75 protein-coding genes and 1 pseudogene are annotated in these 88,309 nt (G+C 38.1%); 35 read left to right on the forward strand and 41 right to left on the reverse strand.

Features of this window, described 5'->3' with window-relative positions; translation table 11 throughout:
* Window positions 1–49 precede the first annotated feature (49 nt).
* The 4 genes from ribE to ABJD71_RS08415 all read left to right on the forward strand — a co-directional run bounded on the left by ribE (window position 50) and on the right by ABJD71_RS08415 (window position 2,498).
* Entirely contained in the window at window positions 50–526 is a 477-nt protein-coding gene (gene ribE / locus ABJD71_RS08400) for a 6,7-dimethyl-8-ribityllumazine synthase (protein WP_348167356.1), read from the forward strand.
* Window positions 527–949 carry a transcription antitermination factor NusB gene (gene nusB / locus ABJD71_RS08405; protein WP_348167359.1) on the forward strand — a complete coding sequence of 141 codons (423 nt, stop codon included), beginning with the start codon at window positions 527–529 and terminating at the stop codon, window positions 947–949.
* A 64-nt stretch (window positions 950–1,013) separates the two neighbouring features.
* The gene (gene thiL / locus ABJD71_RS08410) at window positions 1,014–1,976 is read left to right on the forward strand and encodes a thiamine-phosphate kinase (protein ID WP_348167362.1); all 963 of its coding nucleotides are present in this window, start codon (window positions 1,014–1,016) and stop codon (window positions 1,974–1,976) included.
* Between the two features lie 30 nt (window positions 1,977–2,006).
* Window positions 2,007–2,498: a phosphatidylglycerophosphatase A gene (locus ABJD71_RS08415; protein ID WP_348167365.1), complete on the forward strand. Its 492-nt coding sequence runs from the start codon at window positions 2,007–2,009 to the stop codon at window positions 2,496–2,498.
* Between the two features lie 43 nt (window positions 2,499–2,541).
* Here ABJD71_RS08415 and ABJD71_RS08420 read toward each other — a convergent pair whose 3' ends face one another.
* The 3 genes from ABJD71_RS08420 to ABJD71_RS08430 are packed head-to-tail and all read right to left on the reverse strand — an operon-like array spanning window position 2,542 to window position 4,709.
* The gene (locus tag ABJD71_RS08420) at window positions 2,542–3,444 is read right to left on the reverse strand and encodes a 2-dehydropantoate 2-reductase (RefSeq protein WP_348167368.1); all 903 of its coding nucleotides are present in this window, start codon (window positions 3,442–3,444) and stop codon (window positions 2,542–2,544) included.
* Complete coding sequence (locus ABJD71_RS08425) at window positions 3,441–4,148, reverse strand: TIGR01621 family pseudouridine synthase (protein WP_348167371.1); 708 nt, start codon at window positions 4,146–4,148, stop codon at window positions 3,441–3,443. The genes ABJD71_RS08420 and ABJD71_RS08425 overlap by 4 nt, the downstream gene beginning before the upstream one ends.
* Window positions 4,149–4,163: 15 nt before the next feature.
* Complete coding sequence (locus ABJD71_RS08430) at window positions 4,164–4,709, reverse strand: Hpt domain-containing protein (RefSeq protein WP_348167374.1); 546 nt, start codon at window positions 4,707–4,709, stop codon at window positions 4,164–4,166.
* A gap of 377 nt (window positions 4,710–5,086) precedes the next feature.
* On the opposite strand from ABJD71_RS08430, the gene gshA reads away from it, so the two are divergent.
* From gshA to ABJD71_RS08450, 4 genes are all read left to right on the forward strand, one after another.
* The gene (gene gshA / locus ABJD71_RS08435; protein WP_348167577.1) at window positions 5,087–6,664 is read left to right on the forward strand and encodes a glutamate--cysteine ligase; all 1,578 of its coding nucleotides are present in this window, start codon (window positions 5,087–5,089) and stop codon (window positions 6,662–6,664) included.
* 93 nt (window positions 6,665–6,757) lie between these two features.
* On the forward strand, window positions 6,758–7,402 hold the full coding sequence (locus ABJD71_RS08440; protein ID WP_348167377.1) for a hypothetical protein: 645 nt from the start codon (window positions 6,758–6,760) through the stop codon (window positions 7,400–7,402).
* Window positions 7,403–7,600: 198 nt separating this feature from the next.
* Entirely contained in the window at window positions 7,601–8,143 is a 543-nt protein-coding gene (locus ABJD71_RS08445) for a heme NO-binding domain-containing protein (RefSeq protein WP_348167380.1), read from the forward strand.
* The gene (locus ABJD71_RS08450; RefSeq protein ID WP_348167383.1) at window positions 8,140–9,657 is read left to right on the forward strand and encodes an ATP-binding protein; all 1,518 of its coding nucleotides are present in this window, start codon (window positions 8,140–8,142) and stop codon (window positions 9,655–9,657) included. The genes ABJD71_RS08445 and ABJD71_RS08450 overlap by 4 nt, the downstream gene beginning before the upstream one ends.
* Here ABJD71_RS08450 and ABJD71_RS08455 read toward each other — a convergent pair.
* From ABJD71_RS08455 to ABJD71_RS08470, 4 genes are read right to left on the reverse strand one after another with little or no spacing between them, the layout of a single operon-like run.
* Complete coding sequence (locus ABJD71_RS08455; protein ID WP_348167386.1) at window positions 9,644–10,945, reverse strand: response regulator; 1,302 nt, start codon at window positions 10,943–10,945, stop codon at window positions 9,644–9,646. The genes ABJD71_RS08450 and ABJD71_RS08455 overlap by 14 nt on opposite strands.
* The gene (locus ABJD71_RS08460) at window positions 10,942–12,600 is read right to left on the reverse strand and encodes an ATP-binding protein (protein WP_348167389.1); all 1,659 of its coding nucleotides are present in this window, start codon (window positions 12,598–12,600) and stop codon (window positions 10,942–10,944) included. The genes ABJD71_RS08455 and ABJD71_RS08460 overlap by 4 nt, the downstream gene beginning before the upstream one ends.
* 3 nt (window positions 12,601–12,603) lie before the next feature.
* Window positions 12,604–13,422, reverse strand: coding sequence for a PhnD/SsuA/transferrin family substrate-binding protein (locus ABJD71_RS08465; protein WP_348167392.1), 819 nt, complete (start codon window positions 13,420–13,422; stop codon window positions 12,604–12,606).
* 24 nt (window positions 13,423–13,446) lie between these two features.
* On the reverse strand, window positions 13,447–14,010 hold the full coding sequence (locus ABJD71_RS08470; RefSeq protein WP_348167395.1) for a response regulator: 564 nt from the start codon (window positions 14,008–14,010) through the stop codon (window positions 13,447–13,449).
* A gap of 153 nt (window positions 14,011–14,163) precedes the next feature.
* Between ABJD71_RS08470 and ABJD71_RS08475 the strand changes: the two genes are divergently transcribed.
* Window positions 14,164–15,195: a hypothetical protein gene (locus ABJD71_RS08475; protein ID WP_348167398.1), complete on the forward strand. Its 1,032-nt coding sequence runs from the start codon at window positions 14,164–14,166 to the stop codon at window positions 15,193–15,195.
* A gap of 24 nt (window positions 15,196–15,219) precedes the next feature.
* Entirely contained in the window at window positions 15,220–16,974 is a 1,755-nt protein-coding gene (locus ABJD71_RS08480) for an EAL domain-containing protein (protein WP_348167401.1), read from the forward strand.
* A 6-nt stretch (window positions 16,975–16,980) separates the two neighbouring features.
* Here the strand turns inward: ABJD71_RS08480 and ABJD71_RS08485 are convergent, their stop codons facing one another.
* Both ABJD71_RS08485 and ABJD71_RS08490 read right to left on the reverse strand, forming a co-directional pair.
* The gene (locus ABJD71_RS08485; protein ID WP_348167404.1) at window positions 16,981–17,142 is read right to left on the reverse strand and encodes a DUF2986 domain-containing protein; all 162 of its coding nucleotides are present in this window, start codon (window positions 17,140–17,142) and stop codon (window positions 16,981–16,983) included.
* A 33-nt stretch (window positions 17,143–17,175) separates the two neighbouring features.
* The gene (locus ABJD71_RS08490) at window positions 17,176–17,682 is read right to left on the reverse strand and encodes a DUF3087 domain-containing protein (RefSeq protein WP_348167407.1); all 507 of its coding nucleotides are present in this window, start codon (window positions 17,680–17,682) and stop codon (window positions 17,176–17,178) included.
* 370 nt (window positions 17,683–18,052) lie between these two features.
* Here ABJD71_RS08490 and pnp point away from each other — a divergent pair, with 370 nt between their 5' ends.
* From pnp to ABJD71_RS08510, 4 genes are all read left to right on the forward strand, one after another.
* Complete coding sequence (pnp, locus tag ABJD71_RS08495; RefSeq protein ID WP_348167410.1) at window positions 18,053–20,167, forward strand: polyribonucleotide nucleotidyltransferase; 2,115 nt, start codon at window positions 18,053–18,055, stop codon at window positions 20,165–20,167.
* Between the two features lie 343 nt (window positions 20,168–20,510).
* Entirely contained in the window at window positions 20,511–21,266 is a 756-nt protein-coding gene (locus ABJD71_RS08500; protein WP_348167580.1) for a hypothetical protein, read from the forward strand.
* Window positions 21,267–21,400: 134 nt separating this feature from the next.
* Window positions 21,401–21,667, forward strand: coding sequence for an enoyl-CoA hydratase-related protein (locus ABJD71_RS08505; protein ID WP_348167412.1), 267 nt, complete (start codon window positions 21,401–21,403; stop codon window positions 21,665–21,667).
* 523 nt (window positions 21,668–22,190) lie between these two features.
* A complete protein-coding gene (locus tag ABJD71_RS08510) occupies window positions 22,191–22,439 on the forward strand; it encodes a hypothetical protein (RefSeq protein WP_348167415.1) in 249 nt (82 codons plus the stop codon).
* Window positions 22,440–22,568: 129 nt separating this feature from the next.
* Here the strand turns inward: ABJD71_RS08510 and ABJD71_RS08515 are convergent, their stop codons facing one another.
* Window positions 22,569–23,408, reverse strand: coding sequence for a D-hexose-6-phosphate mutarotase (locus ABJD71_RS08515; protein WP_348167418.1), 840 nt, complete (start codon window positions 23,406–23,408; stop codon window positions 22,569–22,571).
* 94 nt (window positions 23,409–23,502) lie between these two features.
* The gene (gene gap / locus ABJD71_RS08520; RefSeq protein ID WP_348167421.1) at window positions 23,503–24,498 is read right to left on the reverse strand and encodes a type I glyceraldehyde-3-phosphate dehydrogenase; all 996 of its coding nucleotides are present in this window, start codon (window positions 24,496–24,498) and stop codon (window positions 23,503–23,505) included.
* A gap of 243 nt (window positions 24,499–24,741) precedes the next feature.
* Here gap and malQ point away from each other — a divergent pair, with 243 nt between their 5' ends.
* The 12 genes and pseudogenes from malQ to rluF form a co-directional block, all read left to right on the forward strand.
* Window positions 24,742–26,943, forward strand: a complete 2,202-nt coding sequence (gene malQ, locus ABJD71_RS08525; RefSeq protein WP_348167424.1) for a 4-alpha-glucanotransferase — start codon at window positions 24,742–24,744, stop codon at window positions 26,941–26,943.
* Between the two features lie 51 nt (window positions 26,944–26,994).
* Window positions 26,995–29,187, forward strand: coding sequence for a 1,4-alpha-glucan branching protein GlgB (gene glgB / locus ABJD71_RS08530; protein WP_348167583.1), 2,193 nt, complete (start codon window positions 26,995–26,997; stop codon window positions 29,185–29,187).
* Between the two features lie 3 nt (window positions 29,188–29,190).
* Entirely contained in the window at window positions 29,191–31,257 is a 2,067-nt protein-coding gene (gene glgX, locus ABJD71_RS08535) for a glycogen debranching protein GlgX (RefSeq protein WP_348167427.1), read from the forward strand.
* A gap of 35 nt (window positions 31,258–31,292) precedes the next feature.
* Window positions 31,293–31,679, forward strand: coding sequence for a peptide-methionine (R)-S-oxide reductase MsrB (gene msrB / locus ABJD71_RS08540; protein ID WP_348167430.1), 387 nt, complete (start codon window positions 31,293–31,295; stop codon window positions 31,677–31,679).
* 154 nt (window positions 31,680–31,833) lie between these two features.
* Entirely contained in the window at window positions 31,834–32,736 is a 903-nt protein-coding gene (locus tag ABJD71_RS08545; RefSeq protein ID WP_348167433.1) for a pepsin/retropepsin-like aspartic protease family protein, read from the forward strand.
* A gap of 290 nt (window positions 32,737–33,026) precedes the next feature.
* Window positions 33,027–34,487: a glyceraldehyde-3-phosphate dehydrogenase gene (locus ABJD71_RS08550; RefSeq protein WP_348167436.1), complete on the forward strand. Its 1,461-nt coding sequence runs from the start codon at window positions 33,027–33,029 to the stop codon at window positions 34,485–34,487.
* A gap of 89 nt (window positions 34,488–34,576) precedes the next feature.
* Window positions 34,577–35,704, forward strand: coding sequence for a M14-type cytosolic carboxypeptidase (locus ABJD71_RS08555; protein ID WP_348167439.1), 1,128 nt, complete (start codon window positions 34,577–34,579; stop codon window positions 35,702–35,704).
* 46 nt (window positions 35,705–35,750) lie between these two features.
* Window positions 35,751–37,421, forward strand: coding sequence for an amino acid carrier protein (locus ABJD71_RS08560; RefSeq protein WP_348167441.1), 1,671 nt, complete (start codon window positions 35,751–35,753; stop codon window positions 37,419–37,421).
* Window positions 37,422–37,488: 67 nt separating this feature from the next.
* Window positions 37,489–37,815 carry a hypothetical protein gene (locus ABJD71_RS08565; RefSeq protein WP_348167444.1) on the forward strand — a complete coding sequence of 109 codons (327 nt, stop codon included), beginning with the start codon at window positions 37,489–37,491 and terminating at the stop codon, window positions 37,813–37,815.
* 1 nt (window position 37,816) lies between these two features.
* Entirely contained in the window at window positions 37,817–38,110 is a 294-nt protein-coding gene (locus tag ABJD71_RS08570; protein ID WP_348167447.1) for a DUF1315 family protein, read from the forward strand.
* Window positions 38,100–40,907, forward strand: coding sequence for a DUF349 domain-containing protein (locus ABJD71_RS08575; protein WP_348167450.1), 2,808 nt, complete (start codon window positions 38,100–38,102; stop codon window positions 40,905–40,907). Before ABJD71_RS08570 ends, ABJD71_RS08575 begins: the two co-directional genes overlap by 11 nt.
* Window positions 40,907–41,638 (forward strand): annotated as a pseudogene (gene rluF, locus ABJD71_RS08580) (23S rRNA pseudouridine(2604) synthase RluF); the annotation flags it as partial. The gene ABJD71_RS08575 and the pseudogene rluF, both read left to right, overlap by 1 nt.
* A 14-nt stretch (window positions 41,639–41,652) precedes the next feature.
* On the opposite strand, the gene ABJD71_RS08585 reads toward rluF, so the two are convergent.
* The 8 genes from ABJD71_RS08585 to putP form a co-directional block, all read right to left on the reverse strand.
* Complete coding sequence (locus ABJD71_RS08585; protein WP_348167452.1) at window positions 41,653–42,075, reverse strand: BLUF domain-containing protein; 423 nt, start codon at window positions 42,073–42,075, stop codon at window positions 41,653–41,655.
* 88 nt (window positions 42,076–42,163) lie between these two features.
* On the reverse strand, window positions 42,164–43,894 hold the full coding sequence (locus tag ABJD71_RS08590) for an SLC13 family permease (protein WP_348167455.1): 1,731 nt from the start codon (window positions 43,892–43,894) through the stop codon (window positions 42,164–42,166).
* Window positions 43,895–43,913: 19 nt separating this feature from the next.
* A complete protein-coding gene (gene cysN, locus ABJD71_RS08595; protein ID WP_348167458.1) occupies window positions 43,914–45,320 on the reverse strand; it encodes a sulfate adenylyltransferase subunit CysN in 1,407 nt (468 codons plus the stop codon).
* Window positions 45,321–45,322: 2 nt separating this feature from the next.
* Window positions 45,323–46,111, reverse strand: a complete 789-nt coding sequence (gene cysQ, locus ABJD71_RS08600; RefSeq protein ID WP_348167461.1) for a 3'(2'),5'-bisphosphate nucleotidase CysQ — start codon at window positions 46,109–46,111, stop codon at window positions 45,323–45,325.
* Complete coding sequence (gene cysC, locus ABJD71_RS08605) at window positions 46,111–46,707, reverse strand: adenylyl-sulfate kinase (protein ID WP_348167464.1); 597 nt, start codon at window positions 46,705–46,707, stop codon at window positions 46,111–46,113. The genes cysQ and cysC overlap by 1 nt, the downstream gene beginning before the upstream one ends.
* Window positions 46,707–47,621 carry a sulfate adenylyltransferase subunit CysD gene (gene cysD / locus ABJD71_RS08610; RefSeq protein WP_348167467.1) on the reverse strand — a complete coding sequence of 305 codons (915 nt, stop codon included), beginning with the start codon at window positions 47,619–47,621 and terminating at the stop codon, window positions 46,707–46,709. The genes cysC and cysD overlap by 1 nt, the downstream gene beginning before the upstream one ends.
* Before the next feature lie 130 nt (window positions 47,622–47,751).
* Entirely contained in the window at window positions 47,752–48,975 is a 1,224-nt protein-coding gene (locus ABJD71_RS08615; RefSeq protein ID WP_348167470.1) for an EAL domain-containing protein, read from the reverse strand.
* 57 nt (window positions 48,976–49,032) lie between these two features.
* Window positions 49,033–50,544, reverse strand: coding sequence for a sodium/proline symporter PutP (putP, locus tag ABJD71_RS08620; protein WP_348167473.1), 1,512 nt, complete (start codon window positions 50,542–50,544; stop codon window positions 49,033–49,035).
* 105 nt (window positions 50,545–50,649) lie between these two features.
* Here putP and ABJD71_RS08625 point away from each other — a divergent pair, with 105 nt between their 5' ends.
* Window positions 50,650–51,084 (forward strand): GNAT family N-acetyltransferase, encoded by a 435-nt coding sequence (locus ABJD71_RS08625; RefSeq protein ID WP_348167476.1) that lies wholly within the window; start codon window positions 50,650–50,652, stop codon window positions 51,082–51,084.
* Between the two features lie 82 nt (window positions 51,085–51,166).
* Here the strand turns inward: ABJD71_RS08625 and ABJD71_RS08630 are convergent, their stop codons facing one another.
* The 8 genes from ABJD71_RS08630 to ABJD71_RS08665 all read right to left on the reverse strand — a co-directional run bounded on the left by ABJD71_RS08630 (window position 51,167) and on the right by ABJD71_RS08665 (window position 59,544).
* Window positions 51,167–51,874 carry a DUF3379 family protein gene (locus ABJD71_RS08630; protein WP_348167479.1) on the reverse strand — a complete coding sequence of 236 codons (708 nt, stop codon included), beginning with the start codon at window positions 51,872–51,874 and terminating at the stop codon, window positions 51,167–51,169.
* A complete protein-coding gene (locus ABJD71_RS08635) occupies window positions 51,867–52,424 on the reverse strand; it encodes a sigma-70 family RNA polymerase sigma factor (RefSeq protein WP_348167482.1) in 558 nt (185 codons plus the stop codon). The genes ABJD71_RS08630 and ABJD71_RS08635 overlap by 8 nt, the downstream gene beginning before the upstream one ends.
* Window positions 52,425–52,497: 73 nt before the next feature.
* Window positions 52,498–54,219, reverse strand: coding sequence for a BatD family protein (locus ABJD71_RS08640; protein WP_348167485.1), 1,722 nt, complete (start codon window positions 54,217–54,219; stop codon window positions 52,498–52,500).
* Between the two features lie 2 nt (window positions 54,220–54,221).
* Window positions 54,222–56,126 carry a VWA domain-containing protein gene (locus ABJD71_RS08645; protein WP_348167488.1) on the reverse strand — a complete coding sequence of 635 codons (1,905 nt, stop codon included), beginning with the start codon at window positions 56,124–56,126 and terminating at the stop codon, window positions 54,222–54,224.
* On the reverse strand, window positions 56,123–57,121 hold the full coding sequence (locus tag ABJD71_RS08650; RefSeq protein WP_348167491.1) for a VWA domain-containing protein: 999 nt from the start codon (window positions 57,119–57,121) through the stop codon (window positions 56,123–56,125). The genes ABJD71_RS08645 and ABJD71_RS08650 overlap by 4 nt, the downstream gene beginning before the upstream one ends.
* Window positions 57,114–57,611 carry a DUF4381 domain-containing protein gene (locus tag ABJD71_RS08655; protein WP_348167494.1) on the reverse strand — a complete coding sequence of 166 codons (498 nt, stop codon included), beginning with the start codon at window positions 57,609–57,611 and terminating at the stop codon, window positions 57,114–57,116. Before ABJD71_RS08655 ends, ABJD71_RS08650 begins: the two co-directional genes overlap by 8 nt.
* Window positions 57,608–58,561 (reverse strand): DUF58 domain-containing protein, encoded by a 954-nt coding sequence (locus ABJD71_RS08660; RefSeq protein WP_348167497.1) that lies wholly within the window; start codon window positions 58,559–58,561, stop codon window positions 57,608–57,610. Before ABJD71_RS08660 ends, ABJD71_RS08655 begins: the two co-directional genes overlap by 4 nt.
* A gap of 26 nt (window positions 58,562–58,587) precedes the next feature.
* Window positions 58,588–59,544 (reverse strand): MoxR family ATPase, encoded by a 957-nt coding sequence (locus ABJD71_RS08665; protein ID WP_348167500.1) that lies wholly within the window; start codon window positions 59,542–59,544, stop codon window positions 58,588–58,590.
* Window positions 59,545–59,887: 343 nt separating this feature from the next.
* Between ABJD71_RS08665 and fadI the strand changes: the two genes are divergently transcribed.
* Both fadI and fadJ read left to right on the forward strand, forming a co-directional pair.
* Entirely contained in the window at window positions 59,888–61,198 is a 1,311-nt protein-coding gene (gene fadI / locus ABJD71_RS08670; protein ID WP_348167503.1) for an acetyl-CoA C-acyltransferase FadI, read from the forward strand.
* A 10-nt stretch (window positions 61,199–61,208) separates the two neighbouring features.
* Window positions 61,209–63,353, forward strand: coding sequence for a fatty acid oxidation complex subunit alpha FadJ (gene fadJ, locus ABJD71_RS08675; RefSeq protein WP_348167506.1), 2,145 nt, complete (start codon window positions 61,209–61,211; stop codon window positions 63,351–63,353).
* 487 nt (window positions 63,354–63,840) lie between these two features.
* Here fadJ and ABJD71_RS08680 read toward each other — a convergent pair whose 3' ends face one another.
* From ABJD71_RS08680 to ABJD71_RS08690, 3 genes are all read right to left on the reverse strand, one after another.
* Window positions 63,841–63,996, reverse strand: coding sequence for a hypothetical protein (locus ABJD71_RS08680; protein ID WP_348167509.1), 156 nt, complete (start codon window positions 63,994–63,996; stop codon window positions 63,841–63,843).
* Window positions 63,997–64,199: 203 nt separating this feature from the next.
* Window positions 64,200–68,714, reverse strand: a complete 4,515-nt coding sequence (locus ABJD71_RS08685) for an EAL domain-containing protein (RefSeq protein WP_348167512.1) — start codon at window positions 68,712–68,714, stop codon at window positions 64,200–64,202.
* Between the two features lie 180 nt (window positions 68,715–68,894).
* On the reverse strand, window positions 68,895–71,651 hold the full coding sequence (locus tag ABJD71_RS08690; RefSeq protein ID WP_348167516.1) for an insulinase family protein: 2,757 nt from the start codon (window positions 71,649–71,651) through the stop codon (window positions 68,895–68,897).
* 126 nt (window positions 71,652–71,777) lie between these two features.
* On the opposite strand from ABJD71_RS08690, the gene sixA reads away from it, so the two are divergent.
* Entirely contained in the window at window positions 71,778–72,251 is a 474-nt protein-coding gene (gene sixA, locus ABJD71_RS08695; RefSeq protein WP_348167519.1) for a phosphohistidine phosphatase SixA, read from the forward strand.
* 265 nt (window positions 72,252–72,516) lie between these two features.
* On the opposite strand, the gene ABJD71_RS08700 is transcribed toward sixA, so the two are convergent.
* Window positions 72,517–73,809, reverse strand: a complete 1,293-nt coding sequence (locus ABJD71_RS08700; RefSeq protein ID WP_348167522.1) for an HlyC/CorC family transporter — start codon at window positions 73,807–73,809, stop codon at window positions 72,517–72,519.
* A 58-nt stretch (window positions 73,810–73,867) separates the two neighbouring features.
* Window positions 73,868–74,659: a cytochrome c biogenesis protein CcsA gene (ccsA, locus tag ABJD71_RS08705; RefSeq protein ID WP_348167525.1), complete on the reverse strand. Its 792-nt coding sequence runs from the start codon at window positions 74,657–74,659 to the stop codon at window positions 73,868–73,870.
* A gap of 244 nt (window positions 74,660–74,903) precedes the next feature.
* Here ccsA and ffh point away from each other — a divergent pair, with 244 nt between their 5' ends.
* The 3 genes from ffh to moeB are packed head-to-tail and all read left to right on the forward strand — an operon-like array spanning window position 74,904 to window position 79,399.
* Window positions 74,904–76,280, forward strand: a complete 1,377-nt coding sequence (ffh, locus tag ABJD71_RS08710; protein ID WP_348167529.1) for a signal recognition particle protein — start codon at window positions 74,904–74,906, stop codon at window positions 76,278–76,280.
* Window positions 76,281–76,282: 2 nt separating this feature from the next.
* Window positions 76,283–78,643 (forward strand): bifunctional diguanylate cyclase/phosphodiesterase, encoded by a 2,361-nt coding sequence (locus ABJD71_RS08715; protein ID WP_348167532.1) that lies wholly within the window; start codon window positions 76,283–76,285, stop codon window positions 78,641–78,643.
* Window positions 78,644–78,646: 3 nt separating this feature from the next.
* A complete protein-coding gene (gene moeB, locus ABJD71_RS08720) occupies window positions 78,647–79,399 on the forward strand; it encodes a molybdopterin-synthase adenylyltransferase MoeB (protein ID WP_348167586.1) in 753 nt (250 codons plus the stop codon).
* A 68-nt stretch (window positions 79,400–79,467) separates the two neighbouring features.
* On the opposite strand, the gene ABJD71_RS08725 is transcribed toward moeB, so the two are convergent.
* The gene (locus tag ABJD71_RS08725) at window positions 79,468–80,760 is read right to left on the reverse strand and encodes an NAD(P)/FAD-dependent oxidoreductase (protein ID WP_348167535.1); all 1,293 of its coding nucleotides are present in this window, start codon (window positions 80,758–80,760) and stop codon (window positions 79,468–79,470) included.
* Window positions 80,761–81,063: 303 nt separating this feature from the next.
* Here ABJD71_RS08725 and ABJD71_RS08730 point away from each other — a divergent pair, with 303 nt between their 5' ends.
* Both ABJD71_RS08730 and ABJD71_RS08735 read left to right on the forward strand, forming a co-directional pair.
* Entirely contained in the window at window positions 81,064–82,389 is a 1,326-nt protein-coding gene (locus ABJD71_RS08730; RefSeq protein WP_348167538.1) for an aminotransferase class V-fold PLP-dependent enzyme, read from the forward strand.
* Between the two features lie 39 nt (window positions 82,390–82,428).
* Complete coding sequence (locus ABJD71_RS08735; protein WP_348167541.1) at window positions 82,429–82,956, forward strand: RidA family protein; 528 nt, start codon at window positions 82,429–82,431, stop codon at window positions 82,954–82,956.
* Window positions 82,957–83,017: 61 nt separating this feature from the next.
* Here the strand turns inward: ABJD71_RS08735 and ABJD71_RS08740 are convergent, their stop codons facing one another.
* The 8 genes from ABJD71_RS08740 to ABJD71_RS08775 all read right to left on the reverse strand — a co-directional run.
* Window positions 83,018–83,722, reverse strand: coding sequence for an SOS response-associated peptidase family protein (locus ABJD71_RS08740; protein ID WP_348167544.1), 705 nt, complete (start codon window positions 83,720–83,722; stop codon window positions 83,018–83,020).
* 320 nt (window positions 83,723–84,042) lie between these two features.
* Window positions 84,043–84,294: a superinfection immunity protein gene (locus ABJD71_RS08745; protein ID WP_348167547.1), complete on the reverse strand. Its 252-nt coding sequence runs from the start codon at window positions 84,292–84,294 to the stop codon at window positions 84,043–84,045.
* A 219-nt stretch (window positions 84,295–84,513) separates the two neighbouring features.
* Window positions 84,514–85,083 carry a hypothetical protein gene (locus ABJD71_RS08750; protein ID WP_348167550.1) on the reverse strand — a complete coding sequence of 190 codons (570 nt, stop codon included), beginning with the start codon at window positions 85,081–85,083 and terminating at the stop codon, window positions 84,514–84,516.
* Between the two features lie 283 nt (window positions 85,084–85,366).
* Window positions 85,367–85,789: a hypothetical protein gene (locus tag ABJD71_RS08755; protein ID WP_348167553.1), complete on the reverse strand. Its 423-nt coding sequence runs from the start codon at window positions 85,787–85,789 to the stop codon at window positions 85,367–85,369.
* Window positions 85,770–86,636, reverse strand: coding sequence for a hypothetical protein (locus ABJD71_RS08760; RefSeq protein ID WP_348167556.1), 867 nt, complete (start codon window positions 86,634–86,636; stop codon window positions 85,770–85,772). The genes ABJD71_RS08755 and ABJD71_RS08760 overlap by 20 nt, the downstream gene beginning before the upstream one ends.
* A gap of 129 nt (window positions 86,637–86,765) precedes the next feature.
* Window positions 86,766–87,233, reverse strand: coding sequence for a hypothetical protein (locus ABJD71_RS08765; protein ID WP_348167559.1), 468 nt, complete (start codon window positions 87,231–87,233; stop codon window positions 86,766–86,768).
* Window positions 87,234–87,346: 113 nt separating this feature from the next.
* Window positions 87,347–87,967, reverse strand: coding sequence for a hypothetical protein (locus tag ABJD71_RS08770; RefSeq protein ID WP_348167562.1), 621 nt, complete (start codon window positions 87,965–87,967; stop codon window positions 87,347–87,349).
* A 137-nt stretch (window positions 87,968–88,104) separates the two neighbouring features.
* Window positions 88,105–88,309, reverse strand: a 205-nt coding sequence (locus ABJD71_RS08775) for a hypothetical protein (RefSeq protein ID WP_348167565.1), incomplete at its 5' end; no start/stop codon positions are given.

The raw sequence follows: 88,309 nt of genomic DNA on the forward strand, positions 1-88,309 counted from the left end.
TGTTAGGTGTGCTAAACTGCGCGCCGATTTTTCTAGTAAGGTTTTTTAGATGAACATTATTGAAGGTAACATGCGTGCGACTGGCAAAAAGTTTGCTTTAGTTGTGTCACGTTTTAACAGCTTTGTCGTTGAAAGTTTAGTTGATGGCGCACTCGATGCACTTGAAAGGCAAGGTGAAGTTAACGACCAAGACATTACGTTAGTTCGTGTTCCTGGTGCGTATGAGCTGCCAATTGCAGCTAAAAAACTTGCAGAACAAAATAAATATGATGCAATAATCGCCCTTGGTGCGGTGATCCGTGGTGGCACGCCGCACTTTGAGTTTGTGGCTGGCGAATGTAACAAAGGTCTTGCTCAAGTATCTCTAGAGTATGGTGTTCCTGTATCTTTTGGCGTGATCACAACCGATAGCATAGAACAAGCTATTGAGCGTTCAGGCACAAAAGCTGGTAACAAAGGTGCCGAAGCTGCTGTTGGTGCACTTGAGATGGTAAATGTTTTAGCCAATATTGAAGAGGCCAAATAGGTGAAACCTAAAGCTCGTCGTCTCTCCCGTGAATTAGCATTACAAGCTATTTATTCTTGGCAAATGACCAAGAACCCAGTTGAACAAATTGAACTAAGCATAGTAACCAGCAACAACATGCAAAAAGTTGATACCGAATACTTTTTAGAGTTATTGCGTAATGTGGTTAAAGATTGTGCTGATTTAGATACAAAAATGAAGCCGTATTTAGGTCGTTTGCCTGAAGAGCTTGACCCCGTGGAGTTTGCGATCCTTCGAATTGCTACCTATGAACTGGTTGCGCGAATTGATGTTCCTTACAAGGTAGTGATCAATGAAGCCATAGAGCTTGCAAAATCTTTTGGTGCAGAAGATAGCCACAAATTTATTAATGGTGTGCTTGATAAAGCCATCAAGACTCTGCGTAAAGACGAACGCGCTTAAATAGTTGTTTAACAACAATACATAACTCGTCAGCAAACGCAGCTCAACCAGAAGTAGTGTGATTGTGAAAGAATTTAAAGTTATTGAAGATTTTTTTAAGCAGCAAAGTTATCAACGTAAAGATGTCATTATCGGTATTGGTGATGATGGTGCCATAACCCATATACCAGAAGGACAAGCGCTAGTAACCACCACAGACACTTTATTAAGTGGTGTGCATTTTTTGCCTTCTACCAACGCCCACGCAATCGCTCAAAAAGCCATAGCGGTTAACTTAAGTGACTTAGCTGCTATGGGCGCAGAGCCTGCTTGGATAAGTTTGTCTCTTAGCTTGCCTGAGATTGACCAAGCTTGGCTTGAGGATTTCTCTAGAGGAATAAAAGAACACGCCGAATATTATTCTATTCAATTAATCGGCGGTGATACTGTTCATGGGCCTTTGGCCATCACTATTACTGCGCAAGGCTTTGTTCCTTTTGACCAAGCCTTGACTAGAAGCCAAGCTAAGCCAGGTGACTTTATTTATGCCACAGGTTCATTGGGTGACGCAGGTGTTGGGCTGCAACTGGCACAGCTCAAGCGCAAAATTGATAACCCAGTACATCACAACTTTCTCGTAAATCGACTTGATTATCCCACTCCGAGGTTATTGGTTGGTGCCAGTTTACGACGTATTGCTAACAGTTGTATCGATTTATCTGATGGGCTGATATCTGATATTCAACATATTCTGAAAGCCTCTCATTGTGGTGCTGTTATTCATGTTGATAAGCTACCATTGTCAGACGCTATGGTAGCCTCAGTAGAGCCAGAGGAAGCCATTAAATTTGCATTAAGTGCGGGTGATGACTACGAATTATTATTCACTGTAAGTGAGGAGCAAAAAGGTGTTCTTGAAACAATCCTTGCAAGCACAAATATTAAAGCCACATGTATTGGACAACTTACCGGTATGGCTGAAAAATTAGAATTGCGTCAAAATGATCAACCTTATGAATTTTCTAATTTAGGTTACCAACACTTTTAAACCTAGCCGCCTGTTAAGGAGCGTGTCCGTTTGGATAAACAAATTCGTCAGCGAGTAAGCATGCTAAATCCGGTACACTTTTTGGCTTTTGGGTTTGGTAGTGGCCTAGCTCCTAAGGCGCCTGGTACCTTTGGCACAATAGCAGCATTGCCTATTGTGGCTGTATTGGCGCTTTACACATCGCTCACTGTGTATATTGCCATCACTGTTATTGCTAGTGTGGTGGGTATTTGGATTTGTGGTATCGCAGCCAATGACATGGAGGTACATGATGACTCTTCGATAGTATGGGATGAGTTTGCTGGCATGCTTATTACCATGATAGCTGTTCCACTCTCATGGCAAACCCTATTGCTAGGTTTTATATTGTTTAGAATATTCGATATTTTAAAACCTTGGCCTATTAGTTACTTAGATAAAAACGCCCATGGCGGCTTTGGCATTATGATAGATGATGTATTGGCTGGCTTGTTTGCTTTGGGGGGAATGCAGCTTGCTCTCTATATGGGGTGGCTTAATTGAAAACACCATCTATTTCATTCTAGGGTTAAATGAAAGTAACGACTTATATTTTTTCTAACTCTTTAATTTTATTAAAAAGTAGCTGGTTCTCTGGTACAGGTATATTTAGTTCTCTCCCCTTTTTTATTACATATCCATTTATAAACTCTATCTCACTTTGACGTTTGAAGGTGATATCTTGATGCATAGACGAATAATTATTCGCTGTGGCTTCGATAACTCTTAATACGCTCTGCTGTAGCGTGTCACTGTTGGTCGGGTAACCTACTGAGGTCATAACTTGAGAGACTTCCGAGCAAATAGTATGAATGAGTTTGTGAAATTTTATATTAACTAATTCGCCATTTGTAATATTGTTTATGGCAGTGAGTGGGTTTATCACTGAGTTGATGGCGAGTTTTTTCCATAAGGCGAGTTGGATATCCTGGTGCCAAGTGCTCGGGGGGAGCAGTTTAGATATGGTTGACTCTATTAAAATGGCGTTGTTTCGGCACTTGGATACCCAACCTAAATGAGTTTTACCTAAGCCCGTTTCTTTAACATTAGTGTCAGTTGGTTTAAATGCTCCATAACTGGTGGTAGCTGCAACAATTGGGTTGTTTGGGTAGAGAGCTTTAACTTGTTCTATTGTTCCCATACCGTTGTGTAGTAAGACTAACGTATGCTTCGGACGAACGCTCTGACTTAGTTGTTGTAATGCTCCAAGTACCTGGTAAGCCTTTATTGGAAATACTACAATGTCAAAGTCGGCCGCGTCGTTTATATCAGACGAACTCGGATATACTCGAATTTTCTCGCCGTCAATCTTTTCAACATCTAAGGTTATAGTATTGTTGTTCTTTAACAGGAGTTGAAAATCAAGTTTTTGCTGCTGGCATGAATAAGCTATCAGGCTACCTATTGCACCTTTGCCTACCACTGCAACTTTTACTTTGGGGTTAATCATGATTGTCTTAAAGGGGAAATGGCGGGTTTTGGCCAGTTTAACAACCAAGGCTGTTGATGTGACTCAAGCAACGTTTCGGTTTTCTGGTGTGTAAAGTACTCACCTTCAAGGGGAGGGCATGTTATTGATATAGGTGAGCCCTGATACATAAATCTAATAACAAAAGCGTGTAGATAGGTTCTATCTGAACTCTGTCCTCCATAGAGTTCATCACCTAAAATAGGTGCGCTCAGACTCTTTAATGCGACTCTTATTTGGTGGGTTTTTCCAGTGAGAGGTTTAACTAAATATAAACGTAAACTAGGAGCAACAGAGAAACTGAAAAACTGAGTGGCTGCAAATTGAGTTGTACTGATATCAAGAATCCACTTTCCGTCTCTTACTTTTTTCATGCCACCTTTTATTGTGCCTTGTTTCTTTTTAGGCTTTCTGTCGGATAAAGCTAGATAGTATTTCTCAATTTGCTTCTGTTCAAAAAGGTCACCAAATAATGCGGCGGATTTAGCTGTTTTTGCAAGAATAAGAATACCTGAAGTGACTTTATCTAACCGATGAACAAGCCATAGTTTTTCAACGTTTAGTTGCTTGCAAATAATAGGCAAAATACCTTCTTGAGATTCCTCGTTTTGAACCGCTAGATGGGGCGGTTTGTTTACGACGATAAAGTCGGAGTGATCAAATAAAACCTGAATTTTGGCTGGCACTGTGCACACTCTTTTCTATTGAAGCAACTGTAAGGCGCGAGCGTAGTCAAAATCATTGACAGAATTTTTTATAGCGTTTTTTATATTTGGCGCTAAATCTAAATCTTCCATAAATTTTTGCATCTTTATTTCAGAAATAAACTCATTGCGTTTTAACGCAGTGATCAATATTTCTTTACTGTTAGGTTCGGTTGTGGGCTTTACTTCTGAGTTGTTACTATTATTTGAGATGAAACTTGTAATTGTGGTTAACGTAGTACTTATTAGTTTTAGGTACTCTATTACTAATTGCGCTTCTAAATTGGCCGATAATTTAGGTTCAAACTCTTTTGTTGCCTGATGTAATGCTTCCATACCTAAATTGCCACTAATTCCTTTTAAAGTATGGATATCTCTTTTTAAGGTCTCCATGTCACCCTGCTGCAAGAGTTCATTGAACGTTTCGTTAAAGCTCGTGTATTCGAGCTTAAATTTATTTAGAATTTTAATGAGTAATGGGCAACTACCGTTAAATTGACGTAGTGCAAATTCACTATTGAAAATATCTGTATTGGCGTCCATTTGATACTCTTTAATTTGGATGGCCAACAATCTTAGCAGTTTGGTGGGGGAGTTTAATAGGCATTTGATAATGATTTTTATCTAAAATATAACTTTCTTTCAATTACTCTTAGTATGATTGTTTATTATTTTTGTGAATATTTTTGCATTAGTCTCTGGTTACTTTATCTCTCATCAGAGGGTAGACTAACACTCTATTTTTAATTGAAATCAAAACTAAATAAACACGTTCTTTTGTAATTAAGGATAAGGTGTTAATTATCGTAGCCTACGAACTTAAATTTCGGGTGGGCTTTGGGTCGTGCTAAAAACTTTATAACAGGTTGTCAAACAGGTTATAAAGATCATACATTTTTATATTGGATATTATTTTGCAAATAGACAAAACATCTTTTTCTGAGCGTTTAACTACTTTACGCAACCCGTCGATTATGAAAACACTGACTGGGATAAAACATGGAGTAGAGCGAGAAACCTTGCGTATCAACCCTAATGGCGGCCTTGCACAGACACCACATCAAGAATCTTTAGGGGCTGCATTAACTCATGAGTATATAACAACGGATTTTTCTGAGTCCTTGTTAGAGTTTATCACCCCTCCAGAGAGCTCTATTGATAAAACAATTGGCCAGTTGAAAGATGTACATAAGTTTGTAATGACTAATATTGGCGACGAGCGGTTGTGGCCAATGAGCATGCCATGTTTTATAGAAAACCAAGATGCTATTCCCATTGCTAATTATGGAACGTCTAACGTTGGCAAAATGAAAAGTTTGTATCGTGTTGGATTAAAGAATCGTTACGGTAGTATGATGCAAGCAATATCTGGAGTGCATTTTAATTTTTCATTACCCAATGATTTTTGGGAAAAATGGCTGGATGCCGATACATATTTGGAAGTAGATAAAGATTCTATTTCTTCAGCTTACTTTGGGTTAATAAGAAATTATCGCCGTTTTTGTTGGGTTATTCCTTACTTATATGGCGCATCACCTGCCTTGTGTAGTTCGTTTATCAAAGGTAAAGAAACGGGTCTGCCATTCAAAAAGTTAGGGAAAGGTACTTACTATTTACCGTATGCTACGTCTCTTAGAATGAGTGATTTGGGTTATACAAATAGTGCTCAGTCAGGTTTAAATATATGCTACAACAAGGTTGATAGCTATATTGCTTCATTGAGAGCAGCAATCAATCAACCTTCTGAAGGTTATGAAAAGTTTGCTAGTAAAAAAGATGGTGAATACCAACAACTTAATAGCAATGTATTACAAATTGAAAATGAACTTTATTCTCCCATAAGGCCAAAGCAACCTACTCGGTCGTTGGAAAAGCCAACCGATGCTTTGGATGAAAGGGGCGTGAGTTATATAGAAGTTAGAGCGCTAGATGTTAATCCGTTTTCAGCGATAGGAATAGAACGTAATCAATTCTACTTCTTAGATGTGTTCTTATTGTACTGTTTAATTAAGCCAAGCAGTTTTATGAACACCGATGAATATCATGAAACGGAAGTGAACTTAAATGCGGTAGTTGAGCGAGGTCGTGACCCCAAACTAATACTGACTAATGCAACAGAGTCTGTTGAAATGATGAGTTGGGCATTACAGTTATTTTCTGAAATGAAAGAAGTCGCCATTATTTTGGACCAAGCAAACGGTACCCAAGACTATTCCCAAGCATTAGACTTTGAGAAACAAAAAATACTGGACCCAAGTTTAACGCCTTCGGCTCGCATTCTGAAACATCTCGTCAATGAAAATATCGACAATGGAAACTTAGGATTAAGTTTGGCAGAGTCTTTTAAAAATGAGTTGATTGGCACAGATTATAAGTTTATGAATGCCGAAGATTTAGCTGCTCATGCCTTATTGTCATTAGAAAAACAGCGAGTGATAGAACAACAGGAAGATATATCTTTTGATGATTTTCTTGCTAGTTATTTTTCAGAAAAATAAATTTTGAGTAAAAAAAAGCCTGACACTTGTCAGGCTTAAGGTCACTACTAGGGAAACTCTCTGTAATAAATACACATTAATGAAGAGTAGACGATGAGACGAAAGTTCACCAAAAAAATTTTATTGTTAAAAACTGGATTGAGTTTTTTACTGATTGTTTTATTTTTGAGTGGATGTGCAAGTACTCCCCCTAAAAATATTACTAATATTTGTGATATCTTTTTTGAAAAGCGTGATTGGTTTGATATAGCTTCTGGTATGAAGGAGAAATGGGGAGTTCCAATCCATATTCCTATGTCAATAATGTATCAGGAGAGTTCCTTTAAAGCCAAAGCTCGACCACCAAAAGATTACATTTTTTTTGGCTTAATACCATGGGGGCGAGTTAGTTCAGCTTACGGTTACTCTCAAGCTAAAACTCCTACTTGGGCTGACTATAAACGAGAAACAAAAAACGCTTGGGCTGACAGAACTGATTTTGATGATGCAATGGATTTTATGGGCTGGTTTATTGCAAAAACTCATAAAATGAATGGAGTATCAAAATGGGATGCTGAATTACAATATTTGAACTATCACGAAGGATGGGGTGGTTATAAAAGGAAGAGCTACAACAACAAACCTTGGTTAAAGAAAGTCGCTAAAATAGTTGATGCGCGTTCATTACGATATGCTCAACAACTTAAAACGTGCGAAGAAGAATTATCAAAAGGATGGTTTTGGGGCCTATTTAATTAACTTAATCAAATTTTCACTAATTTTTCACTACAATAATATTACCAAACACGTAAAACCGGAAAATATACCTATGTATTGGCTTGTATAACTTTGTGAAATATAAGTTAAGATAAAGTAGGGTGCATTTGGGGTGGATGGCCTCAAACTTCTAACTAATTGTTAAGTGAATGTATTATTCATGACGATTTGGAGGCGAATATGAAAGGTATAGTTTTTGTAAAGTTTAATGAATTTATTGAGGAATTGTGGGGTGAAGATTTTTGGGATGAATTGTTAAGTGATGCAGATCTTCCAAGCGAGGGAGTCTACACAACAGTTGCTACTTACGATGATGAAGAGCTTTTTACATTAGTTGGTCTAATTGTTGATAAAAAAAGCATAAGTGCAAAGGATGCACAATATGCGTTTGGTAAATGGGTCTTTAAAGAGTTATATAACCTTGCTCCTCCTGGAGCTCATGACTTTAAAGATGTCTTTGAGTTCTTACATGCAGTGCAAGATTTCATTCATGTTGAAGTAAAAAAATTGAATCCTGATGCATTGCTACCTGAGTTTGAATTTTTAACTGAAACACCAAACGTACTGACATTTAAATACATATCACCTCGCAAACTTTGTTATTTCTGTGAAGGCATTATTCATGGTCTGGCAGAACATACGGGCCAGAGTATAAAGGTATCGCAACCCGAGTGTGAGCATGAAGCTGGAAAGCGGTGTGTTATAAAGGTTGAAAAAGTTTGAGTTCTAATGATAAACCTGCGCTAGTAGGTGAGGAATTAGAAAAAAGAATTGCTGTACTAGAGCGCAAGGTAAGCCGAGAGAAGAAAGCGAGAAACATTGCAGAGAATAAATTAGAGCAATACTCGTTAGAAATTTATAAAACTAATGAATCTCTAAAGGAAGCGTTAGCTTCATCTACAAAAAAACAAAAAGAGCTAGAATATTTAGGGTGCGCCTCGAGTAATGTCGCTTCTGAATTGAAACTGAATGAAATGATTAGTAATGTTATCGACCTTACAGGACGCTTTTGTATGGCTGATTTCGGTTTTTATTTGGTCGTTAAAAAGGGAAGTATTATACAAGGGGATCTCAATACAAGTTGGTGTCCAAGTGGAGGTGAGCAAAATAATGATACTTTAATGGAGTTCATACGTGGGCTATTACCTTTAGATAACGTCGATCTACTAAACTCATGGGTAGCATTGGACATTGATCCTAACATTTGCAAACCTGAACATACGTTTGAACAAGTGTGTTTTACTAACTTTTCGCTTGCTGCAGATAAAGTAGGCTGGTTAGTCTTACTTAATAATCACAATGTTGTAGATTTTGATATCTTATCTGTACTAAATACAGCCCGAGGACATTTGTTAAGTGGTGTACGCCGGCGTTTGACTGATGTCAGAATTTTAAAACGAAATGTACAGCTTCAAGAATCTTTAGAAAAACTTGAGAAAACACGGCGGCAATTAATTCAGTCTGAGAAAATGGCTTCTCTAGGACAATTAGCCGCTGGTGTAGCTCATGAAATAAATAATCCCATTGCTTTTATTCGCTCAAACATGGAAGTGCTTCAAGAGTATTTAGGAGATTATAAGCAATTACATGAAGATTTAAAAAAGATTACTTATGGCAATAAAGCCGTATCTAGTAATGAATATCAAGTGATTTTTGACAAGGTCGATTTAGACTACATAGAAGAAGACTCGGTTGATTTGCTCCAGTCAAACATTGAAGGTTTGATTAGGGTTAGAGACATTGTTGATAACCTTAAGAGTTTTTCTCACTCGGGCAATGAGGAGTTAGTGCCGGTATCTATTAATGCTTGTGTTGAAGCATCGTTGAAAGTAACGGGTAACGTATTTAAATATGAGCATCAAATTGATAATCAAATTGGTGAACTGAGTCTTACTATCCTTGGAAATTTAGGTCAGTTGCAACAGGTTTTTGTTAACTTATTTGTCAATGCTGCCTATGCCATGGAAGGGGGAGGGAAGTTGACAATTTCTCATTCTAGCGTTGATGAAAGGATTGTCATTCATGTATCAGATACAGGGCAAGGAATGGATAAAGAAACAATAAATAAACTGTTTACTCCATTTTTTACCACTAAGCCTGTTGGCGTAGGCACTGGGTTAGGCTTATCTGTATCTTATGCTATTCTCGAAGCTCACGACGCCCAAGTCACCGTGGATTCTGATGTCGGAGTGGGGACGACATTTAACTTGTCATTTCCTGCACTCACTCAGCAATAGAATCTTGGCTCTCTTCCACTATTAATGACAGGGGCGCGGTTTGACTTTTTTCAAATTGTACCAATTTGGTTATGGTTTTTTCTGTAAAGACATGACCTTCAGGTAATACCAATATATGAGCATCATTAAATATATTACTTTTTAATGTCATACCTACTTTTAGTGCATGTGAAGGTATAGGCTTTTCAATAAATTCATCTGAGGCTATGTCAGGAGTGCTAAGTAATACCTCTAAAACTTTAGGGTCATAACGAGTACCTAGGAACTTCTTCATGGTCAGTCTGACTTCTGTTTCTTCCATTTTTTCTGGGGAAATACGACCTAATGAGTAACGCCAATAGTCTCTTGCAACAGATAGTATTTTTGCGCCTATTGGTATTTGCGTGTCAACGAGTTGATTCGGGCCACTGCCATTAAAGTACTCAAATTGACAAGTGATGATATCTGACACTTCTTGAAGGTGAGTGGCTGGACTTAGAATTAACTGAGCACTCTTGGTTTGGTCAATATACTCTTTCTTCTGATTGAAATTTAGCTCATCAAAAGGCCCGCTGTAAATGGCTGTATCTAAACCAAGTAAGCCTATTTCACATAACAAGGCTGCAAAGGCTGTATTTTCTATCTCTTCTTTTGATAATGCCAAGTGCTCTGCTAAATTTTTTGCCAGTAAACTAACACTATTAGCAAAACTTCCACTCAGGTTGGGGTTGATACTAATTAAATTGTATAACACCTTTTGAGTGGCTTTATTGTTGTGTTCAATACGCTTTAACGCTAGCTGAATCTGCTTTGTTCTCAATTGAACTTTGCTTTCTAAGTTTTGATTATGTTCTTTGAGTTTAGAGTTTTGTAATTTTATTAGTTTCTCTAGTTTAGTATTTTCGTTTTTAAGTCTGACGTTAGACAACCCTTCATCAATCGTTTGAATTATCTCTTGGTTTTCCCAAGGCTTTTGAAGGTATCGATGTATTTTTCCTTTATTGACGGCTTCTATAGTTGACTCCATATCTGAGTAGCCTGTTAATAGTACTCTGTAGGTCTCAGGGTATAAAGTGGCTACCTTTTCTAATAGTACAGCGCCTGACATTTCTGGCATTTTCATGTCAGATATAATTAGATGTACTTTATGTTTCTCCATCAACTCTAAGGCCGTCGCTCCATTCTCAGCTAATAATAGTTGGAAGTCTTGCTTGTAAAGTAAGCGTTTCATTGATTTGAGAATATTCAACTCATCATCCACACACAGCACAGTCATAGGTGATGTTTCTATGGCATTATCATTGCTCATTGGATGTATTCCTCACTTGGTTTTTTATTTTCGTCTGTAGGCAGTATGATACAAAAACAACTGCCTTTGTTAATTTCACTACTGACTGTTAGCTCTCCATTATGGTCGTTAATTATTCCATAGGATATGGAGAGGCCTAAACCCGTTCCCACGCCTTCTTCTTTAGTCGTGAAGAAAGGATCAAATAATTTATCTATGTATCTAGGTTCGATACCTGAACCATTGTCTTCAATCGACACTATTACGCAATTATTATGATACCGAGTTGATACAGTTATTTTTCCATTTTCATGAATTGCTTGCCCTGCATTAATGAACAAATTTGTTAGCACCTGAATAATTTTGCCCACATTGATGAGAACTTTAGGGACAGGGTTAAGATTTTTTTCAATTGTACAATGATACTTTAGCTGGTTGTTAACCATGTTTAGTGTAGTTGTTACGCAGTTGTTAATATCAAACCGTTGCTTATCGTCTGAATCTGCGCGAGAAAACTGTTTTAAGTCTTTTACAATATTTTTAACTCTCGTAAGGCCTTCTATTGATTCATTTAATAAATCTTTTGTATCGTCATTCAGAAAACAAAAGTCGTTAATCTTATGTGTTTTTTGAAGGTTTTGTATATGAATTGAATTTATATTAACGTGTTCATCTGATAGTAATGTTACAACTTGCTCACTTAATTGACGATAGCTATCTATGTAACTCCTTAAAGAGTTTAAGTTGCTGGTTACGAACGATATGGGGTTATTAATTTCATGTGCAACACCAGCGGCTAATTGACCAACAGAAGCCATTTTTTCTGCTTGAACGAGCTGTTGCTGGGCTTCATGCAGGTCTTGATTTGATTGTTCCAATTGAGTATTTCGCTCAAATAATAAAGAAGTACGTTCCTGAACCTTTCGCTCTAAAGTTTGATTGAGAACTTCTAACTCATTTTGATATGTTTCTTTACGTTGATGCTCTTGCTCTAAAATTATGACAAGTTTATTGAAAGCTTCAGCGACTTCAGTAAGCTCATCTTTCCCCCTAATTTGTATTTTTGAGTGGGTATACTCCCCACTCGTTACATTTTTTGAAATCTCTTTAGCTGCTTGGCGTAAACCCTGTAAGTGTCTTGTTAAATATGTACCTAATACAAAAGAAAACAACGCAACTAAAAACATTTCAATTAAAGCTATACTACTAGTCCAGTTTTGAATTTTTTTGATTGAAGATTCTATGCTGCTAATATCAATACCTAGTTGTACTTGGCCATATGTATGCTCAGCTTCACTAATTAAAGCATAGCTATCAAATACGCCATCAGAGACTAAGTTAAGTCTTTCATCTGGAACAAATTGTGATGCCAGCAGTTTTCGACGGCCTGCTTGAGCTAATATCTGGTTGTCACTATTTATAACTCTAACGTAGGCTATATCGGGGTTTTTCATTAACTCATTGCTATAGGCTTCTAATGATGCAAGGTCATATGACAGTACTGCGCTTTTGGCCGTTGTGGCAAATAGAGCTGTAATGGTTGATGCTCGTTTTACTAACCCTTCGTTCATTGTGCTACGCATAAAATCGACAGCAGTAAATACTAATAGAAGCAATAAACTGGCTTCTATTACAGCAATACCTAATATCGTTTTATTACGTAGTGACAATTGCATTATTTATTGTGAGCCTATAACCGTTTTAAGGTTCAAGGCTCTTACATCGTCCCATTCATGATTTTCTGCTGCAGAAATTCCCTCAAAATTTATTGAATTCAATAGGTTATAGCCTTGCTCGTCATCGTTCAGTTCAATTAATGCATTCAATATTTTTTGTTTCGAATAAGTGTTAACTCTTGGATGCACGGCGATTGCGTGCGGTGTATATCCTTGTGTTTCCCATATGGTGACTAATTGTGATTTTACGTTTTCTGGCATGTTGTTTAGTGTTCGTTTTATCCCTCCTCCAGCAGGGAAGAAACCTTTAGAAACATTTAAGTACACGGAATCATGCGATGATACATACATTGTTGAAAATGAGATACCATGTCTTTTTAGCTCTGCTATTGGCAATATACTGGCTGCAAAAGCTCCTGGGGCGGGGAACGCTAAACGCGCTCCTTCTAAGTCGTCAATAGTCTTAATATTGCCCTCAACGTTAGCGACGATTACTCCTTTAATAGTTTTCCCTTGTTGCTTCGCAATAGCGTCGTACCCTGGGGCCTTATTAAACTCTATATAGTGATAAGGATTCATGTAAGCAATATCGTACTCGCCATTGGCCAAACGCTGTTCAAAGGTTGGGATATCACGAGCTGTACTAAATTCAATATTAATGCCACTCGTTTCGCTAACTCGTTTTAAAATTGGTGTCCATAAAGTAGCTAGTCGTTTTGCTGATTGTTGTGGAACAATACCAAATGTTAATGTGTTTTCTTGAGCCATGGTTGCAAAAGAGTAATTAATTAATAAGCTAAAAAGTAGAAGTGTTTTCAACATATTGGTACCTCGTTCATATAAATATTATTCGGTAAGCTGGTTTACAATGCTTAGCAAGTGTTCTTTTTCAAAAGGTTTTGATATTGCAGCGTTGGCTCCGAGGGTTATGGCTTTGTCTAGGCTGTCTTGATTAAGTGCTGAGATCACCAAGATTTTTAAGTGGTTAAATTCATCTTGGCTTTTTAAGTGCTTCAGTAGTTCAAACCCATTTAGACCAGGCATACTTAAATCTAAAGTCATTAATGCTGGTTGCCTTTGCATCAATTTACTACCAGCTAGAAAGCCATTAACTGCTGTATCACATTCAAAACCAGCTTTTTTTAATACTCGTTTAATAGCACTTGCCATATTTTCATCATCGTCAACAATTAAAATTGTTTTATTGTCAGGCAAAAACTCTTCTGGTATCGGCATGTTATTCTCTTTGAGAAACGCCAAAAAATCTTCATTCGTTACACGGTTATTACCTCTTCCAGGCAGTTTATAGCCTTTTAGGCTACCTTTATCTATCCATCGAATGACTGTTCGCAAATTAACATCGCAATATTGCGCTATGTCACCTGTTGTTAGTGATCTAGCTTTGGCCATGAATACTACTCCTAAATTTCATTCGAGCATGGTATCACAATGGATAATGAAGACATATATGACTAAAGTATAGTATACGACATTTGTGACATTTGCTATGTTTATGCCATATTATGAAGTTCTTTCAATGCAATGGTCGAGATGGTTTATAAAATGAAGAAACGTTATTTGTTGATTGTTTTAAGTTTTCTATGTGTACAAAACACAGAAGCTTTAGATTTATCGACTAATGTATTGCTGAGATATGAAAATGAAACAGACCAAATAAATTTAGCGCCAAGAAAAAGGCTACGGTTGATTGCTTCTGTAGGCGCAGACTACAAACTAAGTGACAACACTATGTTTATTGGTCAAGTTAGAACCGGTTTAAAAAACAAACAAAATGTACCTGCTATTACGGTACAGCAATTTACTGATAATCCCAGTGGTCATAAGGATATCTATGTTTCACGAATTTTCACTAAATTCACCTTTGATAAATTGGCTGTAATAGCAGGTAAAATTCCATGGAAATCCAAGCAGATAACAGATTTATTTTGGGATAGGCACTTAAACCCTGTTGGTGTGCATCTTGATTATCATTTATCAAAGAAGCAACGCTTGACCTTTGCTACTTTTAAACCTTTAGATGGAGCATCAAATACTGTTGGCCATATGTCACTTTTTCAATATTCGAGACAAATATCTACGCACCTAGGAATAATCACTTTAGCGCCATGGCTAGTCGACTTTAAAGGTGAGCCTGACGCTCGTTATGCAACCAAAGATACACATTTTAATAACCAGTTCATCCGATTTTCGGGTGCTATCAAATTCAATGATTCTCAAATTGGAGCAGACTTAGGGTGGTCAACAAAGCGCGTTCCTAATGTTTTCTTTGAGCAATTTTCTAAGCAAAGGTTTAGCTATGCACTATTATTTAGTAAAGGGTCATTAAAGCAGGTAGGTAGTTATTTCACGGAACTCAAATATTTACATGTTGAACGCTTTTCTGTTGTGACTGAGTTTGCACAGAATGCTTCCAGCAGATTTGCTACAAGCAACTATAAAGGCTGGGACTTGCGCTTTCGACATAGATTGACAGATAACCTTTGGATTGGTTCTCGGCTTTCTCGAACCAAACGTTTAGTAGGATCGCCAGAGCATAGTGTGCGATTCAGAATAGAAACCAAATTTTCATTTTAGTATTCACTTTTGGGAGCATTTTCGATGTTAAATATGTCACAACAACCAGCCATATATAACCCTGTGTTACAAAATCGTAGCCTACTTGTTGTAGATGATGAAGAGAATATTTTACAGGCTATACAGCGCAGTTTTAGAGGAACAAAGTACCAAGTATATACGGCTAGTAGTGCTGAAGATGCTTTAAACATCTTGAAGTTACATGATGTACAAGTTGTCCTTTCTGATTTTAGAATGCCAGAAATTAATGGTGGTGCTTTAGTGAAAGATGTTCAGCAGCAATACCCAGAAATCGTTTCTATGATTTTAACAGGGCAGGCCGACTTTGAAGTTGCTGTCGATGTGATGAATTCTGGAGCAGCTTACAAGTTTTTGTCTAAACCCTGGAACAATAAAGAATTAATTGAGCAAGTAGACCATGCTTTTGATGAATATCAGCAACGCTTAATCGCTAGATCTAAAGAACAAATTACACAACAATATATAAAGCCAGAACGAGTATTGTTTGACCGAGCAGCAGAACACTTATTGAGTCAGAACCAAAAGTTTGCAGTTGCATCTATTATTTTATCGGATATGGCATTTCTTGATTACTATTGGCAACAACAGGAAGCAGGCACGTCTATTTTAGATTCTATTGAGAGTATTGTTAGTACTTATTTATCACCAAGCTGTGAAGTATTTGAGGTGGATGTTGATCAATTGCTTGTCATAATTCCAGAAAGTGAATGTAATGCAAATTTACATGATAGTTTGGTTGTTCTAGGTGAGGCTTTATCATTAACATGTGGAGCTGACAAATTACATCCGAAGATTGCCAGCCAATTAGCTTATGCTGAATCTCCGTTTGAAGGGTCTAATATTGCTCAGTTAGTGCATTCAATTCGAAATATTTCTACTCATGATTACGCTGATCATATTACTCAAGGAAAATGCTCTGACGTTATCAGGTTAGATGCTGCGCATTTGGCCCAAAAGAAACGTAAACAAACTATTCAGAATAGTATTCAACAAGCTATTAATTCCAATCAGTTTTCTTTGTATTTTCAACCAAAAGTGAATTTAAGTAATGGAATCGTTGAGCGGGCTGAGGTACTTATGCGCTGGGAACATTCGTCTTTGGGATGGGTGTCACCCGAGGAGTTTATTAGTCTTAGTGAGTTAGATGGACAAATTGAAAAGATAGGGACGTGGCTATTCAAAAAGAGTGTAGCGGATTTAGGTGTGTTACGTAAGCAATATGGAGAGAAGGTTAGTTTGGCTATAAATGTTTCGCCTAGACAGTTAAAAACTAGCCAGATAGTAGAGGAGTTTACTTACTTGTTAGCCGAAACAGGCCTTTCCCCCGAGTGTATTGAACTTGAGATCACTGAGGGTTGTGTAATTGATGATCTTGAACAGACAGGTAAAGTTCTATGGGAACTAAAGGATTTAGGTTTACGTATTGCTATTGATGACTTTGGATCTGGTTATGCTTCTTTTGCTTACCTGTCGAAACTACCAGTAGATGTGCTTAAATTGGACAAGATTTTAATCGATGATTTAGAAACAAATAACGATATGATTGACATGCTAAAAAGCATTATCGATTTATGTGGACGCATGCAGATAGAAGTTGTTGCTGAAGGAGTAGAAAACGAGAGACAAGTTAAGATGCTGAAAGAACTTGGATGTCATTATATACAAGGCTATGTTTATAGTCGGCCAATCACTAAAGAAAATTTTGAAAAAATATTAATAAATCAACCTTTTATATACCCAAAAGATGCTCACTCATAGCCTAAATTAGTCCTCTGGTATAGATTGGATTACTTCTGTGTCTTCTGTCTCAAAATTGGCCCGTTCTGCTTTACTTATGTATCTGGGGCTATTCTTTGATGCGAGTTTAGCTTTGGCTTTTTTAGCTCTAGCTTTTAAGATTTGATTGCCTTTTTTACGACGATTCATACATACCTCTTTTATTCATAATTGTTAAAGCGTTTAGAATTGTTTCAAGATATCGTCATTGTAATTACTGATATCTAAGCTGATTTGGTATTTTTTTGCTAATTTATCTAGTTCAGCTTGAGCGATAGTTAGCTCTTCCATAACAATTGTGTTGTCGTCTAATTGCCATAGTAAACGGGATCCAGAATAGCTATATTGCATGGCAAGCAATGCATTTATGTCACCTTGAGCGGCAGCCGGCTTTAGCTTTAACATCTTTCTGTTTATCTTGTTGAGTGCTTGTTTAAGCTCCCAAACATACACAACTTCAATCATGAAATTATGCTTACGATATCGATTGAGTATCCAAGCAATCAAGATACTTGTGATTATTGCCCCGAGTAAATTCCAGTGAAAATGACTACCACTTGGATCTGGAAACAACGCAATAAGCAATTGAGATATACCTAAACACCCTAATAGTAAGCCGGATATGCACCCAGTAATAACTAGGTTTAAGTGTTTACGATAGCGTTTTTTATCAATTGTTATGAGTTGCATTAAAATACCAAATTAAAAGTGCTAGAGCATCATCATTGTATAGTGTACTTAAATTGAAAGACTAATTGAGGTTTGTATAAATAATTTTTATTTCAATATGATTTAATTGCGATCTTTTTGTTTCTAAAATCCTAAAATAGTAGGCCATCGTAACTGGGGTTATCTCAGAGTGTCATTGCTAAACGTTATAATATCTTTATTAGGTTACGTTTTAGAAAATATGGCATGTTTTTCTGGATAATTCATTGTAGTGACTGTTTTTAGTGATGTGGAGCCGCTATACTGTGCGCCGCATTTAAAAGCGATATATAAAGAAAGCAAAAATGTATTGTCCTCAGTAGGGCAGTTTACAATTATTTAAAGGAAAAAAATGACTCCTATTACTAAATCTTTTCAGTATGGTCAGCATACTGTTACTCTTGAAACAGGCGTAATTGCTCGCCAAGCTACAGCTGCTGTATTAGCTAGTATGGATGATACATCTGTATTAGTATCGGTTGTTGGTAAAAAAGATACTAAACCTGGGCAAGACTTCTTCCCACTTACAGTTAATTACCAAGAGCGTACTTACGCCGCTGGTAAAATCCCTGGTGGATTTTTCAAACGTGAAGGTCGTCCTTCTGAGTATGAAACTCTTACATCACGTTTAATTGACCGTCCAATTCGTCCTTTATTCCCTGATGGGTTTATGAACGAAGTGCAAATTATTGTGACTGTAGTTTCAGCAAATCCAGAAATCCCCACAGACATCATCTCTCTTATTGGTACTTCTGCAGCTTTGGCTGTTTCTGGTATGCCATTTAATGGTCCTGTAGGTGCAGCACGTGTAGGGTACAAAGATGAACAATATCTCTTAAATACTCGCACTTCTGAGCTTGAAGACAGCCAACTTGATCTAGTAGTTGCTGGAACTGAAGGCGCTGTATTAATGGTTGAGTCAGAAGCTGAAATTCTTTCTGAAGAAGTGATGCTAGGTGCGGTAATGTATGGTCATGAGCAGATGCAAACAGTGGTAAACGCTGTCAATGAATTTGCTGCTGAAGTAAACACTCCTAAGTGGGATTGGCAACCAGAAGCTGAAAATACTGAGCTTAAAGATAAAATCAAAGCATTGGCAGAAGCGGGTATTACTGACGCATACCAAATCTCTGACAAGATGGAGCGTAAAGATGCCATCACTGCTTTAACTAACAAAACAGTTGAAGAACTAGTTGCTGCTGATGAAAATCAAGATGCTAAAGAAGTCTCTGAATTGGTACATGAACTAGAAAGTGATGTTGTTCGTTCGCGTATTCTTGCTGGTCAACCACGTATTGACGGCCGTGATCCTGCTATGATCCGTGCGCTTGATGTAGCTACTGGCTTGTTACCACGTACTCATGGTTCTGCTTTGTTCACTCGTGGGGAAACTCAAGCAATCGTTGCTGCGACTTTAGGTACTGAGCGTGATGCACAGATGATTGATGGCTTAAACGGTAAAGTAGATAGCCGCTTCATGCTACATTATAACTTTCCTCCATACTGTGTAGGTGAAACTGGTTTTGTTGGTTCTCCTAAGCGTCGTGAAATCGGTCATGGTCGTTTAGCAAAACGCGGTATTCAAGCTGTTATGCCGTCTGAAAAAGAATTCCCATACGTAGTACGTGTTGTATCTGAAATTACAGAGTCAAATGGATCGTCTTCAATGGCCTCTGTTTGTGGTACGTCTCTAGCGCTTATGGATGCGGGTGTTCCAATTAAAGCGTCTGTTGCTGGTATTGCCATGGGGCTTGTGAAAAATGATGAAAACTTCGTAGTTTTATCTGACATTTTAGGTGATGAAGATCACTTAGGTGACATGGACTTTAAAGTTGCGGGTACCACAGGTGGTATCACTGCACTACAAATGGACATCAAAATTGAAGGTATCACCAAAGAAATCATGCAAGTAGCTCTTAAGCAAGCTAAAGAAGCTCGTTTGCATATTCTAGGTGTAATGGACCAAGCTATCTCTGGTCACCGTGAAGAGATGTCTGAATTTGCTCCTCGCATTTATAAAATGAAAGTAGACAAAGATAAAATCCGTGACGTTATTGGTAAAGGTGGCGCGATGATCCGTGCTATTACTGAAGAATCTGAATGTAATATCGAAATTGAAGACGATGGTACAGTTAAGATTTTTGCAACTGAGTTAGCTAAAGCCCAAATTGCAATTAGCAAAATTGAGCAAGTTACCGCAGAAGTTGAAGCCGGTAAAACTTACTCTGGTAAAGTCACTCGTATCGTTGATTTTGGCGCTTTTGTTGAAATTTTACCAGGTAAAGAAGGACTTGTTCATATTTCACAAATCGCTCACGAACGTGTTAATAAAGTATCTGATCATCTTGAAGAAGGTCAAATCCTAGACGTTAAAGTAGTTGAAATTGACCGTCAAAACCGTGTTCGTTTAAGCATTAAAGATTTGCTTGAAAAGCCTGCTGCGCCAGAAGCATCAGGTAACGAGTAAGTAATTAGTTTTTAACTAATTTTAAAAGGAGCCGCAAGGCTCCTTTTTAGTATCTATAACTAACGCGCTGTCGCATCTGCTCTTAGTATTTAATCCACTAAATTAAAGTTGGTTTTTTTGAAAACTAGCTAGTAGCCTCCTGTAATTCTCCAAGCTAACAAAAAATCGAGATAGATTTATTACTCGTTGCACTCTTTAAGGTATTTCAAGCAACACCACTATATCCACGCAGATACTTTGGCCAGATTCAATGTGTGAGAAAGTTATTGCTTTATTGATTCTTTGTTCTAACGGGGTAAGTGCCACCCATCAATTTATGCAAAAGGAATATTCAGTGAAAACGATGTTAAAAACGAAACTTGGTTCGAGACTAACTTGCGTACCATTTATTTTATTCACACAGCAGAGTGTTGCTCAAGATGATGTTCAGAATGTTGCAATGGATGGCGGTGGATTGGCTGTCATTGCAAAAGTCGGCACCTTGGGACCAGGATTGGAGTTAGATTATAGTTTTACAGAAAGTTGGAATATACGTCTTCAAGCTAATAGTTACACGTACTCAGATACATTCGAAGAAGATGATATTGATTATAATGGCGAGATTGAGTTGTCTACCTTAGGTGTGCTAGTGGACTGGCGCCCATTCGATGGTGTTTTTCATATAACAGGTGGTGCGTATTCTAATGGCAATGAGTTACGTGGAAACGCTATTAGTTCTGGCAGTGAAACCTTTGAAATAGGTCAATTGGAATATCGAGGAAGCAGCGCAGATCCACTGACCATTGATACCGCTATTGTTTTAGGTGATGAAACAGCTGGTTATCTTGGGTTTGGCTGGGGACAAAGTTATGAAGATGGACTTATGTTTTCATTAGAAATAGGGGTGCTATTTTCTGGGGAGCCAGATGTACAACTTGAGGTTACCGGTACGGCAGAAGTAGTAGGCTATCCAGGATTTCAATTTGATGTTAGTGGTACATCACCTGAAGCCATTGAGTTTCAAGCTAATGTTGCCGATGAAATTGTTAATTTAGAAGAGGATATTTCTGATTTCGAAATGTATCCTGTTATAACTTTAGGAATAGGCTACCGCTTCTAATGAATTAAAATGAGAGTATATAGGGGCTGATTATTTTATTACATAGAAGGTCTGTCAGCGTTTAAGCTCGTCCCCATCATTGCTATTCATACTTTTACATCATGGATTTGTTTTGATTTGCTGTGAGGGGAGTATTGATAATAGTTTTATCAACTTGTCCTCTTTCTGGTGATTCTATGCCCAATACCAATACCAATACCAATGCCAAATTCAATAATGTTATTCTTTTCAATGTTCGAGAAAGAGTGGCTACAGTTACCGTTAATCGACCCAACGAGCTCAATACATTTACTGCTGACGTGATTAATGGGTTAACCAATGTTTTTACGTCCATTACCACTGATGATGCCATAAAAGTGGCAGTATTAAAGGGGCAGGCCGTGCCTTTAGTGCTGGGTTAGATTTGAAAGTGCTAATACGGAGAACGGTGTGTTTCAGCACCAGAACTAAGGGCAGCAGACTGCTTTTATTAAAGCGATATCACAATGCCCTAAACCTATTATAGGCGCAATAAATGGTGTAACCGCGCCAGAGAGTTTAGTTTTACCGGACGTTTCTTTAGTGCTCAAGATGCAAAATATTGGGGCTTGGTAAATGAAATATTCCCAAATGAGGACTTAATGAGTGGGGTCTTAACAATAGCTGAAAAATATCAGAAGCAGATATGTCTGCTTTATTGAAAATAAAGTCTCTTATAAATTAAGGTTGGGGCATGAGCCTTCAAAATGCATTAGAATATGAAACTCAGGTAGCTATGCCTTTTAGCAAAATGTTAGATATGAGCCAAATGGAACAACGTCTCGATATGCTAAAATGTCGTAAAAAGTAGGCTTGGGGGAATTATGTACGTCAGAAGCAATGATTACGGTGTCGGTAATAATTCGTATATAAAAGCAGGGGGGGGGGTCAGGCATAACGGCTTTGGTGGATGAGTTTTATGAAAATATTGATAACTTCCCTGCATCGAGAAAAATACGGGATATGCATACCAAAAACTTGTCTGAGCCTCGTAAAAAGCTAACTTATTTTCTCTCGGGGTGGTTAGGTGGCCCAAAATTGTACGCTGAGCATTACGGTAGTATTAATATTCCACAAACACACAAACACACAAACATTTATCAATTGGTAAAGATGAAAGTGAAGCATGGCTTTTATGTATGCAGAAAGCGGTAGATAACCAACCTTATGAAGCGTTATTTAAAGTTTACTTGATGGAACAGTTACGGGTTCCTGCAGAGAGAATAAGAGCTGTTTCCAGCTCTTAATTTATTTTATCAAAGCTGCTAGTTGATAACGCGTTTTTTAAGAAATAGTCTGTTCTAAGGTATGAGTTTCGCTCGGTAGAATAATCTGACCTTCTGTAATAGCCGTCTCAACGCACAACATAGTGACGTAACTATCATCGGCCATATCGCCCATACTGATAGATTTATCTTGCCAAGGGTTCCATACCACTATGCTATCGTGACCAGAGGATTGCACTCCAGTTATCAACTCTTGATCGGTAATAACTAATTTTTCAGGTTTATCAAAGTGGACTCTGTCAGTTTCTTCATTAAATTTATAGGGCTGTGGTGTCTCGAATCTTTCAAAGTTGCGAGTTTTATCTTTGTAAGTCCCTTGTAAACCTATTAGTTCACATTGCTGGATGTCTTTAATTGCAAAGTAACTATGCAAGGCGCAAGTATAGGTTAAAACCTTGTCACTTAGGTTTGTAGTTTTAAGTTGAATACTTAACTGCTTACCAATAAGAACGACTAACGTTAGTTGTGCTTCAGCATCAAACCCTGCTTCACTACTTGTTATTGGTTGCAGGCTTATGATGGTCCCTGTTTCAGAGTCTTCAGAGGCAACGACGTTCCAATTCTGTTGACGAACATAACCATGGCTAGGCATGGCTTTATCAGAAGAATGATCACCAAACCATGGCCAGCAAATGGGGACTCCACCGCGGATCGCTTTTTGGCCATTAAAGATGGCTTGTTTACTTATCCAAAGACGTTCACGACCATCACTTTTAGGAACAAAGCTTACAATATGTCCGCCAAATAGTGCAATCTCTGCTGTCGCAAATGAATTGTCTATTTTTAGAACGTTAATATTGCCACGGGGTATTATTGATACTGAATTTACTAGAAGCATAAAGACTCTCTAATTATAAATGTTAAGGATCAAAAAAGGCGATAAAGAAATATATCTTTATCGCCTTTTTAGCATGAAATTCAACTATCGTTGATTACTTACTGATGTGAGCAACTAAGTCCAATACTTTATTCGAGTAACCAATTTCATTGTCGTACCAAGATACTAACTTAACAAAAGTATCTGTTAAGGCAATACCAGCTGTCGCATCAAAAACAGATGTACGCACATCACCGATAAAGTCTTGAGATACTACAGCATCTTCTGTGTAGCCCATGACGCCTTTCATTTCGCCTTCAGATGCAGCCTTCATTGCAGCACAAATTTCTTCATAAGTAGCAGGTTTAGCTAAGTTAACCGTTAAATCTACAACTGATACATCAGCTGTTGGTACGCGAAAAGCCATACCTGTTAGTTTACCATTTAGCTCTGGAATAACTTTACCTACAGCTTTTGCTGCACCTGTAGAAGATGGGATGATGTTTTGAGAAGCACCACGACCACCACGCCAATCTTTTGCAGAAGGGCTATCCACTGTTTTCTGGGTAGCTGTTGTGGCATGAACTGTTGTCATTAATCCGTCAACAATTCCAAAGTTATCGTTAAGTACTTTCGCTAAAGGCGCTAAACAGTTAGTAGTACAAGAGGCGTTTGAAACGATATCTTCACCTGCATAGTTATTTTGGTTAACACCCATAACAAACATTGGTGTAGCGTCTTTAGATGGTGCAGAAAGTACAACTTTTTTGGCCCCAGCTTCAATATGTTTACGTGCAGTTTCATCAGTTAAAAACAAACCTGTAGATTCAACAACCACGTCAGTGCTAATTGCATCCCATGCTAAGTCAGCAGGGTTACGCTCAGCGGTTACGCGAATAGTTTTTCCATTAACAATAAGTTGGCCATCTTTAACGTCAACCGTGCCGTTGAATTTGCCATGAGTAGAGTCATACTTAAGCATATAAGCCATATATTCTGCATCTAACAAATCATTAATACCTACTACTTCAATATCACTGCGTTCACAGGCGGCGCGAAATACGAATCGACCGATACGGCCAAAGCCATTGATACCTACTTTTATTGTCATGTCTAAAATCCTCTACGAGTTAATTTAACTGCTTTCCTAAAAAGCGGTTAATGACGGGCTTAATAAACCCTACTGAAATATTATTACAAAATTATGGACTAAATAAGCATATAAGGCAAAATATTCCAGATAAAATGTTATTTAATTACATTATTTGTAACATAAAAATATTTGGTATTATTTCTGAACGATTACTAAGGGCAGCCCTTTCTTTAGACAGTTTTTTATAGGAATTAAAATTTAATGACGGCTTCATTGATTGATTATTTAGTTGAGTACCGTGGTATTGAGTCAAATTACCATGATGCTTGGGGTAAACCGACAACTATTGCAGCAGCTACCAAAGAGAAGTTGTTAAAGGCTATGGGATATGATGTGGATGACTCAAATGCTTTACAGCAACTAGCCGAAGATGAAGTGAATCATTCTTGGTTATCGCCGTTAGGGCCTGTACAAGTAATACGCACGGGTATTGAGTTTCATATTGCTGTTAGATTGCCTATTGAACTTGTAGACGATAAGTATGAGGCGGTTATTTCGACTGAACAAGGTGGTGAAGTTGTTTGTAGTTTCGTCCCTGTAGATGGTCAGCTCACCAATGTTGCCCACATAGAAGACGTTGAATTTCAAGAGTATGTGGTGAAACTAGAGGTAACTTTACCCTTAGGTTATCACTCCCTTTCATTACAAGCCGATAAAGACGAATTGGCTAATATGCGTCTCATAGTTGCTCCCCAATCTTGCTATAAACCCCAAGAAATACTAGATGGCAAAAAAGTCTGGGGAGTAAGTGTGCAGTTATATTGTTTACGTAGTGAAACCAACTGGGGGATTGGTGATTTTAGTGATTTAGCTTATTTACTGGAGAAATCAGCAAAGCAGGGAGCTCATTTCGTTGGGTTAAATCCGATACACGCTTTGTATCCTGCGCAACCGAATGCTTGTAGTCCTTATGGACCATCATCTCGCCGGTGGTTAAATTTCATATACATCGATGTGACAGCGGTTGAAGGCTACGAACAAAAAACAGTGCAAGACCTAATAAATACTCCTGAGTTTGCAGATAAATTGCGAAATTCCCGTAACGTTGAATGGGTCGATTATGAAACGGTAACTGCATTGAAATTAACCGCTCTTGAAGCTGTGTTTGAGTATCAAGACACGCTATATTTTTCTAAAAACACCAAGAACAACAGAGCTTTTAAAGCTTTTATTTCTGAAGGTGGTGATAGTTTACAAACCATTGCTATCTATGACGCCTTGCAAGAAAGCCTTGCTAAAAAAGGTGAGCCTTCGTGGGGTTGGCCTGTGTTTCCTGAAGAGTTATCTGATTTTCACAAGTCAGGGGTGAAAGCCTTTGCAAAGAAAAATAAAAAACGAGTGAAGTTCTTTTTATGGCTGCAATGGCAAGCTGCACAGCAATTGGAACAAGCTAATCAGGTTGCTCGCGATAACAGCATGTGTATTGGTTTGTACCGTGATTTGGCCGTAGGTGTAAGCGAAGGCAGTGCCGAAATTTGGGGAAATAAAAATTTATATTGTGTAGGGGCAAGTGTTGGCGCTCCGCCAGATGAGTTAGGCCCCCTTGGTCAAACATGGGGACTACCGCCTATAGACCCTGAAAAGCTTTACGAGCAACAATATCAACCTATCATTGATTTATTCCGTTCAAATATGTATGCCACAGGTGCTCTTCGAATTGATCATGTAATGGCGTTGTTACGCTTATGGTGGGTTTCAAAGGGCGACGATGCGACGGAAGGTGGCTACGTGTATTATCCAGTTGATGATTTACTTGGTATCTTAGCCCTAGAGAGCCAACGTAATAAAAGTATGGTCATTGGAGAAGATTTAGGAACAGTGCCTCCGGAAATTAGAGAAAAACTTGCAGAAAATGGCGTATATTCATATCGTGTTTTCTTTTTTGAGCAATCAAAGGATGGCGGATTTTTTTCTCCTGAGCATTACCCAAAACAGTCTATGGCCACCCTAACAACACACGATATGCCCACATTAAATGGTTATTGGAATTGTTATGACTTAGAGTTGGGTAAAGATCTTAGTTTATATCCGACTCAAGAGATACTGAATGGATTATACAATAGCCGTCATAGTAATAAGCAAGCTATTTTGGATACTTTGCACGCACATCATTCTGTCACTGATGAAGTAGGGTATGATGTGAATTATGTCGGTATGAGTAGGGCTTTAAATTTCGGCATGCAATTGCATATGGCTGGTGGTTCAAGTGAATTACTGAGTTTGCAACTAGAAGATTGGTTAGAAATGGATAAACCAGTCAATATTCCTGGAACATCTTCAGAATATCCCAACTGGCGACGAAAATTGACTCAAGACCTGCATAGTATTTATAGTGATGATGCATTAAATAAATTGGCACTAGATTTAACCGAGATGAGAAAAAACGTGTCCAGAAGGATTTAATTTATTAATGGTTTAGCAATTTTGTTAAACCGTAATGACAAAGGCGAATATATGCTCTTAGAAAACATGTTATCTCAAGCTAAATGTACCTTTCCGTTTTCCCACTTAGGTGTAACTTTTCAAAATTCGAATTCCCTACTTGTCATTACTGCTTGGCTGCCCCATGCTGAGAAAGTTGAGGTAATTGATTTAAGTTCTGACGATCCTATTGGCGAATTGACCAAAAGCAATGATAGCTATTTATTCTCAGGTGAATTTAACGTTCTAACACAGCCTAAAGCCTACTCGTTTAAAGTGACTAATGGAGAGACTGAGTACCAAGTTATCGATCCCTATCAGTTTCAAGAGCACGCCTACCATGCTGTGCATTATGTGGATCATTCACCCGAGAACATATATCAGCAATTAGGTGCTCAATTAATAAACCTAGATGTAGGTTTAGAATCCCCAATCCAAGCCACTCGTTTTGCCGTATTTGCACCTAATGCATCTGCTGTTTCTTTAATAGGTGATTTTAATTATTGGGATGGTTCATGCCTTCCAATGCAAAAAACGGACTTTGGGTATTGGGTATTAGTGGTTCCAGGAATAAAAGCTGGGGCAAAGTATAAATATCAGTTGAAGGATGCAATGGGGCATGAATTGCCTCATAAAGCGGATCCTGTTGGTTTTTTGGCTGAACAGTACCCTTCGCATGCATCTATTGTATATGACCATCAAGAATACAATTGGAACGATAGCAAGTGGCAAAGACAACCCCATAAAGATAAATACCAACAAGCAATGAGTATTTATGAATTGCATTTGGGTTCATGGAAAAAGCCGGGCGAGGAGTCTGGAAAGCGATTTTTAAGTTATCGTGATTTAGCTGTTGATCTTATTGCTTATATCAAAGACATGGGATATACGCATATAGAATTATTACCAGTTTCTGAGTTCCCTTTTGATGGCTCATGGGGCTATCAACCAGTAGGTTTATTTTCTCCTACGAGCCGTTTTGGTGGGCCTGATGATTTTAAATATTTTGTTGACCAATGCCACCAAAACGAAATTGGGGTGATAATTGATTGGGTACCTGCTCACTTCCCGGAAGATGGTCATGGACTGGCTCGATTTGACGGTACCCATATATACGAATATGAAGATCCTCGTAAAGGCTGGCACCCAGATTGGAACTCCTGCATTTATGATTTTGGGAAAGACACTGTGCGTCAGTTTCTTGTAGGTAATGCGCTGTTTTGGATGGATAAATACCATATTGATGGCTTGAGAGTAGATGCTGTTGCATCTATGTTGTACCTCGATTACTCCCGCGATAAAGGTGAGTGGATACCCAATGTTGATGGTGGCAACCACAATTATGAAGCAATTAGTCTATTACAATGGATGAATAAAGCGGTTTATGAGAAATATCCGAATGGAATGACCATTGCTGAAGAGTCTACCTCTTTTTCAAAGGTATCAAGGCCGGTGTTTGAAGGGGGGTTAGGGTTTGGTTTTAAATGGAATATGGGGTGGATGAATGACTCATTACACTATATTGCTAAAGACCCAGCTTATAGACGTTATCACCATAACGAAATTACTTTTAGTATGGTCTATGCCTTTGACGAGAGTTTTATTTTACCTATCTCTCATGATGAAGTTGTACATGGCAAAGGGTCCTTACTTCGAAAAATGCCTGGAGATGAGTGGCAACAAGCCGCAAACCTAAGAGCTTATGCTGGCTTTATGTATGCCCATCCAGGTAAAAAGTTAAATTTTATGGGGAATGAAATTGGTCAAGCAGAAGAGTGGAATCATGACAGCTCAGTAAATTGGCACCTGTTGGAGTTTGATAAACACAGAGGTATTCAATCTCTATATCGTGATCTAAATAAAATCTATGTTAAATATCCAGCTTTATATGAGTTAGATCATGACCATAAAGGTTTTGAGTGGATTGAGCATGGCAATGCTCAGCAGAGTGTACTTTCTGTACTAAGAAAGTCTAATGATGCAAAACAGAAGATATACTTTGTTGTTAACTTTACCCCAGTACCCTACGATAATTTTAAGTTAGGAGTTCAGGATTTAGGCGAGTATCAGTTACTTTTAAGTTCCGATGATGAAAAATATTGGGGTAGTGCTTATAACACTCAGGAGACATATCAAGGGGAGGGCGATGCATGGAATGGGCAACCTTATTCTATTTCTTTGAGTCTGCCGCCATTGGCAAGTTTATTTATTCTATTTAAAGGCTAATTCATGTCTCAGTATCAGGTTTTACCAGGAGCTAGCCATCCGTTAGGAGCCACGCTAAATGATTCGGGCTGTAATTTTGCGGTGCACTGCCCAGATGCTGAGGTTGTGGAGATTTGTTTGTTTGATAGTAGAACTGAAAAGCAAATATCCTGTATTCCAATACCCGCTAAAACCGGGAAGATTTGGCATTGTTTTATTTGTGGAGTAGACGCTGGGCAGCTTTATGGGTTTCGATTGCATGGAGACAACAACTCTCATAACGGATTGATGTTTGACCCTAAAAAATTGTTGATTGACCCTTATGCAAAAGTACTCAATAGACCCTTATTTTGGGATGCTAAAAAGTATCAAGGTGACAGTCAAGATATGATGCCAAAGGCTGTAGTCATGACACCGTCACGTACCCCAGCTAAAATCAATAAACCCAATATACCTCTTGATGAAACTATTTTATATGAAGCCCATGTTAAAGGGTTAACTCAACTTCATCCTGGTGTTGCTGATGAATATAAAGGTAAGTTTTTAGGTGTTTGTCAGCCTGTTATTATTGACCATTTAACGTCTTTAGGGGTCACGGCTATTCAGTTGATGCCAGTTTTTGCGTTTATGCCTGAACCTTTTATCACCAACAAAGGGCTGACAAATTATTGGGGATATAACCCAGTTAATTATTTTTGTCCTGAGCCTAGGTATGTAGTGAAAGATGCCGTACTTGAATTCAAAACCATGGTTGACCGTTTACATGAAGCTGGTATTGAAGTGATCCTTGATGTTGTTTTTAATCATACTGCAGAAGGTGGCTTAGATGGGCCTGTATTATCTTTTAAAGGGTTTGATAACACAGCATGTTATTTGTTTGAAAGAAATGATTACGGAGCTATTGATTATCAAAAATATGTAAACAATTCTGGTTGTGGCAATAGTGTCAATACAGCTTTTCCTTATGTATTGAAAATGGTGATGGACTCATTACGTTATTGGGTTCAAGAGATGGGAGTTGATGGTTTTCGATTTGATTTAGCGGCTAGCTTAGGTAGAGACCCTTATGAATTCTCGACACTGTCTGGATTTTTCCGAACTATCAGACAGGATCCTACTTTGATTGGTTGTAAGTTAATAGCAGAGCCTTGGGATATAGGTCATGGTGGATATCGGTTAGGACAGTTTCCTGCAAACTGGCTTGAGTGTAACGATAAATATCGAGATACGGTCCGCGCTTTCTGGCGGGGGGATAAAGGACATACTAGTGACTTCGCTACTCGTTTATTTGGTTCAAGAGATGTATTTTCAAAAGAGAGCCGCTCCATATTAACTTCTGTTAACAATGTGACTTATCATGATGGCTTTACGTTACAAGATTTAGTGAGTTACGCGGAGAGACACAACGATGCTAATTTAGAGCAAAATAGAGATGGTCATGGTCACAATTTATCCGCTAATTATGGTGTCGAAGGTCCGACTTCAAACGTTAAAATTAAGCAATATAGAGAACGGCAAAAACGTAATTTATTCGCCACCTTAATGTTATCGCAAGGCACCCCGCATGTACTAGGTGGTGATGAGTTAAGTCGTACTCAAAATGGTAACAATAATGCTTATTGCCAAGATAATGAAATAAATTGGATTAATTGGAAGTTAGATACAACTCAGCAAGAATTTCTAACGTTTTGTCAGCAAGTCATTGCATTACGTAAAAGTAGCTCAATACTAAATCACCTTAACTTTAAAGATGATCATTACTCTACAGGTTGTAATGTTGAAGAGATTTGCTGGTATCGTCCAGATGGAGAAAGGAAGTTAGAGGGCGATTGGCAAGACTATAATAATCAAGCATTCGCAGTTGAGCTCATGGGGCCTGATAGTATGTCACATGAGCATTGGTTACTTGTCTTTAATACGAGTGAAGACGATGTCCGTTTTCAGCTTCCTAAAATTGAGCGACATAAAAATTGGCAGTTAAAGTTAAATACACACTATGATAAATGGGCCTTGCAACCTAACGTATTGGTGAAAGATGTTCATTTACAAGTATTAAAAAGCATTGCTGTGTTTAAATGCATTGTGGCCTAAACCCCAATAGGCTATTTAGATTATAAGGATTAAGTATGAAACTTTCTGATTCCCAATGGCGTGAGAAATTATCAAATGAAGAATATAGAGTTTGTAGGCAAAAAGGGACAGAGAGACCATTTACTGGCGAGTTATTAGATTTAAAAGCACAAGGGGACTTTATATGCACTTGTTGTGGTGAAAAGTTGTTTGAGTCACATGATAAATTTGATTCAGGTTGTGGCTGGCCTTCTTTTTCGGCGCAAAGTTCAAATGATAATGTTGATTACTTAACTGATAACTCTTTGGGCATGCAGCGGGTAGAAATTATATGTAAACATTGTGATGCGCATTTAGGTCATGTTTTTGACGATGGTCCCGCCCCAACTGGTAAACGATATTGCGTAAATTCTGTTTCCATTAAGTTTGCCAAAAAAGAGTGAGTGGTTTGTTAATTAATCAGCTAGGCATTGTTTCTAAGTTATAAATTGACAGGAGTGTATTTAACTTTCATAGTCCTCTTGATGGGTTGGGTGTAAATTTACTCATATTTTCACCTGCGATATTCGACTTTTACTTATTTAATCAAGGATGAACATGTTTTTAAAATCAGTAACTATTTTATTTTGTATTATTTGTCACTCGCTCCATGCTGGCGTTTCTGAATGGGTAACCATGACACTAGAAAACGGGCATATGAAATTTCCTGTATTGGTTGAAGGTATTGAAACCATGGCCATCGTCGATAGCGGCGCGCAAATAAATGGTTTAAATGAAAGCTTTAAAAGGAAACATAATTTAGATTTTGCTGAAGGAAGACCGATAAAATTAGTAGGTGTGCATGGCAAAGAAAACAGACCAACATATAATGGTGTCTCAGTTGAAATGTTTGGCCTAAAAACAAAGCTAAATAGTTTGGGCAGTATTAATTTTGGTGGTGACAATAGTGCGTTAGTTCTTGGTGCTGGATTTTTACAAAATTACATTGTGCAAATTGATTACCCAAATGAAAAAATGAGATTTGTCACTAGGGACTCAATGAAGCTTCATGATTTTGTAAATGTAAGAGTTAAATCCCAGAAGGATACTGGCAGGCCAATAATTAAAGTTAACTTAAATAATCAAACAGATGTATGGCTTTTACTTGATACTGGAGCCACTAGTGGTGTTTTTCTTGAAAGGTCAGTGGCGAGCAAAAATGGTTGGCTAGACAAGTATCCAGTTGTAAGCTCTAAGTCACAGGGGGCTATAAGTCACGGAGCTACGGATACGTTTAGTTTACCCACCTTTAAAATTGGACCTTATGAACTTGAGAATGTGACCGTTGATGTTGGTAGTGAGGGTTCAATTACTAATGTTGGAAGTCAAGTTGATACGTCTTTTAGTCGAATAAAAGGAACTACCGTACGAGGACTATTAGGGTATGACGTGCTTAAGCATTTCATATTAACTCTCGATTATAAACGTGGCCAAGCTCACCTTGGATTACCCCCGAATTAAATTAAGAGCTATTTTTAACTAATTAAAGCAATAAATTCACATTTATTGCTTCTTTTTTGTGAAAGTTATTTTCATTAATTTTTATCCTAATTTCTTTTTTAAAGCACAATTTGACTGATTTTCTTAGCTTAACGTTTTTATAGGTAAATCTTGTAAATTTATTACCTATAAATATGTAGTTATCCGAAAAAAATCAATAAACCTGTAATAAATCAACAATTTGGCTCTATGCCATTCCTTCATTAGAATGCCTAAAAAATTCTTATTAACCAAAAAATAGGCAAGCATTAATGAATCAGCAATTAGAACAAAAATTGATTGAAAGTTGGCAAGAAAGACAGGAATACGCTGAGCAAATGCAACCCATTTTAGGGAGGTTATATCGAAATAGGGCGATTGAAATTTTTGTGTATGGTAAACCTCTGTTAGGTGCAAGTGCGATTGAAATTATTAAAGCTCACCGCTCGGTTAGGTTAAAAGAAAAAAATAAACTTAGGCTAAGAGAAAGTTGGCCACTATTAGAAGCGTTGAACACGATGCAGTTGGCCCCAGCAAAAATTGATATTGGTAAGTTAGCTTATGCCTATCAATACGACTCTGCTTTTGAAAACACATCAGTGACTGATTATTTAAACAGCGAGCTTAGTAGTATTGTAAATCAAACTGATGAGCAAGAAGCTCAAGATGTTGTTTTGTATGGATTTGGTCGAATTGGTAGGCTTTTAGCGAGACTCTTGATTGAAAGACAGGGGACTAACAATAAACTTCGCCTAAAAGCCATTGTTGTGCGTGGTGGAAAAGAGGGTGATCTAGAAAAACGTGCAAGTCTTTTAAGACGTGACTCTGTACATGGCCCTTTTAATGGAAGTATTACCATAGATAAAGAGAAAAATGCCATAAAAGCTAATGGCTCTTACATTCAAGTTATATATGCCAACAGCCCTTCCGATGTTAATTACAGCCAATATGGTATTAACAATGCGATTGTCGTTGATAACACTGGGATGTGGCGGGATGAGGAAGGTTTAGGGCAGCATTTGAAGTCTAAAGGAGCTAAAAAAGTACTGTTAACTGCACCAGGGAAAGGAGACATTAAAAACATTGTTTATGGTGTAAACGATATAGATATATCCCAAGATGATGTGATTTTATCTGCTGCTAGTTGTACCACCAATGCAATTACACCTGTCCTCAAAGCGTTGGATGAGAAATATGGTATTGATAGTGGGCATGTTGAAACGGTGCACTCATTCACAAATGATCAAAATTTGATTGATAATTTCCATAAAGGTGATCGCAGGGGGCGCAGTGCGCCATTGAATATGGTGATAACAGAAACGGGAGCGGCTAAGGCGGTTGCTAAGGCGTACCCAACTTTGGCTGGCAAATTAACTGGCAGTGCGATTAGAGTGCCCACGCCAAATGTTTCTTTAGCAATTCTAAACTTACATATGCGCAACGAAACGACAAAAGATGGGGTCAACGCTTTCTTGAGAGATACGTCATTGTTTTCACCTTTACAGCATCAAATCGACCTTACTGCGTCAAAAGAGATTGTATCTACTGACTTAGTCGGTACTCGGGCTCCTTCTGTGGTAGATTCACAAGCTACCATTGTCGCGGGTAATAGGGCTACGTTATATGTTTGGTATGACAATGAATTTGGCTATAGCTGCCAAGTATTAAAGGTCGTGCAACATATGGCAAATTTGTTTTATCCAACCTTGCCTATATCGTTGAAAGCCAGCTAATAGAATTCAGTCACAAAAAAAGGACTCTTGTAGTCCTTTTTTTGTGACTATGATAAATTACATTGGTTAACCTCTTATGGGAATAAAATGTGAGAATAAGTAGTAATTTTGATAGCGGAAATATTCATGTTATCAATGCAGAGTCACCTCAAGATATTCAACTCAGTATTCGTAAAGACAACCAATCTACATTCTATCAATGGTTTCATTTTAAGTTAGATTCACAACCTTTTGTGTCTCACGTTATTACAATACAAGACTTGGCAAAGTCAGCGTACCCAGATGGTTGGGTCGATTTTCAGGCTGTTGCTTCTTATGATCGTAAGGAGTGGTTTAGAGTTGAAACTAAGTTTGATGGTGACAATTTGAGCATTCACCATACCCCAGAGTTTTCACAAGTATATTACGCATATTTCACTCCTTACAGTTATGAACGTCATTTAGATTTGTTAGCATGGTCGCAGCTATCTTCGTTTTGTAAGCCGTATCATTTGGGGGAAACATTAGATGGTCGCGACATGTCTCTACTTGTTATTGGTGAGCCAGCGGATGGGAAAAAGTCAATATGGGTTACTGCAAGGCAACACCCTGGTGAAACCATGGCAGAATGGTTAGTAGAGGGGGTTTTACATCGCCTTTTAGATGAAGATGATGGGTTAGCTAAGTGGTTATTAGATAAAGCCGTTTTTTATGTGGTGCCGAATATGAATCCTGATGGCTCTGCCCGGGGTCACTTAAGAACAAACGCCAAAGGGGTGAACCTAAACCGTGAGTGGCAAGCTCCATCAATGGAAAACAGCCCAGAAGTATTCCTCATTAAGCAAAAAATGCAGGAAACGGGTGTCGATATGTTTTTAGATGTTCATGGAGACGAAGCCTTACCTTATAATTTCGTAGCTGGTTGTGAGGGCAATCCGAAGTATAATGAAAGATTGAAAAACTTAGAAAATACTTTTAAACAGGCATTGTTGATGGCCACTCCAGAATTCCAAGATATACATGGGTACGAAAAAGATGAACCTGGAAAGGGGAATTTAACTGTGGCGGCAAATGCAGTTGGCCATGAATTTGATTGTTTGTCATATACTTTAGAAATGCCTTTTAAAGATAATGTCGAGTTGCCAGATGTCGTTTTTGGGTGGTCACCAGAGCGAAGTAAACAACTTGGTGAAGATGTGATGGTTGCCATGCGCTCAGTTGTTGATATGCTTCGATAGTTAAAACAAAAAAATTAAAAATATAAATTAATAAAGGGGAAAAACGTTGGAAGCATTTCATAATATATTGAAATCAATGGATGGTATGTTAGGTGGAGCTTGGTGGTTCCCTTATGTGTTATTAGGCACTGGTTTCTTTTTCACTATTTATCTTAAATTTCCACAAGTTAGATATTTTAAGCATGCTTGGAAAGTTGTTACTGGAAAGTACGATAAAGCTAACTCCCCAGGTGATACAAGTCACTTTAGGGCGTTAACTACTGCTTTATCTGGAACGGTTGGAACGGGTAATATAGGTGGAGTGGCTTTTGCCTTATTTCTAGGTGGGCCCGCTGCACTATTTTGGATGTGGGCAACTGCTTTTTTTGGGATGACGACTAAATTTGTTGAAGTAACTTTGTCTCATAAATATCGTGATAAAACTCCAGATGGTTCAATGGCTGGCGGCCCCATGTATTACATGGACAAACGCTTGAATATGAAATGGTTGGCTGTCGCTTTTGCAATTGCAACAGTTATCAGTTCATTTGGTACAGGAAACTTACCCCAGAGTAATGGGATAGCTACGAGTATTGAGTCGACGTTTGGGTTTGAACCTCTAATGGTAGGCAGTGTACTTGGAGTTTTGCTGGCTTTAGTCATATTAGGTGGTATCACTCGTATTGCTGCTGTGACCTCGAAGATTGTACCCTTAATGGCTTTAATTTATATAGTAGGGGCATTTGCGGTCATCTTTGCTAATTTAGAAAATGTAGGTCCTGCCTTTGTCTCTGTTTTTTCGGATGTCTTTACGGGCTCGGCTGCGACAGGAGGATTTTTAGGGGCGACTATAGCGTATGCCTTTAATCGTGGTGTAAACCGAGGGCTATTCTCAAATGAAGCAGGGCAAGGTTCTGCGCCAATTGCTCATGCGGCCGCTAAGACGGATGAACCAGTTTCTGAAGGAATGGTATCAATTCTTGAACCTTTCATAGATACCATCATTATTTGTACAATCACAGGTTTAGTAATATTGTCTTCTGGTGTTTGGAAAGAGAAGCATATGAACACGTTTGATCGATCTGACATGCGTATTCTTGCAGGCACGTATGTCGAGTCAGATGTGTCTGATAAGGAGACATTGTTTGCTTATATTAATGACATTGATGGACACGGTGTTACTGATTACACTGGGGATATTCAAGTGGTTAATGGTAAGGCTGTAAATACTGGGTTTACTATCATTAATGCCAGATCTTTTGCTGAAAACGTGACTTTTTCAATTGGTGAGCCTGTTGACAACTATACCGGTACGTTAAAAGTGATAGATGGTTATTTAATGAAAGACTCTATACTAGTCACTGGAGAATCTCTGATTCACTCAGCAAGTTTAACAGCCCTCGCATTTACCAAAGGTTTTTTCGGTGAATCAGGTAAATATATTGTCTCAATTGGTCTATTACTTTTCGCTTTTTCAACCGCTATTGCTTGGTCATATTATGGTGATAGGGCGATGACTTATTTGCTCGGGCCTCGTTCAGTAATGCCGTATAGAGTTGTTTATGTAGCAGGGTTTGTATGGGCCGCTGTATCTGACACTACTCTTGTATGGACATTATCTGCCGTCGCTATAGTCGTTATGACCTTGCCTAACTTGTTTGGAATTTTTCTATTGCGCAAAGAAATGAAAGATTCTGTAACAGATTATTGGGACAGATTTAATAAAGAACAAAAGTAAGCTTTGAGTTTATTGAATTAAAAGGCGCGGCTATAAGCCGCGTTTTTCAGTGTAGTAGGAGTATAAAATGGCATTAATAAACTGCCCAAGTTGTAATCATAAAATTTCTGATAAATCCCAAAGCTGCCAGCATTGTGGTTTTACATTAGGAGAGGCAAGTGCTGAAGATATAGCTCGTAAGCAAAACCTTAATAAATATCTGGAGAGCCAACGTATTCAAACTCAGTCAATGGTTGCCATGCTGTTATTTGTGGCTGGGTTTGGCTTTATGTATTGGGGGGGCGCACTTCCAGGTGAGTTGCAACATACTGTCGCTATTGGCTGTGCAATTGTTGGATTTGTTTGGTACATAGTTAACAGGGTGCGTTTAGTATTCTTGAAAAGGTCTAATTAATATGTACAGTGAAATGCTATTGCAAAATATGTCTGAACAGGTTTATCAAAAATTATTACAAAGTGTAGAAACTGGGAAGTGGTTAGATGGCTCACCTTTGACTGAACAGCAGAAAGAAATAAGTATGCAGGCGGTAATGATGTATCAGGCTAAGGTTTTGAAGTCAGAACAACATATGACAGTGGGGGCGAATGGTGAAATTGTCCACAAAAGTCGTGAATCATTTAAGCAAGAATTTAACACAAAGGCTAATCAAGGCCAAACAATCGCACGGTTTAAACAGGATGATATTTAAGAGACTCTTTCGGGCCAAACATCTGAGCCCTGATCCTTTGGTAAGAATAGAAGCTATAGAAACCCTCAATAATCAGGCTTCTGAACAAAAATCAATTTTGCATGAACTAGCATTCAATGATGCAGAGCCCAAAGTTAGTTTGGCCGCGTTGCATAAGTTAGACAGTTTCGTATTGTGGTACAAAATGTCGGAAATTGCTAAAAATGAACTTGTGCGTCGTAAGTCTGTGCAATATGTAGAAACTGTTTTGTTATCTGAGGACAATACTATTTTAACCGCTTCACAAAGGCGTAATGTAGTACTGGAAGTGAAAGACAATGCTTTACTGGAAAAGATAATATTACAGCCTTGGGTGCAGAATGACGCAGAGCTAGTTATTACCTTACTTGCTAAAGTAGATAGACCTTTACTCAGAGATAAAGTGTTTTTGAATACTCAAAATGAGACTTTACAGTTTGAGATTTTAAGCAGTCTTAAAGATGTAGCCAGTAATCGTAAATTATTAAATAAATTTATTAAGAAAACTCCAACTTTAGCGGTTAAATCTAAAGCAAAAGAGCTTTTATCGCTGTGGTTAAAGCTTGAAAAAATTCCAGTGGAAACTGAGCAAAAAGTCACTATGTTATTGTCTTGCTTATTAGCGTTGAAAGATTCTCAAGATTTTGAATACGTGCAAATTAGACGGCAAGAGCTTAATCAAGAGTACACCAATTTAGCTGTAAACTTTGACAAATTGAGTGAAACCAAAGTGTCTGAAATTCAACAAAAATATATTGATATTTCAAGTAAAGTTGACCGCAATTTTGAGATATTGAAGCCTGTTTGGATGGCACAACAAGCTAAATTAGAATTAAAAAGCGCTGTTGACACAATTACAGCAGATGTCGAAAGACATTTGCAAGCCATCAGCACAGAATTAGACACTCGGATAAGTGAGATTAGTTCTGGTGAGGTAGATAGTTTTAAGCAAACTTTAAGGCAAAGTAGTAGTGCAGTACAGGACCTTATTAGTCAGGCTCCTGCGGATGAACAAAAGAAACATAAGCAGCTTGAAAGTTTAAACAATAGGGTCAACAGCACCTTAAATACATTAAGTCACTTACCGGAATTTCAGGTTAAAATTCATGCTGTACGGGTTATGCTTGAACAGTTTGAAGGGCTAGCGTTACCAAGTGACTCAAGTCAAGTTGATGCTTCACAAGAGCATCTAAACGACGTTAATCAAAAATGGCGGGCTCTTAATGGTGGAAACCATAGCCAGTTACCAAATGAGTTGATTGTACGTTGGAATAAACAATCAAAAGCTTGGGGGAAAGCCATTGCTGATTTACGCACAGAACTTAGTAGTGAACTTAACCGCTGCAGGAACAAGCTTAAATCCATAGATAGTTTAGTGCGGCAAGGTAAATTTAAAGCAGCTATGGGGTTGTATCGAAAGGTAACAGTTTGGTTTGACCGATTAAATGAAAAGCAGCAAGCACAATTGCATAAAACCTACTCAGACGTACAACAGCAAATTGAAAATCTAAAGGACTGGCAAGATTATATTTGTGCACCGCGTAAACCTGCATTATTAAAAGAGGTTGATAGATTAATTGCAAACCCTTTAAATGTTGGTGCTCAAGCGAAAGCAATAAAAGTGTTACGTAGCCAATGGAATAGCTTAGGAAAAACTGAAACGGAGTCGGATCAAGTGTTTAACGATGCATTTGAGGTTGCAATTGAAGCGGCTTTTTCACCATGCAGAGAGCATTATGATGAACAACAGAAACAGCGTGAAGCGAATTTACAGCTGAAAATGCAGGTACTTGCAGATCTTAAAGGGTTATCTAAAGCTGATAGTTCTATAATGGAACTAGCTAAAAAATTAAGACATGTTCAACAAACATGGAGAAATGTTGGAGAAGTTGACTTCAAATTACGAAAAGAACTTTATGAGAAATATCAAACATTAGTCGCGCCACTTAAACTGAAAATCAGTGAGTTTCACAATGATAATGCCAAGCAAAAGCAAACATTGTTGAACCAAGCTAGGTTGTTGATTGAACTAGAACCTATCACAGAAGCCATTGAACAAGCTAAGAAACTACAAGAAAAATGGAAGAGTATCGAGCACGCAGGCAGAAAAGCCGAAGCTGATTTATGGCAGGCGTTTAGACAGGCAAACGACAACTTGTTCACTAAAAGAGCTGAATTAAACCAGCAGCATAAGCTTGAGGTTAAAGAACAAATTAAACAATTGAAATTAAAAGTAAGTACGCTTAAATCGAATTTGACTGAGGCCAAGGGCAAAGCTGAATTAATACTAGCTTTACAAGGTGCCCCTGCAGTTCGAGAATCACTTACGTCTCTACCAAGCAGTATCCGTAATGAATTAGAAAGTGAGATTAATGGACTATTTGAGAATCAAAAGAAAAAACTGTCCGAACTAACTAAAAATGAAAAATCTAAAGAATATGTTCGGTTATTTGAGGCATTAAGGTGTTGGGAGCAAGGAGCCAATAAACCAGATGTTACTGATCTTAGAAAGAACTGGCAATCAGGCTTTACTAAAGCCCCCGCTCTAGCCGACCGAGATGAAATTACTTTAAAAATGGAGGTGATCGCCGATAAACCTTCTCCTGTTTCAGAGCAAAGTAAACGTAAGCAAGTACAAATGGAATTGATGGCACATAGACTGCAGACAGGCGATAGTTTGGAGTTAAATACTTTGTTAGTGGATTGGATTAAAGGCGGAGAATTAAGTGAAACAGATAAACCTTTGCTTGAGAGAGTTGAAAGAGTGTTTGTATCTTAATGAGTACTCTAATTCGATTAAATAAATTTATTAGTGACTCGGGGCATTGTTCACGTAGAGAAGCAGATAAGTTAATTGAGCAAATGCGGGTGCAAATAAATGGACAGATACCAGAGCTTGGCACAAAAGTCTCTTCGGAAGATATTGTTACTGTCGACGGAAACGCTATTAGTGCTAGTGCCAGCGACAAAACAGACCGTATATACATCGCCTACAATAAACCTGTCGGTGTAACTTGCACTACTGAACGACATATAAAAGGTAATATTATTGATGCCATTGGGCACAAGGAAAGAATTTTTCCAATTGGTCGGTTAGATAAACCTTCTGAAGGACTCATCTTTTTGACTAGTGATGGAGATATCGTAAATAAAATCCTTCGAGCCGAAAATGCTCATGATAAAGAGTATGTGGTCACTGTGAATCGTCCTCTCACTGACAGTTTTATAGGTAAAATGGCTAAAGGTGTCCCCATTTTGAATACAGTGACCAAGCCATGTAAGGTAACAATGCAAAGTAAAATGGTATTCCGGATTATTTTAACTCAAGGCCTAAATCGTCAAATTCGTCGTATGTGTGAGTATCTCGGATATGAAGTGACACAACTCAAGCGTAATCGAATTATGTCGGTAAGGTTGGCAGGATTAAAGCCTGGCCATTGGCGGAATTTAACCCCTAAAGAAATGGCTGAAATTAACATAGCCGTATCAGGATCGACTAAAACGGCTCTTTAAAGCGTTACTATTCAAGATGTTGTAGGTGCAGAGTTAAGACTTTTTAATAAAAATTTTAAACCGTTTACTTGGATATTAGAAAAAGTCTGTTTTCGCGCAAACTCATTGACTACATGAGTGGTGTCTTGAATAATCTCTTCGGCTAATTCGGCAGAAAACCCCATAGACCAATCTCCAAATTCCCTTATCATTATTGACTGTTTGTATATACATCGAATGTTGTCGTGCCTACTATCATCACTAATCTTCGAGAAAATTGACTCTACATCTAATTGGTTACCCTCTAACACTTGAATGAAGTGGTGAGGCAAGTTTAATAAAAGCCCTGTTACATTCAGTAACTCGTTATTTTTCATTGCACTTTTGAGAATTCGAGGAATGTCGCTTAGTTTAAAATGTTGAGATTTTTCGCTAATGTAAATTAATTGATACATGAAGTTCTCACATTAATCATTCTTATATAAAATAGTTTTACTATTTTAAAAGATAGATTATTTAAATTCGTTTAAATCTAATCTTAGTCTAATTTAAATTATAGTTATAACTTAACAACACAAGAACTATTGTAGAATAACAAGCAGATATCGGTAGCCCAAATTTTATAAAGTGTTTGAACTTATAATTACTCGCACTAAACACCAAAAGGTTTGTTTGGTATCCATAAGGTGAAATAAAGCTAGCGCTAGCTGCAAATGCCACTGCTAAAGCAAACGGCATCAATGGTACCTCTAAGGTTTCAACTAACCCATATGCTAAAGGAAACATAAGCGCTGCTGCTGCATTATTGGTTACTAATTCAGTAAGAAGCAAGGTCAACAAATAAACTGCCACTAAAGCCCATACAGGACTTATTGACAATGCCCAAGGACCCACTAAATCCATTAAGGTAGCAATAACACCCGATTTTTCCAAGGCAGTGGCAAGACTCAAGGCTCCTATAATGACAACTATAAGGTTTAAAGGGATATTGCGCTTTATTTCATTGCTTGATGTAACTCGGCTAAGAACTAAGGTTGATATGAAAAAAAGTAGGCCAGTTGCCAAATTTAAAACAGATGTGGCTGCAAGAGCAACCGTTATTAAGAATCCACCTAACGTAACCCACTCTTGATGTTTTGTTAGTTTTGTTGGTACCTTTTTTTCAGAAAGAATAAAGAAATTTTTAGTTAAGTTATGTCTTTGCATAAAATCTGGACCGGTAGCTAACAGCAAAAAGTCGCCAGCTTGTAGTTTAATCTCTCCTAGTTTTCCTGATAGTGACTCTCCATCTCGCCTTATCGCCACTACTGCGGCATCAAATAAAGCTCTAAAGCCAAGTGCCTTAATAGTTTGACCAATGATTTGAGCACGATTAGAAATAATGACTTCGGTAAGATTATCTCTGAGCAAACCATTAGATTCAGCAAATAGCTTTAAGCCTTTTATATGACTTAGGTTATCAACTTTCTGTATATTTCCAGAGAATATTAATTTGTCACCTGCTTGTATGGTCAAATCTGGGTTGACTGGAGTTATTAGCTTTCCTTTACGCGCGACTTCTATCAAAAACAGCTCAGGTAAGTTTCTTAAATGGTTTTCTTCAACTGTTTTACCTACTAACTCTGAGTCTGCATTAACATCAGCTTCTATGGAGTAGCTATGATACTGAGAACTTTTGTTGCTTATTTCTGGTAAGAAAGGGGTAAGTAGAAACATTAGAACGCCACAACTTATACCAGCTATAAGTCCATAAAGGGTAAAGTCCCAAAATGCAAAACCGGGGTGTCCGTGTTCAATCAGAAAACTATTTACTATTAGGTTTGTAGAGGTCCCAATGAGAGTGACAGTTCCTCCTAAAATGGCTGAATAGGATAGGGGAATAAGTAACCGTGACGCATGATGATATTGATTTTGTTTAACTGGGCCAATCAGGCTAGCAACAATCGCAGTATTGTTAAGTAACGCTGACGATATAAAAGTTAAACCAAATAGTCGCCAAAAACTACTATTGAAGCTTGCTGTTACTAATGTTCGACCAAGTCGCTTAATGAGTGACGTTTTATCAACAGCTGAGCTCACTAAAAGCAGTAATATTAAGGTTATTAAGCCTTGGTTGGTAAGGTTATGTATTACATCTATTATTACTAGTTGTTGACTAGCAATAAGAGACAGTAATGAAGCTGCAAAGATAAGAGATGGGCGCGCGTTAGTAGTAACGAGCGCCAATATAGTACCGGCAAAAATAGCTAATACCAGATACTGGTTAATATCCATATTGTTTTATCTTGCTAGTCTAAAGTTTACTGATATCAGTAGAGTTCCAATGGGGGAAGTGCTTTCTGACCAGTTGATTAAACTCTAATTCAAACTCTGAGAATTGACTTTCATTAGCTTCTTCTGCAGCGTCAATTATCATACCTGCGCCCACAGTTCCATTGGTTAACCTATCAATAATGATAAATGCGCCGGTAGTTCTGTTACGAGTATATGGGTCACAAGCTACAGGTTGGGTTAGCTTAATAGTCCCTACTGCAATTTCGTTTAACGCCAGTCTTACCGCGTCTTTTTGTTCCATTGAATTTACATCAATTTGGTAATCAACATTAGTAACACTGCCAGGTACAAACTTAGTGGCGAATTTAAAACCATATTGCTTATTAGGCATCATAGGCTCTTCGTCCATCCAAACTAAATTAGTACGGTAGGTATTACAATGCAGTGGCAAATTATCACTTTTTACTATCATGTCGCCACGAGAAATATCTATTTCATCTTCAAGAGTGATGGTGGTTGTAAGCGGTGCATAAGCTAACGCTTGTTCACCTTCAAAATTAACTAATGCTTTGACTTTTGACGTTTTACCAGAAGGAAGAGCGGTTATTTCATCCCCCGGCTTTATCTGACCTGAGACAACAGTACCAGCAAACCCTCTGAAGTTTAGGTTGGGACGATTCACGTATTGAACTGGGAAGCGGAAGTCATCAGCATTAATGTCATCATTAATTTCTATGTTTTCCAGCATGGTCATTAAGGTTTCACCCTTATACCAAGGTGTATTTTCGCTTGGGTTAACAACGTTATCGCCATCTAGAGCAGATAAAGGAATAAACTGAATGTCAGGTATTTCCAACTCTTCAGCAAAAACTAAGTAATCCTTTTTAATATCTTCATACACAGTTTCACTGTAGTCTTTCAGATCCATTTTATTGATTGCAACTATGACATGCTTGATTCCAAGCAAAGATGCTAAAAACGAGTGGCGACGAGTTTGAGTTTTAACCCCTCCACGAGCGTCGATTAAAATAATAGCTACATCACAGGTTGAAGCACCAGTAACCATATTACGAGTGTATTGTTCATGGCCTGGAGTATCAGCAATAATGAATTTACGTTTGTCAGTTGAGAAATAACGATAGGCAACATCTATAGTGATACCTTGCTCACGTTCTGACTGTAACCCATCAACTAAAAGCGCTAAGTCTACTTTTTCTCCTGTAGTCCCTACCTTTTTACTGTCTTTAGTTATGGCTGCTAATTGATCTTCAAAGATCATTTTTGAGTCGTGTAGTAAACGACCTATTAAAGTACTTTTACCATCATCCACACTACCGCAAGTTAAAAACCGGAGCATGTCTTTCTTTTCATGTTGTTCAAGATATCCTAAGATATCTGATTGTAATAAAGTATTTTCGCTATTCATAATCAGCAACTCACTAAGAAATAAGGGTTTAAAACGGAATCTTTTTGATTGTATTTAAGAGGTTCAGCATCTGCCTTTAAAGCATCTGTTGAGTCTTCTATTATGGTTACTTTACCACCTGCAGCCTCAACTACTGCTTGCGCGGCGCCAGTATCCCATTCAGATGTAGGACCTAATCGAGGGTACAAATGTGCAGCCCCTTCTGCTACTAAGCAAAGCTTTAAGGAACTTCCCATAGCCACGAGCTCTGTTTCTCCGTCCAAAGAATCAAGTAACGCTTTGATTTCTGGACTTTGGTGAGAACGACTTCCTACTATTTTCCACGTTTCGCCCGCTTCTCTTACTTTAGGGGTTATTGCAGCTTTAACCCCTGAAGTAATTTTATAAGCTCCTTGCCCAGCAACACCAACATAGGTCTGTTCAAGGACTGGGGCATAGACAACGCCGAACACAGGAACGCCATTTTTTATCAAAGCTATATTAACGGTGAATTCACCATTTTTCTTGATAAATTCTTTAGTACCATCTAAAGGATCAACTAACCAATAGTTTGACCACTTATCGCGTTCATCCCAAGGGATATTTGCTGACTCTTCAGATAAAATAGGCAGATTGGAAACGGATGTTAAACCGTCCACAATACAATTGTGGGCAGCAAGGTCTGCTTCCGTTAATGGGCTTTCATCTGACTTTTCGTAAATGGCAAAGTCTCTTTCATATATTTCCATAATTTTGTCACCCGCTTGATGGGTGATCTCAATTACGCTTTGAATAAGCTTTTCATCTAACATCAGTCAATAATTCCTTTTTCTTTAAGTAAGTCAAAAAGTTGTTCTGCAGATTCTGCTGCACTTTGGCCAGTGTAGGTCAGCGTTATTTCAGGGGATTCTGGCGCTTCATAAGGAGAGTCTATTCCTGTAAAGTCTTTAATTTCACCTTGCCTAGCTTTTTGATATAGCCCTTTTGGGTCACGCTTTTCGCACTCTTCGATAGGGGTATCAATGAATACTTCAATGAATTCGAGTTCTTCAAGTAAATTACGACAAAAATCACGTTCACTTTTAAAAGGTGAAATAAAGGCGGTAAGCACTATTACACCAGCATCAACAAATAACTTTGCCACTTCACCAACACGACGAACATTTTCGACTCTGTCTTTATCGCTAAAGGTGAGGTCGCCACATAAGCCATGACGAACATTATCTCCATCTAGTAAATAGGTGTGTTTGCTATGTTCGGCTAATTTTTTTTCTAATAAGTTGGCAATCGTCGATTTGCCAGAGCCGCTTAATCCTGTTAGCCATAAAACGCAGGGCTTTTGGTTTTTGGCAGTAGCTCGCCGTGTCTTGTTTACATCATGCTGATGCCAAACAATGTTGGTTTCCATTAGAAATACCCTTCCATCTTTTTCTTCTCCATCGAGCCAGATGAATCATGGTCAATAACTCGACCTTGTCTTTCAGAAGTTTTAGTTAAAAGCATTTCTTGAATTACTTCAGGTAAGGTTGCGGCAGTTGATTCGACTGCACCTGTAAGAGGGTAACAACCTAAGGTTCTAAAACGCACAGATTTCATTTCTGGCGTCTCGCCATCTTCTAATGGCATGCGATCATCATCAACCATAATCAATACTCCATCTCTATCTACAACTGGGCGTGGTTTCGCCAAGTAAAGAGAAGGAATTTCAATGTTCTCCATGTATATATATTGCCAGATATCTAACTCAGTCCAATTTGACATGGGGAATACACGTATGCTTTCACCTTTGTTGACTTGGGAATTATATACATTCCATAACTCAGGGCGTTGATTTTTAGGGTCCCATCTATGGTTGTCATCACGGAATGAATAAACACGCTCTTTAGCTCGAGATTTTTCTTCGTCCCTTCTTGCCCCACCAAAAGCGGCATCAAACTTGTAGTGGTCTAAAGCCTGCTTAAGGCCAGCGGTTTTCATGATGTCAGTGTGCTTAGCACTACCATGAGAAAATGGCCCCACATTCATTTTTAAACCATCTGGGTTGATATGTACTAATAGGTTCAAGTCATGTTTTTTAGCCATTTCATCGCGAAAGGCAATCATTTCTTGGAACTTCCAAGTTGTATCTACATGTAATAAAGGAAAAGGTATTTTACCAGGAGCAAAAGCCTTTCTTGCTAAATGCAATAGTACTGATGAGTCCTTTCCGACAGAATACAGCATTACTGGATTATCAAATTCAGCTGCTACTTCACGGAATATATGAATGCTTTCCGCTTCAAGTTGTTTTAAATGTGTCACAGTAGGTATCGAGGTTGACATAGATTTCTCACGCTAAAGTTTGAGGGGTTATATTAATTAATTCTATAGTTAGAACCATAACAAAAAAAATAGTAAAATTGTATTTATTATTAAAGATAAAAGTATTTTCTTTCTTTTAATTTCTGATGCATTAAGAGTGTAGGGCGTCCATTCTTTTCGATGACCATATTAGAGATTCTTCATAGATATCAGCAGATGTGTCGTAATCAACTTGTAATTCTAGGCAATACTGTTTGATGCTTTGCCATGCAGCCTTTTCATATAATTCACATAGCTTTAAAAGTTCTGCATAGGTTCCAGTACGATAAACGATGGCATCTTTTAGCTCTGTAGATAGTGGTAATTTATTAACTAGTTCCTGTAAATCCCCATCAACCATAGCATCTAGTAAAGACAATAACCCCATCAAAAATGCCGACGATTGCGAGTTCTGTGGTGAGTTCTTTAAGACCATCAACTCACAAAACCTTGCTCTTACAAGTGCCATCACGGTCAATTCTCTTGGCTTCTCTTGGGAAAACTGAGCGCTAAAGAGTAATGAGGTGAAGCGTTGTAACTCTTGCATTCCAAGTGCTAGAACAGCTTGCTTAATGTTCTCTATCATAATACTTCGTTTAAATATTGGAGATTGTGCATACCGAAGTAGTTTGTAAGATAAATTAGCGTCACCTTCAAATATGGAAGTAATAATACTAACATCAGGGGAGCTTTTATTTGATTCTGACATTAAGTTCACGACAGATAACTGTGAAGGGGTAAATGCAACGGTTTTAACCATCTCTGGTTTGCTAAAAAAATAACCTTGAAAATACTCACACCCTATCTCTAATGCGTGTTGGTATTCTTTGTAGGTTTCTATTTTTTCTGCTAACAATTTAATGTGTGGAAAATCTTTTACTATCATGACTATTTGCTCAAACTGAAGAGGGGAGGTTAGCGAGTAGTCAATTTTGATTATATCTACATATGGAAAAAAATGCAGCCAGACTGGCTTATGCTCATAGTCGTCTAAGGCAATGGTATAGCCTTTTTCTTTGAGCTCAATACAAACTCCGAGTAATTTTTTCCCTGGCTTAACTGTTTCTAATATTTCAACAACAATATGTTCTTTCGGTAATAATAGTGGGTATCGTTTTAACAATGATTCGTGGGTAAAATTAATAAAGGCCAGTGAACCCTCTGTTAGATTGCTTAGTCCCAAGTTGAACTCGAGCCCTTCAATTAATTTTGCTGTTGCTTCATTATCGTTAATATTAGGGAAAACATTATCTAAACTATCTCTAAACAATAATTCATATGCGTATAACTCTTTTGATTTTGTTAATATTGGTTGACGTGCAACATAAAAATTCACCCGTTTTTCCTCTTTAAACAATGACGCATAGCTAACATTATTAAACCAGTATGCATTTTAGGCTTGTTTCAAGGCTTTTGCTACCTCATCAAATGTTGTCTGTAGTTCTGTGTTGGTTTGCTTTTCTATTAAACTAACTAAAATGATAGTTATACTACATACTATAAAGCCAGGAATTATTTCATACATCCAACTACTTAGACTATGCCCATAAATTGTTACGGGTAAGTAAATCCAAAGCAACACCGTAATAGCACCAAGTAGCATCCCTAAAATAGCTGATAAACCAGTCATATTTTTCCAAAAAAGACTGATTAAAATTACTGGACCAAAAGCCGCTCCAAATCCAGCCCAAGCATTGCTTACTAAGGTTAAAATACTACTATTTCTATCGTGGGCTAGATAAACAGCTACCAATGCAACCAAAGCCACAGATAATCTTCCTGCTATAATTAATTCTTTTTGACTTGCGTGACGTCTAAAAAAGGTTTGGTAAAAGTCTCCAGTCAATGAACTTGAAGTCACGAGTAATTGCGAGGAGATTGTACTCATTATTGCAGCTAAAATTGCGCCTAATAAAAAGCCACCTATCAATGGATTAAATAGTAACTGTGATAAATAAATGAAAATAGTCTCAGGGTCGGTGAGTGTGCCATTATTTGCAGTGACGTAGGCAAGCCCCATTAAGCCTGTTGCTAACGCGCCTATTATAGAAACTAGCATCCAACTGATGCCAATTCTTCGAGCTACTTTAACGTCTTTGACTGAACGTATAGCCATAAAGCGCACTATTATGTGCGGTTGGCCAAAGTATCCTAATCCCCACGATAATAAAGAAATTATGCCTATTAGTGATACCGCTTTTCCAGTGGATGCATCATGAAAAACAGCCATATAGTTTGCAGGCAAAGTTTCTAACTGGGACACTGCTTCTGGTATTCCGCCTAATTCGAAAACAACCACAACAGGCACCAATACTAGGGAGACAAACATAATACACCCTTGTACAAAGTCAGTGATACTCACGGCTGTAAAACCACCAAGCATAGTATAAGCCACAACTACTCCTGCTGTTATATATAGCCCCAATTCGTAATCCAAACCAAATGAGCTTTCAAATAACTTACCGCCTGCTACTACACCCGATGAAGTATACAAGGTAAAGAAAACAACGATGACAATTGATGAAATAAGTCTCAGACTTCTAGAGGTGTCATTAAAACGATTTTCAAAGTAGTCTGGAATCGTTATTGCATTCTTAGCAAGCTCCGTATAAACACGTAGTCTGGGGGCAACCCATAAGTAGTTTAAATATGCGCCTATTACTAACCCCACAGCAATCCAAGCACTAGATAGCCCAGATACATACATTGCCCCCGGAAGGCCCATTAGCATCCAGCCGCTCATATCGGATGCCCCAGCGGATAAAGCGGTAACCTTGGGGCTTAAATTTCTTCCTCCTAACATGTACCCCTCAACATCAGTACTAGACTGTTTGAAAGAGTATAAGCCTATCCCCAGCATGACGATGAAATAAAGACTTAGAGATACAAAGGATAAGGGGTCCATTAACGATTCCTAAATTAAAAATTTGCTCTTATTGAGCTTATCATTATGATATTTATTTATGCTAACAACTGAGTGCTAGATATTCTAGCCACATCAAGAGTTTATATGAAAAGAAAGACCTTTAACGAGCTTGACATTAGAGAGCTATACGCAATATGTAAATTGCGGCAAGATGTTTTTATAGTTGAACAAAATAGCATTTATAATGACTTAGATGGGTTAGATCAGACATCAGTTCATTTTTTAGATATCAACGATAACGAAGAAATTATTGGTTACGCTAGGTACAGAGAAGTTGGAAAAGAGCACTTTAAGCTTGAAAGAGTGGTACTAAGAGAAGACTCAAGGGGAGGTGGTCGTGGTAAAACTATTATTGAACAAATGTTAACCGATATCCGACTGACAACCCCAAGTGCAAAAATTTCACTCTCAGCACAGACTAATGCCCTTAAGTTTTATCATTCGCTAGGTTTTCAAGCGGTAGGTGAGCCTTATGATGATGGGGGGATTGAGCATATAACTATGATGCTTAAAGGCTGATACTGTTTTACTTGTTATTTAATGTAACTATCAGGCAAACCCGATTGTATTAGGTATTGCCTGACTAATTAATTTCTATTGTCTAAGCAGAAAATTTAAACTTTTTACTAAGAGTTTGCTTAGCTTTATGAACATTAGAGCCGTTATCACCCACTACGATTACACTGGCTCTTGTAAAGTCCATTGTTTCACCAGAGTAGTTGTTATCTTTTGATACACTTTGGCTATCAAAATTATTTTCATTTGGCACAACAAAAACAGTGACTTTATCATTACCTACTTGCATAACCATATGTAAACTTCTAATTTCATTGAAGTCACAGAAGTTAGCATAGTAAATTTGGTCAACATTATCTGTTAGTTGCCCCCCAAAACTAGCGAGTTTGGCATTTACCTGCTCCAAAGTAATGTTTTCATGTGCTCCTAATGCATGCTCCCCCTCAGCCCGAACATGAGCAATGGCATTCTCAGAAAGATTAACCAAAGATGTAGACTGCCATAATGTAAAGCTTATACCCATAACAAATGCTACTGATGCCACCATCGCAAACTGAAAAACAGTTCGCTTTTTCGTTTTGGCATGTCGTTCCATTGTCTGTTTGAGTAACAATTTATGTACTAGATCCGCAGGAACATCTACTTCAAAAGCTTGTTCCATTTTTTTATCAAGTAATTTAAGTTCTTTGTAAAAATCTTGTTTTTTAGGGTCAGCCAACATAGTTTCCTTAAGCTTCAAATCTTGGCTATTAGGGTCACTATAAAGAGTACGACGAAATTCTAAATCATCCATTTTTACGCCCCATATCTACATTATTTTTTTCAAGGGTTTCTTTGACTTGGTTACGCGCCCGAAACAATCGGGTCATCACTGTATTTTTGTTGAGATTAAGTTGCTTTGCTATTTCATCTCCACTGTAGCCAAACATAATCTGCAGCATCAAAGGTTCTCTATATTCTTCACTTAGTGATGCCATTATTTCTCTTAGCTCTTTGTGTTCAATTTCCACTTCATTTGTTAGTTGTTCGTCCATTACAGACACATCATCAATATCAACCAAATCAAACTGTTTGCGCTCAAATCGCCTAGCGTTTTCTCTTCGTAAAATTGTAATTAACCAAGACTTAGCAGCTTTTTCGTCTTTTAATGAATCTAAAGACTTCCAAGCGCGAAGAAAGGTTTCCTGTACTATGTCTTCCGCAACTGCTTTGTCTTTTACAAGCCAATACGCATAACGGTAAATATCGGTATGTAATGCCAGTACGAGCACTTCATAGCGTTTTTGTTTATTTGCCATGTCATTAGAGACCGAGGCTTGCTTATTTTCCTTTCGAGAAAACATTAATTTTTCGCCTTTGGTATGAGGGATAAACACCCCAATGAATTTTCATTCTAGCAAATCTGTATAAATGAGCTTAAGTATTTGGATGTAAGGGCATTAAATTTGTATTGGCTTGCGCTTTCTTCATATGTTTTTGGTCTTTTCGAAGTTTACGTAAAACTTTATGTAAGTCTTTAGCGCTCCATTCTGCTTGGTTTTTAGAATATCTTGATGCCAATAGTCTATTCACTAGGCTTTCGAGTTCTGGTTCTTCTAACCTAGACATGCATAGCGCTAACGACGCACTTCTATCGTTTGTAATATTTCTTAACCATATCTCTAAATATTGTTGGGTGCCTAAAGCATCATTTTTATCTAGTGCTTTTTCTAAGGCTCGCCAACTTGATTGTTCGCTTTCAGTGACTCTTGGGGTGGATTCGGAGGAGGGATTAGAGTTACTTGAAAGGCTTTTAATATGGTACCACCAAGCCAATACAGTTATACCCCATAAAATAATTAAACCTAAACAAACCCATTGCCAATAGCTTGTTTGAATTTGAACTGGAACTTCAGCAGTTATGGGAGGTGCGATATCTGTCAGCTTCTGAGTACTTTGGACGTCTGGAGTTGTTGGCGTGTTAGGTACGTTTTGAATGGTGGCAGGATTAACCTGCATAGTTTTGGCTGGTAATGTTGCATATTCAGTTTTTTCGGTAACGGTATTAAACCAAGCAACTTTTACCTCAGGTATCAGTAATTCACCAACCTCATTGGGGATGATTGCAATACTTTCTTTACGTTGTGCAATTAATGTATTGTCTTTTACAAGGGTGGCCGTTTCAGCTTTGTCAGGGTACGTTTTTACAGAGCTAGGATAGCTGCTTAATATTTCTGGTAGCTGCTCTTCAACCACATCTATAGCGCTTAAGGTAATAGTACGAGTAACAGGTTCGCCTAAAACTAACTCATTTACACCTGACTGCCATTCATCATTTATTTTCACATATTCACTTGGCAGCCAGCTTTCTGTATAACCGCTTGGGATGGGCTTTATTTCGATAGTTTGCTCAGGACCGACTCGATTGACTACTTTACTGCGGTTAAAAAATCCAAAACTTTGTTGTGAGTTGTCAATTAGCTCCCCTTCAAACAGTGGACCGTTAATAGTAAATTTGCCACTTTTCTGAGGGATAATGGCAAAGGTTCTTTCAATGATTCGGTATCTTCTGTTTTCTACAATTTCATTATATTCTTTATCTTTGCCTATCTGACGTATGTCAGCATTTTCTAAAGTCGGGCTAGATAAGGTGCCTCTTTGTAAATCTCTACCTAGGTGTAATTTAACCGTGTATTGAATTTGTTGCTGTAAATAGGCTTTATCAAGGTCCACCTCAGTGGTTATAAAAAGCTCTCTGCCTTTTGATGAGGTTGATGCGGATATAGGCATAACTAATACATCAAAAGGTTCTGTTTTATTACCATTCAAGTCAAAAGAGGGGATAGTAAAGCGGCCTTGTTTTCTAGGTATTAATACCGTTGACCAAGTTTTACTTTGGGTGGTTTTAAAGTTAATCATCTTAGTTTGAGAGCTGATCGAAGTGCGGCCAACTACGAAGTCTTTCATTAAAAACGATGAATCAAATGCATTAGTATCTATATCGCCATTAGCAATAACACTTAGTATAAACGATTCATCAACCATGACAGGGTTTTTATCTACAGATGCTTTGACTTCAATGCTTTGTGCAAGACTGAAGTGACAAAAACTGTATAAGCATAAGCCGATTATAATTTGAATGATTTTTGACTTTATCACTACTACCAATTCCTCTGTATATTAGTTGGTAAACGCTCTTGTTTTCGTTGCTGTGACTCGATCAACATTTTACGTTTCAATAAAAATGCTGGGTCGTCAGGTATCTTATTCAATAAGCTTTGCATACGTTGCATTTGCTCTCTTTGCTCGTCTGTTAGCTCTTCTTCATTTCCCCCTGCCACTTGTGCTTGTTGTTCTTCAGTTTGCTGTTGTTCTTCATTGTCTTCTTGCTGTTGAGCATTTTGATCTTGTTGCTCTGAATCTTCAGCATCTTGTGATGGCTCTGAATCACTTTCAGATTGCTCAGAGTTCTGTTGTTCACTTTGATTTGACTCTTGTTGATCCGTATTTTGCTCTTGTTCTTGCTGATCTGAATTTTGATTTTCTTGACCGTCGGAGTCTTGCTGGTCAGATTGCTGTTGATCATCAGTGTTATCGCCATCGTGCTGCTCGGACTGATCATCAGACTGCTCTTGCTGATCTTGTTGTTGCTGCTCCTGCTGTTCTTTTAACTTCTCAATTAAGGCTTTATTTGCTGCCGCGTCTTCATGATCTGGTTGCGATGCTAATACCTTATCGTAAGCGGCAATTGCTTGGTCCAGCTCCCCTAATTGTGCTAACGCGTTGCCTGCGTTATACATAGCTTCTGGATATGTAATATCTGCCGGCGATACTTCTGAAAAAGACGCTAATGCACCTTGATAGTCTTGACTCTTATACTGGGATGTACCACGCCATAATGGATCTTCAAAAGTACTTGCCGCTTCTTCAAAGCTATTTTGGTTAAAGGCTTTTAAAGCTTGTTGATCCTTGGTCTGCCACATGTCTTGCCACCAATTAGCTTGGGCACTTGGGGTATATGCAGGTAGTAAGCAGGTCAGTAAAAAAACGCTGATAAGACCTCTTCTAAAACTGTAAGCTGCAAAGGGCAATAGTAGTAATAATAAGTATGGGCCCATTTCTTGCCATTTATCACCAAAGTTATCTTGTTGTTCTTGCTCTTCTTTTGAAGTGCTGCGGTCAATTTCATCTTGCCCCATCAAATAATCAATATCGTTGTCGTTACTTTGCATTGACACATACCTGCCCCCAGCACTCCTTGCTAATGATTTTAAATTTGCAGTAGTAAGCTTAGGAATGACAATTGCCCCGCGGTTGTCTTTTAGTAATTCTCCATCAACAAGTTTAATTGGTGCACCTTCTTCTGTACCAACAGCTAATATGGATAACCTAAATAACGAACTGTTGACGACTTCGCTTACCTCTTTCATTTGTTGATTTGATACCCCATCGGTGATCCAAAAAATTTCACCCTGTTGATATCCCGCACTAGTTAACAATTCAATAGCGGCTTCGATACCTAACACTGGTTCACTACCAGCAATGGGCATGATTTCAGGGGTCAAACTCGGAATAAGTGTTGTGAGATTTTGGGCATCGCTACTTAGGGGGCTAATTGTAAAAGCATCTCCTGCATAGGCCACTAAGCCAGTTTCACCTTCAGTAATGGTATTAACTAAATCAATCGCTTTGTATTTTGCTCGGGTTAATCTATTTGGAGTAATGTCTGTGGCTCGCATAGACAAAGACATATCAATTAGCACAACCTTGCCAGTATTAAGTTGATATACAGGTTGAGGTAATCTCTCCCATGTGGGACCAGCTAGTGCTAATACAGCAATTATCCAGCAAAACCCTAGTAAATATAAAGGAGGGCGGGCTTGTTTAACGCCATCTGTCGTTATCAAATGTTGATACAAATGACTGGCTAATACGCTTTTCCAACCTGACTGTTGTCTATGAAGATGGCGTAACAGTCCCACCACTATAATTAGCGGTATGATAGCCCACAGCCAATAAGGCCTAATAAAATGAAAATCATTTAAGAGGGTTAGGTAGTCTGTCATTGTTTAGCCCCCAAAAATACATAGTGCTTAGCTAAAGAAAATAGCGCCATAAATAAAGTAATGAAAATTGCAATTCCTAAAGGGTAATAAAAAAGTGCTTGTAGAGGGCGCATCTGACGGCTTTCTCGTGCTATTGGTTCAAGCTTATCTAGGGTGGCGTATATTTGTCGTAGAGATTCTGCATCTCTCGCTCTAAAGTATCGCCCACCTGTTGATGTGGCTATGTCTGTTAGCATATCTTCATCTAAATCTTGAGAAGGGTTGACTTGGCGTTTGCCAAAAAAGCTCTGCACTAACATTTTGTCGGCGCCTACACCTATGGTGTAAATTGTGACTCCGTTATTTATCGCCAACTCGTTGGCTTGCTCTGGGGTAATATTTCCGGCGGTATTTTGGCCATCAGTTAATAAAACTAATACTTTGTTTGATTCTTTTTTGGTTTCAAAGCGCTTTATTGCTAAACCAATTGCGTCTCCAATAGCAGTTTGTTCACCTACCAATCCAATAAGGGACTCATCGAGTAACTGTTCAACTGTTTCTCTATCATAGGTAAGGGGGGCTTGTAGGTAGGCCGTGTCTGCAAACAGTATTAATCCGAGTCTATCGCCCACACGACGTTCAATAAAATCACCTAACACATACTTAATCATTTTTAATCTGTCGACTTGCCTTCCATTAACTTCCATGTCGTCAATTTTCATACTGCCTGATAAATCTACGGCAATCATTAAGTCTCGGCCTTCTGCAGGAATGCTGATTGGCTCGCCTAACCACTGTGGCTTAGCAGAAGCTGTAATCAAAGCTATCCACGCCAGACTTGCAAAAAACAATCGCCACTTTTTAATCCCTCTAGTATGATTTTGCGCTTCAATACCGACAGTTAATGTTGGTACTTTTAGTGCTGCTTCTTGGCCTTGTTTTTTACTTGGCAATAAAAGTGCAAGTAGCGGAAGCGGTAAAAAATATAATGCCCATAACCATTCAAACTCAAGCATGATCTTGCTCCAGTTGCTTTATTACAGACTTTTTCGGAGGTAATGCAGTGCGTAACCAATCTGAGGTATGCTTTTTATAACTATCAAAATTATCAGTAGAGTCTTGTTTATATAAAGATTGCTGCAAGCTGGTAATGTTATCTATAAATTCTTGGTTATGTTTCTTATTAAAGCTGGTAACTAAAAATTTCACCCAATCGTCACCATACATTTGATGCACATTTATGCTGGTAAAGTAACGGATTGAAGCTCGTTTAAGAAGCTGGTTTAGCTGTGCTAAACCCTCTTTATGTTGGTGATCAATCAATGCTAGCTCTTGTAAAGCTTGACGCTTCGCAGCTCTTACTTTGTAATAATTCACTGCCCATATCGATGTGAATACGATAACTGCAAGTATCAACATGGCAAGTATCCACCATCCGTATGCAGGCGGCCACACATCTATTGCTGAAGGGGCATGTATATCTTTTAAATTTTCCAACGGATTCATTTTTTCTTTCTCCCTGAAAATCGATCCAGTTGGACTTCTAAGGGTGAACCGGCATCAATGGGGAGAACCTTTGCTTTGCATTGTGTCAAAGTCTGTTCAATTTTTTCAAAGTGGGCTTGATGCTGATTGGTGTAAGCTTGCTCAGTTCTTTTCTCTCCCAAATTAATTTGCTGTCGGTTAGTTCCATCACTCAGGGTAACGCGCTGGCTAACTTTTACATTGGGTAATTGATGTTCAAATGGGTCACTTAAAGGGTAGGCAATCACTTCATTGTGTTTACTTAACTGAGAAATATGCTGTTTAGCTAATTCATTTAGTTGGCTAAAGTCACTAATAATAAAAATTAGGCTTCCCGGGTGAGCCAAGCGCCGTAATCTGGCTAATGCATCTGATAGTGTAACTTGAGTATCGCCAGTGTCTTTAGCGGTTCTCTGCATTTTTATCATGCTATTTAACAATGACAATACTGCTTTTTGCCGCGTAAATGGTTTGCATTCTAAGTGTTGATACTGGTTGAACACTAAGCCGCCAATACGGTCTCCGCGTTTTCTTGCTGACCAAGCTATCAAAGCGCTTAAATGTGCTGCTTGAATGGATTTAAAAAGTAACTGGGTTCCAAACTGCATATTGCTAGACATATCGGTGAGAACAAAAACGGGACGTTCTTTTTCCTCTCGATATAGCTTAGTATGAGTTTTACCGGTACGAGCGGTAACCCGCCAGTCAATGGCTCGAATATCATCACCTGGCTGATAATGGCGAGCTTCATCAAATTCCATACCTCGGCCTTTGGTTTTGGCAATATAACCACCAGATAACTTAGCTTGAACAGCTTTTCGCGGAGTAAGGTTCAATAAACTGGTTTTACTTTGATAGTGTAAAAGTTCTTTAATACCAAGATTTACTCCATCACTGTGAACCTGTGCTAACCATTGAGAATTGTTTTGCATAGCGCTTCCTTCAACTACCCGTTTGCTTAAGGAACAGTGACAAGTCGCAGTATTTTATCTAGAACTTGGTTTCTACTTACGCCTTCGGCTTCGGCTTCATAACTCAGTATGATTCTGTGGCGCAACACATTATGAAATACCGCCTGAATGTTATCTGGCCCAACAAAATCCCGGCCCATTAGCCAAGCGTGAGCGCGGGCACATTTATCCAAAGCGATTGTCGCTCGCGGACTTGCGCCAAATTCTAGCCAATTAGCAAGATCTGCATGGTATTTTTCAGGTTGTCTTGTGGCCACAATAAGCTGCACTAAATATTGCTCAAGGGATTCATCTAAATGAATTTTAAGCAGATCCTGTCTTGCTTCAAAAATATCGCCTTGAGTCAAATTTGGTGGCGTTACAGGCGTCACGTGCATGGCTTCTTTACGGGTTAAACGCAAAATTTCTAGTTCGGTTGCAGCACCAGGGTAATCAATTTCTAAATGCATCATGAAGCGATCAAGTTGCGCTTCTGGCAAGGGGTAAGTCCCTTCTTGCTCTATTGGGTTTTGGGTGGCCATAACCAAGAATAAGTCAGGCAGTGTATAGGTTTTATTTCCTACAGTAATTTGCCTTTCAGCCATAGCTTCTAAAAGTGCAGACTGAACTTTAGCAGGGGCACGGTTTATTTCATCTGCTAACACTAGATTATGAAATAAAGGACCTTTTTGAAAAACAAAGTTTCCAGTTTCTGGCCTATAGATGTCTGTTCCAGTTAAATCTGCGGGAAGTAGATCTGGCGTAAATTGAACTCGATGAAAATCTCCTTCTACTCCATTTGCTAATGCATTCACTGCTCTAGTCTTCGCGAGTCCAGGCGGGCCTTCAACTAATAAGTGTCCATCAGCTAATAAGGCCAATAGTATGTTTTGGGTCAGCGTTTGCTGGCCGACAACTTGGCTGTCTAAGTAGTTACGTAACTGGATAAATTTTTCAGCAGTCATTTTGCTAACTCTTCCTTCTTATGGGGAATTTAATACTTTTGATGAATGAAATTTGCACAAAAGCCAATAGTTTGTGATTTTTGCCACAGGTTACTGACAATGCATTCTATATAGGGTTCCATTGCTGAAATACAATGTTACAAAAGGTCAAAAATGAAGTTTTTATTTAATCAATCCTCTTCTTTTAATCCTTAATGGATTTAGATGGCTATTATTCTTTGTCGTGAGTGAATACAAAAAGTGCATGAATACCCCTGACTTGCAGTCGCTATATTAACTATGTACAATCCATTCTTTACAGGTCAGACCACTTGTGGCAAGCTAAAATCAAAAGGATTAATAGATGACAACTAACCAAATAGTGAAAACAAGAGATGGCGATAGAATAGCCATAGTAGCTGGCTTACGAACCCCTTTTGCTAAAATGGCCACATATTTTAATGGTGTGCCAGCTGTTGATTTAGGCAAGATGGTTGTTAACGAAATGCTGGTCCGTAACAATGTTGATCCGAACCTGATTCAACAACTAGTTTACGGCCAAGTGGTGCAGATGCCTGAGGCACCAAATATTGCTCGTGAGATTGTTTTAGGCACAGGTATGAATGTGCAAACCGATGCTTATAGTGTATCTAGAGCCTGTGCCACAAGTTTTCAATCTACCGTTAGTATTGCCGAGTCGATGATGGCGGGGAATATCAATGTTGGAGTTGCAGGTGGTGCTGACTCTACTTCTGTATCACCAATTGGAGTGTCGAAAACATTAGCCAGAGCATTAACTGACCTTCAAAAAACTAAAACGCTTCCTCAAAAGTGGAATGTATTGAAAAAGCTTGGTCTGAAAGATCTATTACCCGTGCCCCCAGCGGTTGCTGAATATTCTACTGGTTTATCCATGGGACAAACTGCTGAGCAAATGGCGAAAAGCCACGGTATAAGTCGAAAAGAACAAGATGCTCTAGCTCACAGGTCACATAGTCTTGCTGCTCAAAGCTGGGAAGAAGGCAAGTTAGCTAATGAAGTTATGACAGCATATGCAGAACCATTTAAAGGGGCTTTAGAGAAAGATAACAATGTACGGTTTGACTCAAAACTTGAAGGCTACGCCAAGTTAAGGCCCGTATTCGATAGAAAGCACGGAACAGTCACTGCTGCTAATGCTACCCCCTTGACTGATGGCGCTTCAGCTATTTTGATGATGACTGAAAGCCGTGCAAAGGAGCTCGGTTATAAACCTTTAGGATATATAAAGAGCTATGCTTGGGCAGCGATTGACGTATGGGAAGATATGTTAATGGGTCCTTCGTACGCAACACCTATGGCTCTTGAAAAAGCAGGTATGACACTTAATGATTTAACCTTAATTGAAATGCATGAGGCTTTTGCAGCGCAAACATTAGCGAACATTAAAATGTTTGCCAGCGATAAATTTGCCCAAGAAAAGCTAGGCAGAAGTAAAGCCACAGGTGAGATTGATATGGACAAATTTAATGTAATGGGAAGCTCTTTGGCTTACGGCCACCCGTTTGCTGCAACTGGCACGCGAATGATTACACAAATGCTAAATGAGCTTAATAGAAGAGGAGGTGGTGCAGGATTACTAACTGCTTGTGCTGCTGGTGGTTTAGCCGCTGCTATGATCGTAGAAACTGAATAGGGTGAATGACATGACTATAAGTAATGATACCAAAGAAATAGAGAGTGCCTTCTCCCTTGATGTTCGAGATGATGGTGTAGCTATATTGACAATGGATGTTCCAGGCGAAAGCATGAACACTCTGAAAGTCGAGTTTTCACAGCAAATAGAAGATGTACTATCTCAAATTAATGCAGATAGCAGCATTAAAGGTGTAGTGTTAGTTAGTGGTAAAGATAACTCATTTGTAGCCGGAGCGGATATCAGCATGTTGGCCGCTTGTGAAAATGCGGAAGATGCCACAAGTATTGCTAAAGGCGGTCAACAAATGTTTGACCGTATTGAAGCTATGCCAGTTACTTTTGTTGCTGCTATCCATGGGCCTGCATTAGGAGGCGGTTTAGAATTGGCATTAGCCTGCCATTATCGAGTGTGTAGTGATGATGCGAAAACGCAACTTGGCTTACCTGAAGTGCAATTAGGCCTCCTTCCAGGAAGTGGCGGAACACAGCGATTACCGAGATTAATTAGCGTACAAAAAGCCATGAAAATGATGCTTACGGGGAGCCCTGCTCGAGCTAAACAAGCTCTTAAATATGGCATAGTCGATGATATGGTTCCAAAGTCTATATTACTTGATGTTGCCATCGAAATGGCTAAAAAACCTAAGCCTAAACGTAAAGGTCCTAAACTGGATGTTATGGGTAAGTTTTTAGAAAAAACTAATGTTGGTCGTAACATTATGTTTAAACAAGCTCGTAAACAAACGGCTTCTAAAACCCAAGGTAATTACCCTTCTCCAGAACTGATCATCGATTGTATTGAGACTGGGTTAAGTAAAGGCATGAAGCAGGGTCTTGAAGTAGAGGCATCGCATTTTGGTCAATTAGTGATGAGCCCTGAATCTGCCTCTTTGAGAAGTTTATTCTTTGCCACTACTGACATGAAGAAAGAGTCTGGCATTGAAGGCGTTAAACCTGAGGTTGTGAATAGAGTAGGGGTGTTAGGTGGTGGCTTGATGGGAGGAGGAATTGCCTTTGTTACTGCCAGTAAAGCTGGTATGACTGTTAGAATTAAAGACATCCGTACCGAGGGTATTGCTAACGCCATTAAGTACAGCTATGACATTTTAAATAAGAAGTTTAAACGTCGATTTATTAAAAAGTCAGAAATGCAAAAGCAATTGGCATTACTAACAGGAAGTGTTGATTATACGGGATTTAATGAAACTGATGTGGTGATCGAAGCGGTTTTTGAAGATCTAGAACTTAAGCAACAAATGGTCGCTGATGTAGAAGAAAACTGCTCAGAGAGTACTATATTTGCTTCTAATACATCTTCCATTCCAATTGGGCAGATTGCAGCCGAAGCTAAAAGACCGGAGAATGTAATAGGTTTACACTATTTTTCTCCTGTAGATAAAATGCCTCTAGCTGAAGTGATTGCTCACAATAAAACCTCAGACAAAACAATTTCGACTACTGTTGAGTTAGCTAAAAAACAAGGTAAAACACCTATTGTTGTAAAAGATGGTGCAGGGTTCTATGTGAATCGTATTTTAGCGCCCTACATGAATGCAGCTGCGGAAGTTCTGCTTAGTGGTGAGCCCATTGAACATATCGACAAATCTTTAGTTAAATTCGGATTCCCAGTAGGGCCTATTAAGTTACTTGATGAAGTTGGAATAGATGTTGGTACAAAAATAGGACCGATTTTAGAAGCTCAATTTGGTGATAGATTTGCATCAAATCCTGACTTTAATAAAATATTAACTGATGGCCGAAAAGGTAAAAAGAACGGCAAAGGTTTTTATGATTATTCTGGGAAAAGCACAGGTAAGAAAGTTGATAAGTCTTTGTATGATTTGTTAGGCATTACACCAGCAATAAAACAAAGCCAGGAGCAAATTTCTGAGCGTTGTGTATTACTTATGTTGAATGAAGCTGCCATGTGTTTAGATGAAGGGGTCATTCGTAATGCAAGAGATGGCGATATTGGTGCAATCTTTGGGATTGGCTTCCCTCCTTTTTTAGGTGGACCATTCCGATATATGCATAGTTTAGGCATAGAACATGTGGTTAATAGGCTTGAATATTATCAAAGTGTTTATGGAGATAAGTATACTCCAGCGGCATGCTTGAAGCTTATGCTTGGCGAGAAACGTTCTTTTTACTAACCAAGATATTTGATATACCCAGCCGAGCTGACATATACCCAAGCTCGGCTTTTTTTTGTTTGAAACCCATGTACACTAGCGGCAATTTCAATACAGAGGCAAATTATTACCGCTTATGTATTTCGGGACATAACAGTTGTTATGAATCTTACTTAAATTTGGTGAGGTGGATATGTTGTTTCTTATTTTAAGTTCATTCGTTTGGTATTACATATATTATGTGCAATCGCTGAAAACAGGCTTAACAGCAAAAAACTGGGCGCTTGCTGGGTTGTTTTTGGGGCCTATAATGTACCCTCTTTTTAGGTCGCATCAACGAATAAAGTTACAAAAGGCTAGGGGCTACGGTAGTGCTTTATTTGGGGTATAAAAAAGAGGGTTCCCCCTCTATTTATTGCTAACTCAATATAGATATTGAATTCCATTGAAATTACGCGTCCTTACGCAATATAACATCAAGTTTTAGATGTTATATAACTCTCCGTCTTTACCAGTTTCTACCAGTTTTTAAACCATTTTTACTGGTATCTGTAGTGGTTACTGGCGCTTTGTTTTGGCTAGGTGCTTTAACTGCTTCTTCAGATTTAATCACTGCTGGAGCCGCTGTTGCTAGTACTAGTGCTACTGCGTAAGATTTTAACATAATTATTTCCTCGTATATTTTATTGACGTTTATGCCGACATTATTTTGCCGGTCACAATTATATTAGCGAGAAGTGTGCCACATTTTATGAGTGTAGGAATCTTACCAAACATAAATATTAAATTTATCTAAGTTATTGAGGTTGAAGGAGATCTGTTAAACCTTTGGTTGGCAGGCTCATGGCACTGTTTCGTATGCTTAATCTAAATTGTGTGTTTTTGGATTACTTTAGATAATTGTTGATTTTCTGACAGTAAGCGTTCAAACCTCTGGGAGTTTAATGGCTTGCTGTAAAGGTATCCTTGTAACATTTCACATTTATAACGACGTAAAATTGACAATTGATTTTCATGTTCAACACCTTCAGCTACAACCTTCAGCCCTAAATTATGGGCAATTGTAATAATCGCTTGAGTCATGTACCTGTCTTCTGATGTTGTGGCAATATCATCAATAAAAGCTTTGTCAATTTTCAAGGTGTTTATTGGGAAACGTTTCAAATAAGCCAATGAAGAGTAACCCGTACCAAAATCATCGAGCGCAAGGTGTATTCCTCTCTCCCTGAGGCGAACCATCATCCGCAACGCTTTTTCTGGGTCTTGCATCAAGGTCCCTTCAGTTATTTCGCACTCGAGGTGCAAAGGCGAGAGGCCTATTTTTTGCAATATATCAATAATCCTTTCATCAAAATCTGGTATTTGAAATTGTCTTGCCGATATATTAACGGCAACGCGTCCTGTAAATAAGCCTTTATCTACCCAGCGTTTAGTATCTTCACAAGCTCTTTTCAGTACCACTTCACCAATGTCAACTATTTGGCCAGTTTGTTCTGCCAAAGGGATAAACTGAGCGGGGCTTACAATACCTTTATCGGGATGCTCGTAGCGTACTAAGGCTTCCATGCTGGTTAACTTACCACTGGCAATGTCAACTTTAGGTTGATAAAAAACTGTAAATAAGTCTTCTTTTAGACCATGACGGATTAAATTCTCTATTTGTAACTGACGGACTGCATTTTGGTTCATTTCTCCACTAAAGAACTGGTACTTATTGCCCCCCGCATTTTTAGCAAAATACATTGCAGTATCAGCATTTTTTAATAGCTCTTGTGGTGAGCTACCGTCCTCTGGATAAAAAGCTATCCCTAGACTGGCACCTAATACAAACTCTTGTTTATTGATAATAAATGGCCGGGCCATATTATCTAATATCGTTTGTGCAAAATGAGTAATGTAATGAATGTCAGTGGAGTTATCTACGAGTATACTGAATTCATCTCCACCTATGCGGTAACAAGTTGCCTTGGTACCTGCTATTTTTTGCAGTCGTTTGGCTATTTGCTTTATTAAAATATCACCAGTTTGATGCCCTAATGAGTCGTTAATTTTTTTAAAGTTATCCATATCTAAACATACAAGAGCATGAGAAGTATCTCGCCTTACTATATTGCTATGGCTTGCTAGGAAAAATGACCTGTTAGGCAAATCAGTAAGGGGGTCGGTATTCGACAGCTTTAATAGTTCTTTCTCTGTACCTTTACGGGCAGTAATATCCGAAAAAACACCTACATAATGGCTTATTTTGCCATCTTCATCGGTAATAGCATCAATATTAAGCTCCATCTCATACTTGTCGCCTACCTTTCTTCGTGATTCAACTTCACCAAACCAATTTCCTTTTTGTTGCAGGCTTTTCTTTACTTCTTCAGTAAACACACCTGGATATTGGTGAAAGGCTAAATAACTGGCTAGAGCCTGCTCTCTGGTTTCTCCCGTATATTTACAATACGAGTTGTTTACTGAGATAAATCTAAAACTAGTATCTGTAATAAAAACGCCATCTGATATAGTTTCAATTGAACGTTTAAATAGCTTTAACTGCTCTTCAGCTTCTTTGAGGTTGCTAATATTTTTTAATGTGCCTGTCATCCGTTGTGGTTGATGATTATTATCTCTAGCAACGACTTTACCTCTGTCTAGAACCCATAACCAATCACCCTTATAGGTTTGGGCTCGGTATGCCACTTCATAATTTTCGGTTCTTTCATCCAAATGGTCCTTCAATGAGTGTTGTACTCTTTCTATGTCATTTGGATGTATATTGGCTTCATAGGAGCTATTAACTCGAATGTCGTCTTGTGGGAAGTCCAAGGTTCCCCAGGTATTTGATCTAAAAACCTGTCCTTTATAGATATCCCAATCCCATAATTCATCACCGCTACTCCAGAGCGTTAGCTTTAAACGCTCTTCATTTTCTAATATCGCTTGGCGAGTTGCGTTTCTAGCTCTTAGTTGTTTAGTCCAGTAAAATAATAAAAATATTGTAAAGGCTGCATATAAAAATAACGCATTTTGATGTAACCAAAACGGTGGCGCTATTTCAATGCTAACTTGGTTTGAAGGTGACCATTCACCGAATGGAGCTTTACTTTGAACAACAAAGGTATAGGTGCCAAAGTCTAAATTTGAAAAATCTGCTCTTCTAGGGGACTCACTATCCGTCTTAATCCATTTATTTGAGAGCCCGATAAGTTTGTATCGATATTCTATTGCCTCTGGCACAACAGGGTTCAGCTGAGCGAATTTCAAGCTAATCATGCTCGACTCATTAGGAAGGTCGATACTTGTGGCCATATTAATTGCAGAGGATAAAGGAGAGTTTTTTGAATGAATAGAAACGGGAAGATTGAAAATTCTAAATTGTGTTAAAGTAGGCGAATTGTAAGAATTAAGATTGGCTTGATTAGCACTTTTTTCTAATTCTGAATATGATAACTTCTTTGGGTCAAATGTTAGAATACCACTTGCCCCTCCAAACATTATTTCATTTGTTTGAGTGAGTAAGCCAGAACCTTCATTTAATTCATTAAACATTAATCTTTCTGGCCCGATGTTTTGAAGTACTTTACCCTCCTTAACTGACACTTCATCTATTCCATCACTTATATGTGATAACCAGAGGCTATCTTTTCGATAAACAGTTTCAATAATTTGATTACTAGCTAAGCCATTTCCTTGGTTTAAATGTGTTTTCACTTGATAAGATGTTTTATCTAATTCAATAAGGCCGTGGCTTAGGGTTGATAGCCAAAATGCAGTATCTGTTTCAACTACAGAGTTAAACAATCTCACTGAATCATCAAAGTTAATGATTAATCTTTCTAACGTTTGAGTAGGTGTATTGTATAAAACGAGCCCCAAATTTGTTGCTAGCCATAAATTTTTGGATGAATCGTAGTAAAGAGGTACTACATAATTAATATTTTTATTGGGCAGTTCAATGTTTGTTATTTTGAGTGTTTCTGTGTCGACAGAGCTAATAATACCCACTTCTCTTCTGAGCCAAATTTTATTGGAAAACTGACTGATATTTTGGGTGTCCATTCCTGCGAAAAGTGTTTTTACGTGCTCTAGTTGACCTTCTGGAGTCTGTTTATATATAAAAAGGCCCCCAGAGCTGGCTACCCAAATCCTATCTAAGGCATCAATTTTTAATGCCCATATATTATGGTTAAAATTTGTTAAAAAATGTTCGAAAGTAAAGTTATCTGAATCAAATTTATTCAATCCATTAGATTGTGTCGCCGCCCAAATTTGACCTTTAGAGTCTTGAGATAACCCCCAAATAACGTTTCCCGATAATGAGTTGGGGTTATTAGCGTTTTTTTGAAACAACTTAATTTTTGAGCTTTCTAAATTATAATGGTAGACACCACCAGAAAAAGTACCTAACCAAATTGTGTTATTCGAGTCTTTAAATAGTTTTAAAAAATGAGTGCTGTCTAGCCCAAAATTGCTATTGTTTTGATCATTATATGAAAATAGATGCTCGAAATTTTTATCGATAATACTGATACCAGTTGTTGTTCCTAGCCATATATTTCCATCTTTATTTTGTGAAATACTTCTTATCTCATCTCCAACAATAGCGGGGGAGCTTTGAGTATCAATTTTGGTTACATCAAAAGTGTCGTTATTAACCACATAAGCACCTTGTTCGGTGCCTAGCCAATAGTTATTACTGATTAATTTTAAATCAAATAGATAGTCAGCATCGATAGATATATCCCAAGGATTTGCTTCTTTTAAACTAAACAAGGTATTTGTTGTATGTTCGAGGATAAATAATCCCTCACCTAAGCTACCAATCCAAGTTTTGTCTTCTTCACTAAATATTACTTTGATGTCCGCAGGTAACGCATCTCCATCTACTCTATAAGGCAAAAATGTATCGGTGGGGTTATCATATATATAAAGGTTTTCACTAGTAGAAATGACTAATTGGCTATTAACATCCAATGATAACGAAAATATTTCGTTATCGCTTAATGCACTGTTGCTACTATTATAAGTTTTAAAATTATCTAGTTGTGAGTTGTATTTCGCTAAGCCATTTCGAGTGCCTATCCAAAGATCTCCTTCAGAGTCCACCAACATTTTTTTGGTAAAGTTTGCAGGTAAAGAAAACTCATTTTCTGGGACATGTTTGTATGTTTTAAAGTCGTATCCGTCAAAACGGCTGATTCCTTCAAACGTTGAAAACCATAGAAAACCTTGCTTATCTTCAACTATATCGGTGACAGTACTTTGGGCTAACCCATCAGATTTAGAATATTTTAAAAAGACATTATTTGAGGCAAGCGCAGGAGTGAGGACGATTAATCCAAGTGATATCAAAAAAACGGACAAGTATGTGGTGTAAAATTTGTAAATGCGCACTTCGTACCCAAAGATAGTAGACTACCTTCTTATAATTAGTATTAGTCATTGGTATGTCCCTATCTCCCGCTACTAAATATGCCCAATTTTAGCTTGGGCTACAAGCATTTATAATAGAAAATTGACCGAGTTAGCTTAAAAAAGCTGATTTGTGTAGTTTTTATGCGGTTAATGGTGGCGTTAAAGGTAAATCGTTTCTGATTTAAACCTCTGAATATTAGAAATATTAGCAGCCTTAATAAAAGTAGGGTGATCATTTAAGTCGCCACTATACAACAAAAATTCTCCAAAATTCTGTCTTGACACCATATCGACTAAATAATGTTTTAGGTCTGTAAATTCAAGTTTAACAATAGCTTCTACCATTTTTTCATTATGATTAAATGTTAAATTTCCATTACCAATTGCCATCCATAAATGCTGACTTTTCATATTTAAATTGGTGTCTTTTTGCATTAATTGTTTAATGACGCCATTTTTGATCATTTTCCAAATATTCTCATATTCTTTTATACCTTCAAGCATCGCTACAAGGAATGTGTTAATTGCTTCTATGAGTTGACTGACAGTTTTGTGTGGAGATTGAATATAAAAGCTGATCCCTGGGTGATTGTTGTAGGGAACAAATCCAGTACCAACCAAATAGCCTAGTTGTTGCGTGGTGCGCAGTTCATGAAAAAATGGTGTGGCTAATAATTGCTCTGTTAAAATAGTTAGTACATTGGTTTTTATGGTTGAGTCTGGGGCTTGGAAATATAACACTACGGCTGCATCTGGATGTTCACAGTCGACTTGGTGGACTTGTGTGGCTAGTGTTCGTATGTCAGCTACCCCTCTTGTAATTTTGTCAGTCGTTTGGTACTTATTTCGAAAGTCTTTTATATCTTTAACCACTTTCACCGTATCAGAATATGTCCAGTCGCCATAAATCAAGCCTTCTAAATGAAAACGACTAAGTAATTTCTCTTTCGTCATTTTTACGTCGCTTAACTCTAAATTATTTATATTTAATGCCAACTGTTCTGGTGGATAATTTTGTTGTTGCATGAGAACTGCTAGTCTGGAAAACATCCTGTTTATTGGTTTGTTAAGCAGTGTATTTGATAAGCCATTAAGTTGTTTATTCTTTACTTGTTGAAATCTGCTTTCAAAATTATCATCTACTATGATTTCAGTTAAAAGGGTACTACAAAACTCAAGTTGTGGCTTACTAAACCCACTAGTTTGTATAGAGAACCCTCCTTGATGGGGGTATAAATGAAAGTGAATTCCAGCCATATTGGCCTGATAATATTTTTGATTTAATCTTTCATTTAATAATGAAATCCAAAGCCGCTTAGCCGCAACTATTTCAATGCCTTGATTCACAATGGGGCAATCAAAGGTTAAATAACAATGTCCTTTAGGTTGCTTAAATTTATCGTCTTGTCCGTACCAAATATGGAGCCCGGCTTCGCTAACTATTTCTTGTGGGAGATGATAGTTATGATTAACATCATTATGTTTAGAAGGCGGCTGTATGAATTTATTTACATCGGGCAATTTAAAATTAGAGTAGTACTGTGATTTATATATTTCGATTTCAAGTTTTAGTTTTTTAACATCATAAGGAGTGTTATACCACTTAGCGATTAGACTAGTGGTGACATCTGGCGTAATCACTTTTAACCTCAGGTTTTCAGGGGTGAAATACTCCAACATCTGAATTGTAAGTGCTGGGCTAGGTTTATCGAGTATATAATCTCCGCAAAGCACATACTCCTCCGGGTATTCAAACATTGCCACACTTAACTCTTGAACTTCATCTATAGGCTTTGCTTGGTCAGTGAAGTCCCACATTAATTGGTTGAGAAGGCAAATTTCTTGAATGCGCCAATTGCTAACGCCTTCTTCCTTAATAAGTTGAATAAAAGCGAATAAAGCCGAAATTATGTTGTCTTGATTTTTAATTCCTTCATTAGTCAATTGCAGATTAATGTTAAAGTCTTTAAAACTGCTGCCTTCAATTCCACCGCCTGCGCTTAGGGTTGTGGCCCAATTTTTTTGTTTGTAAAAGCTCAATAGTCCGCCATCTCCTTCATCACCTAATATATGACTCAAGACACTTAGTGGCTTACTTCTAAAGTGTTTATCTTGAGCGGGTAATGGGAATGTCAATATCATTCTTTGAGCGCGTTGAATGGGTTTGATATCAATCTGTATTCCTAAATTCTCCGGCAAATACAAACTAGGGTGCTTAGTACCAGAAATCGGTGTAGTTGCATCCCATTGACCAAAATGTTTTTGTATTAGCAATTCAGAAGTGCCAATTTCATGCTTAGAAATTAAACATAAAGCAGTATTGTGTGGTTGATAATAGGTTTGGTGGAGGCGTTGAATTTTTTCTTTTAATTCAGAGTTCGAAAATGCTGAGAAGCTCTCTAAATTGCCCACAGAAAACTTACTAAAAGGATGCGCAGGGTTACAGGTTTCTTTATGCACTTGGTATAAGCGTCTTAAATCATCTTTTTGTTTTAATAAAAACTCTGCATCAATTACTTTTAATTCTTTTTCAATGAATTTTTCATCAAACTTAGGCTTTAAAATCATCGCACTTAGGTGTTTTAAGCCGATGTCTTCTGCGTTTGTATTAGAATTTACATCGTAAAAATAACTTGTAAACTCAGTACCAGTAGAGGCATTTATACTTCCATTATGACTAGCTAAGAATTCTGAAAATGCATTGGCGACAGGGAATGCATGGTTTCCTAGAAAAAGCATATGCTCTAGTAAGTGACTGATACCGTGGCAGTCGCAATCATCGTTAAAGTGCCCCGCTTTCACCGTAATAGAGCAAGCACTTTTGTTGGTATGGATATCTTGAACCAATAAAACCTTTAAACCATTTGGTAATTCTATGAATTTATATTGGCGTTTATCATAGGCACTTTTATACAAAATATACTTTCCTTGACATTACAACTTGTAAGCATAAACCAATTTTTTATAGATAATCACTTTCTAAACATTTTTCATGACATTTTTATTGTACTATTAGAAAAAATAAAAAATTAAATCAATAATATGAAGTTAGTGATAATGCGTCACGGACAAGCTGAAGTACTAAGTAAGCCAGATGAAACTAGGGCTTTGACTGCTTTAGGTAAACAGCAAGTATCTGATGCAAGTAATTGGTTAGCAAAAAAATTAGGTGAGAAAACCAAAATTGATTTAGCACTGGTAAGCCCTTTTTTGAGGACTCAGCAAACCTATGATGAGTTATTTTCAGTGGTAAATGTTGTTAAAAAAATTGATGCACCTGATGTTGTCCCAAACGGTGATCCTGCTTTATTTCACGACTATTTAGATACCTTAATATCACAAACTCCCGCTTTTAAAACTATTTTGATTATAAGCCATATGCCCTTTGTTTGTTACTTTTTAGAAGAGATAAATAAAAGCAAAAAATCAATGTTATTTGATACGTCTAGTACTGTGGTTTTCGAATATAATCCTGTCGATAGAAATGGGATTCGGGGAGATACATTTCACCCTTAAGGTGAAATACACTTTCATAATATTTTGTGCAAATTTTATCCTTAAGAATTTGTAGGGTTAACCGATATCATTATTATGATAAATAAAAGTTTACCTGCATATTTACAACAGGTGTTAGAGAACGAGGTTGTAGAATCAAAACTGACTCATGATGATGAGCTACAGGGTATTATGGATCGCCTGACAAATCTTAATGACAAAGTTGAACACTTAAAAAGCAAAATCAAACAAAATCGCCAAATAAAAGATAACAATTCAAAGATGACTAATCAGAAGTAAAAGCTGGCTCTTCGCGGTAATATTCTGGCAATACTCTCACTGTTTTTACCATATTGTCTTTCATTTCAATTAGTTCTATAGGATAGCCAGCGATTCGCAAACTGATATTAGTTTCAGGTATATCTTCGAGGTATTCTAATATTAAACCGTTCAAGGTTTTTGGACCTTCAGTTGGGAAACTCCAATCTAGTTCTTTATTTAACTCTCTGATATTGGCGCTTCCATCTATTAAAAAGCTGCCGTCTTGTTGCAAGTTAGCTTCTTTACTATGGTCAGGTAGAAAACTAGTGGTGAAGTCACCAATAATTTCTTCAAGAATATCTTCCAAAGTTACTAACCCCTGAATGTCACCGTATTCATCTACTACTAGCCCTATTCTTTCTTTAGCTGCTTGAAATTTATACATTAAGGTATGTAGAGGCGTCGACTCTGGCGTAAAGTAAATATCTCTTACTGCTCTAAGTAAGGTGGCTTTTGTAAATTGATCTTTAGACAATAACCTTAAAGCATCTCGAACATGTACAAACCCTACCGCATCATCTATGCTGTCACGATAAAGTAACACTCGGGTGTGTTGAGCGTTGACTAGCCTCCGTTGAATATCTTTCCATTCATTATTGATGTCGATAGCTACGATATCGCTTCGAGGCACCATAATATCTTCAGCTGTTACCTTTTCTAAATCAAGAATGCCCACTAACATGTCTTGGTGCTTTTTAGGGATTAATGTGCCAGCTTCGTGAACCACGGTTCTTAGTTCTTCTCTGCTTAAGTTTTCACCATCGTTATTTCTGGGGTTAACTCGAATTATCGCTAATAAGCCATTACAAATACCATTTATCAGGTAGACAAACGGATAAAGTATAAACATCAGTGGAAGTAAAATAATGGAGCTAGGGAAAGATATTTTTTCGGGATAAAGTGCAGCTAACGTCTTAGGAGTAACTTCTGCAAAGATTAAAATCACAATAGTTAAGCCAATATTTGCAGCAATTAGGCCCCAAAACTCTCCAAACAATCTTAAACATAGAATGGTCGCTACAGACGCAGCTGCAATGTTAACCAAGTTATTGCCAATGAGTATTAAACCAATCAGTCTATCAGGTCTTTGTAGTAATTTTTGTACGCGAATAGCGCCTTTGTGACCTTCATTTTCAAGGTGTTTAAGACGGTATCTATTAATGGACATCATGCCCGTTTCTGAGCTTGAAAAATAAGCTGAGAGTAAAATTAAAACGCCGAGAATAATAAATAAACTACTAGTGGCGATGTCGTCCAACTATGGAAATCCTATAAAGAAATTAAGGTTGCAACTGTAAGGGCAATTTAGCCTCTAATCAAGAGTTAAGTAAGACTTCTCTGACAAAACGGCTACCAAAATATCCGAGGGTTAATAATGCAGCAGCTAATATACTTGAAGTAATAATCCATCTACCTCTCCAACCATACAGCCAGTGGCCAATCACTATCACGCTATAAGTAACCCACGCTATCAGTGCCAGTATCGTTTTATGCGCTTGTTCCTTGGCAAACATGTCATCTAAAAACATAAAACCAGTGATCAAAGATAAGGTGAGTAAAACCGTACCGACTAATAGTAACTTAAATAAAATATTCTCTACCGCCATAAGCGGAGGTAAAGAAGAGTGAAGCAAGGAGGCTTTCTTTTCTTTAAGACGTAAGTTGATATACGACAATTGCAAAGTATATAAAAATGCAATAGATAAACTTGCGTAAGCAAACAAAGACAGACCGATATGAATAAGTAACGTTGGTTTTATACCTACATTCATCATATGAGCGCTGGGTAATTGAGTGTTGGCTATAACAATTAAACCACTAAAACCGTATATCACCGGTAACAGAATAGTGTTAGGTAGTTTAAATGACGTTACCAACATAGTGACACTGATCAACCATCCAATAAGTGAAGCTACATTGAGCATACTCATGTTTTGACCTGGAGACAAAAACACACCAAGTCTTAGAATATATGCATGTAATATTATTGCGACAACAACACTAACTGTAGCTAACGCTTTGTTTGGGCCTTTTTTATCAAACATACCAGCAACCACTATTGCTGATGCTATCAGATAAAACACAAAACAAAGTACATCTAGTAACATCTTAAACTCTCTGGCTTGTTCAATGGGACGTAACGACAGTGCGTTATCAGCATTATGACTTACAACATTTTAATAAAAATCTAAGTTGTTAAAATTAACACTAATTTTGCTTACATGACATAGCTTTAATAACATTTCAAAGGTTACATACATTTTCTGTTACGAGAAATGCTTTTGAGCATTCTTATCTGTAACTATCTTCGATATAATAAAAGTAATTAGTAAACTTTAGGTAATACAAAGCATGTTTGAAAATCTAAGTGACAGATTAGGTAAAACGCTAAAAAATATTAGTGGTAAAGGGCGTTTATCTGAAGACAATATAAAAGACACTTTGCGCGAAGTGCGCATGGCATTGCTAGAGGCTGACGTAGCATTACCTGTCGTGCGTGAATTTATCGCGCAAGTAAAAGAGCGCGCAGTTGGGACTGAAGTTAGTAAAAGTCTAAACCCAGGTCAGGTTTTCATTAAAATTGTTCAATCTGAACTCGAGTCAGTCATGGGGCAGGTTAATGAATCCTTAAATCTTGCTGCGCAGCCCCCAGCTGTTGTGTTAATGGCAGGTTTACAAGGTGCGGGTAAAACTACCAGTGTCGGTAAATTAGCCGCTATGTTAAAGCAGCGTGAAAAGAAGAAAGTATTAGTTGTTAGTGCTGATGTTTATCGCCCTGCTGCAATTAAGCAACTTGAAACATTAGCAAATGATGTTGGTGTTGAGTTTTTTCCATCAAGTGCCGACCAGAAACCTATAGATATAGCTAATGCTGCGATAGATTTTGCACGTAAGCAATTTTTTGATGTACTGCTTGTGGATACAGCTGGTCGTTTGCATGTTGATGGCGAAATGATGCAAGAGATTCAAGCATTACATCAAGCCATTAATCCTATCGAAACCCTATTTGTTGTTGATGCCATGACAGGTCAAGATGCTGCTAACACAGCAAAAGCCTTTAATGATGCCTTGCCTTTAACAGGGGTTATATTAACCAAAGCGGACGGTGACGCCAGAGGCGGGGCTGCTTTATCTGTCAGGCATATTACTGGCAAGCCCATTAAGTTTATGGGGATGGGCGAAAAATTAGATGCCCTAGAAGCTTTCCATCCAGAGCGCATAGCATCCCGTATCTTAGGGATGGGTGATGTATTAAGTTTAATAGAAGAAGTTGAACGCAAAGTAGACAAAGCTAAAGCTCAAAAATTAGCTAAGAAAGTTCAAAAAGGTAAGGGGTTTGACTTACAAGACTTCAAAGAACAATTAGAGCAAATGCGCAACATGGGCGGCATGATGTCTCTTATGGATAAAATGCCCGGAATGGGAAATATGTCAGCGCAGGTTAAAGATAAAGCAAATGACAAATCTTTTAACCAAATGGAAGCTATAATCAATTCTATGACACCTGGCGAAAGGGCAAGACCAGATGTGATTAAAGGCGGGCGTAAGCGCAGAATTGCAGCTGGTTCGGGTACTCAAATTCAAGATGTAAATAGAATGCTGAAGCAGTTTACCCAAATGCAGAAAATGATGAAAAAAATGTCAGGTGGTGGCATGAAAAAAATGATGCGTAATATGAAAGGTATGATGCCACCGGGTGGCCCAGGTGGCATGTTTCCACCAAGATAGCTATGATTAGATTTGAGCCAGTAATTGCACTGGCTCAAATCTTTATAACCCAACAAATAGCTTCTTTATTTGGCGCTACTGGAACCGTTATTTTGCTAAAAAACATTTTTAATCAAGGTTCGCAAACCTTGGTCAATATTATCTTTGCCGTCGTTTTGACGCTAGGTCTATTTGTGACTGCTTCTGTGTATCTGAAAGGGAATAACATTGCTGAAAATACACAGCATTTAGCCACAGAATATATTTCGACTTACAAACTTTTGAACGAGTTAAATAATTATTTAATTGAGCAAGAACGCTTTCTTAATGCAACGTTAACTTTAGAAAATAGCAGAGATGAAAAAGTAACAAACCAGGCTGTTTTTCAAAAACCTAATAAGGTTATAGATACGTTAGTCATCAATTTAGGAGATAATCCATCTTTAAAAATTGTTGTCAATAATCTAAAGGAGCTTAATAGAGTAAACAGCCAATTGCTTGGTTACATTGAAAAAAAAGACGCGAATAAACAGTTAACTGCGGAGTATTTAAACACAATAAGTAAGATTAGAATTGCCACCAAGCAAGAGTTGCAGTCTTTAATTGATTTCGTGGACCTAAAAGTTGGTAATTCAAAAAACGAAATCTTAACTGGAGTTAGTAACGTTAAGTTATTTGTACTCCTATATGGCATTGCTACTTTTATAATAAGCTACGTCATCGTTAAAGCGATTGCTATTTTTAAAGCAAATAATGTTGATACACAACGTCTATCACTTTTTCCAAGCCGTAACCCCAACCCCGTATTCAGTTTAGATCACCAAAATAACGTCACTTACGCCAATCCTGCATGTGGTCTGTTGTTAAAGCGCTTATCGCTGCCTGTTGGGCAGACTCATCTACTTGTTGATAATAATATAAAATTTTACCAAGATGAAATAATGGCAGATGTAGATACTCAGTCAACTTCATTTGAATACCAAATTAATCAGTTATTCTTTCAATGTAACTTGTACAGCCTTGAAGATCGTAAAGAGTGGGATATTCATTTAACGGATATAACTGCCCGTAAAGCGGTAGAAAAAGAACTGTCGTATCGTGCAAGTCATGACCCTGAAACTGGCTTGAAAAATCGATATGAGTTAGAAAAAACAGTTGCTGATTTATGTCAGAGTAGCCAAGAGTTTTCTTTTGGATTATTAGAAATACGCTCCTTTAGCCAATTATTAACAGGACAAGGACTAACTGCTGCCTCGACAGTAATGAACGAGGTTGCGGATGTCATTCGAGAAATAATATGTGGATTTAACGTACTCGAGTGTAGTGTTTATCACCTTGGTGAAAAGAGTTTTGCATTAATAAGTAAACAAAATGCAAATAAAGGACAGATTTATTCATTGGTCAGAGAAATAGAAGAAAAAGTATCGAACACTTCTTTTTATTGTCACTATGAAGTTAGGCTTGATTATGGTTTTTCTTGTTTCCCTGCTCATGGTAATGATTACTCAAGCTTACATAAAAGTGCTTTGGCCGCCTTGGATAAATCCGCAAGCAGCGAAGATAAAAGGCATATAGTTTTTAACCCAGAGTTGGGCGAAAGACTTCGTTATCAACAACAATTGATTGAAGATATGCGGCTTGCAATATCTAATGCGAATTTCGAATTGTATTTTCAGCCTCAGCTAGATTTACGGACTGGAAAAGTGACAGGGGCTGAGGTGTTAATTCGTTGGCAGCGGAACGCCGAATGGATGTCCCCTGCAGAGTTTATTCCTTTGGCTGAAAAAGCAGGTCTTATTGATATTTTAGGAGATTGGATTTTACATACATCATGCCAAAAAGCGCGAAATCTAGTAGACCTAGGGTTAGAAGACTTAGTCATAGCAGTTAATATTTCACCATTACAGTTTGGTCGCAAAGATTTTCTAGCGAAAGTGCAACACGTATTAGAAGACACAGGCTTACCCTCTAAAAACCTTGAGTTAGAAATTACTGAGGGAGTTATCATCTACAATGAGCAAGAAACTATAGCTACGCTAGAGTCCTTGAAAAAATTGGGAGTCAAACTTGCTATTGATGATTTTGGAACCGGTTATTCGTCTTTGAGTTATTTGAAAAAGTTCAATATTGATAAGCTTAAAATAGATCAATCATTTGTACGTAATATTCAGCACGAAAATGCAGATCAATCCATTGTAAGAACTATTATCGAATTAGGTCGTAACCTAAGCCTTACTTTGATTGCAGAAGGAGTTGAAGAGCAAGAGCAACTTAATATATTAAAATCTATGGGGTGTGATGAAATACAAGGTTATTTCTTTAGTCGCCCATTACCTGAGCAAGAATTTATAGAGTTTGTGCAACAGCAAAGAGGGTCTTACTAAGTGGTGAAGCAGCTCACGCCAGCTAATGCCATGCGCTACAGTAGGCAAGTTTTACTTTCTGGTTTTGATTTAGATAAACAAGAGATATTGCTCAACAGTAAAGTATTACAAATTGGTGTGGGTGGGTTAGGGTGTGCAGCTGCTCAGTATTTAGTTTCGTCAGGTGTGGGTCTAATAACACTAGTAGATGACGATGAGGTTGAAACTTCAAATCTACAGCGTCAAGTTTTACACACCGAATCGAGTGTAGGGCTCAATAAATGCGTATCTGCAAAGCGTACATTAACAGCCTTAAATAGCGACGCCAGCATTAACCTTATTCAGCAGCGGTTGTCAGACGATGACCTAAGTGAACACGTTAACAAGCATGATATTGTCATTGACTGCAGTGATAATGTTGAAACACGTAATCAATTAAATCAAGTGTGTATAAATCAGAAAAAACCATTGGTTTCAGGGGCAGCAATAAGAATGGAAGGCCAGTTATCAAGTTTTTTACCTGGCGCAAACAACTCATGTTATCAGTGCCTAAGTGATATGTTTATCCAGCAAGATCTCACATGCGTTGAAGCTGGAGTTATGTCTCCTATCGTAGGTGTTGTGGGGGCTATGCAGGCGCTAGAGTGCGTAAAAATATTGACTGATTTTGGTCAACCATTAACGAATAAGTTAATGATGTTTGATGGTAAAAGTATGCAATGGCAAACATTTATCATCCCTAAAAATAATTCTTGTTCAGCCTGCTCTGTGCTGTAATTCGCTGATAAAAAAAGGCATACATAGGTAAGCCTTTTTTTATCAATCCAATATTTAATTTACATGTATCAATGTAGTTTCAGTTTTTGTCCCACAATATTACTGACCTTTCTACTCAACAATACTAGGGTTCCTTTGAGCCAACCATGAACGGCAAATTGGTGCATATTGTATAGCGAAATATAAACTAAACGAGCTAACTTACCTTCAACAAACATACTGCTACTGCTAAGACTACCCATTAAACTACCCACAGTACTGTACTTACTTAGATGAACTAATGATCCATAGTCTTTATATTTATACGACTTTAAAGGTTTAGACTGCTGAACATTAATTAAATTCGTTGCAACTAAGCTCGCCATTTGATGAGCTGATTGTGCTCTTGGCGGCACCCAAGAGCCATCCTCTTGTTGAAAGCCACAGCAATCACCAATGACATAAATATCGCCGGTTAATGTACTCTGTAATTGATTTGTTACGAGGATTTGTTGTGCACGGTTAGTTTCAAAAATATCTAACCCCTGAATAAAATCTGGGGCTTTAACACCTGCTGCCCAAACCATTAAGTCTGCTTCGAGCAGGTTAGATTCACTGGTAACAAAGCCTTCTTTTTGAGCGCTTGCTACTCGCGTATTTTCTAACACTTTTATACCGAGCTTATGTAATGCTGCTCTTGCTGAATTGGTTATGCGCTCGGGTAGAGCTGGCAAGATGCGAGGGCCTGCTTCAATGATAGAAACTTGCAGGCGTTCAGCTGACATGTTTGGCATTCCGTAAGAGCGGGCAAGGTTAGCAACATGATGAAGTTGTGCAGCAAGCTCGGTTCCCGTTGCCCCTCCGCCTACAATCGCCACTTTTAAGCTAGAGTCAGAATCACTTAACTGGTTAATCTTAACCAATTGATTAAGCAAAGCTTTATGGAATCGCTCAGCCTGTTTTAAAGAGTCTAATAAGTAGCAATTTTCAGCTACGCCCGGGGTGCCAAAGTCATTGCTAACACTACCAATGGCTAACACCAACGTATCGTAGTTTAAAGTACGCTCTGGTAATAAAATATCACCATTTTCATCTGGCATTTGATCTAAATGAATAGTCTTTTTTACATGGTCTATATGACTCATGTTGCCTAACTGAAAGTCGTAGTGATGCCGCGCAGCGTGAATACGGTAATCAACGCCATCTGAGTTCTTATCAATCACTCCAGCTGCCACTTCATGAAGTAAGGGCTTCCAAACATGGGTAAGGCTTCGATCAACCAATATGATGTCAGCTTCTTTATTTTTACCGAGCGTTTTACTTAACTTCGTAACTAGCTCAAGGCCACCCGCACCTCCGCCTACAACGATTATTTTTTGCATGATATTTCCTAAAGTTTAAAAAAATCTGGAGCGCACTTGCTAGCGGAGTAGAGGAACTACCTGATGTGTAGTAAATAAATGCTAAAAAAAGAAAGAGCACAGCTTTCGCAAGTTGTTGAGCTATGTAAAAAGTGTGACAAAAAATGCGTGTTTTGTCTAGAATAGCGCATCATATATTAAGCGTAGTCTATAGATAAATACCACAGCTTCATTGTTTATGGACCGAGTTGTGCAACACGTCGCTATTTTTCAAACATAATAATTAGAAAAGTCTTATCATTAACCAATTAAGAAGGTGCAGTAATGAGCTCAGAATCACCAAGTTTCAACCGTAGAAGTATGCTCAAAACCCTTACCGCAGGGGCTGTATATTCGCTAGCAGCATCAGAGCTAGTTCACGCTAAGCCTCTTGTAAATACACTTGAGTCTTTGCAAATCCCCAAAGGTGTCACCCCCGAAATTCTAGCCAAAGATGAGTCATTTTGGGCTAAGGTTGCACTTTTTTATGACAAAGCTGAAGGCATAGTCAACCTTGAACATGGCTACTGGGGCAAAATGTCTCGCCCAGTACAAACTGCCTACCTTGAAAACACCGAAATGGTGAATACTCAACTATCCTATTATGCTCGTAAAGAATACAACCAAGATTTAGTAGACAGCGCTAATAAAGTTGCAGCAGCCCTAGGAGCTAAAGATGGTGAAGTTGTACTAACCCGTAATGCTACCGAATCTATCCATAATTTATTAAGGCAGTACAACGACTTTAAACCGGACGAAACCGTTTTATTTACTGATATTGACTATCCTAGCTTTAAAGAAACTATGCAGTGGTTGGCTAAATCACGTAATGTAAAACCCATCGAAGTGATTATTCCGCCCCAAGCAAATCAGCAACAAATTCTCGATTTATACATTACCGCGTTTGATAGCAACCCTAACCTTAAATTGATGTTGCTGACCCATGCGAGCAATCAACATGGGTTGATACTTCCCGTCGCTAAAATTGCAGACGCAGCCAAACAAAGAGGCATAGATGTAGTATGTGACTGTGCACAATCTTGGGGGTTGTTAGACTTTAAAATTACTGACCTTAATGTAGATTGGGCAGGGTTTAATTTACACAAATGGATTGGCAGCCCTGTAGGCGTAGGGGCCTTATATATGAAAAAAGGCAGCCTAGCAAAAATTTCACCTTACCCTGGTGAAACGGATCCTGACGATACCTTAACGTATAAGCGAGTCCACACGGCAACGACCAATTTTGCCGCCACTTTAACCGTGCCTACTGCTATAAGCTTTCACCAATCAATGGGGCCTGCTAACAAAGAAGCTCGTTTACGTTATTTGCATTCCCTTTGGGCGACAGAAGCGAGAAAAATGCCTCACATAGAAGTACTAGGTGGGTCTGATGCAGAATCATCAACAGGTATGGGAGCATTCCGTTTAGCAGGTAAAACTAGCTTAGAAGAAGTAACTGAGTTACAAAAGCGCTTAGAAAACGAATTTGGTGTATTTACCGTTGTTAGAAAGGGTCTTGCCAGTGGTTGCTGTATACGAGTCACGCCACAGGTTTTCGTTTCGGCAACAGAAATCGCCCAATTGACTTCTGCCCTACGAAAACTTGCTTAAGTATTTGTTTTACTAAAAATTATTATAAAAAGGAAAATCATGAAAACGCTTATATTAACGACTGTGTTGTCTTTAGGATTAACATTTCCATTATTAACTTCAGCTAAAGAGATGACTCCAGAGCAACGCATCAAAGCTGCCGGCTTTACCTTACCAGCGCCCGTCAAGCCCATCGCCAATTATGTAACATGGAGACGCTCAGGCAATACCTTGTATTTATCTGGCCACGGTGCATGTGAAGGTAAAAGTGTACTAGGTAAGTTGGGTAGCAATCTTAATGTCGAACAAGGCTATGATGCTGCGCAGCTTGTTGGCTTGTGTGCTTTGGCTACCATAAAATATGCCACCGGTGATCTATCAAACGTAAAACAAGTATTAAAGATAACTGGAATGGTCAATGCCTCAGATTCTTTTACGGGTCACTCAAAGGTCATTAACGGATTTTCTGATTTATTTGTCACTGCATTCGGTGACGACGGCAAAGCCGCCCGAGCCGCAGTGGGTATGAGTAGCCTACCGGGAAATATGTCGGTCGAAGTCAGTGCTATAATCGAACTCAAAGAATAAATATAGAGTAGGGGCACATGCCCCTGCAACTCAGCTCTCCCATAGTAATTTATCGTAACGTTTACATATCTGCTTCTAATAGAAATCGTTTATCGACTGGTCGGTGTGAAGCAGGCTTATCAATACGACACCCTACAAGACGTTGCGGAATATTAGGCTTTAGTAAGTCTGCAAATACACTGACATTTTTTAGATTAGGATCAAGCCACATATTCATAGTATCGTCATCTTGACTCAACATCAGAGGGCTCGCCTTAGTGTGGTAGGGCATGAGCTTTTCATGGGGAGGTAAAGTTATCACCGAACACGACAAAGCTGTTTCACCAGTAGTAGAGTTAACCCATTCTCGGCATAAGCCACCTAAGGCAATAGCTTCACCTTTAATGGCTTTAAAGTCTGTATAGTTTGCATCACGGCCTTTACCTTCGGTTTCGCCAAAACCAGACGCAGGGATAATACAACGAGACTGCCTAAACGCTATATAGCCAGCACTGTGGGGCTTGTTAAGCTTGTCATAACGGGTGTTAAAGCTCGCCCATTTATAATCTGGCTTAAAGATACCACCTTCTAAAGTCTGCAATAACCACCAACTGGCATTTGCGATAGTGCGTTGCTGCGCCACTTGCCTAACAATTGAAACCTCGCTACCCGCCCGAATAAAGCGCTCAAACCTAAGGGGCACTTCGCCCACATCAATTTTAATACCCAGCACACCCAGCAGGCCAATAACACCTGGGTTGTCGGTTACATTTAAACGTCCACACATTAGGCAAGTATCATAGGTTAAGAATGCCTAATAGTTTTGCATAAAAATAACAAAAGCTCATGACATAACTTAAAGAGTGAAAAGTCACTACAAGCAAAAAGATGTTCCTACCAATTAATACATTTTAAGGCATGGACTTTTTAAAAGTGGCCAAGGCCCACTTTGATTTAGATAGGGCAAAGTCGTTTACTTAGTGAGTCTCATTAATGCATTGCTGAGTGGCCTTAATATGGACATGTTTTTCGTTAACAATTCTTTGGACACCCAATTTAATTTCAAGAAAATTACGATGGGTGTCCAATTAGTGTTTATGTTTATGTTTATGTTTCACTATTCGCTTTGTTTGCATATTTACCAATAGCTTTACCAGTTGTTGCCCAAACCATTACACCTCCCCATGCAATCAATGAGAAACCAGCAGGAATACATGCAAGCAATATATATTTAAAATGCTTTCTATTGAAAGCTAGAGCAAGCATTGCGGGAAGAAACCAGAGAATAAATACCCCAATTAATATGAAGCCAATAAATGCATAGTTGTCACTTGCCAAAATACTATCGATAAATTCCATCACTATTTCCCTTTTAAATTAACTACTTTGTTTTTTAAAATTGACAACGTTATCTGATTGTCAAAACTAGTAGTCTTTAATTAGGGAAATATATTACAGAATTGACTGTAATATTTTAGGTGCACCGACTTAATTGAAACATAAGGCTACAATATGGGGCGCGCGTTGTTTGCGCGTCCCTGCCCAACTTGTTGGGCGAACATAATTGACTTGTTAGCTTTAAGCGCACTTGGCGATAGTTGATAAAGCATCTTTCCAAGCCGCTAGAGCATCAAAGTCTTCAACCAAACCGTCTTTAGTACTTTGACCAGTGAAAGCCCCCATTCCATGTTGAATCATATAAGTTGGCTTATATGCTGGTGCCCCTAGATCACTTAGGCTCTGACAAATCGCAGTATTATCAGAACTTAATTTTGTAAGAGCCGTTTGCAATTTATCCATATCATCTTGTGATTGCGCACCGAACAAATTCATACGCAGAACACTAATCGCTTGATGTGCAGTTTTATCTGAAACACGTTTAGTATCAAAAAAGCCATAAGACATGCCGGCAAAATATAGCTCTGCAGCATTCGAGTAATTATTGTCGGTCAAGCACGCATTAAGCCCAGTAAATATATCGACAGGGTTCTGCATGTTCGATAACTCGGCTACAGATAAACATCCAGCTGGTTTCGGGGATTCCAAATTCCCAGTAATCTCATAGTTTGTGACACTGCTTTTAGGCGAAGAATTACAAGCTGAAAGTAGCAAAGCCGATAAAGCTGACAATATTATTTTTCTATCCATGAGCCCGAAGCCCTACTTTAAAGCTAACGCCCTAATAATGGGCAAAAAATTGTTGGCTAAAATGTTGAGGAACGAAAACAGCCAACTGTTTTTTGTCCTTGTTTAACAGCTTGATACCCATTGAGCCTCCCCAATCAGCGTAACAATTGTATGGACACCCACTTTAATTTCAAGAAAATTACGATGGGTGTCCAATTAGTGTTCACTGTGCGGGGTCGTCCGGGCCGCCGTTTCGGTGCAGGGTGTTGTGGGGGCTGGAGGGTAGATACCTCCGGCTACCCGATTACACGTTTTTCTGAAGTAGCTTTGTAGTAAAGCCATCTTTAAAGTGAAATACACTTGCCAAAAAGAACATAAAAATCTGGATAAAGCCTAGCGTCATCGTTGGTTTAGCTAACATACCAAAATAAGCAGCAATTGATGCAACAACTAGAAGAAATCTTTTGGCTGTATACCAGCCAAAATACTGTTCACTTGTTTTCGCTTTAGAGCTAGCAACAGCTTTAGACACTTTTGACGTTATTTGACCAAAAATTAGGCACGCAGCTAATGCCCACTCGGGAGCAAGTATTATTTCTTGCCAAGTTGCTATATATAGTTTTACAGAAATTAGCAGCAAGAATGGAATGGCAATAAACAGATACTCAGCTTTAAGCTCAGCAAAAGTAGCTTTTCTTTGTTGAGCACTAAACATCTGTAAGCTCATATTGATGGCCGCCATAACGAGTTATGTTTGTGATGCTAATGACTTTTGCGTTTCTAATTTGAGGTTGGCCTTTACCTTTTTGCGGAGTGTAAAAGTCTAAGCTTACATTTGCTTTAATAATATCTTTAGGACCGATTGGCGGTATTAATCCGTCTTGATATTTTTCTAGCCAGTCTTTATTAATAATACGAGCTGAGAATGTTTTTTCTAATGTAAGACTTTTGAACTTCCAGACTGCATGTCCCTCATTAACAGAAACCTTAACGTAAAGTTTATCTTCAAATTCCTTGTATTCTGTTTCACCAAGGAACATGTCTTTAGGGTTGCCAGTAAAGCGCCAAGCAGTATTTAATTCACACTTTTTGCCATCTTCACCGCCCGATTTAAGTATTACACTTTCACCTTTTTTCATTTTCTGATTGGCAGTTGAAAACTTATCAAGGACAGTTGCAAGCCCCTGTCTATCAATGTGGGGATCGGCTATTTGCTGAGGAAGATTTTCTACCAATGATGTTTCAAGATCTGCAGCAAGCTCTTCTACCTGTTCTTCACTCTCAGTAATATCAACATTAGTGAGTTCATCAAATAGATCATTTCCTGAATTGTAGAAAGCAGCTTCAAATACTTGGTCAATTTTTCCCGGTAATGCGGATAATTTGCTTAATATCGATCCTTTTTCAATGTCATTTAACTGAAATTCAAAATCAGTATTAAAGCCAACAGATCCAGTCAACAGCTGTCCAAAATCTCTATAGGCATTGATATATTCTGCCATAGCTTCGAATATTTCAGCTGGATTTTGTCGATCATCCAAGTAATCTAACTTAATTGATAATTCTGGTTTCACATTTACTTCCTATAAGTGCGCGATCTATCTCTACGTGTAACGCTTTGAATATGGGGCTAATGTAAGCGCTTCGGCCACAGGCCAGCGAGTATTTGTCCCAGTTAGTTTACGAGCGACATTATTCACTTGTTAGGTGCGTTTCAACTTGGAAAAGTCCATACATTCAAGAGCAATAAACAAAGCTTCAGTGTCTAAATATCTATTTTTTACCAAGTCAGAAAAACTAGGCACAGATGCAATAAATTCTTTTATATCACTCTTTATTTGTTCATTTTCTCTGTCCAACTTTGAAACATCACCAACTTTACCGCGATATTCCATAGTTTTATCTTTTGACTTATAAGTCGGTCGTATTTTTACAAACCAACCATAGGCTTTTAAATCAGAGAATTCTCTATTTATTTCTATATATCCGACGATTTGAGAAAACTTCCAAGGAATGAATACTGATGTATCAAAATGATCTGATCTTAGCTGTTTTTCAAGCTGGTCACTCACTCCGCCTACATATTCTATTTTTTTTTGTTCCATTAAAGCGCTGTGTTGTTCAGGACTTCTCAAATAAATTGGAATTGTAAATACTGTATCGTTTGACATGTGTGAAATACTCCGTAGCACCTAACGCCACCTTAAGCGGCTAAATATAGTTGGCTAAAATTGTTGAATGGAGTGAAAACAGCCAACTGTATTTTGTCCGTTTGAAGGTCTTGTTAACTTGCTAACCACGCAAACAACCATTCAACTTTATTTAAGCTCCACGCAACGATACCTGCAATATACTTTAAGGATTCCTTTAAACCGAATATAGCTTCTACTACTGTAATAGTGGTTAGCAATAATATTAAGTTATTGGTTTTGGTTTGTAATAATTGCTGTTGGCTTTGGCAATAATAATCATGCCACCATTCATTAGGCGTAGCGAATAGTTCATCTGCATCATGATCCCTATGATGTTGGTAAGTGTGGATTACCTCACCATTTTTATCAGGAACTAGTGTACAACTAGTGCTGATAGAGCCCTCATGCCAGAGAGTATATTTATCTATATATAAATCAAACTCCTCACCAGGATTAAGAGGTTTAATTTTTACTGCTTTCAGGGCATGTTGAGTAAGTGTTCCCGCTTTAATTGCAAACTCTTTTATTAACGCACCTGAAAATGGTTCAGTACCAATGTTTTTAATTTTAAGACCATACTCAAAAGGATCATTTTGAACAAGAAAAGGGAATTTTTTAGCCCACCATTTTTTATTAATAGGCTTATGAATAAATTGAAGCCTTAGTTTAACAATTTTTTCAGGTATTAATTCTAGTTGCTCTTCATTATCCACGATTAGTTACATCCTTATTCTGAGTAGCAAGTTAACGCCCAATTAACGGGCAAATAATTGTTGGCTAAAATAGTGAACGAAGTGAACAAAACCCAACTGTTATTTGTCACTGTTAAATTGCTTGTTATGTGTTTGATTTACCAAAGATATTTAAACACAACAAATCCTATCGCGCACCATAATAAGAAGCCAATAAAACGAACAAAAACCTTTGAATGATTGTTTGGATTAAATGACATTGGATCGGATTTAGGAGGATAACTACCAAAGGTTATAACTTTTAAGACAAGCCAACCAGAATAATAAAGTAAAGGCCATAATGTATACGCTAATATTTCACCT

Origin of the sequence: Paraglaciecola sp. (genome assembly GCF_039943935.1) — a bacterium.
In the GTDB taxonomy this organism is placed as follows: Bacteria; Pseudomonadota; Gammaproteobacteria; order Enterobacterales; family Alteromonadaceae; genus Paraglaciecola.

Bases quoted from the DNA above. Each gene is read 5' to 3' on its own strand.
- ribE (WP_348167356.1), top strand. From the start codon at position 50: ATGAACATTATTGAAGGTAACATGCGTGCGACTGGCAAAAAGTTTGCT.
- ABJD71_RS08420 (WP_348167368.1), bottom strand. From the start codon at position 3,444: ATGATTAACCCCAAAGTAAAAGTTGCAGTGGTAGGCAAAGGTGCAATA.
- ABJD71_RS08430 (WP_348167374.1), bottom strand. From the start codon at position 4,709: ATGGACGCCAATACAGATATTTTCAATAGTGAATTTGCACTACGTCAA.
- ABJD71_RS08440 (WP_348167377.1), top strand. From the start codon at position 6,758: ATGAGACGAAAGTTCACCAAAAAAATTTTATTGTTAAAAACTGGATTG.
- ABJD71_RS08445 (WP_348167380.1), top strand. From the start codon at position 7,601: ATGAAAGGTATAGTTTTTGTAAAGTTTAATGAATTTATTGAGGAATTG.
- ABJD71_RS08455 (WP_348167386.1), bottom strand. From the start codon at position 10,945: ATGAGCAATGATAATGCCATAGAAACATCACCTATGACTGTGCTGTGT.
- ABJD71_RS08460 (WP_348167389.1), bottom strand. From the start codon at position 12,600: ATGCAATTGTCACTACGTAATAAAACGATATTAGGTATTGCTGTAATA.
- ABJD71_RS08465 (WP_348167392.1), bottom strand. From the start codon at position 13,422: ATGTTGAAAACACTTCTACTTTTTAGCTTATTAATTAATTACTCTTTT.
- ABJD71_RS08470 (WP_348167395.1), bottom strand. From the start codon at position 14,010: ATGGCCAAAGCTAGATCACTAACAACAGGTGACATAGCGCAATATTGC.
- ABJD71_RS08475 (WP_348167398.1), top strand. From the start codon at position 14,164: ATGAAGAAACGTTATTTGTTGATTGTTTTAAGTTTTCTATGTGTACAA.
- ABJD71_RS08480 (WP_348167401.1), top strand. From the start codon at position 15,220: ATGTTAAATATGTCACAACAACCAGCCATATATAACCCTGTGTTACAA.
- ABJD71_RS08485 (WP_348167404.1), bottom strand. From the start codon at position 17,142: ATGAATCGTCGTAAAAAAGGCAATCAAATCTTAAAAGCTAGAGCTAAA.
- ABJD71_RS08490 (WP_348167407.1), bottom strand. From the start codon at position 17,682: ATGCAACTCATAACAATTGATAAAAAACGCTATCGTAAACACTTAAAC.
- pnp (WP_348167410.1), top strand. From the start codon at position 18,053: ATGACTCCTATTACTAAATCTTTTCAGTATGGTCAGCATACTGTTACT.
- ABJD71_RS08500 (WP_348167580.1), top strand. From the start codon at position 20,511: ATGTTAAAAACGAAACTTGGTTCGAGACTAACTTGCGTACCATTTATT.
- ABJD71_RS08515 (WP_348167418.1), bottom strand. From the start codon at position 23,408: ATGCTTCTAGTAAATTCAGTATCAATAATACCCCGTGGCAATATTAAC.
- gap (WP_348167421.1), bottom strand. From the start codon at position 24,498: ATGACAATAAAAGTAGGTATCAATGGCTTTGGCCGTATCGGTCGATTC.
- malQ (WP_348167424.1), top strand. From the start codon at position 24,742: ATGACGGCTTCATTGATTGATTATTTAGTTGAGTACCGTGGTATTGAG.
- glgB (WP_348167583.1), top strand. From the start codon at position 26,995: ATGCTCTTAGAAAACATGTTATCTCAAGCTAAATGTACCTTTCCGTTT.
- glgX (WP_348167427.1), top strand. From the start codon at position 29,191: ATGTCTCAGTATCAGGTTTTACCAGGAGCTAGCCATCCGTTAGGAGCC.
- msrB (WP_348167430.1), top strand. From the start codon at position 31,293: ATGAAACTTTCTGATTCCCAATGGCGTGAGAAATTATCAAATGAAGAA.
- ABJD71_RS08545 (WP_348167433.1), top strand. From the start codon at position 31,834: ATGTTTTTAAAATCAGTAACTATTTTATTTTGTATTATTTGTCACTCG.
- ABJD71_RS08550 (WP_348167436.1), top strand. From the start codon at position 33,027: ATGAATCAGCAATTAGAACAAAAATTGATTGAAAGTTGGCAAGAAAGA.
- ABJD71_RS08565 (WP_348167444.1), top strand. From the start codon at position 37,489: ATGGCATTAATAAACTGCCCAAGTTGTAATCATAAAATTTCTGATAAA.
- ABJD71_RS08570 (WP_348167447.1), top strand. From the start codon at position 37,817: ATGTACAGTGAAATGCTATTGCAAAATATGTCTGAACAGGTTTATCAA.
- ABJD71_RS08575 (WP_348167450.1), top strand. From the start codon at position 38,100: ATGATATTTAAGAGACTCTTTCGGGCCAAACATCTGAGCCCTGATCCT.
- ABJD71_RS08585 (WP_348167452.1), bottom strand. From the start codon at position 42,075: ATGTATCAATTAATTTACATTAGCGAAAAATCTCAACATTTTAAACTA.
- ABJD71_RS08590 (WP_348167455.1), bottom strand. From the start codon at position 43,894: ATGGATATTAACCAGTATCTGGTATTAGCTATTTTTGCCGGTACTATA.
- cysN (WP_348167458.1), bottom strand. From the start codon at position 45,320: ATGAATAGCGAAAATACTTTATTACAATCAGATATCTTAGGATATCTT.
- cysQ (WP_348167461.1), bottom strand. From the start codon at position 46,111: ATGTTAGATGAAAAGCTTATTCAAAGCGTAATTGAGATCACCCATCAA.
- cysC (WP_348167464.1), bottom strand. From the start codon at position 46,707: ATGGAAACCAACATTGTTTGGCATCAGCATGATGTAAACAAGACACGG.
- cysD (WP_348167467.1), bottom strand. From the start codon at position 47,621: ATGTCAACCTCGATACCTACTGTGACACATTTAAAACAACTTGAAGCG.
- putP (WP_348167473.1), bottom strand. From the start codon at position 50,544: ATGGACCCCTTATCCTTTGTATCTCTAAGTCTTTATTTCATCGTCATG.
- ABJD71_RS08625 (WP_348167476.1), top strand. From the start codon at position 50,650: ATGAAAAGAAAGACCTTTAACGAGCTTGACATTAGAGAGCTATACGCA.
- ABJD71_RS08630 (WP_348167479.1), bottom strand. From the start codon at position 51,874: ATGGATGATTTAGAATTTCGTCGTACTCTTTATAGTGACCCTAATAGC.
- ABJD71_RS08635 (WP_348167482.1), bottom strand. From the start codon at position 52,424: ATGTTTTCTCGAAAGGAAAATAAGCAAGCCTCGGTCTCTAATGACATG.
- ABJD71_RS08645 (WP_348167488.1), bottom strand. From the start codon at position 56,126: ATGACAGACTACCTAACCCTCTTAAATGATTTTCATTTTATTAGGCCT.
- ABJD71_RS08650 (WP_348167491.1), bottom strand. From the start codon at position 57,121: ATGCTTGAGTTTGAATGGTTATGGGCATTATATTTTTTACCGCTTCCG.
- ABJD71_RS08655 (WP_348167494.1), bottom strand. From the start codon at position 57,611: ATGAATCCGTTGGAAAATTTAAAAGATATACATGCCCCTTCAGCAATA.
- ABJD71_RS08660 (WP_348167497.1), bottom strand. From the start codon at position 58,561: ATGCAAAACAATTCTCAATGGTTAGCACAGGTTCACAGTGATGGAGTA.
- ABJD71_RS08665 (WP_348167500.1), bottom strand. From the start codon at position 59,544: ATGACTGCTGAAAAATTTATCCAGTTACGTAACTACTTAGACAGCCAA.
- fadI (WP_348167503.1), top strand. From the start codon at position 59,888: ATGACAACTAACCAAATAGTGAAAACAAGAGATGGCGATAGAATAGCC.
- fadJ (WP_348167506.1), top strand. From the start codon at position 61,209: ATGACTATAAGTAATGATACCAAAGAAATAGAGAGTGCCTTCTCCCTT.
- ABJD71_RS08680 (WP_348167509.1), bottom strand. From the start codon at position 63,996: ATGTTAAAATCTTACGCAGTAGCACTAGTACTAGCAACAGCGGCTCCA.
- sixA (WP_348167519.1), top strand. From the start codon at position 71,778: ATGAAGTTAGTGATAATGCGTCACGGACAAGCTGAAGTACTAAGTAAG.
- ccsA (WP_348167525.1), bottom strand. From the start codon at position 74,659: ATGTTACTAGATGTACTTTGTTTTGTGTTTTATCTGATAGCATCAGCA.
- ffh (WP_348167529.1), top strand. From the start codon at position 74,904: ATGTTTGAAAATCTAAGTGACAGATTAGGTAAAACGCTAAAAAATATT.
- ABJD71_RS08715 (WP_348167532.1), top strand. From the start codon at position 76,283: ATGATTAGATTTGAGCCAGTAATTGCACTGGCTCAAATCTTTATAACC.
- ABJD71_RS08725 (WP_348167535.1), bottom strand. From the start codon at position 80,760: ATGCAAAAAATAATCGTTGTAGGCGGAGGTGCGGGTGGCCTTGAGCTA.
- ABJD71_RS08730 (WP_348167538.1), top strand. From the start codon at position 81,064: ATGAGCTCAGAATCACCAAGTTTCAACCGTAGAAGTATGCTCAAAACC.
- ABJD71_RS08735 (WP_348167541.1), top strand. From the start codon at position 82,429: ATGAAAACGCTTATATTAACGACTGTGTTGTCTTTAGGATTAACATTT.
- ABJD71_RS08740 (WP_348167544.1), bottom strand. From the start codon at position 83,722: ATGTGTGGACGTTTAAATGTAACCGACAACCCAGGTGTTATTGGCCTG.
- ABJD71_RS08745 (WP_348167547.1), bottom strand. From the start codon at position 84,294: ATGGAATTTATCGATAGTATTTTGGCAAGTGACAACTATGCATTTATT.
- ABJD71_RS08750 (WP_348167550.1), bottom strand. From the start codon at position 85,083: ATGGATAGAAAAATAATATTGTCAGCTTTATCGGCTTTGCTACTTTCA.
- ABJD71_RS08755 (WP_348167553.1), bottom strand. From the start codon at position 85,789: ATGAGCTTACAGATGTTTAGTGCTCAACAAAGAAAAGCTACTTTTGCT.
- ABJD71_RS08765 (WP_348167559.1), bottom strand. From the start codon at position 87,233: ATGTCAAACGATACAGTATTTACAATTCCAATTTATTTGAGAAGTCCT.